The organism is Psychrobacter sp. 1Y11 (assembly GCF_052259045.1).
GTDB lineage: Bacteria > Pseudomonadota > Gammaproteobacteria > Pseudomonadales > Moraxellaceae > Psychrobacter.
In genome coordinates this window covers 115,344-230,686 of the sequence record NZ_JBQQER010000005.1, presented here as the reverse complement: position 1 = coordinate 230,686, position 115,343 = coordinate 115,344, and the positions used below count along the sequence as shown (strand labels likewise).

The window sequence follows — 115,343 nt, the reverse complement described above, 5'->3', positions numbered from 1 at the left end:
AGGCAGCACGCGCGGTACACCTTATCGATATCGTCGAAGACTATCGGCAAGTGATGCTCAATGAGCTGGACTTAACGCTAGAGGCGGATAATACCACTAAGATGCGTAACAACTTCTTAGGTTCAGCGCTGATGTATGTGCCTGAAGTTTATGACGCCTCAAAGAACGTCATGGTGATGGAGCGCATTCAAGGCGTGCCGATCTCGCAAGTAGAAGTCTTTGATCAGCTTGGTTATGACCGCGCGGCATTAGCAGAAAAAGGCTTAACGATATTTTTTACCCAAGTTTTTCGTGATAATTTCTTTCATGCCGATATGCATCCGGGTAATGTCTTTGTTGAGACCCCGCCTGTCACGACCCTTACCAATGAGATAACCCCTGTCAATTTAGGTCATGCGCCGCGTTACATCGGCCTTGATTGCGCAATTATGGGCACCTTATCTAAGGAAGATCAGCTGATAGTGGCGCGGATGCTACTAGCAGTAATGAATAACAACTTTACCGCCTTAGTCGATATTGTTAGTCGCGCCGGATGGATACCGCCCAATACCGATAAGCATGCCTTAGTGCGTGACATGCGCCGCACTGTTGGCCCTATGCTACAAAAATCTATCAATGAGATAGATTTTGCTGGCGTCTTGATGCAAATCTTAGACATCGCCCGCCGTCATCATATGAGTATTCCGCCGCAGCTGATGCTACTACTCAAGACCTTAGTCCATGTGGAAGGTCTAGGCCGTGATCTCTATCCTGAGCTAGATATTTGGTCGTTAGCTAAGCCGATTTTGAGCGGCTGGATCAAAGAGCAGCTTGATCCTATACGTAACTTGCAACAGCTACGTAAGCAACTGCCTGAGATTTTATTATCGAGTACTGATATCCCCAAACTACTCGATCAAGGCCTGCAAAGCTTGGCCTCACAAGGCTCACGACAAGATAGCCAACTGCGCGAGATGCAGCAAATACGCGCTGATATGCTCAACGACCGTCGCCGCGACTGGTTAGCATTAGCAGGATTTGCTATCAGTATTGCTATTGCCACCCAAGTCATAGGTTGGTTATCACCGCTGTTTTATATTTTAGCGGTTCTAGCAGTCGTCTGGCGTATTTTAGCTTAAACTTATCTCTAAAATATGCTCACTAAGACTCAGTTATCAAAAGCAATTTTTTGATAACATCATGAGTATTTTTATCGAAAATCTATTTTTTTCTAGGAGCTACTTATGTCCGCCACTACTCCTCTCGATTCCTATACTAAAAGCAGTCTGCAATCTCACAAAGATGATTCTCAGAATAACTCTAATCATAAACAACCACTCCCTACGCCAGATCATAGCGCCGCCATTACAGCGCTAAAAGAGAGGTTTGGTAAGCAGCTTAGTACCAACCTAACCACTCGCGAGCAGCATGGTCATACCATGACTTGGTTGACCAATCAGCCACCCGATGCGGTATTGACCGTTTATGATAAGCAGGAGGTAGCGGCAGCTGTCGCTATCTGTAATGACTATAAAATGCCAGTGATAGCTTTTGGTATTGGTTCGTCATTAGAAGGTCAACTTAACGCGCCACACGGTGGTCTGTGCTTAGATATGCATGCTATGGACGCTATCTTGCAGGTACATAACGAAGATCTAACCGTGACCGTGCAGCCTGGCGTCACCCGCGAGCAGCTCAATCACTATCTGCGCGATACCGGGCTATTCTTCCCAATAGATCCCGGTGCTAACGCCAGCATCGGCGGTATGGTTGCGACTCGCGCCTCAGGCACTAATGCGGTACGTTATGGCACGATAAAAGATGTAGTCCTAGCCCTTGAAGTAGTCACTGCTAGCGGAGAGATTATCCGTACTGGCACGCGCGCCAAAAAGTCCGCTGCCGGTTATGACTTAACACGTCTCATGATTGGCTCTGAGGGTACGCTAGGTATTGTGACTGAAGTGACGCTAAAACTATCCGGTATTAGCGAATGTATCGGCAGCGGACTTTGTCATTTTCCAACGGTTGAAGAAGCTTGCCAGGCGGTGATGCTCACCATCCAGATGTGCTTGCCTATTGCTCGTATTGAGCTGCTAGATAGCCTGCAAGTCAAAGCCTGCAATCTTTATGCTAATTTAGACTTGCTAGAGACGCCGACTTTATTTGTCGAATTTCATGGCACGGAAGCTAGCGTGCGTGAGCAAGCTGAAACCTTTAACGAGATTATAGAAGAGTTTAATGGTAGCGACTTTGTATGGGATACCAATGAGGCGGAGCGAAAACGTCTTTGGCAAGCTCGGCACAATGCTTATCATGCCAGCTCAGCTTTACGACCGGAAGCTAGCGCCTTATCGACAGACGCCTGCGTGCCTATATCACGCTTAGCTGAATGTGTCAGCGCGACTGCCAAGGATATCGAAGACTCAGGGATGATAGGCCCTATCGTCGGTCATGTCGGTGATGGTAATTTTCACGTCTTGCTATTAGTCGATACTAATAATCCGGAGGAAATCGCTACGGCTGACGCCATAATCAGCCGATTAGCAGTACGTGCTATCGAGATGGATGGCACTTGCACGGGTGAGCATGGTATCGGTCAAGGCAAACAAAAGTACATGGCGCAAGAACACGGTAATGCTGTCGCCGTCATGCAAGCTATAAAGTCCGCACTAGACCCTAATAACATCCTCAACCCTGGTAAGATCTGGCCACAGCCGCTAGCTGTGACGGAATAATCCACTGTTAGTTGCTCTTATTGGCTGATATTACAAACGCGCTAACTTTACGAGTCAGCGCATTTGTAATGAATAAAGAACTTTAGCCTTATTCCATCTGATCGATAGCCATCTGCGTCAATATGCGTCCGCGCGCGGTACGCAGTACATAGCCTTGCTGTATAAGGTAGGGCTCAATGACATCCTCAAGCGTACCTCTATCCTCAGCCATAGCAGCGGCGACTGCTTCTACCCCCGCCGGGCCACCATCGAAGCGCTCAAGCAATATCTCAATATAGCGTCTATCGAGATGATCAAGACCGCGTCTATCGACTGCTAGCATATCGAGCGCGCTTGCTGCTATAACGCCATTGATACTACCGTCACCTCTGACCTCGGCATAATCACGCACGCGGCGTAGCAAGCGATTGGCAATCCTTGGCGTACCGCGAGCACGGCGAGCGATTTCCACTGCTCCATCTTCGGTCATCGGCACACGCATTAGCCGCGCCGCTCGGCTAACGATAGTGGTCAAATCGGCAATATTATAAAACTCTAAACGCTGCACGATACCGAAGCGATCGCGTAGTGGCGAGGTGAGCAAACCTGCTCGCGTTGTCGCCGCCACCAAAGTAAACGGCGGCAAATCAAGCTTGATAGAGCGGGCAGCAGGTCCTTCACCAATCATAATATCGAGCTGAAAGTCCTCCATCGCAGGATAAAGAATCTCTTCGATAACAGGGCTTAAACGGTGAATCTCATCAATAAATAGTACATCGCCAGCCTCTAAATTGGTCAGCATCGCTGCTAAATCGCCAGCACGTTCTAGCACCGGTCCTGAGGTTGAGCGCAGATTACCACCCATCTCGCGGGCGATAATATTCGCTAACGTCGTTTTACCTAGACCTGGTGGGCCAAATATCAGCGTGTGATCTAGCGCCTCATCACGAGCCCGCGCCGCGCCAATGAATACTTCCATCTGCTCACGGACTACAGGCTGTCCAATATATTCAGTGAGCAATGACGGACGAATATTGACATCAGGAGCATCGCCTGCGCCTTCTAAAGGATTGATTAATCGCTCTTGGCTCATAGTTTTATCATTTTTAAAAAATTAGGGTATTAACGTATTAAATAGCATAACCAAAGTGCTTGCCTATGTCATGCATAAACGCTCAAGAAAGGACAATATAACGTAAATAAGCGACATCTAGTGTCGCTTATCGATAAGAGATTATAGAGTTGTGATCGGCGAAGTTAGCTAAAATCTGGACAGCTGCTGCAGAGTGGCTTTGAGTAAGCTTTGCGTATCCTCAAAAATAGCGCCGTCACTTTTAGCTGCTTTGATGGCCTGCTGAGCCTCTTTTTCTCTATAGCCCAAGCTCACTAGCGCTCCTTCCACCTCTGCTAAAATACTACCTTCAGAGGTGACAACAACAGGCTCTACATCAAGCTCAAACGCGCTGTTATCAACCTCAATGTTTTTCAGCTTATCTTTGAGCTCAATCAGTAAGCGCTGCGCAGTCTTTTTGCCGATACCTGGTATGCGAGTGAGCGCAACTTCCGAATCCGCTTCAACGTGCATTTTGAGCTCGGCGGCTGACATCGCTGAAAGCATCGCTAAAGCCATCTTGGCGCCAACGCCATTGATTTTGATCAATTGCCGAAACACGTCACGCTCTTTGCGATCGATAAAACCAAACAGTAGCTGCGCATCTTCGCGCACATGTAGATGCGTCCAAATGCTCGCTTGCTGTTCAAGCTGCAACTGACAAAACGAAGGTAGCGGCAGTTCGATATCATAGCCCACACCAGAAGCGGTCATAATGCAAGCGGTTGGTGCCATTAAATGCTGTACTTGCCCAGTAATCAGTCCTATCATAATGCGCTACCTGTCGTTAATGGAACTCTAAGATATCATTAAATAAGCCATTTTGACCAAAAAACTTATTTATAAAAATCAACCATATCCTCAAGGCTGATTGGGCGGATCTTATGCGCTTGACCTGCTGAGCCAAAAGCTTCAAAGCGATTGGTACAGATGTCGGACATCGCTTGCATAGAAGCTTTGAAGTACTTGCGTGGATCAAAATTGCTTGAGTTTTGAGCCAAGTGCTGACGAATCGCCCCGGTGGAAGCCAGACGCAAGTCAGTATCGATATTCACCTTACGCACACCGTGTTTGATCGCTTCAACGATTTGCTCGACAGGTACACCGTACGTCTCACCGATATCGCCGCCATACTCATTGATGACCTTTAGCCATTCTTGTGGCACCGAAGACGAGCCGTGCATTACTAAATGAGTATTTGGGATACGCGCATGAATCTCTTTGACCCGCTCAATAGATAAAATATCACCAGTAGGCGGACGGGTAAATTTATAGGCGCCATGGCTGGTACCGATCGCGATCGCTAGCGCATCGACTTGCGTATCTTTGACGAATTGCTCAGCTTCATCGCTGCTGGTCAGTAACTGCTCTTGACCTAATACTCCTTCAGCGCCAGAACCATCTTCCTCGCCTGCCATGCCAGTCTCAAGGCTACCTAAACAGCCGATCTCCCCTTCTACTGAGACGCCGCATGCATGAGAGAATTTGACCACTTCACGGGTCACGCTAGCATTGTAGTCATAGTCCATTGGTGTTTTGCCGTCTTCACCCAAAGAGCCATCCATCATCACTGACGAGAACCCTTGCTGAATAGAACGCTGACAGATCGCCGGCGACATGCCATGATCTTGGTGCATAACAACTGGAATATGCGGCCACTCTTCAATAGCAGCTAGAATCAGATGACGCAAAAAAGCGGATCCAGCATAAGTACGTGCCCCTGCACTCGCTTGCACAATCACTGGTGAATCACAAGCGTCGGCGGCCATCATGATAGCTCGCATCTGCTCTAAGTTGTTAACATTAAAGGCAGGTACGCCGTAGCTATGCTCAGCGGCATGATCTAGTAGCTGACGTAGGGATATTAAAGCCATAAAACGCTCTCTATTTAAATTTTAAAAATATGAAAATGACACTCATAATTGTTGCGGGATGATTATAGCAAACTATACCCAACTCTCGTAGTGCTTACGCTTCTATTTATCTTCTGAACACTTCGATTATAAAACTCAATGATGGATTAATTAATTAACACCGCTAAACGCAGAAAAAGCCTTGGCAATAACCAAGGCTTTTTAAATAAAGTAGAGATTTATCTTGAACTAACTACTCTCTAGGTTGCTACAAATAGTGTCAGCGGCTTTAATGAGTATTAGTATTGTTGGTCAGCTTCTACAGCCACTTCATTAGCAGCATTTTCTGTAGCATCAGCACCGTCAGCTACGGCTTCAGCCGTGCCTTGAACAGCAGCATTTGTGCCATCAGCGATAGCATCGCCAGTATTAGCTAGCGCATCGGTAGCTGCAGCTCCGGCTGTTTCAGCGCCCTGAGCAATCTCATCACCAGCATTTTGCGCGGCAACTTCAGCGTCTTGAGCAGCCAGTTCAGCTTCAGTAGCGGCAGCGTCTGTGTTAGCCGCGATATCATCACCAGCAGATTCGACAGCAGCTTCGGTGTTCTCTTCCGTTTGTTGGCTACATGCAGTGACTGCGAAAGTACCAGCAAGGACACTGGCAAGTAACAAATGACGTTTTAACATAATAAACCTCTTGTAAATAATGCATGTCAAATTACATGGTTTTGCTAGTTTATAGTTAGCAATTAGGACATGCAATAAAAATTTTCAGTATATTAACAATATAATAACTGCTTCAACTCACTATTCTTAAACATGATCGAATGACGACTACGCTTACGAATAATTTGACAGCCTACCTCAGTTGATTTACGAAGTTTGTACGCCTAATGTTACTATCAGCGATATTAAGCGCTCAATTGTAAGGCGGCCACGGCAGGTAACACCTTTCCTTCGACAAACTCTAAGAAAGCACCGCCTCCTGTCGACATATAACTCACGCCGTCAGCGACTTGATACTTATCAATGGCGGCTAAAGTATCGCCGCCGCCAGCTATCGAAAACCCGGCGCTCTCTTGCACGGCTTTGGCGATAATTTGCGTACCTGTGCCAAAAGCATCTACTTCAAAGACCCCAACAGGGCCATTCCATAAGATAGTCTTAGCATTATTGATAGCGTCAGCCAGTTTTTTGGCGCTTTGCTCAGCGATATCTAAAATCATATCATCAGCGGCTATATCGGTAACTGCTTTGACCTCAGCATTGGCTTGCTGTAATGAGCCCGTAAAATCTGCAAAATCGATATCATTCTTATTTGCGGTGATCACATACTCTGGCAGTAAAATATCGGTTTTAGTCATAATATCACGCGCGGTATCGACTAAGTCCGCCTCAAATAGAGAAGCTCCGACGTTATGTCCTTGCGCCGCCAAGAAGGTGTTTGCAATACCACCACCAACGATGATTTGGCGGCAGACTTCAGCTAGGCTATGCAATACTTCAAGCTTAGTAGACACTTTTGAGCCACCAACAATCGCTAGCATGGGCTGAGCTGGCGTCTCAAGCGCTCGGCTGAGAGCATCAAGCTCAGCGGCTAATAGTGGCCCTGCACAAGCGACTTTACCCGCCTGATGCATCGCTTGGGTAACCCCTTCTGTAGACGCCTGCGCCCGGTGAGCGGTGCCAAAAGCATCCATCACAAAGACGTCACACAAGTCAGCATAGTGCTGCGATAAGCTAGCATCGTTACTTTTTTCACCTTTATTGAAGCGAACATTCTCAAGCAGCACCACTTCCCCAGGCTGAATATTGACCTTGTTCTCTAAGTAATCACGGTTTAAAGTGACCGGCTTGGTGATTCGCATTTCTAGCTTATGCGTTAAATAGGCGGCGACAGGCGCTAGCGAGTATTTGCCTTCTGGGCTACCTTCGGTCGGACGACCCAAATGAGAGCAAATAATAACTGCCGCGCCTTTGTCTAGGGCCATCTGGATAGTCGGCAAGCTCGCTTGCAAACGCGCATCGCTCATTACTTTACCGTCTTTAATGGGTACATTGAGATCTTCTCGAATTAAAACGACCTTACCCGTCAATTCCAGCTCACTCATACGCAAAAAGTTCATGACCACTTCTACCTTATTGTCTTTTATTGAATGTTCAGTTTATTCATTCGGGCGTGTTGAGCACGTCCAACTGCTTTGACACTATTTTATTTAACAAGCCGACACGCCGCATTTACTAACTTTTATGTATAGCGCTATTTCTGCGCTGCATTTTAGCGGTCTATCTAATATACCGTCAACTCAATCTAGCTTATATTTATACCTAATAAACTGGGCACCTTTATAATAAACCTTCGATAAACCTCAGTAACATTTCGTGGTGGTACTATTGGCTTATCCGCCTTAAGCTGATACGGTACAAAACAACAAAAACCAGTAGGAGAGTATAATGAGTATTGATTTAGATGTGGCCAAAAAAACACTATTAGACCTAAAAGAAGAATACCAAACTCGCATCGATAACATTGAAGATCATATTCAAAACCCACAAGATGAGCTCAATAAAGATTGGGAAGATCAAGCGATCTCTATTCGTCAAAACGATACACGCCAGCTCCTTGCAGCAGAAGCCAGGCAAAACCTTGTTTATGTTAATGACGCTCTAAGCCGTATCGAAAATGGCACTTATACTGAATGTGAAGTCTGCGGCGAGCCTATTCAAGAAGAGCGTCTAAAAGCCGTGCCTTATGCGACTTTATGTATGGAGCACGCGGAATAAAGCTATCTAAAACTCTCGTTAAACCTATTATCGATAATAATCAAGGCGTGTTTAGATTTAAACACGCCTTTCTTAGGCCGCTCTTGCTCTGTATCGTTTGGGTAATTTGAGCTGTGACTCTCTTGATGGCAACCTATATTGAGCTGGGCGCATTCCACGCGCTCAAAGCTTGCTGCCACTGCTGGCATCGATGAGCGATTTTATCAACGCTCAAATCCATAATATCTCCAACAACCGCGATATAACGAATAGGCAAACCTTGTAGCTGAATAATATTCTCTACCGTTAGACCGCCTATCACACAGATATCTATTTCTTGCTCGCATCCTGCTATAAGCTTCGAGCGCTCTATAGGCTCGGCATTAGGCTTAGTCGTTGAGCTAAAGATAGCGCCCATTGCCGCGTAGCTTGCGCCTTCGCTATTGGCCTTGATGACCAAATCGACATCATCATGACAAGTACGCCCAATTACTTGCTTGCTACCTAAGCGCTGCCTGGCCTTCTCGACACTGCCATCGCTCTGCCCTAAATGCACGCCCGCGCTCAGCTTCTCCGCTAGTGCTATATCGTCATTAATAACGACTGCAACCTTGTATTTATTGGCGAGCGCTACTATTTGCAGCGCTTCTTGGTAGAGTTTAGCGGCACCATCTTTTGACGCCAAAACTTGTTTGCGGCGGATCTGGAGTAAGTGCACCACCCCTGTCGCCAAAGCAGTCTCTAGCTTAGCCATCAGTACTGGCAACTCGTCATCATTAGTCAGTAAATACAGCTTGGGGATTGGTAGATTTGATGGGGTCAATAGCTCAGTCATATCGTGGGTGACTCAATTGAGGTTTAGATAATTTATTCACTATGCAAGTCAAGATCTACGTTTTATATCTTTAATTAAATGTCAGCTTTCAAAATAATTATTATAAAAAAGGCTGTTACCTTAAATAACAGCCTAATAATAATCACAATACTAGGATAGTCTTTACACCGTACGGCGGCTCGCCAAACTATTCAAGATATTCTTGGCATCGCCCCAACGTGTCGCTGAGCTGTTAGCGCCTAAGATCACAATAATGGCTGGACGATTATTGACGCGAGTTTCCATGACTACGCAGCGGCCTGCCTCATTAATAAACCCTGTCTTGGAGATACCGATAGGATAGCTACCTGAGCGAACTAAGCTGCTAGTATTATTGGCAGAATAGGTGCGGTTACCACTAGCGTAATTGGCCACATAAAAATCATAGCTCTTAGTGGTAGAGAAGCGGCGAATCACATCATAATTACCAGCGGCGCGTACCATCTTTACCAAATCATTTGAGGAGGCAACATTACGCTTATCCAGTCCAGTCGGATCACCAAAGAAAGCGGTTGTCATACCGAGCTCTTGAGCTTTACGGTTCATCGCCCGCATAAAGGCATCATAGCCGCCTGGATAGTTACGAGCTAAGCTTTTTGCCGCTGGGTTTTCAGACTTCATCAAAGACATCAATAGCATCTCAGCACGGTTTAAGCGATCACCTGATTTTAGACGTGAGCTGGCACGCTTAGGACCCACAAAATCCTCAGGCTCGAGTATCAGCTCCTCACGCATATCTAGGCCACTATCTAGCACCACCATAGCAGTCATTACTTTGGTAATACTTGCCATCGGCCGAGCGATATCAGCGTCTTTTTCGTAAATGGACTCGCCAGTTTCCGCATCGATCACCGCCACACTACGAGAATCGGTGCTAATTGGAATCATGTCGCTGCTACCAAAACTGCCGCGGTAGGTAGTATTGTAGCTATTGCTGGAGTTGAATCTATTATTGCTGCTACCATAGCTATTAGCGTTGGTAATATTGGTGGTGCCGTAACCGTTATCTACTTTTTTGATGCCTGAACCACTATTAGAGCGGCTGACACTAGACGACTTGCTGTACATAATGTTACGAGCTTCTGACAAACTATCAGCGCCGCCCCAACTGACGCGAGCACTAGCTTCAGGGTTACCATTAATTGTAAGCGCCGCTTGCGCAACACCGCCCAAACTCATCGAAATCAGAGCAGCAACGAGCTGCTGTTTGGTTAATGATAAATTTCTCATTCTTCCCCCTAAGGTTAGTATGGCATCAGTCACCAATTATAATAGACAACCGATAGATAAATAGCGTGCAACGACTATGTTTAAATGTGGCTAAATAATGACTAGCTCACTATCAGCTCATTAATAAATTATTACCAATATAGCCCAATGACGACTAGCAAATGATTACTAAGATAGTATTGTGTACTTTTAGTGTATCATGGTTTGTATTTTAGAGTAATCGACTATGCCATCTACGTAAACCTTTTTGAGTCTTGAGTAAACTTTGCTACATTTGCTTTAGTTTTTAGCAATATTGATTAACATTTCAGTAATATATAATACGATCAACTCGTTCTTTTTCAAAGTCTTTATCTCTAAGATTTTATCTACAAAATGGTTTTATTTTTAGCCGTAAATGATAGCTTGTAAAAAAAGTAGTAATAAAACACGCTGTGGACAGTATAATTAAGAGTATAACTATGATTAGAGTATTAGTAGTAGACGATCACGATCTGGTACGTATGGGTATTAGTCGGATGTTAGCCGATAGTGCTGATATCGAAGTTGTAGGTGAAGCTGACGGCGGAGACATGGCTATCAAACTGGCGCGTGAGCTGACTCCTGATGTCATCTTACTTGATGTCAATATGCCTAATATTGGTGGTTTAGAAGCAACTAAACGCTTGGTACAACTCGATATAGGCTGTAAGATCTTAGCAGTGAGTAGCGTCGTTACTCAGCCCTACCCTTCTATGCTGCTTAAAGCGGGCGTCAATGGTTATATCACCAAAGGAACGCCTCTTGATGAGATGATAAGAGCGATCAAAAAAGTGTATCAAGGGGGCCGTTATTTCAGTCATGATGTGGCCGAGCAGCTCGCGGAAGTGTTACTCTCTGATAAAGCTGGCTCGCCTTTTGATCTACTAAGCGACAGAGAAAAACAGGTAGCAATGATGGTGGTTAATTGTCAAAGTCCACAAGAAATCGCCGATCAGCTATTTGTGAGTGTCAAAACGATCAACACTTACCGCTACCGCATCTACGAAAAAGTAGGAGTCGATAGTGATGTAAAGTTGACGCACTTAGCCATTCGTCATGGTTTGATTCAGCCCTAAGTTAAATACTCGCGACTCTTATTTGGTTTGGTTTAATGCTCTTATGGAGTGTCAGTATCTTAATACTTTGTTCTATCGAGACTTTATTCTCTCAGCACTTTACTGATTTGAAGTGAGTCTAAGCAATTTAATACTGTTTAATGCCGTGCTGTCGTTGAAGTGACCTACTATGATGCTATCTTTATTATACTGCTGTGATACCTCTGCTTTATGACCCTATTAGCCAAAACGATGACTATCATCAACAACTATCGTCAGCAAAACGATACTCTGCCTTCCTCACAGCTACGTAGATTGGGACTGGTTTATAGCAGTTACCGCCTTGTCGTTAACGTATTTTATTTAATCTTAGCTTATGCTAATGCTAATGCTAATGCTGATGCTGATAATTTGCTCTTACCTAGTTTACTACAGCAGACAGCATTGGTATTTTACACGCTACTTAGTATTATTTTGCTGGGTTTATTCTATGTCGTGCGTAAGCGCCCACAGCGCCAGCTCGGCTTTGGCTTAGTAGTCGATATCATTATGCTCAGCTTGCTGCTCTATAGCAGTGGCGCGCCAGATTTACAACTGACGATGCTGTATATGGTGGTAGTTGCCGCAAGCTTTATGTTACTTCCCGGCTCGCAAGCGCTAGTCATCACTTTGCTCGCCGTTATCTTTGTTATTTATCAGCAGTTTTTTTATGCTCTCTCTAGTAGCATCAGCTTAGCAAATCTAGGCGACGCGCTGCTCATGTCCGCCAGCTTTTTGGTCGTTGGTTTTTTGAGTTGGACAATATCGCAGCGTTTATTACACGTTGAAAAAGTCTCAGCACAGCAAGCAAAAGAAGTCGCCCGACTCAATGATATCAATCAAGAAGTTATCAGCCAAATGGTCAATGGCGTTATAGTCCTAGATCAGCAGCAGGTTGTACTGGCCAATCGCGCTACTTATCAGCTATTAGGTATCACTGAAAAAAACAATGCGCTAGAAAACTTTCAACAGCAATTAGCGCATCTACACGCTCAGTTATTAGAGACTTGTTTGGCGGTACCTGCGGGGCAAACGCGACTGTTTACTTATAAGCTACCAACGACTATAGAAGCTTCGATCGTGGCGCGCTTACGGGTACAAGTCACTCCACTAGAAGACTATAGCCGCCTGATAATATTAGAAGATTTACGCCGTGAACAAGCCAGCGCACAACAGCTAAAGCTTGCCTCACTTGGACAGCTAACCGCTAGTATTGCTCATGAGATTCGTAACCCCTTATCAGCCATCTCACAAGCCAGCCAGCTCCTTATGGAAGAAGTTGATGACCAGCCTGTCAATACGGTTGAAACTGCGGCGGCTAATAGCGTAGATGATGGTAATCAAGAGCTGTACAAGATGATATTCTCACAAACCAAACGCGTTAACAGAATCATTGAAGATGTGTTAAAGCTCTCTAAACGACAGCCGCCCAATAAACACAGCATTGAGCTTAAGAGCTGGATGGTAGAGTTTATTGCGAATCATTTTAATGGTCATGATGTCTTTTTATCCGGTACAGTGCAGCCTCTTATTGTCTTTGATACCGATCAATTAGAGCAGATATTGATTAATTTAATCAATAATGGTCTGCGCTACAGTAGTTTATCCCACCCTCATGCTTACGTAGAAGTAGAGGTTTATAGTCGACGCAACGATGTTATAATCGATATATTAGATAAGGGTGCAGGGGTAAAAAGCGCTGACATTGAGCACTTATTTGAGCCTTTTTTTACCACTGACAAAGCCGGTACGGGCTTAGGTTTATACTTATCACAAGCGTTTAGCGAAGCTAATCAGGCGCGTTTAATCTATGTTCCTGAGCACGAAAAAACTTGCTTTCGCCTGATTATCCCAGCTATTTCGGCAGAAGCAAATCACGTAGACAGCGCTAGTATTTAAACCGTGATTTAGTTTACGGCCGACTTTATCTGCACTTTATATCTATTGATCTATAATCATTGATCTATTATCACTGCTCCATACCAATTTTATTTATTGAACATTGGACACTGAATATTGAAAGGTTATTTATGACAGCAACCGCACTGGTCGTCGATGACGAAGTAGATTTGTGCCGCTTAATGCAAATCACCCTGACTAAAATGGGCATCAAAAGCGATGTCGCTTATGATTTAGCGCAGGCAAAAGCTTACTGGCAAGCCAATGAATACGATTTTTGTCTAACAGATCTGCAATTGCCTGATGGCTCTGGTCTTGAGCTAGTCAAGCTGATCAGTAGCAGCTCTTGTGTGCCGGTGGCTGTCATTACCGCGCATGGTAGTATGGACTTAGCAATCGAAGCCCTAAAATTAGGAGCATTCGATTTTGTCAATAAGCCTCTGGAGCTACCGCGTTTACGGCAGGTGGTCGAAAACGCTCTAAAAGTCATTCGTCAAGATGATGCTCAAACAGTAGACACGCAAACGCCTGAGCAGCAATTGTTAGACCAACGTTTGATTGGTGACACTCAGGTCATGCATACGCTAAAATCTACTATCTTAAAGCTCGCCCGCTCGCAAGCGCCGGTATTTTTATCAGGGGCGTCAGGTACGGGTAAAGAAGTCGCCGCTCGGCTCATTCATGATCTAAGTCCTCGCCGTGAGGCGCACTTTGTTCCTGTCAACTGCGGCGCTATCCCCTCTGAGCTAATGGAGTCAGAGTTTTTCGGTCATAAAAAAGGCAGCTTTACCGGTGCCGTGGCTGATAAGCAAGGACTGTTTCAACAGGCCAATGGCGGGACATTGTTTTTGGACGAAATTGCAGACTTACCGTTAGCCATGCAAGTCAAGCTACTGCGCGCTATTCAAGAAAAAACCGTACGGGCGATTGGTGATACCAAAGAGGTCGCCGTTGACATTCGCCTGTTATCCGCGACCCATAAAGATCTGGCTCAGCTGGTAGCTGCTAACAACTTTAGACAAGACTTATATTACCGTATCAATGTCATAGAGCTAAAGCTGCCAGCCCTTAATGAACGAGCTCACGATATTCCAGCTTTGGCTCAGCATTTCTTGGCTTTGATTCGTGAGGAATGGCAACTAGAAGGGTCACCGCAATTAAGCGAGGATGCTATTCAGCGTCTAAAGGCGCATCATTTTGCCGGTAACGTCCGTGAGCTACGTAACTTATTAGAGCGAGCGATAACGTTAGCGGAGAGTGATATCATCGCGGTTGAGCACTTAGGATTACCAGATCCTGACGGGTCATCGTCTGAGCAATCACCTTTCCATCAGTCGCAACCTATGACTAAGCAGACTACTCAAACAACTTTATCAGATAGTTCAGCCCCTATTATCAATAGTTTATCAGCGGACACTCCTCAAGCCGAAGAGCCAGTAAAAAAAGCCGTAGCTACCAAGTCTAGCCGTCCTTATCGGGTACAAAGCCCATCGTTCGCACCGGACTCTATTCACCCCTTTAGTACGGATAGCTTAACAGAGCATAAAACCGTCAAGCCTAGCTCAGAGAGTCAGACTAACCAGCTAAATAATATGCAAAAAGACACGAAAGCAAGTGTATCAGTAGCGACTCAAAAAAGCACCCCTGCTGAATTACCCGAAAAAGGCTTAGAGGCTTATCTACAGCAGCAAGAAAAACAGCTTATTATCACCGCGCTGCAACAGACTGGCTGGAATAAAACACAGGCCGCTGAGCTCCTAGGCACGACCTTTCGTTCCTTACGTTATCGCATGAAAAAGCTTGAGATTGCTGAAGAGCAAACGGACTGATAGCTTCGCCATTAGGCGGCTATATAATGAGCACTCTAGCTACTTCACAGCCGGCTCTGCTACGCGGCTTTTTCTAACCAAATGGATTCCGGAGTTTTGTATTTTGGGGCGTAGTAAGTCAAGGGCTTGCATCTCCCACGAGCGCTCACTACCCGTCAGACGCACATCAGGCTGCACCCCAACTTTATCAATCTTTGTCCCCGCCGTGGTCAGATAGTGCGCCACCGTTAGCTTTACAGCTTGCTCATCATTCAAAGCTATCACCGACTGTACAGAGCCTTTACCGTAGCTCGTCTCCCCAATAATAGTTGCTCGATTTTGGGCTTGTAAGCTACTGGCTAATACTTCTGCCGCTGAAGCGGAATAACGGTTTTGCAAAATGGCTACCGGTAAAGACGCGAGTAACGCACTGCCTCTAGTCGATAAAATGCGCGGATCGCCTTGGCGTCCTTTGACTTGTACGACATCAGCATCATCCATAAACAGGCTAGCGACATCGACTGCCGAAGTCAGTACCCCACCCGGATTATCTCGTACGTCTAAGATCACTCCAGTTATAGGCGCGTCTAAATCTATAAGACTTTGTACTATTTTTTCACGTGTCGTTTCTTGAAACGCTGGCAATTTTACAATAGCCACGCCATCTGCCAAACGCGTCTCTATCATCTGTGCCCGAGTATGATTACGCTGTAGTGTCACCGCGCGCTTACGTCTCCCCGCCCTTGACACGATAACGTCGATTTGTGAGCCGGCAATACCAGTTAGTAGTTGTTTAATATCATTGGACTCGCGCTCATCATCAAGCTTAAAATCACCCACTTGATGTAAGTAATCCCCAACAGCCACGCCTTTTTTGTCAGCAGGTGAGTCTTTTATCACCTCGGTCACGACCCAATGATCAGCATCCGCTTTATAGAGCGCTTTGATACCGACATCACCAACATCGCCCTGGGTGAAAGCACGTAGATTTTCATATGCCTCAGCATCCAAAAACTCTGCATGACTATCAAGCTTGGTCAGCATACCGCTCATAGCATTATTGAATAAGGTCTCATCATTGACCGGCTCTATATATTCGCGGCGTACCAGATCAACAACAGCGACAAAGGTTTTAAGCGTCTCAGGCGAAATAGCTTTGAGCGATACCTTCGCCACCTCGCGCGGTATATCCTCATAGTTATCGTCAGCATCCTCTCCTAATAGATCGCTCGTACCCTCCCCAAAGGCATCAATATTATCAATGTCATCCACTATCCAGTCTTGGCTTTGATCAGGAACGCCAGTATCGTCTTCTAAGAAATCGTCAGTACTACTATCACTACTGCTGTTGGTCATCGACTTATTGTCTTGCAAGCTGATCAGTTGTAGATTTGCGGTAGAGTCTGTCTGTTGCTTTTGTTGCTCACTAGCTTCAGTCATTACCTTTATCCGGTCGTCATTGAGCGCAGCTTGCGTAGGCCCGCTAAACGCAAACACTCCTAATAGACAAGTGGTTAACATCGGTCGAAACGCTTGATACGGATTTATCATCATTTCTGAAAAAGGTTTTTTTAGAGCAGATAAAGGCATAGGAAGACTCACCTAAAAAATAAATATTTTCGTTATATAAGGCAACAACTATAAGATAGCTTAAGGCTATGATAAAAACCACTTAAAGTAATTTTAGTAACTAGTATATTTTTATAAAAGAAACTTTAAAAATCCTCAAAACTATAAGCGCGAAAGCTATAAAAAACAAAGCTTGCTGAGCGAAGCATGAAAAAGGGAAGAATAATCTCTATCCTTCCCTTTTCCTAGCTATAACTGATGTGATAACTTATCTTAAATTGTCTGTTATAAACACGATCTATGGCTACTCATTAATTTAAGCGGTAGCAATCAGTAAGTTTTCACCTGTCATCTCGCTTGGGATCTGTAGATTCATTAGTGATAGTATCGTTGGCGCGATATCACTTAATCGGCCGCCACTACGTACCTTAACATCCTTTTCACCAATATAAATAAGCGGGACATGCTCAGTAGTATGCTGAGTATGCACTTGCCCGCTCTCATAGTCCTGCATCTGCTCACAGTTACCATGGTCAGCGGTAATGAGCATATCACCACCAGCAGCGCGTACCGCAGCTTCAACGCGGCCGATACAGACATCTAAGGCCTCTACCGCCTTGACTGCAGCATCGAAAATACCCGTATGCCCCACCATGTCACCATTGGCATAGTTGACAATCAATACATCATACTTACCAGACTCGATAGCTTCAACGAGCTTATCAGTGACTTCCGGCGCACTCATTTCAGGCTGTAAGTCATAAGTGGCAACATCAGGCGATGGCACCAAGATACGCTCTTCTCCTGCAAACTCCTCTTCACGGCCGCCACTAAAGAAAAAAGTCACATGTGCATACTTTTCTGTTTCTGCAATGCGGAGCTGCGTCTTACTTTGATTTTGTAAGTACTCGCCTAGTGTATTGCTCAATGACGTAGGATAATAAGCGATGCTCGTTTTTGGGTTGTCCGCGAGCACGTCTGAGTATTTAGTCAACATAACAAAAGCGGCGAGCCTTGGCTGCTTATGACGCGCAAAACCTGAGAACTCATGATCAGGCAGTACAAAAGCTTGTGCCAATTCGCGCGCACGATCAGAACGAAAATTCATAAAAATAACCGCATCGTCATTTTCAACAGTGCAAGGCGTTTCGCCATGCTCGATAACGGTAGTTGGACTCACGAACTCATCTGTCTCGCGCGCTTTGTAGGCCGCTTGAATAGCGCCATCCGCCCGAGTTGACATACGCTCCGCTTTACCTTCGGTAATCAGCTCATAAGCTTTTTGCACTCTATCCCAGCGGTTATCACGATCCATCGCGTAGTAACGACCGATGATACTCGCTATCTGGACGTTTCCTTCGTAATGAGCATTGAGCTTATTTAAATACTCTCGCAAGCGATTAATATATTTATCCGCAGACTTAGGCGGCGTATCACGACCATCTAAGAAGCAATGTACAAAGACATTTTTGGCACCATGTACTAGCGCTGAGTGACACATACCTTCGATATGATCTTGATGCGCATGCACCCCGCCATCAGATAATAGACCCATAATATGCACATTACCGCCGAGTTCATTGGCCGCTTTAACGGCGCCCACTAGCGCTTCATTTTTATAAAACTCGCGATTAGCAAGCTCGCTTGAGATGAGCGTTGAGTCCTGATAAAGAATGCGCCCAGCGCCCAAGTTCATATGACCCACTTCAGAGTTACCAAACTGACCTGGCGGCAATCCGACGTCTTCTCCTGAGCCTGATATTAACCCATGTGGATACTGCTGATAAACCTGATCTAAATTTGGCATATTGGCGGCAGCAATAGCATTATCGTCACTTTCTTCACGATGCCCAAAGCCATCTAATATCATTAATACATGTGGCGTTTTCTTATCTTGCTGATCGCTGTGCTGGGTATTATCGTTGATAGACTCTGATGGTTGTTGCTTACTAGCCATAGATTACCGCTCCTCAAGTGAATGAAAGCCTGTACTGCTCAAATAGTGAAATACTGTCAATTGAATACCTATATGCAACTTAGCTCTATGGATTCAGACAATATAAAGTGCTCTATATTAGCACACATCTTGAAATTGCTGAAAAATTGGCTTTTTATCCTTTACTTCATTGATATATTAAAGCTATTTGAGCAGGCAATAAAGGGTATCAATCTGTAAATCAGACTTGCAATACCTTATTTCATTGGTTAAGATAAAACTATTCTGAAGTGTTGGCTAGTAGATGTTTATTCCCTGAGCCGATAATGCTTTACCAGGATGTGCTACCTATTGCTTCATTGTGTATGCCTGCACTGCTTGCAGTGTATCAGGAAACCTGCCGAGGCAATGACACATCCGCCCTGAACTTCACGGTTCATGGGTCACCATCTTACGGCGACACTTTGGTTGTTAGATTCGGTTAGGTGTTCTTATTTATAGTCAATAAAATGAGCACTCACCATCGAAAAGCCCCTATCTTCATGAGATAGGGGCTTTTTTTATGTGCAATAGAACTTTTTTAGACACCCTACTTTAAGCAAATTACAAAGTTATAGAAAAATAGCATTATAAAAAATAGAGAACTATTGGCTATTCGTCATTTGCAGATTTAGTAATTTTTTTGACGTCTTTTGGTACATTTTTGGCCGTGCCATCTACTGTTGTATGCTGTTTGAACACATCACCGAAAGGGTTTTGTTGCTGCTGACCAAATGGGTTTTGTTGATTACCCATGCCGCCGCCAAATGGATTCTGTCCACCGCCCATACCGCCAAACGGGTTTTGGCCGCCCATACCATTGGCGCCGCCCATTTGCTTAGCCATCATCTCCATCATCTTCTGCTGATTATTCATGACATAGTTATTGGCTTTGTCTTTAAGCAGCTTTTGAACCGGTGGCAAGACGACCAGTAACGCCAATAAATCGCTAATCACCCCAGGTATCAACAGTAAAATACCTGCAACCGCCATAGCGACACTTTTCATCATAGTAGACTCTTGCGGACGCATAGACGGATTCATCATACCGCCGGCCTTCATCTGCTGTGCCATCGGGTTGAGCGCGGTCATGCCTTTACGAATAAGCGAGATACCTATCACTGCGGCAATAATAAACCACATGAATACCAACCAGCCACTAGTGAACTGGGCAATCAAATACCAGACCAGCATCTCAATAATAAACCAAACAATGGCAATCCCAACTATCTGACCCATGACGTGTCGTCCTTAAAATAAACTTAAAAAATTAAAATGGCTAACATATGATGTATATGGGGATGGCTTGCTATACTATCAAACTTGTAGAGCATTTTTAAGTAAATAGTAAATCGAAAGAGAATATTAAATAAACCTAAATGCTAACAAAGAAACCAATAGCAAAACCATGCCAAAATAGTGGCAACATAGTGGAGAATTATGGCAATTATTATCGGAATCGATCCGGGCTCACGTATGACAGGGTACGGCATCATACGGCAAACAGGCGACAAACTGACTTATATTGATGCCGGCACCATTCGCACCGATACCAAAGAGATGCCCGAACGCTTAAAACGTATCTTCAATGGCCTAACCCGCATCACCCAGCATCATCTCAAATACGCTGATGAGCCTATTTATACCGCTATCGAGCAAGTGTTTATGGCCGAAAACCCAGATTCGGCGCTTAAATTAGGCCAAGCGCGCGGCGCTGCTATCGCGGCAATGGTAGCACTAGATTTGGAAGTCTCAGAATACACCGCTCGGCAAATAAAACAAGCAGTCTGCGGCTATGGCGCGGCCGCCAAAGAGCAAGTGCAAGATATGGTTTGCCGTATTTTGACTTTAGAGGTAGTACCGCAGCAAGATGCCGCCGACGGTCTTGCCTGCGCTATTTGTCATGCGCATTCTAGCCACTCAATGAACAAGCTGATTCTCAATAGCGCGCTAAGAGGCCGCGGCTCCTCAAAGAAAAAGGGCCGCTGGCGCTTAAGTGAAGAGGATTTAGGCAATCTAAATTAAGAGTGTGTGGTATATTTCAATAAATACCGCTTAAAAACTTTAAGCACAGTTTTTTTATTATAAAAAACGCGCTAATATCAGCACCTTTTTATGATCGTAGCGGCGCAGGCTTGCCAAGTTATAATTTACGAAAATAACTGCTTATTCAATGCTATCTACTACCGTACTTTCAATCACTCTATCTAGTACATAAGCGAATTCTGAATCAACATTATCTACTAATACGGTGTCGGTTTCTGTCTTAAAACGCTGCAAACGTAATATCTCATTATGCTGCCCATCATGCTGATAACCATCAATGCTACCAGCAAACTCGACATATTGCCCTTCGCTAGTTTTTAAGCCTTGGTCATCATAAGTAATTGGTCGTACTTGCAAACACATCTGCGTCTTATTGTCCTGACACAGTTTTGACTCAGCAGCGACTTCCCAAAATATAGTTTCGCCTTTACTATTATATTTGGCTTGTGAGGTCAGTCTACCCCTCCAAACTAAGGTACTTTCATCGCTAGTGACTTGGGTTAATGTTGGGGTTGCAGCGTTATTGGCACTAGCCGCTATACTTACTTGGTTCTCTCCTTGCATCAGTTGATTGAGCTTCATTTCAGCTTTATCAAGCTCACCACAAGACATTTTGGTACTCATACTTTCACTAATCTTCAATTTATCTTCCTTTAGCATAAAAGAAGCTCCCATAGTGTTGCAGCCAACGCTATAGTTCAAAGTATGATTGTTTTGCGAATTAATCAGCAGGGTCACTTGCTCTTTTATAGGTATAAGTGACGTAATCGGCTGCTGATTACTATCAGTCGCTGTATCTAATATCCAGCGGTAATCACTAAGCTTGGTCAATAGCTGATCTTCAGCACTTATTGACTCAGCAGTGGTATCGCTATCATTAGCGTCAACCTTGTCCATCCCTTCGCTCTCTTCAGTAGTCGCTGCACTGACAGAGTCATTATCTGTTACTGGAGAGTTATCACTACAAGCACTCAGAGTCATTGCTGCTGCTAGTAAACTGGGCAAAAAAGCGGTTTTTAGAGCAGCTCTCATATTTGGTTGGTTCATCATTGGTAGCATAGGCAACCTCTCTTTTAAAACAAGTCTAGATTTTTAGCAGATTTAGCGTTTAATAGTCAAATCATCTCTCATGATTATAGGTGCTGTGATAAATAATTTAAGTGATATTGATATTATTTATCACCATTCACCACATTTATCAAAATAAACAACTTTATCGGTATGTACTGAGCCGTTTATTATTTTTATATTTTAGGGCTTAGGAATCAGATTTAGGCTTTGCCATGACCTTTATTCCAAAACGCTCATGCATACTCTTATAGAAGCGTGCTAAGTTTTCACCTTGCTCTAAAGGATTGACTTTGAGGGCTTTACCGAAATCAAGACCTAGATACAGTACGATATCAGCGAAGGTGAGATGATCGGTAACTAGATAGTCGCGACCCTTAAGGACATTTTCAAAATAAGGCAGGGCTTTGACAGCGCGTGCGATGGACTGCTCCACAAATTCTGGCACTTGATCGACCCGCTTGGCTTTAGAAGGATGGCTGTGCTGAAACGCTAGCATATAATTGTACAACACCTCAAACTCAGCAATACGGCGCATGGCACAGACTTGCGCGCGCTGTACAACATCATTACCCATCACCGAGCGCTCGCCATAAACGCGATCGAGATATTCACAGACCGCCTGCGAGTCATTAAGTACGGTACCATCGCCTAAAGTCAGCACTGGCACGGTTTGCATCGGATTGATCTTAGTAAAAGACTCTGAAGACTGCTCATTGGCAGCAAAGTCAATATCGACCACACTCAAATCATCCATGTCGTCAACATCAATGCCTTTTGAGGCCAGTAGAATAAGTGCTTTACGTGGATTGGGTGCCGGGCGCGTAATATATAACTTTTTCATAGTAACTTCCCTGTAAGTGAATGAATTTGGATAAGTGCAGGGCTTTTAGAGCTATTAGATAGTATTTATTTTAGCTTTATAATTAGTGTAGCAGTACATAATAGCTAGCTTGCAATCCTTATAATAGCAAACCTGACTAAAACTTTTGCTACGAATAGTAAAAAAGCCCTACGACTTTATGTCATAGAGCTTTTGCATACTAAATTAGCTTAAACGAGCTTATTTATTGGGTGCTGGAGTGGTACGCAAATAAGGCTTAATTTCAGTATGACCTTTTGGATAGTTCGCAGCGATATCTTCATTTTTGACACTAGGTGGAATAATAACGTCATCGCCGTCTTTCCAGTCGACTGGGGTGGCGACATTGTACTCGTCTGATAACTGCATCGCATCAATGACGCGCACGATTTCATCAAAGTTACGGCCACAGCTGGCTGGATAAGTTAGCGTTAAACGCACTTTTTTCTTCGGATCAATAATAAATACGCTACGGACTGTTGCCGTGTTATCGGCATTAGGGTGAATCATGTCATAAAGATCAGCAACTTTACGATCAGAATCCGCGATGATGGGGAAATTCACGGCGGTACCTTGGGTCTCTTCGATATCTTTTGCCCAGTCATTATGATCGTCTAAACCATCAACTGATAGCGCAATGGGCTTGACATTACGCTTTTGAAACTCGCCGCCGAGAGCTGCTGTGCGGCCAAGCTCTGTCGTGCAAACTGGCGTGTAATCTGCAGGATGAGAGAAAAGCACTACCCAGCTATCACCTGCCCAATCATAAAAATTGATATTGCCTTCAGTCGTCTCCGCATCAAAATTTGGAGCGTCGTCACCTAAACGTAAAACTGCCATAATAGTATCCTTGTTATTAGTGTTTGAAATTATTAATGTTTCAGCGTCAGCGCCTACAGGGCTGCCACGCTGTATTGTTATCATAGCTATATAACGTTGTACAACTATATAGCTATATCTAGTAAACAAGCTTCTCTAGCTTACCAAAACAGTTATGAATGTCTTGTGAGAGATTGTAATGCGCTTATTCTGTTTATGCATTAATCTTAACATTTAATAATCAATGTCGATGATTAAACTACCATACCTGAATCCCATAAACAAAACTCGCCGAATCTACCACGTTTACTGACACCACCTGCAGCGCGTCCTGCTTCGGTTAATAGCAGCTCACCGTCTTTATCTTCTAAATATCCTGTCTCAAGCAACTTATCATTTAACTCCTTTGTTTTTAGCCCAAGCTCTTTGGCAAGCTTTGCGGTAGTCAATTTGGAATAACTAGGAGTGCCGACGTCTGCTGGCTTACTAGGACTCTGAGCGGCAGCGCTCGTAACCGGTTGGTCAGAAGGATGCTGACTATTCGTGTCGGATACTCCGTTTACTTTTTCCAGAGACATGCGCACCTCATCACTAATACGAATGATACGCTGCGCCTCTTCATAAGTGTCCGCATAAAGCTTAGCATCTTCATTACGATAGATGAGTACACCCATCTCATTGTTATTAACTTGGCTAAATTCGTAAAGGTTTAGGCTGGTAATAATGCACTCGTTCTCGTTGAGATAGCACTTGGCATGCAGGTTTTTGCAAAAGCTAGTACGAATAAAGGTTAGATTCTTTAACCAATTGATTTCTTCTGGATGCAAATCATTTTTACCATAGACAATACGGATATCAATTTTTAGACGGTTGCGATCTTCTAACAGCTCTTTGATACGCTCGTTTAATTTTAGATATGGACTTATGATAATCAGTCTATCTGAAGCATTTTTGATCAACTCTTCCAGGTGATAAGTCGTACCACTACTGTTCAAAAACTTTGCCATACTAATACCCTATAAATCCAAAATTACACTTTACTGATAATACTGCAAATAAAAGCCCATTCCTAGATTACTAGAAATGGGCTCATTTGCAAACTAATATTGATAATTAAGCTCGATACCTAAGCTGGATACTTAAGCTGGCTTATAACTATCGCGTAAGCTGACGATTTGATTGAATACTGGCTTATCAGCGCTGTGCTCCTCGCTATCTGAGATAAAATAGCCTTCACGCTCAAACTGAAAGCGAGTACCGGCGTCCGCATCCGCAAGCGATGGCTCCACGACCGCATTTAACACGGTTAAAGAACTCGGGTTCAATGCCTCATGCACATCACTTACGCTACTTGGATCTTCTGCGCTAAATAAAGGCTCATAGAGTCGTACCGTTGCAGGCACGCCTTGGCTCGCTGAGACCCAATGGATGACGCCTTTTACTTTACGACCTTCAGGGTTATTACCTAGAGTCGATGGATCGATAGTCGCTTTTAGCTCAACCACTTCGCCATTATCATCAGTAATGTGCTCAGTCACCGCGAGCACATAAGTATTACGTAAACGAATCTCAGGTTTTTCTGGAGATAAACGCTTATATCCTGCTGGCGGCTCTATTTCATAGTCGCCTTGATCGATATAAAGGGTTTGAGTAAAAGGAATCTCGCGCTCGCCCATATCGACATTAGGATGCTTAGGTTGGCTGAGCCACAAGGTTTGGCTATCTTCATCGAAGCGAGCGACTACGCTATCAGCTTTTAAATCTTGCCACTGGCTCACCGCCTCGATAAAGTTAGTAATCGTCACTTTTAGTGGTTTTAATACCGCCATACCTCGTGCGGTAGTAGTATCCAAAGATTGACGAATACTGAACTCTAACAAACGCATATCGGTGACGCCATCGGCTTTTGCGATGCCAACGCGCGCGCAGAAATCACGCAGCCCCTCTGGCGTATAGCCACGGCGACGCATGCCAGCCACCGTTGGCATACGCGGATCATCCCAACCTTCTACAATGCCTTCGTCAACGAGCTGCTTAAGCTTACGCTTACTGGTCAAAGTATGATCGACATTCAAGCGACTAAACTCATACTGATGCGGTGGCTGCTCAAAACCGATCTTCTCGACGATCCAGTTATAAAACGGACGATGATCTTCGAATTCTAACGTACATAACGAATGAGTAATGCCCTCGATTGCATCCGATAAAGGATGAGCAAAATCATACATCGGATAGATGCACCACTTATCACCCGTTTGATGATGCTCTTGATGCATGACCCGATAGATAATAGGATCGCGCATATTCATATTAGCATCAGACATATCGATCTTGGCTCGCAGTACTGCTTCACCATCAGCAAATTTGCCGTCTTTCATATCGGTAAAGCGTTGCAAATTGTCTTGGACGCTAGCATCGCGTTGCGGTGAGGGCGTGCCCACTTCTTTGAAGGAACCTCGGTTCTCTTTGATTTGTTCAGGAGTTTGCAAATCGACATAAGCATCGCCTTGCTCAATCAATTGCACCGCCCACGCATGCAGCTGATCGAAATAGCTGGACGCATGCAGTGCCTCGCCCGCCCACTCAAATCCTAGCCAATGAACGTCCTTTTTTATATTGTCAATATAGTCCTGCTTTTCAGCGGTCGGATTGGTATCGTCATAACGCAAATGACAAAGCCCGTCGAACTCTTCAGCGACGCCAAAGTTTAGGCAGATGGATTTGACATGACCTAAATGCAAATAGCCATTAGGCTCAGGAGGGAAACGGGTCACGATTTGCTCGTATTTTTGCTTTTTTATATCTTCACGAATGATATTACGAATAAAGTCGTTTTTCGGCTCATCTTTTTTTATATCGTTGCTCGCGTTATTACTAGGTTTGGCGCTCATTAATCATTGCTCCTAAGCCATTTATTAGCGGCTTGAATTGAAATAATTATAAAATTAAGAATAAAGGTAGAGTTGCGTTATTCTATCAGCTTTTGCAAACTCATTAACAGCTAGATACATGACATCAGGCAAAAAAGCCGTTAGACTGACCTCTAAATTAACACTGCCTCTTATGAGCGAAAAGGAATATCTATGCATGCTATCAAAACATTCGGGTTTGCCAGCTTATTTGCCCCTTTGTTTATACTAGGTTGTGCCAGCACCAATAACACAATGATTTCAGACACTCAGCCCAATTCATTTTCCAACACCAACAATCAGGAGACAACCATGAGCGATATGCCAGTAGTACAGTTAGAGACATCAATGGGTGATATCACTATTGAGCTCAATGAAGAAAAAGCGCCAAAAACCGTAGAAAACTTCTTAAACTACGTCAATTCAGGTCATTATGAAGGTACTATCTTCCATCGCGTTATTGATGGCTTTATGATTCAAGGCGGCGGTATGGACGCCCAGATGAATGAGAAAAAAACCAACGCACCAATCGAAAACGAAGCGGATAATGGCCTTAAGAACGATAAAGGCACGATCGCTATGGCGCGCACTCAAGACCCGCATTCAGCGACTAGCCAATTCTTTATCAATGTCAAAGACAACGACTTCTTGAACCACTCGGGCAAAAATATGCAAGGTTGGGGTTACACGGTATTTGGTAAAGTCACCGACGGTATGGATGTGATTGAAAAAATGCGCAGCGTTGCAACAGGTCGTTTCGGTATGCATGCTGATGTGCCAAACGAGCCTATTACTATCAACTCTGCTAAAGTCGTTTCTCAATAAGCAAACGCTAGCTGAATAGACCTCTATTTAGGATAGCTAATTAGGAAAATCATAAATGCAAACCTTTAATCATCTGATAACCACTCGCCCGCATGATATACGGCAAGTCTTGATTAGTGATTTGCATTTATCGCTTGATGAGCCTGCCTTGGTGCAGGCTTTTTTAGCGCTGCTTGATGACTGTCTCGCTTTGCCGAATCTTAAGCGCTTGTTTATCTTAGGCGACTGGTTTGAGGTTTGGCTTGGCGATGATGTTTATCTGTCCTTAACAGACGACGAAAGACAAGCGCATTGGCTAACCCCATTAATCATTAAGCTCAAACAGCTACGAGTGAATGGCTGTGAGATATTAGTCATGCATGGTAATCGTGACTTTTTATTAGATCGCGGTTTTCTCAATCTATTTGGCGGCGAGCTTATCGATGAGCCTTATGCCCTAGATGTTGGTGAACAAAAGTATCGCTTGGAGCATGGCGACGCACTGTGTAGCGATGATAAAAAGTATCAATGGTTCCGTAAAGTCATACGCCATCGCTTGAGCAAATGGTATTTACTCAATAAATCCCTATCGAGGCGCTTAGCTATCGCTGAGAACATCCGCGCTAAGAGCAAGCTCAATAACCGTACCAAAGACGCTTATATCATGGACGTTAATGAGCAATCTGTCGCCCAAGCGGTTGCTAACAATGACGCGCTACTGCATGGGCACACACATAGGCCTAATATCCATACAACGCTAAATAACAAAACTCGTTATGTGCTTGGTGATTGGCGTTATATCGATACAGATACGCGCCAGCCAAAAGTCAGCGCAGTAATTGGAGCGGTTGTAGCAGAGGCGCACTCAGCAGAGGCTGAATTTAGCTTAGTCGAGTTTATATACGCAGTATAAACCTAGCTAGCATAAACGCGTAACGAGTGCGTTATTTGGCAAATCTTATCCTAATAACAATGTTTACCTATAAAACTTACCGCTATAATAACTAGTATTTAAAACTAACCGCGCCCTAGCAAACCATATGCCTAAACACAATCTCGTTATCCTTATTCATGGTCTACATCAAGTGGCCTTTGTCATGCGGCCACTGGCCAAACGCTTGCAAGCACAAGGGTTTGATACTCATCAATTCAGCTATCGCAGCATGCGCGACAGTATCAAAACCAATAGCGCTCGCTTAAACACTTGGCTTGAGAGTCATCATCACCCTGATCAGCCAATCGATCTCGTTGGTCATAGCTTGGGCGGGTTGATAATCCGCGATTTTGTCGCTCACTATCCGCAGTGGCGCATTGGGCGCTGTGTCACTTTAGGTACGCCCCACTTGGGCAGCGTCAGTGGTGATTACAGTTGGCGATTAGTGCCTTTTATTGTCGGTAAATCATATGAGCAAGCTTTGGACGGCACAGTTGCATCTTTGCCTGACGATATTGAGCTTGGGGTTATTGCGGGTAATAAAGCGCAGGGCTTAGGTCAGCCGATTTTGAACTATCATAATCGTAAACTGCGCAAGGCTGATAGCGACATAGAAGATAAAAGCTTAGCTCATGACGGCACAGTGTATGTCACTGAGACTCAGCTTGCCGGCGCTACTGACCATATCATCTTGCCCGTCACTCATACTGGCATGCTAATGAGTAGAGAGGTCACGCAACAGTTGATCTGGTTTTTAGAGCACGGTAGGTTTAATCACGGAACGATTAAGCCTTAACTCCCATGCCCTGCTTAAGCTCAGTTTTATGCTCTTCAATAATAGGTATCAAAGTCTGTGTCACCCATTCATGACGCCAGCCTTGTAGCCTCTCTGGCAGATCAGCTAAGTCTTTATCATAAGCAATGACTTCATATAATTGATGCAGCCACTTTTTACGTATTAATACATTTGCTGGTATGCCGATCTTCTCTGACTGCTTGTCCACCACATGCTGTACAGCCTTGGCGAGTGCTTTATTCTTGGAGCGATAAGGCGCTGGCAGGCGATCTGGATACTCTGCCGGATGCTGCTCTTTTGCTTTTTTGATAACATTTAGCAACTCTTCTCCGTAGAGTCTGAGCATACTACGATGCATAGTGGTTTTGTGCGCCAGCTCGCGCATAGACTTAGGCTTTTCGGTGATAATCTCGCGTACCGCTTGTTTTTTTATCACAAAGGTGCGCGGCTGATTGGTGGCACGTGCCAACTGTTCACGCCAACTTGCCACCGCTTGCAGAATAGCCATTTGCTGCGTGTCATAGCGATAGTCCGCCATAGTAAGATACATATCTTCATCGGCAACCTGCTGGGAGTCGTACAGCTCTTGAGCATAGAGCTGACAATCGGCCCAGACATACTCGTACAAGCCTTGCTTTTTTAGCTCATATTCCAAGCTCAGATACAGTGCCGGCAAAAAACGCACATCATCTATCGCATACTGCTCTTGCTCATCAGATAGCGGACGACGCAGCCAGTCGGACTGACTTTGCTCTTTATCAATATGCATATCCAACTGATCATCTAGTGCTTGCTGGTAGCCCATCTGCAACTGACCGGTTAAATACGATAGCGCAATTTGCGTATCAAAAATATTAGTCAGCGGCGGGCAATCAGATAGTAAGTAAAAAATACCTAAATCTTCGCCACAAGCGTGCCAAATGGCAACCTCAACTGCGCTTAGCGCTTGCCAAAACTCCTGCAACTGTAACTGCGGGGCATCTAATAAATAGATATGAGCGCCCACGTTTATCTGCACCAAAGCTAAACGCGGATAATAAGTATCGCGCTTGATAAATTCAGTATCCAATGCCACTCGTCCGCAGCCTTCTAGCGCTGCAATGACGGAAGCTAATTGGGATTGCTCTTTGATCCAAGTTACCGGCAGCTCATCGGCACTATCTAGTAGCGCATCAATGTTTGGCTTGGAGGGTAAAGCGTTTGACGCAGAGACTGATTGATTATCGAGCGTCACTATAGAGCCATTATTAGTAGAAATATCATCTTGCGTAGTTGTTATCGTAGTTAAAGAAGGGTTGGGCACGGGCAGATACCTGCTTAAATTGAAAAGTTAATGAGTCGATTATAACAATATCAGAGTATTAATTGGGCTAGCGTTATTTATTTCAAAAAATACCACAAAACGATGCTTTTATAAAAAAGAGCGATTTTGCAATGCTTGACCTAAGGTCATACTATCAAGATACTCAAGCTCACCGCCCATCGGCACCCCTTGTGCCAGGCGAGTGACTTTTTTGACATGGCGACTGGTCGCCTCGCTAATAAAATGCGCCGTTGTTTGACCTTCTACTGTGGTTCCTGTCGCTAGTATCAGCTCCTCTACCGGCTCTTCTTTGACCCGCCAGACCAGCTGATCGATATTGAGATCATCGGCACTAATGCCATCGATAGGCGATAGATGACCGCCCAAGACAAAATACAGGCCGCGGTAGCCAGCTGTTTGTTCAATCGCCATCACATCAGCTGCCGTTTCCACCACACACAGCTGAGTGCTATCGCGTCTTGGATCTTGACACAGCGGGCAGATACTCTCATCACTGAAGCTATGACAGCGCTGACACTCAACGATTTCACGCATCGCCTCATCCAAAGCTTGGGCTAGTGCCATACCTTGCGGGCGTTTTTTGCTGAGTAAATGCAAAGCCATACGCTGCGCACTTTTTTGACCGACACCAGGCAGTATACGCAGCTGCTTGACCAGCTGATCGAATTTGACAGTAAGCAAATTATTATCCTTTCACTATTATAAAACGGACTCTATAACTTAAATTCCAGTTATAAAAATGGGGTCATATCATCACGATAACAACCCCATCTATTGACTGCTAAAGTCAGTATTTATAAGCTTTTTGTGTTATCCAACAATGAATAACCGCTTAGAACATGCCTTGCATACCTGGTGGTAGACCCATACCTGAGGTCGCGCCAGCCATAGTTTCTTCGTATAGCTCATCTGCCTGACGAACGGCATCATTAATAGCGGCGGCGATAAGATCTTCGATCATATCAGGCTCGTCCTCTAATAAACTAGGGTCGATAGATAAACGCTTGACCACATGGCGGCCGGTCATGGTGACTTTGACGAGGCCACTGCCTGCTTCTGCCTGTACTTCTTTATTGGCCAGCTCTTTTTTGGCCGTCTCAACATTGGCTTCGACTTTTTTTTGCATGGTTTGTGCTTGTTGCATCAAGGCTTGAATATTCATAAATATCTCTTTGTCTTTTATAATAAAAATTGATGGCTATAGCGTAAGATAGGGTATCAGTTTAAGATAGAGTATCTTTGCAAATCAGCCAATCGTCTAAAACTGCTCGTATCAAACCAATTATACCGTTATCTTTATAAACTGTCTAAGCCGCGAGCCAAGTCTTTGATGATATCTTCAACATCCTCGAGCCCTACCGACAGTCGAATTAAACTATCATTGACCCCTGCCTCAGCGCGAGCTTCAGGCGTTAAGCGAAAATGAGTGGTGGTCGCAGGATGAGTAATCGTCGTCTTAGCATCGCCTAAATTATTAGTAATAGAGATCATTTGTGTCGCATCTATCACCTGCCAAGCGGCAGCTTTGCCATCTTGCGTACCATTATCAGAATCAGTCACTTTGACTTCAAAACCCATAATCGCGCCATAAGCGCCGGGCATATGGTGCTGGCGTGTCGCAAGCTCGTGCGCTGGGTGATCTTTTAGACCGGAGAAATGCACGGTGCTAACGTTTGGATGATTCACCAAAAACTCAGCTACTTGATTGGCATTATTACAGTGGGCTTGCATGCGTAGTTTGAGAGTCTCAAGCCCTTTGGTAAATACCCAAGCGTTAAAAGGACTCATGCTGATACCGCCTGAACGTACCACGGTAAAGGCCTCTTGCATCAGTTTATCGCTACCGACTAAGGCGCCGCCTAAGACTCGGCCTTGACCATCTAAATACTTAGTCGCCGAATGAATGACCACATCGGCGCCTAAGTCTAACGGACGCTGTATCACTGGTGACGCAAAGCAATTATCGACAACGAATAAGATATCATTGGCCTTTGAGAGCTCACTCAAAAAGCCAATATCGCAGATTTGCGCCAGCGGATTACTCGGACTTTCGCAGTAGATGAGCTTAGTGTTGGGCTGTACGGCTGCCGCCCAAGCGTCATTGTCAAAGCAATCAACGTAACTGACCTCGACGCCGAACTTGGCCATATAGTTATTGAAAAGGCCAATGGACGACCCAAACAGCTGATTGGCCGCCAGCAAGTGATCGCCCGTCTTTAGGTAAGCCAAACACATGGTCAAAATAGCGCCCATGCCAGAAGCGGTTGCCACTGCGCGCTCACCGTTTTCGAGTGCTGCTAGGCGGCGCTCAAAGGTGCGCACGCTTGGGTTAGTATGGCGCGAATAAACGTTACCCGTCTTAGTACCATTAAAATGCGCGGCGGCATCACTCGCCGACGTATAGACATAGGAGCTGGTCGTAAAAATGGCTTCTGAATGTTCACCCTCATCGGTGCGATGTTGTCCGGCACGTACGGCGATGGTTTGCATACCATAATCAAGGCTCAAATCTAAAGCATCTGAGCGCCAGTTATTATCCAAACTACTATCGTTGCTATTTTGTTGTGCTGGCGATTGGCTCATAAGTGTTCCGTAGTGAAAATTGAGGCTACAAGGAGGATAGATACCGCTATTGGTTATCGTTTTAAACTGCACAATATCATATCATGCCTCTGCTTTTCAGACATCTGCTAAGCTTTTTTTCGTAACTAGGCTTTAAGCCTTTGTCGTACATAAGCCCTTGCTACGAATTAAAAAATTTAACGTATTTTTTATAGGCAGATACCCTTGTACCTGCTAAGCTTGGCAAAAATATTTGTGCGAGTTGCTAAAATGTATAACTTTTTTAGTTATTACTCACATACTTGTTAAGCACGATATGATTATGTGTAGAGTCATATTAATACTGCTTCAATACTGTAATGGATACTGCCATTAATTCAGTACTGATACTGTGTATTACTAATAATGGCATGGTAGTAGACCGCTAAGCCAATCTTTTGAGTTCATTGAGGCCACCTTATGATGTCGATGTTGGATGTTTATTCTAGTAAATTGACGATGAGCCTTACTCTTGGGTTGTCATTGAGTTTAGTTGGCTGTCAAATCTTACCGAAACAACCGCACTTAGCAGAGAGTAAAGCGCTATCTGAGCGGGTTAATGCTATGTATACAAATAACAGCATAAAAGATCAAGATGAGTCAAATATTTTAAATTCACGCTTGGACTCAGGTGTTGAAGATGACAACGTCAATACTGAAACCGATGATACCGCCAATGCTGATAATAATACTGACTTAGTCGCCGCTATTAGTGAGCAAAACAAAATCCATCCTGATTTATCAGGGTATCATCCGATTGTCACCGGAGCCAATGCTTTTGCCTCTCGTAGCATATTGACCGATATGGCGACTCGTAATATCGACGCTCAATACTACATTTGGCATGACGATCAGGCCGGTCAACTACTACTAAAAGACTTATGGGAAGCGGCTGAGCGCGGCGTTATCGTGCGCTTATTGATAGATGACTTTAATAGTAGTGCCGCACTTGATCAGCAGTTATTACGTTTCTCCAGTCATCCTAATATAGCAGTAAGAATTACTAACCCTTTAATGCATCGTAAGTTTCAAGCGCTAAACTTCGTCACTGGTCTGCCGCGTATCAACCGGCGCATGCATAATAAAAGCATGACTTTTGATAAACAAATCACTATCATCGGTGGCCGCAATATCGGTAACGAGTACTTAAGTAACGATCAAAACAGCCAATTTGCTGATTTAGACGTACTTCTTATCGGTAAAGTGGTCGCGGATATTGATAATAGCTTTGGCAGTTATTGGTCAGCGCCTATTTCTTACGATATTGAGACGTTAGTGACTTTAGATAAAGATGGACCTACGGACTTTATCGCAGGGCTTGATCAACTTGATAAAAATGAGAAAAGCGATAGCCAAAGTAGCGTATCGGTATATAAGTCAGCGATTGAAGACTCTTCTATCGATACTGATTTATTGAATAAGCGCATTCCCTTTCGCTGGACGGATATGCAGTTTTTGAGTGACGATGTGGGTAAGCTTACCAAGTCTGTTCCTGCAGATACCAATTTGGTGCAGCAGCTACGGACTTTGCTTGGACGCCCTTCTAAAGAGCTGACAATCATCTCTTCTTATTTTGTGCCTACCAAAGATGGTGTCGATACGTTAGTAGATCTGGCCAACTCTGGTATCAGCATAAAGATACTGACCAACTCTTTTGATGCCACCGATGTAACCGCCGTGCATTCTGGCTATAGCCAGTGGCGACCTAAGCTCCTCAAATCCGGTATCAAGATATATGAGCTAAAATCCACAGCCAGTGAAGAAGATCGCGAAAACAAGTTGTGGAAAGCGCGAAGTCAATCTTCAACTAGCTTACATGCTAAAACCTTTGCCATTGATGATCATCAAGTCTTTATTGGCTCCTATAATGTCGATCCGCGCTCAGCAAATATCAATACGGAGATGGGCGTTATCATCAATGATGATGAGCTAGCGCGTCAACTTCATGAAGCGCTCGGTGATGACTTACTGAGTCAAGCTTATGAAGTCAAGTTGACCGATGACAATCATTTGCAATGGCATACTATGGAAAACGGTAAGAGGAAGGTTTATGAGACTGAACCGCGGGTGGATTTGTCCGATCATATTTGGCTAACTATTATGTCTTGGTTACCTATTGATTGGCTGCTATAAACATCCCCTAGCCTATAGTTGCTACACTTTTTTTATTTACCCTCTATTTTATCTCAGCTCAATCATGACTTTTTATTTATCGTCGACGGTTATGGTGATGACCGTTGTAATGCTTTGCTTGTATATGGAAAAAAACCGACCATGCCCTCTCGCCCTCAATATGCGCTTATGTCTGGTAAAGATAAAAACATGGTGATTTTTGTCTGCTTGACTAGCGCTATCACTTTTTTTGACTTTTTGATTTATTTGTATATGGCAGATTATATTTCTTCTGCTTTTTTTCCAGCCAATATTGATCCTCGCGTCACTCGTTTGCAAGGGTTAGGGTTATTCGCTATCGGTTATTTAGCTCGCCCACTTGGTGGTATTATTTTTGGCCGCTATGGTGATATTAAGGGACGTAAGCCCTTATTACTCATGAGTATGCTTGCTACTGCTCTTTGTATGATAGCTATGGCGATACTACCAACCTATGCTCACTGGGGCATAATAGCGCCTATTTTATTTATTTTTTTGCGCTTGATACAGGGGATGGCGTTTGGCGTTTATGTGCCTTTGGCTTGGATTTATATTGCTGAACAAGTCCCGCGTCAGTATCTATCAGTGGGCTGTAGCTATGTGACGGCGAGCTTTTTTTTAGGCGTATTATTCTCCAATGCTTTTTTTGTCTGGCTAAACGGATCGATGACTCCTGTTCAGTTATTAGATTATGGCTGGCGTGTGCCCTTTGCTGCTGCTGCTCTGTTAAGCCTTTTACCCCTACTTGCATGGCGTTTTATTAACGAATCACCTTTTTTTATTGAAATGCAAGCAAGGAAACCTTTAAAAGAGATCAGGCAGCCGCTCACTTTACTATTTAAGCACTGCAAGCACTCTATCTTTTTAGGCCTTTTGCTCAGTTTTGTGATTGCTAGCATCACTACGGTAGTGGCTTTACTACTGCCAAGCCTAATCGAGTTACGTTTTGTCTTGGATAGTGATCTGTTTGGTTTTTCGCATAGCTTGGGCATTGTGTTTATGATTTTTGGCTGTGTCTTTTATGGCATTGTGTCCAACTATGAAAATTTTGGTAAAATTTTAGTTTTTGGCTCGGTTTTGTTAATCGGCCAGATGTTTGCCTTTTATTATCATCTGCAAACCGGTGGCGATTACATCTTGATTATGTACGCTTTACTCGGGTTTTTTGCTGGAATTGTGGGCATGATACCAGCTATCTTTGTACAGTTATTTCCGACTAACGTACGCCTCACAGGTCTTGCTTTATCTTATAATGTGATGTATGCAATCGTGGGCGGACTTTTGCCTTTTGCACTGGGTTATGCCACCTCTTATATTAGCTTCTCACCTGCTCTGTATATCGCTTTTATCGGTGCGATGAGTATTATGGTTGGTTTGTATTTTTATCATCTGCCAGAATCGAGACAACTTAACCGAGTGATTTAATGGCGCTATGCACTTTAACTTTGAATAATACCGATAATAAAAAAGCTACCATCAGTTCAATTTAAAATGCATATAGCTCTGTTAGATAGGCCCTAATGCTTTATTAAAATGAAGGCTGCGCTGAACAAGAGGCTTTGTTAAACAAATAGTTAAAAACGTTTTGAAAAAGAGTTCTATAGTTATGATAGATATGACCAACAAACGCTTATCAGTCGCGCCGATGATCGACTGGACAACGACTGACTACCGTTATTTTGCGCGCCTGTTCAATCCTCACGTTTATCTTTATACGGAGATGATTAGCACGGGGGCGATCATATATGGTAACCGCGAGCGTCACTTGCGTTTTGATGACCGCGAACACCCTATTGTCCTGCAATTAGGCGGTGCAGATAGCGCGGATATGACCCAGTGCGCCGAATTTGCGCAGCAGCATGGTTATGATGAGGTCAATATCAATGTCGGCTGCCCCTCCGATCGAGTACAGCACAATAAGATAGGCGCTTGCTTGATGGCGGAACCTGATACCGTTGCAAGCTTAGTTAAGCATATGCAAGCGGCGGTCGATATTCCGGTAACGGTCAAACATCGCATCGGTATCGATGACTTTGATAGTTATGAGTTTATGAAGGAGTTCGTTGAGACAGTGGCAGCGGCGGGCTGTACGCGCTTTATTGTCCATGCTCGTACCGCTTGGCTACAAGGTCTCAGCCCAAAGCAAAACCGCGAAATACCGCCTCTGCGCTATGAGGATGTCTACCGGCTTAAGCAAGAATTTCCTGAGCTTGATATCGAGATCAATGGCGGTATCGAAAGCGTACAAGATATCGTAGACCACCTAGAGCACATCGATGGGGTGATGATCGGCCGCGCTTTTTATCAAAACCCTTATCTGCTCGCAGAGGCCAATAGCTTATGGGGCGAGCCTGCGCCAAAACGCTCTGATATCTTGGCTGAGATGTACCCTTATCTGCGTCAGCAAATCGAGCTTGGCGAAGCGCTACCGACGATGGCGCGGCATTATTTAGGCCTCTTTCAAGGCTTGAATGGCGCGCGCAAGTGGCGACAGGCTTTAAGTGGTAAACCCAGTTTGACCATTGAGGATATTGAACGAGCCGCCACAGAAGTGCTCGCGCTAAATCCTGGAATTTAAGTATCGCTACGTACGCCTAAAAACTTATCAGCTGATAAAAACTACCCTTAGCATTCGTTAATGCTAGAGCATAAATCAGTCACAAACGCGCATCAAGTTAAGCAGCTTGCGCTAGATACTGCCACATCGCCAAGCCGTTATTGCAGATATGTAGAGCTATCGGCAATAGGAGCGAGCCCGACTTGTAGCGCGCATAACAAAATATAAAGGCGAGCACGACGATAGTGCTGATCTCATAGAGCCCATATTGCAGATGCATAATCGCGAATACTAAGCTAGTAATCAGACTTGCCATCAGTGCGCCGTGCGCTTCTGATTGTGCTAGGCCTTCAGCTTTCGATAGCCCTCTTTTATCAAATTTTATGGCAAACTGCTCTTTGAGCGCTGACCAAATAATGCCTCGAAACAACAGCTCTTCATAGATAGGTGCAATCACTACCATCGCAATAATCAACAGCCATACCGAGCTGACTGAAGCATACAAAGGATCAACGAACAGCGAAGGGGATTTATCCAACCAGTATGTCAGCGCTTGACTACCAATCATAAACAGTAATAGTAGCCCAAAGCTGCCGATAGCGACTTTTAGTGAGAACGACTTGAGCGCTAAATAATCGCTGACTTGCGCGCCTTTTAAGCGAATGATAGGCGCTATTAAAGCGCTCAAAAATACACCGCTAAAGACAATCGAGCTACTAACGATCGTGCCATCGCCGCTAGCAAAATAAAATAAATCAGCCGCCGTTTGTGATTTAGTGGAGGGTAATAATAGCTTACCAGCGATATAAATACCTAATAGCTGACTGCCAAAAAAAGCAAACACCATTCCTACTAGCAGCGCTAAAGCTTCCCATAAAGAAAATAGCGGCGGCGCTTTTGCTGTTTGCTTGATCGCGTCTGGTAGGTTTGCAGATTTCGACATATATAATGACTCAAAAAAATAAGCGACGCCATTTCACAGAACAGCTTTAGCATTAAGACTTGCTATTATTTAGACATCTGCTGCTCGATGATATCTAGCACCACTGCTGACACTGAGTCTGGATACTCAAGCGGGAACATATGACCGCCTTTGTGAGTCTGAAAGTCTATCCCTAAGCGCGCTTTGACTTGCTGCGGGAATTTACGTTTCAAAAATAAACTTGCCTCGCCAATGACGAGCTTAACGGGCGGCTTGGGAGCTTCATTAGGAGTCAACCAATACATCGATGGATTGGTTCGAAACACCGCCACCTCATTTTTCTTGGAGATCGCTAACGTCACTTTGCCATCAGCTCGCTCATGTAAGCCGTGCTCGATATACCCTTTAAAGCTGCGCTCATCGAAATTTTTAAAGAAGCTTTTGTGACGCATTTGCTCGTAAGCGTCATCGCGGCTCTCCCAAACATCACGGCGATGTTTTGAGATGCCTGAGGGTGAAAATTTATCCATTGAGCGGTGATTCATCATTGGCACTTTATCTAGCGTCTTTGCCAAATGCATAAATAAACTATTACGCCCATATATCAAAGGCGGATCCATAAGCACTGCTTGCTTGAAGTGTTTGGGCGCACGGTACAGCGCTTGCAAAGTACACAACGCTCCCAGAGAATGCCCAACCGCGACGACTTGTGCCACGCCATGACGCGTGCAAGCCTCTGCTACACTATCGACGACTTGCTGGGTCAGACTGCGCCAATTATCGTCCACCGGATAGCCGCTTGTTTCACCTAACATAGGGATATATTCAATAGTGAAAAATTCAGCGAGCCCGGCAAAAAAAGGCGCATAAACGGCGCTTGGCATGCCATTGGCATGGGCGAAATGCAGTACTGGCTTTTGGGTTATCTTTGATACTGGCAGGGACGCAAACCTTTGCGCCTTATGGTCATTCTCACTCATATAAGCTCTCTATTATTTTGATTATTAAAATATATTTATAGGATAGTGGATTAAAGGGACTAAAACTAAACTTAGTTATAGCAAAAGGCTGAGCTATTTACTAGCTCAGCCCGGATACTGATAAATTCAAAACCAACTTTATAGTAGACACCCTTAACGCATCTCAGCGCTGCCCTCTTGCTGCCCTAATACATCAAGGTTAATACTTGAGCCGACACCTGCGCCTAATTTTACCGCAAAGCGGTCCATAAACAGCTGGAACGGATCTACAGGCGTATAGTTCACCACATTATCAAGCTCAAGCTGCTTCTCTAAACTGCTGATACTGCCTTTTTTGTCCGCTAGTCCTAAAGCGATCGACTGCTCACCAGTCCAAAATAGCCCTGAGAATAGTTTATTGGCTTCAGGATCTTTGAGGCGATCGCCGCGACCTTCTTTTACTGCATTGATAAAGTGTTTATGGGTATTGGCTAATACATCTTCGACATGCTGCTCTTCATAATCCGTTAGTGGTCGCGATAGGCTTAAGATATCTTTGTATTCGCCAGCAGTAATCGTACGATCTTCCACCCCAACTTTGTCCATTAACCCTTCGATGTTGTAGCTAGGCATGATGACGCCGATAGAGCCGACTAGACTTGAAGGATTCACATATATCTCATCGGCTGCCGAGGCAATATAATAAGCCCCAGACGCACCGATATCACCGATGACCGCATAGAGTTTTTTATCAGGATACTCGGCGCGCAGATCTATCATCGTTTGCCATATCTCGTCCGACTGCACCGGAGAGCCGCCAGGAGAGTTGATATCTAAAGCTACCGCCTTCGAATTCGGGTTTTCAAAAGCGCGTGTTAAAGCTTCATTAACGTCATAAGCATTGGCAATATCACCATTACTGATGACGCCTTGTAGCTCCACTACCGCCAAATGCGGCGAGCTGGTATCCATCCCTTCTAACCCGGTAGGCGTTTTGGTGCTACAGCCACGACTAAAAGTGAAGAATAATAATAAAATATAACCAAAGGTAAGCAGCTTAAAGAAGATACTCCAACGCCTTGAGCGGCGCTGCTCTTCAACACTAGCTAATAAGGTTTTTTCGATAAGACGCCATTCTTGTCCGCTGGGCTGATTGGCCGGTACCTGCTGCAGAGGTACTGGCTGATTCGCCGAATTGTCAGGACGTTTATTAGGGTCTGGTGGCCAGTTGGGCATATAACTTCCTAAGTGAGATCGATCTAAAACAAAATACAACTATCGTATATAAAAGCGCGTCAAATTATAACTGATTGAGGGCTTGCTAAGTATGGTGACATTGTCACTAAGGTTCAATAGTAAAATATGAGCTTATTGCAGCGATACTGTTAGAGGTTGTCTATTGGCCTAGCTATTGACTACAATTACTCATCAGCCTGAATGGTTAGCGCCACTTCCAAAGGCTGCTCATCGTAAGTCAGTACTTGTTCAGTCTGCTGCGCCATTAACACCTCTGCAGATACCGCTGAGCTACTATGACTCAGCCAAGTTATTGAACTAAAATCTGCTTGACTCATATCAAAAGCTAAAGGCTCAGCCGCGCATAATAATGACCACAATTGCCAACTGCGCTTATGAGTGGCAACATCGAGAATAAGTCGTGATAAAGCTGTCGCGTCGGTCTTGGTCTCATCCAGAACAGTGTCACTCAAAACAGTATTATCCGAGGCAGTCTCAGTCAAACCAGATAACCTTTTATTACTGACAAGCGTTTTTACAGTGGCTTGAGTAGGCTGCTGAGGGTTGCTAGCATTATAATGCACGACAGTTATCGGCGATTGACTAGCAATAGCTAGACTACAATCCCAAACGCTAGCATCATCAATCTCGCTCCAACCAGTGAGTGCCTGCAGCTTTAACTGACCATTTAACGCTTGCCACTCTTGACCTTGCTGACAGTCTTGCGCACTGACAAGAGGGTTAGCGCTAGTTACTGTTAGTGCATCTTGTAGCGCTTGCCAGCGCTCATGTTGCCCTGCTTGCCAATACTGCGCTGTCGGTCGCTGTTGGCTTAAGAGTGCTACGCTTAAAGGTAATAAAGATATTCCTTGCGGGACCGACTGACGGTTACTGTCTGTAGATTTAGAAGGCACACTAGTAGTCATAGTGGCAGCGCTGCTTTGTACAATAATACCATCTAGATGTTTGATCGCTAAGGTGCGCAGCTGCTGCTCTAACTGTCCGACTAATTTTTCAGCCGTCAGCGTACTTGGCATATTGCGCTCACCTTGCACTCTATGATCGGCCAAAAACAGCCAATTTATCTTATCTTGGCCCAATTTTTGGTCTAATGATGGTTTACTAGCTTTGCTTTGATTGTCTATGTCTTTATCATTAGGATAAATGAGTACCGCCGCCGTTATATGGCGATCTCCTGTCGGCAGTATATAAAGTGTTGGCGCCTGGGAGAAAGACTGCTGATTGCTATAAATCGCCATCGACAAAAGTGTCAGTGGCACTAAGGAGAACCAGCGACTAATGACCCCTCGTGGGAGTAGCCAAGGCAAGAGCATTAGCGCCGCCATCAGTAACATAGCGAAGTTAATGGGGGTGTATAACCAAGCGCTATTTAGCACAGGTAGCGTCGTCAGCCATTCGATCAGTTGATGTAACTGACTGACGATAGCACTTACTAACGCCCAAATACTATCAGCAATGCTAGGTGCTAATAAATAGCACAGCCCGGCCAAAAGGTTCAGCGGTACAATAATCCAGCCGAATAAACCAATAGCAAATAGGTTAATCACAAGACCCCATAACGACGCCTTGCCAAACAGTAATAAAGTGATGGGAAGCAGCGCTATAAATAGCCAAAACTGTAATCTAAAAACGCGCTTAAATAATAGCCAACTTTTATGCTTTTGTGAGCTTACATTAATAAGACTTTGCTTATCTTTGCTGAGCTTAGACGCCTTTGTGGATAATGCAGGATAGGACGTGGTGGCAGCTGAGGACTGACTTGCGAGGGCGTCCTCATAATTGAGCAGCAATGCTACCGCAATAAATGACAGCCAATAGCCGGCTTGCCATAACACATACGGATCTAGCCAAGCCATAAAGATAGCTAGTGCTAATAACACCCGCAGAGTACTCATAGGCACTAACGTCAGACGTACCAAGCCTATCGCTAATAACATCCAAGCGGTACGCGCCGCTGGCACATCAAAGCCGGTAAATAACGCATAAATAAAAGCGGAGGCTATCATCACCCACCAGCGTACTTGCCAGCGCGGCAGCAGGCGATAAAGTGCCGGATAAAAGCGCTCGACTAACACCACCACCATAGCGGCTAGCATAATAGCCATAAACAGCACATGAGTGCCTGAAATCGCTAATAGATGCGAAATACCCGCTAGCTGATACAGATCTTTGGTTTCGCGATTGATTAAGCTGCGATCACCAGTAAGCAAACTCAAAGTCACTGCATCTGCTTGTTGTTCAGCAGCGCTTTTAGTGGACCAGTCTTGATAAAAGTGCTGACGTAGATGCAGACGCCAGCTATCAATAGTGATATGCATCCGCGCCCAAATAGAAGTAGAGTCACTAGCTACACCCGCCGACTGATTCGGATAGCTAATAGGGGCTGAGCTTAGCGTGATAATCGTCGCGGCCCCATCGATATGACGGGCGCGTAGCCAGCGATAGCTATCAAAACCAGTCGGATTATTTAGCGCTTGCTCGGAGCTGGCTAATGGCGCAAGCGCCAAGGTCATCAATACGCGCGCGCCCGGCTGCAGGCTATTTAACTCGGCTACACTAGGAGTATCGTTAGCCTTATTGGGGTATAAAATTAGCAATACCCGCCGATTTAATGACGCGCTATTTGGTTGCAGGATGTCATTAACCGTACTCTCAGTACTTTTTTCAGCTAATTGTTCAGCGCTAAGATCAGTGGTTAGCGGTACTATCTCGCTAAGAGTAGCGACCTGCCGATAGCCGCTATTGAATGTAGCATCGTACACGCTATCACTAATTCCCTCGATAGTGACCCAAGCTTGCACTCGCGCGGGCTCCGTTATTTTCGTACTCTCTAATTGCTGATGAGCAATGAGCGCTTGTAGTAAGCTACCGATGATTAAAGCCAGTACCAATGCTGCTACGATTAGATAGCGTAGCGGCTTAAACAAGCTAAGAATACGTGGGGTTGACGAGACTAGCTTTGAGGCTGTTTTTGAGGGGCTGTCAACAGAAATGGTATCTAATATAGGTAAGCTAATACGCTGCTGAAATAAGATAAGAGCGGTAGTGATGACAACAAGGAAGCAAGGTAAAAGTAGACTATAGCTAGTGTCTAATAAAGCTAAGCTCTGAGGCAAGGGAATAGCCGCTGCTATGGTTAATACGGCTGCCATAACGAGTATTATTAGCGTGCCAATCCCCCAATACATTGACACTCCTCGCTCGCTAATGTGAGTTTGTTCTATTATAAATCATAGAGCGTGTTGAATAGCAGTTTGCTATTTAAGCTTAGCGCTGACCATAGCATTCGCGCCTTTATTACCCTATACTATTTCATAACAAAATATTTATAATAAATATCGCTGTAAAAACACTTATCAAAAGCTTATTCATAAGCTTTAAGTCGCTATCCTCTAATCATAGCACTATTAATGATGATATACTTTTGTCTTAAAACATACTTGCCTACCGATTGGCTGGTTTTTTAGCAGCGGGCTTTAATTAATGACTGAAGGCAGGCTTGTGTCAAAAAAACGTCTGAAGAACCTACTTCCCACCCCTGAACAAATCCTACAGAGTCGCAGCTTAAAGGTCTTTGCGCCGCATTTGGGCGACCCTAGATTATGGCAGTTCAATCGCCACAGTCTAAATAAAGCTGTTTATATCGGGGTGCTTAGCGCTTTTTTTCCGCTACCTGGTCAGATGCTATTAGCCTTAATCGGCGCACTTATTTTTCGCGCAAACGTACCCATGGCGCTGGGTCTGACTTGGATCACCAACCCATTGACGACGCTGCCTATTTTTTATGCAGGCTACTATATTGGCGCAAAGATTATTGATGTGCCGATGATTAGCTTACGGCTGATTGGTAGGATGATTGCTGATTTTAGTCTATGGGTATTATCGGACGGTGCCAACCCTTTTATTATTCATAGCGGCACGGTATCGATTACCGCGTTTTGTCTTGGGCTGACTATCTTAGCTATTATTAGTAGCATTGTCTGCGGCTTGGCTTTCAAAGGCATCTGGCGTTATAAGACAGTGAGCAGTTGGCAAAAGCGTCAACGCTTGCCAACTGATAAACCGCCTAAACCTTAAGGCACTAAAGCCCAAAACGCCGCTAATTATTTTGATGTTCGTCTAACGCTTCAAGAATATTATCTTTAAAGTGACTGTCCATCACTTGTGTGGTAATAGCCTTGTCGTCTTTGGTTAAAGTATATTGCTTACCTGTCGCCGTCTCTTGTACTTCTAAATAATAATCCACCCCGGCTAAAGTAATAGCATCAAAAATCGCGGTCAATTGCTCTTTTTGTGCCTCTCTATCGACTTGCTCAAATGCTAAGGTATCGATATAAGGCAATAAAGGCTCCTCCCCTTCTTCTGCACTACCAAAAGCCGCGATTGGGTCATCTCCCTTATCCATAGTGTCACTCCTCAAAAGTAAATAATAGCAAAACCATACTATCGATTTATGTTAAAAACAACGGCTACTATTTATCCCTATCGTAGCTTTTCTAGCGGCTAAGTTGCTGAGCAGTTTCGACATGCCCTAGTAATTCTCCCAGTGACCATTACGTAATAGCAGCTGACGATCAGCAAGCGCCGCCAAACTGCGATCATGGGTCACCATAAGTAGCGCTGTTTTCATCGTGCTTTGCAGCTCCGATAATAGCCCAAACACGCTTTGCGCATTATCATAATCTAAGTTGCCTGTAGGCTCATCGGCTAAAATCAGCGACGGCTTAGTCACTAGCGCGCGAGCAATAGCTACCCGCTGACGCTCGCCGCCAGATAACTCGCCGGGCCTATGCTCTAAACGATGACCTAAGCCCACATTTTCTAAGATTTCAATCGCTTGCTGACGCGCCTCAGTAGTCGATACTTTTGGGCGCATAAGCAGCGGCATAGCGACATTTTCGATAGCGGTAAATTCAGCTAAAAGATGATGAAATTGGTAAATAAAGCCCAAATACTGATTACGCATCGCGCCGCGCTCAGTCTCATTCATATGATTAAGACACTGACCATGCAGCCACACCTCACCGCTAGTAGGCGTATCAAGACCGCCTAACAAGTGCAATAAAGTGCTTTTCCCCGAACCACTAGTACCGACGATAGCCACACGCTCGCCGGCGCTGATATTGAGATCCAAACCCGTGAGTACTTGGGTATGTACCGCTCCATCATCATAAATCTTATTAATATTGCTTGCCTTCAAAATAGCTGACATTGCGTATCCTTTATTCTTTAATTGCTGACAGTTGCTATATATTCACCTTCGACTACTTCGATATATTTACGTAGGCTATAAATAACCACATCATAGCCGAGTACAAGCTTGGTTACTCATAGCGTAACGTTTGGGCTGGCTGAATCTTGGCCGCCCGGCGCGCTGGATAAATAGTTGCTAAAAAGCTCAGGATAAACGAAGCACCGGTAATCAATACCACATCCGTTATACGCAGCTGTGAAGGCAGATAATTGACAAAATAAGCATCAAATAGGTTTAGGCCAAAAGCTTGATTGATAAAGCCTAAGATATCACTAACGGTCAGCGCAAATACAACCCCTAGTATCGTCCCTGCAACCGTACCGATAACGCCAATCACCACCCCTTGCACCATAAACACTTGGGTAATCAGACGTGGCGACGCACCAAAGGTCTTCAAAATAGCGATATCGGCCTTTTTGTCCGTCACTAGCATGACTAAGCTTGAAACAATGTTAAAAGCAGCGACTAAAATAATCAAAAACAGCAGTAAGCCGACCATAGCCTTTTCCATTTGGATAGCACCAAACAAGTTGCCATGGGTTTGGGTCCAGTCACTAGGATAAAGCTGAGGCGGAGCAATGCTAGCCGCTTTTTGCGCGGCAGCAGGCGCTTGGAAAATATCGTCAAGTTTTAAGCGAATACCTTGCGCGCCATCCGGTAGTCGTAGCAGTTTTGCCGCATCATTCATCGGAATAAAGGCCGCTAACGTGTTGACGTCTGGGCTAATATTAAAGATGCCGGTCAAAGTAAAGCGCTTAAATCTAGGAATGACGCCGGCAGGCGATGGCGAGGCTTCTGGCAGCACCAAAGTGACTTTGTCACCGATATTAAGACCGAGCGATTGCACCATCTCCTCCCCAAGAACGATATTGAAATCGCCGCTCTGTAGGGTATCAATACTCCCCTCCATCATATGATTATTGATAATGGAGACATTTTTTTCATACTCAGGCTCGATACCGGTGACCATAATCCCAGCCACTTGACCGTTCGCTGTTAGCATCCCTTGTAGTTGGATAAAGGGTGCTACCGCTGCCACTGCTGGATCTTCAGCCTTGATTCGATCGGCTAATGGCTGCCAATCATTAATCACCTCAGCTGAGGTGACGGTCGCTTGCGGCACCATACCAAGTATTCGGGTTTTTAGCTCTCGATCAAAGCCATTCATCACTGATAGCACAGTGATAAGGACGGCTACCCCCAAGGTCAAACCTATCATGGAAATTAGAGATATAAAGGAGATAAAGCGGTTACTGCGCTCGGCTCGAGTGTAACGCAAGCCAATAAATAATGCTAAAGGACGAAACATAGTCAAACTCTTTATCTTATTTATATGCGTCTCTATATCGTGACGACTCCCTTAAGCGAATAAGGCGAATAAAGCTTTGTAACTAAATAAACAGGCATATAAATAGGGTTTTAAACAGGTCTAATTGTTATCTAACCTATCAACATCCTGATAGGTTAATAAGACTGCCAAAAAAAGGGGATAGTTTGACACAATTTTATGAATATGTGCCAATGATTAGCATAAACTAATGGGGTTTTTTGGCAAACTCGCTTTGTTTGTGATTATTTTTTAGGAAGGGCTTGCTATTGTTTGCCATCATACCTATATATTGTATGCTAAAGACAAATGTCATTAACCCATCATTGTGGTACGACGGATAGCTTGACGTCATCGCAGCACGCTGAGCTTGGCAGTATGCTGAGCTTAATAGGAACGAGATATTATTTATATCAAAATATCATGCTCTCTTATTAGCTTGCTGCATTGAATACGACTTAGCGCTCACTATCCAACCTTACCGCTGATTTAAGTTTGAGTATCCTCATGACCATTAATTATCATTATAAAAACGTACAAGCCCCTACTAAGATCACCTTATCCGACGAACAAACTGCTGGTCATGCTGATCATTGGCGTATATTGACCGATGATATGAGTCAGGATGTGCCCGAATGGTTACAGCAAATGATCGAGCATGCGGCTATCCCCAAAGGCCTCAATAGCAATGTCAGTGCGACAGACAGCTGTCTATTATTATCTGAAGATCAGCCCTGCCACATCAATCAAGTTTTGGCTATGAAAGAGGGTCGTCCTGAGCGTTTTATCAACGCTTACCCTTGCATCGATAGCCCCTATGGACTGAACTGTAAAATCGAGCGTATTATCGCCAATGACAACTCTCATGATGCGGTACTACGCTTACGCAGCAGCGATGGCAGTATTATTTATGCATTTGATCAACTCTACACTGCTAACCGTCATCAATACCAGCAAGGCGCCTCTTACTTTGTGAATTTTAGCGCTTGGGCGCATGAGATCTCGATCAGCGAACAAAACGAGGTAATCAAAGTTGAAGATGAGGAAGCCATTCGCTATCATCGCGCCTTTAATGACATTGTCGCCACCAATGATGGAAAAATACCCGAAGATCTGCAGCAGCAAATTGCAGAGTGGCAGCCTGAGACTAAAGAGCAGATGGCTCCGGTCGAGATTAACCTAGGTCACATGTGCGCTTATCTGTTCGGCGATACTTTGGGCCAAGAGGATGAAGCTTGGTGTCAAGGACAAGTGCTAGGCAAGCAACAAACGGTCTTTAACGGTAAACCCGTTATTTTGTTTGATGTAGTGATCTTGCGTGAACAAGACGCCGATCCTTTTGTCGTCCGTATTGGCGCTTGTGAGACCGATGAGACGCGAGCGATTGCAGTGCACGACTATGTGCAGGCGAATATCTGGCTACAAGCAGCCATTTATAAAGAAAACCAGCAAGAAAAAGCGGCTAGTTAAAAAAAACAATATTAATAATGCCCGCAAAAAAAGCCCCAAAAGTTATGTTTGGGGCTTTTTTTGCGGGCTTAGATTTATACCTTTAGGAGGTTATAGCTAGAATGTATCCTCAGTATCGATTAACACACTCTAAAAACTAAGCTCTAAAAACAACACTCTAGCAAAAACTAAGCTAGCGTCGTCATTGACTTAATATCTTTAAACAGCGCTTTTTGCTCATCGCTTGGACGAGCCGTTTGTAGAGCCATCAATTGCGACATATCACCTTCGACGCGAATTTTACCACTCATAAAGGCACCCATAATCTCGTTCATATCGAAATCAGTGATAATCGACTGCAAAGTTTTATTATCAAGCAATAGTGTCGTTGTCGCCTCAGAGTTCAAGCCTTTATGCAATAAACCATTAGCGAAGTTACTTTCAATCACTTCATCACCGTCAGTGACTTTTAGGTTGATAACCATGTTTTCCAGTGCAGGAGGAAGGTTTAGCTCACCGGCTTCATTGCCCATTTTCTCTACTTCTTCAAACCAGGTATCCGTCAAAAAAACAGCCATATTCTTATCCTTAGTGAATACTTATTATTGATACTTATTATATTTATCTTATCATCGGTGTCAGTAGATAGAGTTGTCATCTTACTTATTTAACTCTCAAGCTATACATCGAATCTATAAACTAGACATTGATATAAACAGCGTCCATACAAGTATATTGAGTTGTCATCATTGTCATAAAACTATTTATACCGCTTTATTATAAGGGTGAGCTTAACTAGAAGTAAAACCTAATATCACCATTGATTGCCAAATGGTAACAAAATTTATCGCTTGGCTTTTACTTAGCAGGTTTTATTTACAGCATCAGTCGCAGACCAGCCCCCTTTAATACTTATTACTATTCTTATCCATGCGAATCAAACAGCGTACGTATTAGCCAAATAGACTTAGATATTCACATACAGGCGCCTCTATTTTATCTTTCAAGAGCTTATTAGGATAAGTTGCCCGATAAATTATTTACTAAAGAGTTTGTATTTTGGCGCAGGAGTTTGATGATATTTGATTAAGATTGCGTTACAATACCCTTAAACAGAGTCGGGAGTTTTAACTAAACGTTACCTGAGCGTGTTTTTTGTCAGCAGCCGCTAGCATATATCTGTTTTTTATCAGCTTATGAGACAGATAAATGTCCGATTGTATTTCAGTCCTTACTTGGCTAACCATTATCCAGTCAGTATTTAATGACCTAGTAACGGTAGCTTAATAACTTAGCTTCGTAATTAAGGTCTGAGTATGACAGTGTCTTATTAACTTTAACGATATATTAATCATCCTTACTTTGCTTAGTTGTGTTATTGGCCTTGGTGGCTATTTTACCGCTCAGTCAACGCTGAGATAGCAAAAGTTTGGCTCACTAGTTAATACACCGTTACAGTGATAGATAAGCCTGACAGCAGCATGCGCCGCAATCCCTATTCATTTGATAGCATCACCTCTTAACCTTGCTATCTTTTGGATATCGCAAAGCTTTAGTTAATTCTGTTGATAATTTAGGCTGTAAAGGAATCATCCAATGAGTTTACAAAACACAGCAGTCGCCCCTATAGACCGCGAGTATGAGATCACTATCGTAAGATTTTTTACGATTATGGCCGTCATCTGGGGCATCGTCGGCATGAGTATCGGTGTTTTCATTGCCTCACAATTGGCGTGGCCAGCACTTAACTTTGACATTCCATGGCTGACATTTAGTCGTCTAAGACCACTGCATACTAACGCGGTCATCTTTGCGTTCGGTGGCTGTGCCCTGTTCGCAACCTCTTATTATATCGTGCAGCGTACCTGTAAGACTCGATTGTTCGCCCCTTATTTAGCTTGGTTTACCTTTTGGGGTTGGCAGGCGGTTATCGTCTCAGCAGTCATTACATTACCGCTAGGGTTAACGTCGACTAAAGAGTATGCTGAGCTTGAATGGCCTATCGATATCTTGATTGCTTTAGTATGGATATCCTATGCTATCGTTTTCTTTGGTACGCTTATCAAACGCAAAACCTCACATATCTATGTCGCTAACTGGTTCTTTGCTGCCTTTATTATTACGATTGCCTTACTACATATCGTCAACAGTATGGCGATTCCCGTTAGTGCGTTCAAATCATACTCATTATTTGGCGGTGCGACCGATGCTATGGTGCAGTGGTGGTATGGGCATAATGCGGTTGGTTTTTATCTGACGGCAGCGTTCCTTGGGATGATGTATTACTTCGTTCCGGTGCAGATTGGTCGCCCGATCTATTCTTACCGCCTCTCTATCGTGCATTTTTGGGCCTTGATTGCCTCATATATGTGGGCCGGTGGTCACCATTTGCATTATTCAGCGCTACCAGATTGGACACAGTCGCTAGCTATGGTGTTCTCTATCATTTTATTCGCACCTTCTTGGGGCGGTATGATTAACGGTGTTCTTACCTTATCAGGTAGCTGGGACAAGCTGCGGACTGACCCGATTATTCGCTTTATGATTGTGGCCTTATCCTTCTATGCGATGTCGACATTTGAAGGTCCGATGATGTCTATTAAGACGGTCAACGCGCTCTCGCATAATACTGACTGGACGGTGGGTCACGTTCACTCAGGGGCGCTCGGCTGGGTTGGTTTGATTACTATTGGTTCTATATATGTCATGCTACCGCGTATTTATAATAAACCAAAAATGTATTCTATCAGTCTGATTACTACTCACTTTTGGCTGGCGACAGCAGGTACCATTTTCTATATCGTCTCGATGTGGATCTCAGGTATTGGTCAAGGCATGATGTGGCTTGCGACCAACCCTGATGGTACTTTGGTATACAGCTTTGTAGATACGGTTGAGTTCTCGCACTTCCCTTACATTGGCCGTGCATTTGGTGGTCTGTTATATGTATCGGGTATGTTTGTGATGGCCTATAACGTCTATCGTACTATTCAGATGCCTGAAGGGAAGCCGGTCGATATCGCTGACCCAACGGATCATGAACCTAGTGTTGACCAAACTTCGACAGCTAAAGTATAAGGAGCGATCATGGCTGGTACACCGCATGAAATTATTGAAAAAAATACAGGCTTGTTGGTCATCTTTATCGTTATCGCTATTAGCTTTGCAACGCTAGTCGAAATTGTACCGCTAATCTATGATAACAAGAGTCCAGAGGATGGCGGGGTAAATACACCGCTTCCTGCCATGGAGCCTTGGACGGCGCTTGAATTTGAAGGCCGCGACATTTATATTCGTGAAGGCTGTCACGTTTGCCACACCCAAATGGTTCGCCCTTTACGTGCCGAAGTTGAGCGTTATGGCCCCTACTCTCGTGCTGCAGAATCAACGTGGGATCACCCGTTCTTATGGGGATCGAAACGTACAGGTCCTGATCTAGCACGGGTTGGTGGTCGCTATTCGGAAGATTGGCAAAAGCAGCATCTCATTGCACCAAGATCTTTAGTTCCTGAGTCAGTCATGCCTGGTTTCCCATGGCTTGCCACTAACGAAGTGGACGGAGTCAAGGTTCAAGCCAAAATGCGCTTATTCCGCGATCGTTTTGGGGTTCCTTACACTGAAGAAGATATCGAAGGCGCACCTGATGTCGTACTTGGTGCTACTGAACTTGATGCTCTAGTCGCTTATTTACAGCAACTAGGTACAGCGATGGAAGGACAGCGCTAATGGGTATTGGTGAATTACAAACAATTGCAACTGTTGCTGCCTTCATCGCCTTTATTGGCGTTGCCTGGTGGGCTTATTCGCCAAAAAACAAAAAACGCTTCGAAGAAGATGCACAACTTGCGCTCGATGACGATCTCCGTGATGATCCGTCTGATGAGCAGCGCAATAAGGATAAATGATGACATTCTTTTGGAGTTCTTGGATTACCATACTCAGTATCGCTTGTTGGGCCGGTATTCTTGGCGTCTTATTATTTGTGCTCAAATATAAGCCCGATGTCGAGGAAGATGGCACTACTGGACACAGTTACGATGGTATTCAAGAATATGATAAACCGCTACCAAAATGGTGGTTAGTAATATTCTTTGGTTCAATTATTTGGGCAATCGCTTATTGGATTTTCTTCCCCGCTATTTTGCCAAAGCACTGGGACGGTATAGCTACGGTAGAAGTCGATGGCGAAACCGTGCCCTGGACCTCGCATAATGAGTTAGCCAGTGAGCTTGAAGCTAACGATAAGCTATTTACAGATAACTTTGAACAGAGCATTTTAGCTAAAGCTGGCGCGAGTGATGCGACAGCAATTTTGGATGAGCTTAGTAGCTTACAAACGACTTTGCGTCGTAGTGAAGAGCCGCCTGCAGATCTGCAAACTCAGATTGATGATAAAGTAGCAGCGCTTGCGCCTGCAGTTAAGAAACTATCGCAAGATTCCAATGCCCTCAAAGTAGGTAGCCGTTTATTCTTACAGAACTGCGCGGTCTGTCATGGTTCTAATGCTAAGGGCGCGGTAGGCTATCCCAACTTAACGGATAACGACTGGTTGTATGGCGGAGAGCCTGAAAACATCTTGACGACACTACATAAGGGTCGAGTGGGTGGTATGACGGCGTGGCGTGAGCAACTTGGCGAAGATGGTATTCGTTCAGTAGCTGAATACGTATTATCGCTATCCCCTAGTAAAGGTGGCGCAAGCAACGGCGAGCTGGATCGAACTTTGGTTGCTCAAGGCGAAAGTATATTTAAAGAGCCAACCAACTGTGTGCTTTGTCATGGCCCAGAGGGTAAAGGGATGATCTCTACTGGCGCGCCAAACTTAACCGATGATATTTGGTTATATGGCGGTGATCGTGAGACAGTACGAGATACTCTACGTTATGGCCGTGCCGGTGTGATGCCTGAGTGGGAGACTAAGTTAGGAAATGAGCGTATCATGCTTCTAGCCGCTTATGTCTACTCGCTTTCAGATAGATCTGCTGCTAACACCAGTAATATGACGACGACTAACACCGCATCAGCCACAACTAGCGATAATTAAGCTAGTCGTCAGACAGGTTTGGAAATAATAGCATTTTAGTAAAGGAGGACTGTCAATGCAGTTCTCCTTTTTTGATTAGCAGACTTTTTATGACTTAAGCGCTCTGAGCGCCTTAATATTATAGCTTTACGAATATTGCTATTTGTGATTATACCCCCATTTATATTAGGGAAAATGTTAAAATAACCATCCATAAAGACTAGTTTTCACCTTAGACTATGGCAACATTTTCTGTAGCGTCTCACCAGACTGCAAATTGATTCTTTTTTTAAAAAGAGGCAAGTTTATGTCAGCTCCACAACCAAATAAAATTCCTGTGCAACAAATAGATCTCGACGCGACTAAGCACCGAGTGCATCCCCGTTTTGTAACGGGGTTTTATCAAAATATTCGCGTCATTAGTATGTATTTCTTTTTGGCATTGTTTTTGCTGTTGCCATGGCTACGTTATGATGGCAGGCAGGCTATTTGGTTCGATGTACCTTCACAGCATTATTACATCTTTGGAATGACATTTTTAACCCAGGATTTTTACTTTATTGCTGCTTTTGCTCTTATCGCTGCTTTTACTTTATTTGTGGTAACCGTTTATGCAGGGCGAGTGTGGTGTGGCTATGCCTGTCCGCAAACCATTTGGACACATATGTTCCAGTATGTGGAAAAAATAGTGATCGGTGATCGCAATAAACGTATCAAATTTGATAAGTCGCCAATGGGGGCACAAAAAATCCTTAAGCGCTCGCTGATTTATTTTATCTGGTTTGTGTTTTCGATGATTACCGCAACCACTTTTGTTAGCTATGTATCAGGCACAGAAGCTCTGTATCAGAGCTGGCAAATGATTGGTTTCTTACCTTTTCCTGATTGGCCAACATGGATATGGGTATCGGTATTCATCTTCGCTTTCTCGACTTATGCCAACGCCGGCTATATGCGTGAGCAGATGTGTATTCAGATCTGTCCTTATGGTCGCTTCCAAAGCGTCATGTTCGATAAAGACACACTGATTGTCTCTTATGATTATGATCGCGGCGAGCCTCGCGGCGCGCGTAAAAAAGGTACGCATCCTGATGATTTAGGTGATTGTATCGAATGTCAGATGTGTGTGCAGGTCTGTCCTACCGGTATCGATATTCGTGATGGTCTGCAAGTTGCTTGTATTCAGTGCGCCGCTTGTATCGATGCGTGTAACGATATTATGGACAAGGTTGGCTATCCGCGTGGGCTTATCCGCTACACAACTGAGCGACAACTGGCTGAAAAAGAGCCTAGCCGTATATTGCGCCCGCGTTTATTTGCTTACTTAGCTCTGTTAACCATATTATGTGGTGGGCTCATATTTGCATTAACGGATCGGGTTCCATTAGAGATCGATATACGCCGTGACCGTAATCAGCTATCATCGCTGAATCAGCAGGGCATGATCGAAAACAGCTATGTGGTGAAACTCACTAATAAAACTCAAGACGAGCATACTTACAAAATCACTTTAGAACCTGAAGACGGTTTGAGTTTACAGCTGCGCTTCAATGATGTGCCACTAGTTGCTGGTGAAAGCTTCGATATGTCAGTGAGCATTTACGGAGATCCAGAAGTTGTCGAACCAGGACAAACACCTGTGACGCTCAATGTAGAGAGCGAAGATGGTCAATATAAAGTCAGTAAAGATAACGTCTTTACCACTCAAGGCCAGTTGTAGCCGATAATGGTTAGGCGCTTATCATGATGCGATTAGAATAACGCGATGACTCTTTGACTTAATTTTGCTTGATGTCTTGCGCTTGATAAGTGGTTATTATCTTACGTAGCACATTTGGCTTATGTATTAAACGCTATTTTATTAATAGGTATTTTATGTCTACTTCCTCATCGAACTTTAAACATCAAGACAGTCAGCCATGGTACAAAAACTACATGGTGATTATCTTTGTTATTGGTCTACCGGCGTTTGTGGTAGTGGCTTGTATTTTTTTCGTGTATTACTCTTATCAAATCCGTGATAGCGTGGTGCGTGATGACTGGTATATGGATGGCAAGACTCTCTATCACGATGTCTCACGTGACAAGCTCACTTACGATCTAGATTTGCATGGAAAGATGCAGTTCTCAGAGGCAGGGGATATCGTTTTTTATCTCAATTACCCTGAGCAAAGCCTACAAACAGGCACCTTATTGAACGGTGAACCAGTCACTTATCCTGATACCCTTAACCTATCCATCTCCCATGCCACTGACATCAAAAAAGATCGTGATGTGGTACTGCAACACCAAAGCGCCAATAAATATACAGCTCAAGCGGATATCGACCCCTTAAAAGCCAAATACTATCTACAAGTCAGTAATGAAGGCGATGATGATTGGCGTATGCAAGATGTGGCAAAACTGCCACGTACTGAGGTTAGCTTCAATCCGCTGCCTGTATTTGAAAAAACTTCTTAACAGAACTATCAAAGCCTGTAATGTAAAAGCCAGCTAACTTGACATGCTAGCTGGCTTTTTTGTGATTGGTAGTAAACTAAAAACCGTTTATTGGGCTTATAACACTGGATTGATAGTAGGAATCTTTGTGCTTTGCTGGCTTTTATTTATTGCCGTTACGGAATGCTCTGTATTCGAGCTATTAGTGCTAAAAACTTGCTTTTTGGGCTCAGTGGTTAAACCCATCTCATCAAGAATGCCTTGCTGCCCGACTTGAATATTATTCCCTTCGAATAAGCGCTCGCTATCATCACGCTCGGTCGTTAACGTTTCAAAATCGAATAGCTCGCGATCGGCTAATTGTGACGGCGCTACGTTTTGCATGGCTTTAAAGATAGAAGCCAAGCGCTGCGGATGAGCATCATCCCATTCGCGTAGCATGTCGTTGATAATCGCGCGTTGCAGGTTGGTTTGGCTGCCGCATAAGTTACAAGGAATAATCGGGAATTGCTTTAGAGCAGCATAGTCGATGATGTCTTTTTCTTGTACATAAGCTAACGGCCGGATCAAAATATTTTGCTTATCATCACTGAGTAGCTTAGGTGGCATAGATTTCAGCGCACCGCCATGAAATAAGTTCAAAAAGAAAGTCGCTAACATATCATCGCGATGATGACCTAAAGCGATTTTGGTTGCGCCGATTTGTTTGGCAAAGCCGTAGAGCGAACCCCGACGTAAGCGCGAACACGCCGAGCAATAAGTCTTACCTTCAGGGATCACGCTTTTGACGATGCTATAGGTGTCCTTCTCTAAGATATAATGCGCTATCCCTTGCTCATTTAGATAATTGGGCAATACCTCTTCTGGGTAGCCCGGCTGCTTTTGATCCAGATTGACTGCGACAATATCGAAATGAATCGGCGCGACACGTTTTAGCAGCAGCAAAATATCGAGCAATGTATAGCTGTCCTTGCCACCTGAGACACAGACCATGACTACATCGCCCTCTTCGATCATCTTGAAATCTTGAATCGCTAAAGACACTTGCCTGCGTAGCTTTTTCTGTAATTTTTTCAAGGTAGCAGATTGCATAGTCTCTGATTCATTGTCGTTAGTAGCAACGTCCAGTTGAGACTCAAAATTGGGAGTAAATAAAGTAGCGGTGTTCATAAAAGACTCAATATTAGGATAATACAAGATCGGCAACTAAGGCTAGGTTTATGAGCGTTAAATAGCATTAACCTCATTATAGTCTGCCATTAATAATAGCCGCATTATAACAAACCTTACCAATAAATTTATTAGCAATAAACCCTAGTATTTTTAAGATAGTGCGCTTAATGCGTTTTCGATATTGATACCGATAAACCTTCTATGAGATGTAAAGATAAAAGCGTAACAATTTCTTGCATCATTGCAGCACGTTGGTGGTTTTATTTATAGACTATAATTGATATGGTAGGGCACAAATAGCCAATTCCCAATCGGCCGCTGCGTCTTTGCTCTATGATTGGCTAATAGTTTATTGATTTATTTTTACTGACTGACCTGTAAGAGGATACTTATGAAGCTGTTACGCATTCTACCTTTGGCGCTGCTAGGACTTGTTGTTATCCCGCAAGCAAACGCTACTGATATTAAAAAAGACAATATTAATCAATGTATTAATGGCGCCGTTAAATATAAAGTTGCTGATAAGAACACTGCGTCTAAGCTGTGTAACTGTACTATCGATGTCCGTAGTAGAATGACTATCGGTCAGATGTGGGAGATTGAGAGTTACGCGCAAGACAAAAAAGACCCTTCTGGATTGCCTTATGTGCAAACGATGCAGCGAGACTTACAGCAATGTACAGAAGGTTTAGACTTAAAGCAGCCACAAAAACCGTCTTAACAAAAACTATGTTAATCAGTATCGATATAAAGCAGCGATAGCTTTGTGCAAGCTGTTACTTTATTAAATCTGTATTAGAAGTAACGAGATAAGACTGGCCATTGTCAGTCTTTTTTGTTTGTGAGTTGCCAACTAACGCGCAAAGTGTAAAACTGAGCCTTGATGACTGCCCACTACTGTTTGCAAATTTGAAAACTTCAACAAAAAAGGATTTTATTATGGCTAAGCCAACCACCGAAAACCTTGCTCTACCTGATTTTCCAGTGACGCTCGTTCGCAAACTAGACGGAAATTTCATTGAAGAGGATATTAGCTTATCAGAGCTAGTAGCGAAAAGACAAAAGGGCTTAATCCTCTATTTTTACCCGAAAGACAATACACCTGGCTGTACCACTCAAGCCACTGACTTCACCGAACATCTGCACGATTTCGATGATCTTGGCTACGATATCATTGGCGTTTCCCGAGACAGCGTTCAGTCCCATAAAAACTTTATCGAAAAACATGATTTACAAATCCCGCTAATCAGTGATGGCGATGAGACCTTATGCCAATACTTTGAAGTTATTAAAGAAAAAAATATGTATGGCAAAAAAACCATTGGTCTGGTGCGCTCCGCTTTTATATTTAATAGCGAAGGCACGCTCACCCATGCTCAGCGTAACCTGCGTGCTAAAGGCTATGCTGAGCGCGTATTGGCTCTGTTAGCGCCTAAATAAACGGCTGGCGCATAACCAACTCCTCATCTAAATAGGCTTGAGCATCTAACTCACCTAACGCTGCATTGGTTAACAACCCTATTTAGGGGACGTTGATACTATAACGGTGTCTATTAAACATTTTTGCAACAGCTCGCTACGCTTATCCTGCTGCGCTTTTATACAGATTCACTTACCCTAGCGAGTAAACATTGCATATGATTCAGTGGCGTAACGGTGAGCTGGCAGATAAAGACTAAACCTTATAAAATCCGCAGTAAGGCGACTAAAAAACTCGCTCTCAATTGACTTATGGCAATGACAGCATTTATTAATTATAGTTATTAAAAATAGGGAAACGTTATGAACCAATCGTCTGAAAACCTTGCTAATAAGCAATCTAAACAAAACTCCGATAGCGTCACGCGCACCGTTTCAGTCGCCGTTATTGGCGCGGGTACAGCAGGGCAAAACGCCTTTCGCCAAGCGAGCAAAATTAAGAAAGATATCGTAATCATTAACGAGGGTTTTTGGACCACGACTTGTGTTACGGTAGGCTGTATGCCGAGCAAGCTACTCATTGCCGCCGCTGATCGCGCCCATGAAGCCAAATACTCAGAAAATTTTGGTATTCATAGCGAAGTGACCATCAATGGCAGACAAGTTATGGCTCGGGTACAAGCAGAACGCAGTCATTTTGAGAGCTATATCGAAAAACAGGTCGAGAGCTGGCCAGATGATAGTAAAATAGCCGGTAAGGCGCATATTAATGAAAACGGCTTGATCGAAGTCAATGAAGAGATTATCCAAGCCGAGAAAATTATCATCGCTACCGGTAGCTCGCCCTTTATTCCTGACGACTGGCGCGAAAAACTAGGAGAAACGCTACTCACCTCTGATACCGTGTTTGACTTGCCTGATTTACCTGAGTCTGTTGCGGTGATCGGTACTGGCTCTGTGGGCTTGGAGCTGGCGCAAGCTTTTTCACGTTTGGGAGTCGCCGTAACTGCGTTCAACCGTGAAAACCGCGTCGCTGGTTTAAAGGATACCGACATTAACGCCAAAGCTATTGAGTGTTTGAGTGAAGATTTGACCATGCACCTCAAAAGTACTATTAATGAGATAGGCCATGAGATCAGTACCGACGGTAAGACAGCTGCTTTTATTGAATACACAGATAAAAACGGCAATGAGGGTCGCTGGCAAGGTGAGCGTGTGTTAGTAGCTACTGGACGACGTAATAATATTAAGCAGTTAGGTGTGGAGAATTTAGGGGTTGAGCTCGACGAAAAAAACCGTCCAAAAAACCTAGATAAACATACCGGTCAGATAGGTGATCTGGATGTCTACATCGTTGGTGATGCCAACGCGAATATTCCGCTTTTACATGTTGCTAGTGATGAAGGCTATAGCGCTGGCAGTATCGTTTGTGATCAAAATACCGATGCTTATATTCGTCCGGTAGCGATTCCTTTTTCTATCGTCTTTACCTCCCCACAAATCGTCAATGTCGGTATGTCACAGCAAGAGATTGAAGACGATCCAGATTTAGAATACGTCATTGGTAAAGTCAGCTTCGATAACCAAGGCCGTAGTCGCATTATGGGCGTCAATTGCGGCTTACTGCATATTTATGGCTGTAAAGAGACGGATAAGGTATTAGGCGCGAGCATGGTCGGCCCAGATGCTGAATATATTGGTCATATTTTAGCTACCGCTATAACGAATGATATCTGTGTAAAACAGCTGCTTGACACGCCTTTTTATCATCCTACTATCCTCGAAGGACTACGTACGGCGCTGCGGGATGTTCAACACAAAATGGCTATCCCTTATCAGTCGCTTGATACGCAAGAAGATGGTTTTTAGAGCGCTGTTAAGATACACTTTTAGGATAGTGGCTTGGTTTAAGCCGTCTTTTAGAGCCGCGTTTTTGACGTTAGACTAGCCTTTATTAATACACTCATATGGACAATAAGATGGCCATCGCTAGCATTACTGATTTTTTTCAAGAAATCATTCGTGATTTGCATGCCAGCCTTTATCTGGCATTGGGTGGTTCAATAGAAGAAGATGATCTAGATTGGTCTTTGTATGCCATAGAGCTTGCTAGTACTGCTATTAAGATACTCATACTGTTAGCCATCATAGGTTTTTTTTATTGGTTAGCGATATATCTAATCAAAAAGAACAGCACCCGCTTGCGCATGAATGAGCGCCGCGTCAAGATAGCCCGCTCGGTGCTGCGCTATATCTGGATAGTGGCGAGTCTTATCGCTATTATGAGTCAAATTAACTTTGAGCCTGAGACAGTCAAGGCAACCGCTAAAGCTTGTATATGGGCGGGCATATACTATGTACTTTGGACCTCCTCCGGACAGATTATCCATAAAGTACTACAGCATTATGGCTTAAACGCCTCGATTGAACAGCTACTCAAAAATATTCTCTCAGTCATCTTGTTGGTGCTTGGCCTTGCCAGCGTCATGGCGCAGTTTGGCTTTGATATTGTCTCTTTAGTAGCCGGTTTAGGTATTGCAGGACTAGCCGTTGGTTTCGCCGCGCAGTCCACACTTGCTAATTTTATTGCCGGTATTACAATTTTGCTTGAACAATCCTTTCAAGTAGGCGACTGGGTCAATATCAATGGTAATGAAGGGCGCGTGGTCGTCATTGCCCTACGCACCACCCATGTACTTACCCGTGACAACATCACCGTTATTATTCCCAATTCAAATGTCGCCTCATCTGAGGTCACTAACATAACCTCCAAAAACTTTATACGTTTTGATATCCGCATGCGTATCGCTTTTGAAGATGATGTTGAAAAGGCAAGGACAGAGATCTTACAAGTGCTAAAAGACACTGAAGTGGTGCTAAATCGCCCTGAAGTCTCAGCTACTGTGGCTGAAATTGGAGAATACGGTGTTTATTTTATTATCCGCTTTTGGGTTAAGCCGGCCTCCGTCGCTCGTATGCCCAAGATAAAAGAGGATCTACAAGAAAAAATCAAATTGGCTTTTGATGCCGCCAATATCTCAACCCCCTACCCACACATGCGGCTGTTGATGCCAAAGGATGTCGATTATCCTATCGCGACTAAACCTTTTGAAACGACAACGCAACTGGTCTCCGATGAGATAGTGTTAACGAAGAACAAAGATTAAAGCGTGCTGACCTATATATAGCCTTGAGCGCTATGGTCATTGAACTATATCAGCGTGAATTATGTTAAAATTATCGGTTAGATAGTATTTCTGTTTTTGTACTAAGCTCTTTTTATTTACATCCTTTGATCCGCCCTCTAGCCACAGGTATCCGTATGACCGAACCAACCTCCTCTGCACAGCCTTCATCATCATCGCTGACGCTCGACCTTATTATCACCTGTGCCGATGGGCTTGAGCTACCTCTACAGACTGAGCTGTCAAGCTTCGGTATCGAAAGTGATATTAAGAGTACCGGACGTTTGAGTGTTAGCGCAAGCTTGCGGGACTTATACCAGATTTGTCTCTGGTCGCGCGTGGCATCACGGGTACTCATGCTGATTAAGCGTAAAAACATCAACTCTGATTATGATGTGGCAGAGCAGCTCTATGGACTAGCAAAATCGATTGACTGGACGCAGCAGTTCGATTTAGAGCAGACCTTTGCTATTCGTCTGTCAGTCGATAAGCGCGTGGCGGTCAGCCAGCAGTTTGCCATGCTACGTATCAAAGATGCCATTGCTGATACCTTTAACGAAGCTTATGAGAGCCGCCCTAATGTTGATAGCAAAAACCCAGATTTTGCTATTTTTGCTACCGTCAATGATAAGCAAGCCGAGCTGTATTTAGACCTATCGGGTACTAGCTTGCATCGCCGCGGCTACCGAGTGGCGATGACTGATGCACCGTTAAAAGAAAACTTAGCCGCCGCCCTGCTCTACAGCTCAGGCTGGCATTTAAGCAACCAAGCGAATAATGCGCCTTTATATAATGCTTTGATTGACCCAATGTGCGGCTCTGGTACCTTCATTATCGAAGCGCTGCTTATGCATTTAGATTATGCCGTTGGTATCGATAAAGCTGCTAATCAGTTTGGCTTTTATCAGTGGCAGCATCACGATGAGAGTCTATGGCAGACCATGATCGATGAGGCGCAAGATCGTCACCGCGAGGCGCTCGCTATTGCGCTTGAGCAGCCTGATACCTTGCCGCTGATACTTGGATTTGATGCTGATAGCGGCGCTATCTTAGCGACCGAAAAAAACCTAATAGCGGCCGGCCTACAAGATCTGCTACCGCTGATCGATCTGGAGACGCGCGCGCTAGATAAGCTCAGTCATACTTTGCGACCGATGGTCAAAGATGGCAGATTAATTAATCCATTAATTATCACTAACCCGCCTTATGGCGAGCGCTTAGGCGATGAGGACTTTATTCGTCCGCTTTATCAAGCGCTGGGGCTTATCTTACAAGACAGCTTCGCCGGTAGCGGTATCGATCCGATGCTAGGTATCCTCGCCGCCCATGTCGAGCAAGTCGATATCCTACCGATTAAAGAGCCAAAGACCTTGCGCTGTCATAATGGCGCGATAACGGTATATTTCCGCTACGGTCAGCTGATTGCCGGACAGTTAGGTAGCTTAACCAGCAACTTTGAGAAGCGAGAAATTGCAGTCGAGGAAGGACAGGACTTTATCAATCGCTTGCAAAAGAACTTAGGTAAGCTCAGAAAGCAAGCTGCTAAACAAAACGTTAGCAATATCCGTGCTTATGATGCTGATCTGCCAGATTTCAAAGTCGCCATTGATCTGTATGGCGATTACGTGCACGTACAAGAGTATGCACCGCCGAAGACCATTCCGCCTGAGACCGCCAAAAAACGCTTTAATCTGGCGCTAATGGGTATTCGAGAAGTGCTCGATATCGACCGTGAGCAAGTGTTTATCAAGACTCGTGCGCGTCAGTCAGGTAATGAGCAATATAGCAAGCAAGGCAATAGTGAGAAAAAAGGCAAGTTTTATATCGCGCGCGAAGATGGCGCTTATTTTTATGTCAATTTTACCGACTATCTAGATACCGGTCTATTCATCGACCACCGTAACATGCGCGCGCGTATCAAGGCCAATAGCAAAGATAAATCAGTACTGAACCTGTTTGCTTATACTTGTACGGCTAGTGTGCATGCCGCGCTTGCTGGGGCGAAAAAAGTCACTAGCGTCGATCTATCCCAGAATTATCTGGATTGGGGTAAGCAGAATTTTGTGCTAAACGGTCTCGATATCAGTCGCCATAAGTATCAGTTCGTCGCCGCTGACATTTTTGAGTGGATCAAGGACAATACTGAGCAGTTCGATATTATCTTTATCGATCCGCCGACCTTTTCGAACTCCAAAAAGTTCCAAGGCACCTTTGATGTGCAGCGCGATCATGCGGCGCTTATCAACCGCGCTATGAACCGCTTAACATCTGACGGTGTACTTTATTTCTCTAACAACTTCACGCGTTTTGAGCTGGATGAGCAGCTCACTGAGCGCTATGAGGTTACTGAGATTACCCATCAAACGATCGGTTTTGATTTCAATATCAAAAAGCCTATTCATCAAAGCTTTGAGATTCGCCATCGTTAGGGGCTGAGTTAATAGTAAAGCAACAATAACCGTAATAACTATGACCTGATCGGCTTTGATTGGGTCATTTTTTGTTGTTATGATAGAACATCAATAAATAGTCGCTACCTCAGCGCATTTCTCGCTTTTAAACTATTTATTGCCATTTATATTTACTATAACAACTACTATTAAAAGGATCTCCCATGGCTTTATCATTAAATAAAGGCGGTAACTTATCACTAACCAAAACCGACCCTAATCTCAATAAGCTGTTAATTGGTTTAGGCTGGGATGAGCGCGCTACCTCAGGCGCTGAGTTTGATCTTGATGCTAGCGTGTTTTTGCTAAGTAATGCCGGCAAAGTACGCGGCGATCATGATTTTATCTTTTATAATCAGCTCAAATCTGACAATGGTGCAGTTGAGCATACCGGTGATAATCGTACCGGCGAAGGGGATGGCGATGATGAAGTCATCAAAGTGAACCTGACGCAAGTGCCAAGCGATATCGATAAAATTGTCGTAACTGTGACCATTCATGATGCTGCCGCTCGTAGCCAAAACTTTGGTCAAGTCGCGAACGCTTTTATCCGTGTCGTCAACGAAGAGTCTGGCACTGAGGTGGTTCGTTTCGATCTGGCAGAGGACTACTCAGTTGAGACCGCGATGGTGTTCGGTGAAGTCTATCGCCACAATAACGAGTGGAAATTTCGCGCGGTAGGTCAAGGCTATTCTGGCGGCCTGCAAGCAATGTGCCATCAATATGGCGTCGATATCTAACTTTAAAGCCTTGTAAAAGCATTGTTGTTAGAGCATAAAAGCAGGGTCAATCAAAGCATAGTTAAAGGGTTTAAAAATGTACTGCTCAATGCGCTATTTTTGCCAATATTTTGTCAGATATGACTTTATTTCTGATGAGTAATCGCCATAATAGCTCTAAGTATAAAACCGCATAGGCTGCAAAATAGCGTAACTTTTCCTAGCTAAACCGGCCAAAATGCTTTATGTTTCTCTAAGTTTTTTCCCAAAAAAGCAGCTAGTAATAGCTGCTTTTATAATAGCTATACCCCAACTAGACAAGATTAACCTAGCATTATAGTGAGTTCCTTATAAAAACGGTACAGTGGGACTGGGATGAATTTTATGCAGCCTCTGTCTGCTAGGCACAGCACGCCAGTAAAATTTATACCAGTTCCGCGTTGAAGAACCATATATCTATTTTATTTAGAATTGACTATAGTTTGATGCAATAAGACAGGATATGTCATGAGACATTTTTATTTAGATTTTATCTTCACCGCTATTGCCTTGGCGGTAGCGGCTTGGTGGGGATACTCAAACGGTGGTTTAGGCGGAATGATAGCCACGCTATCAATTACGGCTATTTTGGCGGTTATGGAGATCTCCTTATCTTTTGATAATGCCGTTGTTAACGCCTCCGTCCTAAAAGGCTGGGACGACTTTTGGAAAATGATTTTCTTAACCGTAGGTATTTTGGTCGCCGTCTTCGGTATGCGCTTGGTCTTCCCTATCGTCATCGTCGCTGTTACTGCGGACTTAGGTATGATGCAGGTGATCGACTTGGCTTTGAATAATCCTGAAGAGTACTCTGCGAGATTGATGGCGCATCATGCTGAGATTTCAGCGTTCGGGGGTATCTTCTTATTATTAGTCTTCTTAAACTTCGTCTTTGATGAAAAAGAAGTGCACTGGTTTGACTGGCTTGAGAGCCGCTTGGCGAAACTTGCCAAAGTCGATGCGATGAGTGTCTTTGTGGCACTGATTGTGTTAATGATTGCCGTATCCTTTGCTGCAGACACGCAAGCGGCGGCGGTTCTAATCGCTGGCGTTTGGGGTATTTTGGTATACTTAGGCGTGCAAGTCATCTCGGGCATGCTAGAGGGCGATCTAGAAGAAGAGCTAGATAACGAGGGCAACAGCACAGGCCAAGCGACTAGCGCTATTATGAAAGGCGGGATTATCGGCTTTTTATACTTAGAAGTCCTTGATGCATCATTCAGCTTTGATGGCGTTATTGGCGCGTTTGCTATTACTAATGACGTGATTGTGATTATGCTAGGTCTCGCTATCGGTGCGATGTTCGTACGTTCGATGACTATTTTCTTAGTCGACAAAGGCACGCTTGATGAGTTTATCTATCTTGAGCATGGCGCTCATTACGCTATTGGCGCTCTTGCAGTTATTATGCTGTTATCGGTCAAATTCCACGTACCAGAGCTGATTACTGGTCTGATTGGTATTGCCTTTATCGGTTGGGCGCTGTTAGCTTCGCTTAAGTACCGAAAAACAGAGGCGCTAGCGAATCCTAAGGGTAGGTAGAGCTTGCAACTTAGCCGCTTGAGACAATAAAAAAGAGCTATAGCGATAATTCGTTATAGCTCTTTTTATGTGTATGATAATTATCTTATTGCTCGGTTCTCTTGTAGCTCTTACCCTGTCTTAGCTCTCCTATCTACTTACCTGCCAACATTTTTTGCAGCTTCGCCAAAATCACCCCGTATAGTGGCAAAAATATTAATACGCCCATGACCATCTTAAAGATATAATCTACTGTACCAATCTCAACCCAGTTCGCTGCCATAAAGGGATCCGGACTTTGATAAAAAGCGATGGCAAAGAAGCAAAAGCTATCGATTAAGTTACCTATTAGCGTTGAGGCGAGCGGCGCAATCCACCAGCTTTTTAGCTGACGTAGTTTGTTAAATACTTGAATATCTAATAATTGCCCAACCACATACGCGGCAAAGCTGGCTAGCACAATGCGAAATACAAACAGATTAAAATCAAGTAAGTGCTCATGCCCGACAAACTGCCCATTAGCGAATACCACCGAAAAATAGTACGAGATCGCTAGTGCCGGCAGCATAGCGAAAAAGATAATACGCCGCGCCAACTGCTGACCAAAGATACGCACGGTCAAATCAGTCACCAAAAAGATAAACGGAAAAGTAACCGCGCCCCAAGTAGTGATAAAGCCAAAGAAGCCAACTGGAATTTGTACCAGATAGTTACTGATAGCGATAATAAAGATGTGCAGACCCACTAACCAAAATAAAGCACGGCTGTAGCGAATAGACGATGTAGATGTGGCTGAAATAGAATTGATGCTCATAGAAGAGTCCTTTTTTTAATTCAGGGTTGAGGGAACCTGAGCGCGCATATTATAGAGCAAAAGCGATAATAGCTAAACCCTTCGGGTAAGAATTTTTATTAGCCACTTTAGACAAATTTAGTTCATAAAAAGTTTTAAAGATGTTTGCCGTAGATGATTTTAAGACACATCTCTAAACAGATAACCACAAAATACGACTTGCGTAGTCAGTAGCTGCTTAGTATAGTAAAACGTAACGCTAAGCGACCTACCATCTACGCTTAGCAAATAATGAATCACCTTATAATGCCTCAATAAATCATTGATAACTAAAAGGACAATTTTATGGCTATTAGCTTAACAAAAGGCGGTAACGTCAACTTATCAAAAGAAGCGCCAGGCCTCACCAACATCACCGTCGGTCTTGGCTGGGATCCACGCGCCACTGACGGTCAAGAGTTTGACTTAGATGCCATCGCGTTTTTAGTCAATGAAGGCGGTAAAGTGCGTAATGATAAAGACTTTATCTTCTTTAATAACCTAAAGTCAGACAATGGCGCTGTTGAGCACACCGGCGATAACCGCACTGGCGAAGGTGACGGCGATGATGAGCAGATCAAAATCAATCTCGCTAATATTCCAGCAGATGTCAGCAAAGTTGCGGTTTGCGCGATCATTTATGAAGGCCAAGCCCGCAACCAAAACTTTGGTCAAGTTGGCGAAGCGTATATTCGTATCGTCAATGACAACGGTAATAGCGAAATCGCTCGTTACGACTTATCAGAAGACGGTAGCACTGAGACCGCTATGATCTTTGGTGAGCTCTATCGTCATAGTGGCGACTGGAAATTTCGCGCAGTCGGTCAAGGCTTCAGCGGCGGCTTAGGTCCATTAGCCTCTTCTTATGGTGTGAATGTCTAAGATTAGACTTTCAACATAAGTAAGCGTTATCTATTAAAGCTAGCAAGTGCGATGATTATCCGTGTTTGTTGGCTTTAATTTTATGCATTCACCAGCCCTCTATCCTCTTTATATCATCAATAGCAAAAGTAAATGATCAGTTCAATGACTAGCTTAAGGATACATTCATTATGGCAGCGACTTTTAGTTTAATAGGTACCATCGAGCCTTTTTTGCACTGTAATCTACAAAAGGGTGACTCGATCTATTGTGAAGCCAACGCTATGGTCATGATGGAGTCCAATCTTGAGCTAAAAGGTAAGTTACAAGGCGGCCTCATGCAGTCGTTAATGCGCCGTTTTGCTAATGATGAATCGCTATTTCAGCAGCAGATTGAGGCGACAGGCGGTGAAGGCGATTGTCTGCTCGCCCCTACTCTCGACGGTGATATGCAGATACTCGATGTTGGAGCGCAGCAATATACGCTAAGCGATGGTGCTTTTGTTGCCGCGCAAAAAAACGTCGATATCAGAGCCAACATACAACGTAATTTGGGCGGCGCGGTGTTTGGCGACACTGGCGGTTTTATGGTGATGCAAACCCAAGGTCAAGGCCAAGTAGTAGTATCAGGGTTTGGCTCGCTATTTGAGATCGAAGTGGAGCCGGGTAAAGATGTCATTATCGATAATGGTCATGTGGTCTGCTGGGATTCTAACCTAGAATACAAACTCTCGGTCTCGACCAGTAAGAAGAAAGGGTTTATGAGTAATATAATCAACTCTGTCACAAGTGGCGAAGGTATGGTGTTGAACTTTTCTGGTTCAGGTAAAGTGATTATTTGCTCGCGTAACCGCGATAGCTATCAAGGCTGGCTACAGAGCGTACTAGGTAGCAACGCGGGTGGTCGCGGTGGCGGCGGTGGGTTTTTAGATAATATTTTATAACCAAAAAATGCAGTTGGATGAATTCACTCTACCACTTTATTGCAAAAATTCTTATAACAACTAAAAGGAATACGATATGGCAGTCAGTCTACAAAAAGGACAAAAAATATCCTTAAGCAAAGAAGCAGGCGGTACCCTTACCCAAGTCAAGCTTGGCTTAGGCTGGGATGTCGCACAAGCACCCCAAGCACAAAAAACTGGCTTGTTAGGAAAACTATTTGGCGGTGGTAGCGGCGGCGATACTATTGATTTAGATGCCTCCTGCATTATGTTCGATAGTAATAAGCAAGCCGTCGACGCGATTTGGTTTGGCCAGTTGCAATCCAAAGATGGCAGTATCTTGCACACCGGCGATAATCGTACCGGCGCAGGTGACGGCGATGATGAAGTGATTAATGTTGATTTATCGAAGATTCCCGCTACTGTGACTTCCTTAGTATTTACCGTCAATAGCTTCACGGGTCAGACTTTTGAGACGGTTGAAAATGCCTTTTGCCGTATCGTTAATGCCAGTAACAACTCAGAAGTAGCGCGTTATAACCTATCAGCGCAAGGCGGACACACTGCGATGATTATGGCGAAAGTCTATCGTCATAACAATGAATGGAAGATGCACGCTATCGGTGAAACCGCTTCTGGTCGCACCTTTCATGATTTGATGCCCGCTATTGCACCGCATGCGTAAAAATTAGTATTAAATCCTTAATAAAAAACAGCCTAGCTATGATAAATAGCTAGGCTGTTTGCCTTATAAGCTCCAAACATCCACTCTACCCTACTACTATTTACTGCCCCGCTTCCAGCTAAAGCCCCAATCAAAGGCTTTATCCATCTCTTTGTGCCCATTGAAGTATTGGTTAATACGCTCGACATTGATACTGCCCTGCTGATTAACCAGCCGTGCAATCGCGCACATCGGCGCATTACCCGCACCTTCGGTCAATCGAGTCTCAATAGGCGGCTGTCCGGGTACATGAATCGTCACTACGCCATCGGTCTGCGCCCAATTAGGCACACCCTCGTAAATGAAAGCAAAGATAAACACTTCTTGAATTTGCGACCACTGCTGACCATTGATATCGAGCCATTCGCCATCGCTGACTTGCCCTGTTCTATCATCAGCGCGCAGCAACACAAAAGGCGAGCCATTGAGATTGCCAAAACGATTACCTAACGCTTGAATTAACGTCTTCTCACCGTTTTTTAGGTGCACCATCGCGCCGATATCGAGGTCAATGCCACCTGAACCACGCTGCTTAAATAAATCGCCTAGCAGGCCTTTTTTTGGCGCGGATTTATCGACATTCGGACGTTGATTCCAGTTTAGATTGACCGCTATCTTACCAAAGTCATCGCGCTTGGTTAGGTTGATGGTGGATTGGTTTTTGGTTAAGGTAATCTTGCTCAGATTGACTGAGGGTCTTGCTGGAATCGGCGGCGGATTGTTCTGATGAGCACTGTCTCGATTGCCATTGTTTTGAGTACTGTGATTCGGCTTTTGGGTGTTGATCGATGGTGAATGGTTTTGAGTCTGATTGTTTGACTGATGCTGGGCTGGTGCATCATCGGCAATCTCCACTCCGAAATGCTCGGATAAAGGCTTAAGACCACCTTCAAACCCTTGCGCGATAAAGCGAAACTTCCAGCTGCCCTGACGACGATAGCATTCTGCTAGAATGATCGCTTTCTCATTACGTCCTGCGCTATTGAGTTGACAAGTCATCAGTACTTGGCTGCCTTGCAGCACTTGAATATCGACATCGCCGAGCTGCGAGAGCGTTTGATTGCTAGAGAACGCCAAAGCGATTTTTTCAATTTCGCTCGCTTGTGCGGGTAAATTAATATCAAAAAACCCATCGCTGTCATGGCCGCGGAAGCTGACGCTACCATCATCGCTACGCGTCTGACCATAAAAGATCATATCGCCATCACCGCGTACTTTTCCGCTACTGGTCAAGCGATAAGCGGCGCAATCGATTGCGTTGTGACTCAAAATACGAATGCTAATATTGTCATTAGGCAGCGGCGCATTAGCACCCGCTACTAATACCTGCGGTTGGGTTTGGCTCATTATATTTTCCTTTTGTTATATGTATTTCTTTTATCTGTGAAAGCTATTTATGAATGATTCGCTTGTATATGAGTATATAGTAGCATGGATATTGGGCGAGTTTTATGGCGACTTATGGCTTAACTTTTTGCACAATTATTTTAAAAATTGGCTGACTATAAGCATTTATCAGTTGCTGTATTTGTATATAATAACGAGCAGTTATCTCTTAAGGTTTTGACAATCATGGACACCGCTATGACTCATACAACAAATGCTAGTAACCCAACAGCAGCTTGGCTCGCTGAAGGGCAATCGAGTCAACGCGATATGCTTGAGAGTCTACAAGCCCTTAAAGCGCAATCGATGACGCCCTTTACTATAATTGCTTCTCATCGTCATGAGCGTCCTGAGATATTTGAATTCGCCGATATGGGCTTTCGTGAACCTCATCACTCTGCCAAGGAAATAGATACGCAAGATAACCAAGCGCCTAGTGATCGTTGGCAGTTTGTATTGGAACAAGCCAAGCAGAACCATGTTAAAGTCTTACTTACCGGACGTAATGGAATTGACTATGAAGCGCATAGATCTGTCTTTGATGAGTCTGGCATTCGCCTGCTAACTGGGGCTACTAGCGTCGCAGCACTTGAGACTATCGATGATAAGTTTGCCTTTATGCAGCACTGCCTGGCACACAACATTCCAGTAGCGACTGCTTGGCGCTTTGATACGACCGCTGAGCTCACCGCATTACTCAGCGAGCATAGCGATAAGCGCCTCTGCGTAAAGCCTGTAACTGGTATCTTCGCCCAAGGGTTTTGGCGTTTAGACTCTAGCTTTGACAGCGATAATCAATACGATAGCTTTGAGCATTTATACTTCACTGATAACAAAAAAATCAGCACCGAGCAATTCATCAGTGCTTATAGTCATAGCCAAATGGTACGCGAGCGCCCTATTCCTATGTTGTTGATGCCTTACTTGTCAGGGCGCGAGTATTCTATTGATGTGGTCTGCGAATATGGCGAGGTGCTGGCGGCAGTCACTCGCTATAAAGAAGGCAAGATTCAGCACGTGGGCTACGATAATCCCGTGATGGATGTGGTCATTCCACTAATCAAAGCCTTTAATTGTGATGGGATCGTCAGTGTACAGACCAAACAGAATGACGAGGGACAGCACTGCGTACTAGAGATTAACTCTCGTCCCTCTGGCGGTATTGGCTACACCAAGCATAGCGGTGTCGATCTAACGCAAATCGGCTTTGGCTATTGGTTAGGACTAACTGACAAACCGAAACTGGCTGATAGTATTCAGCAAATCACCCCTTGTCAGATACGTTCTATCATGACGAGTGTGAAGGTTGAAACAGGCACAGAAAGATAGTAGATGGTTTGCAATACACTCTCCTAGCTATTGTGACTTAGCTCAGGAAAACGCCTAACCATATATACCATCACTACTAAAGCAAGGGCGGCTATCGCTGCGCCGACGAAACCCACGCTCGATAAAGAAATATAAGTCACCGCGTAACCTCCGAGTAAAGCGCCCATCCCGATTCCTAAATTGATAATTGCTGAGAACATCGCCATTACCATATCTTGCGCATTGACATCAATCTCGATGACTTTTGACTGAATAGTTAGCATCAATAAAATCATCGCTGTGCCCCAAACTACCGTCACGATACTCAGTAGCCATATCGAGCTCACCGCCCATAACATCAGCATCATAGCGGCCAGTATCAATACGGTAGATATCAGCATAAGCTGAGTGGTTGAACGCTCATTCCAGCGGCTAAAGATATAACTACCGATTAGGCCGGCGCCGCCGAATAGTAACAGTATAAAAGTGACCTGATTTTGACTAATCGTACCGACCTTATTCATAAAGGGTTCGATATACGAGTAAGCAGCGTAGTCAGCGGTAAACACGACAAAACAAAATAAATATAAGCAGATAAGCAGCGGGTTTCTAAGTAGCTCTGGCAGCTTACTAAAGGAGCCGTCGAACATACTAGGCAGATCTGGCAGCAGTTTAGCTTGTAGAATAAAGACGATAAAAGCAATGATACCAATACCGGCGAAAGTCGTACGCCAGCCAAACCATTGTCCCAATATACGTCCTATAGGCACCCCTAATACAAGCGCTAAAGACGTGCCAGTCGCTAATATACTTAGTGCTAAGGCTTTTTTGCCTTGCGGCGCAACACGAAGAGCTATTGCCGCAGTAATCGCCCAGAATATCGCATGCGAGAGCGCGATACCCACACGGCTGATGAGCAGTACGTTAAAGCTCCAAGCAAAGACTGATAACGCATGACTGGCGATAAACACCGCAAACAATGCAAGCAACAAACGCTTACGCTCAAGGCGACTGGTCAGTAGCATGAGTGGCAGTGACATGGCAGCGACCACCCAAGCATAGAGCGTCAACATCCAGCCGGTCTCTGCGGTAGTAATCGAAAAATCCCGCGCGATATCGCTCAATAGCGCCACAGGCACGAACTCGGTGGTATTGACGACAAAGGCGCTCACCCCCATTAATATCACTTGAAAATACTTGCTTTGCCGAGAAGCTGAATTGGGCGCTGGAGGTGGTTCCATAGCATCTACTATATAAGGGAGCCAAAGTGACAGTATCGATAATAGCGTCAATATTGGCTCGAAAATTAAAGAAGTGGTGTAAAGAAGATACGCCGTTATGCTTATAGCGCAACCAAATTACAAGTCACTTTCGTTACTATTATAAATAATATCAACACCATGACATTCTACTGCTAATTCATATATGATGATAAAAATGCTGAGCCAATATACTTTTAGCTTAAAGTAAAAATAAAAGTGACAGATAACTACTTTTTTATTGGAATTTAATAGCAAACTCGTTATTACGCAAGCCCAGTTTAGTAAGCAAAGTTACGGTCATCTGTAAGCACCAGTGACAAAGTTAAAAAACACTCCAACAAGCAGTCAAACAAGAAATCAAATACTCAAACAAACGAGATAAAGCCTCTACTATAAAACCGTTTTAAGAAGCTAGGTTAAGGAATATGAATGTCAGCTAAGCCACAAAGTACTACCATCACTCTACCTCGAGGCAAACTAGACCTCACTTACCAGACTAATAACCGAAACGATAATACCTACCAGCTAGAAGACCTGCTTGGCTTTGCTCAGCGTATTAACCCCAAACGTGCGTTCTTGTTCGTGTCTAAAGTTTTAGGCCGCCACATCCCTGTCTCACCTAGTATCATGCGTGGTGCTTTTACCGATTTGGCAAATTTAGTATCAGATAATCTGCCCGAGCCGATTTTAGTGATTGGGATGGCTGAGACTGCTGTAGGACTGTCGGCAGGCGTGCACCAAGCTCTGCAAACTCGCTACCCAAATGCGCTATTATTAAACTCTACTCGTCACGCTCAGCATAACCAAAACAATGACGCAGCAATATTCACGACCTTTAGCGAAGATCACAGTCATGCCAGCCAGCATTTAATTTATCAAAGTAGCGATAAAGATTTACAAGCACAGCTTCTTGCTAGCAAAACTTTAATCATGGTCGATGATGAAGCCTCAACCGGAAATACTTGCGTCAATGTAGTGACGGCTTTGCGAGACGCAGGGCTCAAGCAATTACAGCAAGTCCATCTAACTACTTTGGTTGATTGGTCATTAAATCAAAGTACAACTGATGCTGATGACAACATCTCGACCCGCCTGCCTGATGTAGAGTTTTATCGTCACCATCTATTGTCCGGCGCTTGGCAATGGACGGATGCACCAAGCCCTGAGCCGATAGTTATGCCATCAGTGGATACCATTGAGGCTGGCAGTCAAGCTCTTGGAAACACCGGTAATTGGGGACGCATTCCGACGCTCGATAGTACGGGCGGCTTTGTGGATTATCTACAGAATTTTCAGCAAGCGTTTGCCAGTTTTAGCGAGCAAGCTATTTCTGAAAAAGGCAGATTACCCAAACGAATATTAGTGTTAGGTAGTAATGAATTTGTCTGGTTGCCGTTTTTATTAGCCGAGTGGCTCGAGCAAAACACAGCTACAAACAATGTAGTAAAGTTTAGCGCGTTGACGCGCTCGCCAATAGCGTTGGGCGGTACGATTAGTACCATGCTCAGCTTTCATGATAATTATGGCCTAGGTATGACCAACTTTGTCTATAATGTCGAGCCTGATGATTGGGACTTGATTGTATTATGTGTGGAGACCGCTAGCGATAGCGTGGATGATCTGTGGCAAGATTTGGATAACGTATTGGTCGTAGGAGCAGAGCGATGACTATTCCTTTCTTCAAAGCCAGTTCTCATATCATAAAGCCCTATACGCTCATGGATCTAGACGACACGCTATTTCAAACGCAGCGCAAAATAGACGCTTGGGATTTGCCGACTTCCAAAGCTGAGAATTTAGTGTGTGCTGCCGTAAATAAAAAAGGCGAGCCACTGAGCTTTATGACCCATCGCCAAGTGAGCTTTTTTAATTGGTTACTAGCGAGTACTGAATTAATCGTCGTCACTGCTCGTGATCGCACGGAGATTAAACGGGTGAAACTGCCTTTTGCCAGTTGGCAGGTGTTAACTCATGGGGCGATTATTGTTAGTGAAGACGGCAAGCTCGAGAGTCAGTGGCAGCAGCACATGCATAACGAGCTTGCGCCGTTGCAAGATAAATTGAACCAGCTTAGCCAATTATTTACTCAGCACAGCAGTACCGACAACAGCCATCTAAAATTTACCGCGCATAGTGATAGCTTCAATAACGGCACTGATCCTGAAGAGCTAATCATTTATCTGTCGATTAAACATGCGCAAAAAGATCATCAAGCTTTGATAGAGTTAGCAAAGCAGTTGCCTAAACTGATCCGTGATTTTGATGGGCATTTTTATCTACATGTGAACGCTAATAATTTAGCCATTCTGCCGCATGCCGTACACAAGCATCACGCGGTAAAGTTCTTATTAGAGCAGCATTTAGAGAGTACTAGGCCGAGCTTTGGCTTTGGTGATAGCTTAGCCGATTTGCCTTTTTTGCAATTGCTAGACTGGTACGGAATGCCCAATCACGGGCAGTTGCATGATCAATGCGACCCTCAACAATCAAAATAACCACAGGGCATTTAATGACAAAAGCTATAATAAAAGACTTAGAAACATTTGGCTCGGGTAGCTATTTGGCTGACGATGTGACAGTGCTCCTTGATATCGTAGATAAGACGGAAGTAGCGGATGTGCCGGTCAGTGAAAAAGAAACGCTGATTCAAAGTGGTCAGCGTCACTACTCTGATATGCTCACCTTAGAGCAAGCGCCAAGCGCTAGGCATGAGCAGCTATATCTGCAAGCTTTAGCACAAGGCAAAGCGCGCATGGCTAGCGATATTGCAAATCTAGCGTATACCCTGCACGAAATTTTTCAAGCTTCAGTCAATGAAAAAACCCCATTAATAGTAGTCAGCTTAGTAAGAGCTGGACTGCCCGTTGGTGTATTATTGCAGCGCGCTTTAATAGATGCTAATAGCGCTTATGCCTTGCCAACCAAACACTACGGTATTAGTATCATTCGCGATCGTGGCCTTGACCCAGTCGCGTTGCAGCTTATATTAGACAGTCATCCCGGCAGCCCTATCATCTTTGTCGATGGCTGGACCGGCAAAGGTGCTATCTATCAACAGTTGGCGCGTAGTCTTAAGCCTTTTGTCGATGACAGACACCCTAATTTTACTAATATTTTTCATCAAGGCAAAGGGGTTATTCCGTTACTTACCCTTGCCGATCCGGCGGGCGTCGCTTGGCTGGCGGCAAGCTTTGATGACTGGCTGATTCCTTCTGGATTATTAAACAGTACGGTATCAGGACTGATATCGCGCTCGCTTTATACCGAGCCGCACTCAGGACTACATCGTGCTCTCTTTTATGATAACTTAGTCGCTATCGATCATAGCTTATCTTTTATCGAGCAGATTGAGTCAGAACGGCAACAGCTAACGACAGCGCCTAAGCGTTTAGCGACCTTTATACAGCCTAGATATAGTACTCAAAGTATCATTGATAAAATAGCGACACAGTACAGTATCGACAATCTTAATCGCATCAAACCCACTATCGCCGAGGCGACCCGCGCGATATTACGCCGCGACCCTGAGCGCATCTTACTCGCGACTGCCGATCATCCTGACACCACATTATTACGACACTTATGCCGTGATAGAGATATTGAAATCAGTGTGTTAGGTGCTAAAATATTACCTTATCAAGCGATTACCCTTATCAAACAGCGCACCCATCCGACTTAATGTGCCAGTACTTTAGCGCTTTGTATTTGCGCGATTTCTCTTACCTCTTATACTCTCTTTAACTAATTATGATACCGACTATGCCAGATAATTCTAATAACGAGTCAGACCTTTATCGTTCCACCCAGTCTTATGAGCATCTCATTACAGAGCGCCACGCTTTGTTAAAGCCGCATACTCATCACCCCTACCAGCTGGGCGCTAGCCTATACATGCCAGCAACTCGGCAAGATATTTGGCAGGTGATTAAGCGGGAAAAATTATCGACAATTAATAGTATTATTATCTGTGTTGAGGACGCAGTTAGCCATGACGATGTGGAGCTAGCATTAGAGAGATTACAGGAGCTGCTCAACACTTGGGCGGCGCATATTGATAGTATCAATGATCCTTCAAAACCTGAAAACACTAAGCAAGAGCAGCCCACGCGGCCGTTAGTGTTTGTGCGTCCGCGTAATCCGATGATGCTACAAAAACTAGCGCATTATAAGCATATTGAGCTGCTCGATGGTTTTGTCATGCCAAAAGTTGATATGTGTAGCTTGTCGAATTGGCGCATGGCTTGTCAGAACCTCAGCACCGACCAATTGCTGATGCCGACTCTGGAGACTGCCGCACTGTTTAATCCGCATCATAATCAAGAGTTGGCTATTGGCTTTAAAGAAGCATTTAGCCAGCCTGTTTTTGCCTTGCGTATTGGCGGGAATGATCTATTTGCCGCGCTACGTCTGCGCCGCCCAAAAAATAGCATTGTCTATGATACTCCTATTGGTACTTTGGCTTATCAGCTGCTAGGCTGCTTTGTGCCGCATGGCTTTTATCTCACAGCGCCCGTCTTTGAATACTTAGATCAGCCCACGCTATTTATGCAAGAATTAACGCGTGATGTCAGCTTGGGCTTAGTGGGCAAAACTGTCATTCACCCAAGTCAAATCGCGCTAGTACAGCAAGCGTATTGCGTACCGGCAACTACTTTAGATGAGGCGCAAGCGATACTGCATACTGAGGCCAAAGCTGTATTTAAGTACAACAATACTATGTTAGAGCCGGCCACGCATCGCGCTTGGGCTACAGAGATTATCAACCGTGCCAAAGTATTTGGCACTATTAATAATGATAATACTGACTATAGCTCACGACTGTAATTGGCTCCGATTAACTGCTTAGAATCATTAAGATTCGCTATAAAAAAACCCAGAAGCCGCTATCCTCTCGATAAACTGACCCCCATAAGTTGGACACAACTTTGGGGGTTATTGTATGAAATACGACATAGACTTTAAGGCTAAACTCTACTCATTAATACCAGCCTTCAATCCTATCCAAAAACTCACCTAATACTCTATTGACTTGCTCAGGCTCTTCAACAGTTGACGTATGACCTGCGCCTTTAATCACCGCAAGCTTGGAGCCATCAATAGCAAAATGCATGCGCTCAGACTTGTCATAAGGCGTCGCCGCATCTTCATCACCGACGATGATTAAAGTTGGCGTCTGGATGCTGCCTAATTGCTCATAAACTCCTTTGCGCTCGATTACGCCCGTTGTCGCCTTAACCGTGCCCCCTTTGCGATTACTCTGCAGCATAGATAACCATTCTTTTCGATCGGCCTTGCGCTCTTTGGCTGCCAAGAAAGTGTTGCCAAACATAATTGGCATCACCTTTTGACTGACGCGCTTCATCCCAAGCCAGCGAATCGCTTTCATTAGTTTACGATACTGAGGCACGTTTTTGGGATCTTCGGCATCTGCAGAGGTCTCAAGCAACGATAGTGACAATAAGCGCTCAGGATGGTTTATCGCGATACGCTGCGCGACAAACCCGCCCATAGATAAGCCAACAAAGTGACACTTATCGATATCTAGCGCGTCAAGCAAGCCGATAGTGTCTTTGGTTAAATTATCCATATCATAGCCGTCTTTGGTAATCTGCGACTGCCCTTGCCCACGAAAATCAAAGGTGATACAGCGATAGTCCTTTTTAAAATGTTCAACTTGTTTGTCATACATTCTACCGCTCCAAAGCAGGCCGTGAGCGAAGACGATTACGGGCTTTTGATGATCATTGGGCGCGCTGTCTTCATAATAAATGTCGGCATTATTTACTGTAATCGTTGGCATAACTCTTCCTTGTTTATGTGAATGACTATTGAATCTATATGTAAATCTGTACGAATGCTTAAACGAGCATATTATTATGTCTAACTTCGTATAATTAGCATAATTTACAACTCCTAAATTTAGTAGTGATATTTGTAAATAGCAGCTTGCATCTGCTACTAAAGATGGCGCAAAGGTACACCAAATCAGATTTTAGAGCGCCCGCTAACCTGCTATAGTAACTAACATTGGACTATTTATTAGCTAGCTTTCTAAACCCTAACTATTAAAAGGATGACCCTTATGTCACAAGCGCTTGTCGATTATCAAGTAACTAACCACATCGCCACTATCACCATGAACGACCCCAAAACCCTAAATGCCTTTAGTACGCCGTTGAAAGGTGCCATTATGGAAGCACTCGATCAGGCAGATAAAGATAATGAAGTACGCGTTATCGTCTTGCAAGGCGGCGGTGGTAACTTCTCAAGCGGCGGTCATATCGGCGAGATGCTAGAGAACGGTATGGAGTCTGAAGCTCTAGTCGCTAAGCTTGATTTTATGCTGCGCGAAGTCGCTGAGGTCAGCCTTAAATTGCGTAATATTCATAAGCCCATCATCGCCAAATTAGAAGGCGCAGTGGCTGGCGCGGGTATGAACTTAGCGCTGACTTGTGACTTTCGTATTGCAAGTGACAATGCCAAATTTGTGCAAGCCTTTGTCAATATCGGCCTCATACCCGATGCAGGCGGTATTTATTTATTAAATCAATTAGTTGGCGCGGCCAAAACGACCGAGCTGGTCATGCTCGGCGATAAGCTCAAAGCCGATGATGTCGCAAGGTTAGACTTAGTCAATAAAGTCGTCAGCGCCGAGGAGCTTGACAATGAGGTTAGCGGCCTAGCCATGCGCTTAAGTCAACTACCGGGTAAGGCGCTGGCCTCTATGAAGCATATGATCAATATTCATGCATTCTCAGGACTTAACGAAGCGTTAGGGATGGAAGTCGAGCAACAAAATATGATGGCTCAAACCGATGATTTCAAAGAAGGGATTACGGCGTTTATGGAGAAGCGCAAGCCGGTTTATCAGGGTAAATAACTCACTTACACCAATGTTTTTTTGAGTAATAAAAAAGGCTGCCATTAGGCAGTCTTCTTTGGATAGGTCCATATAGAAAATCTATATCAATATGAGTAATATATTTACTTATTGAGCCGCAGTGTTCTTATAGTGATGCGGTAAAGTAAATATCTTGTCAAAACACAAAGTAAAGATAAACGTATAAACCAAGAAAAACAGCAGTAACGCCACCTCCATCACAAAGGCTGTCATCAAGCCCACATCATACCAAACCATATACAGCGGCAAGCAAATCAACACCAAGCCACCTTCAAATCCTAATGCATGCATACTGCGGATGAATAAGGTACGCTTTGCCACATGCTTGCGACGTTCCCACGCTTCAAATGCCGTATTGTAGAGAAAGTTCCAGATGACCGCTGCCAATGACACCATCACCGCGACTGGTAAAGACTCTGCCGCATCGCTACCGCTAAGCTTCATCAATACATAAGTGGACGAGATAATAGCGATAATTTCAAAGACAGTCACATAGACGATACGACGTTTGATGGGGGACAAGGTAATCAACCAAGACTCCAAAGCACATGTAGTGCATAAAAAGTATCGGTCCGTCCCGAGATATGAAAAGTAAAAAAAAGTGCAGAGCCACGGTTTCCGCCTGCTTCTATATTATACCTAATGTAGCGTAGAAAATCAGCCACTGTACTTAAAACGAAAAACCCCGCATCATTGTGATACGGGGTTCTATTTATATAAAAGCGGTAAAACTTAAAAACGCTTCATTATAAAGATTAAGTCAACTGAGCAACATTAATCTTATCCGCTTCTTCGGTATACTCTTCCATACGATCGAAGTTCATGTATTGATACACTTCATCACCCATGCTGTTAAGCATGCCAGCATACTGCTGATACTCGTCGTTGGTTGGCAGTTTACCCAGTACTGCGGCGACCGCAGCAAGCTCAGCTGACGCGAGATAAACGTTCGCGCCTTGACCGAGACGGTTCGGGAAGTTACGGGTAGACGTCGATACCGCAGTAGACTTCGGTGCGATACGTGCTTGGTTACCCATACATAGTGAGCAGCCTGGCATCTCAGTACGAGCGCCGGCTTGAGCGTAGATGTTGTAATAACCTTCTTCCATCAACTGGCGCGCATCCATCTTAGTTGGCGGCGCGATCCATAGACGCGTCTTCAGGCTACCTGCTGGTACGTCTTGTAGTAGTTTACCGGCAGCACGGAAGTGACCGATGTTGGTCATACATGAACCAATGAATACTTCATCAATGGTATCACCAGCGACGTCAGCCAATGTTTTAGCATCGTCTGGATCGTTCGGGCAGCAAAGAATTGGCTCTTTGATCTCGCTCATATCAATAGTCATATCGATGGCGTATTCTGCATCAGCATCAGCACGCATCAGGCTTGGGTTAGCCAACCACTCTTGCATTTGCTCGATACGACGACTAATCGTACGCGCATCGCCATAGCCTTCACTAATCATCCACTTAAGAAGGGTGATGTTTGAGTTTAGATACTCAGTTACCGACTCTTCAGATAGCGTGATGGTACAGCCCGCTGCACTGCGCTCAGCTGAGGCATCAGATAGCTCAAACGCTTGCTCAGCCGTTAGGTCTTCTAGACCTTCGATCTCAAGGATACGGCCGTTGAACTCGTTGATTTTGCCTTTTTTATCGACCGTCAAGTAGCCTTCTTTGATCGCTTGATAAGGAATGGCATGGACTAAGTCACGCAAGGTGATACCAGGCTGACGCTCACCAACGAAGCGCACACGGACAGATTCCGGCATATCAAGTGGCATAACACCAGTCGCGGCAGCGAAGGCTACCAGACCAGAACCGGCTGGGAACGAGATACCCATTGGGAAACGCGTGTGCGAGTCACCGCCCGTACCAACGGTATCTGGAAGTAGCATACGGTTGAGCCAGCTGTGAATGATACCATCACCTGGACGTAAGCTGACGCCGCCACGGTTCATGATAAAGTCAGGTAGTGTGTGCTGAGTCTCAACGTCAACTGGCTTTGGATAAGCAGCGGTATGACAGAATGACTGCATGACGAGATCCGCTTGGAAGCCCAAACATGCCAAGTCTTTTAGCTCATCACGGGTCATTGGACCTGTGGTGTCCTGAGAGCCAACGGTAGTCATCTTCGGTTCACAGTACATGCCTGGGCGTACGCCTTCTAGGCCACAAGCTTTACCGACCATTTTTTGTGCAAGGGTAAAGCCTTTACCCGTATCAGCTGGCTCTTCTGGCTTAGCAAATACGTCTGAATGACCAAGACCCATGTACTCACGCGCACGGTTGGTGAGACCACGACCAACAATTAATGGAATGCGGCCACCAGCGCGAACTTCATCAAGCAATGTTGGTGAGTTTAGTTTGAATTCAGAGATGACTTCCTCTGAGTCATGCTTAGTGATTTTGCCGTCATGTGGATAGATATCAAACACATCGCCCATGTTTAGGTTATCAACCGCGACTTTTTCAATTGGCAAGGCGCCTGAGTCTTCCATAGTATTAAAGAAGATCGGTGCGATATTGTTACCGAGTACCAGACCGCCGCCGCGTTTGTTGGGTACGTTCGGGATGTCTTCGCCCATCAGCCATAGCACTGAGTTGGTCGCAGACTTACGGCTTGAGCCGGTACCGACGACGTCACCAACGTACGCAAGTGGATGGCCTTTTTCTTTCAATTCTTCGATCTGCTTCATTGGGCCAACAACGCCTTCTTCGTCAGCAGTGATGCCGTCGCGAGAGTTTTTGTGCATGGCTAGCGAGTGCAATGGAATATCAGGACGGCTCCACGCGTCTTGTGCAGGTGACAAGTCATCCGTGTTGGTCTCGCCGGTGACTTTAAACGTCGTGTAAGTCGATTTCTGTGGTACTTCTGGACGGCCTGTGAACCATTCAGCATCGGCCCAAGATTGGATGACTTCTTTGGCAATGTTGTTGCCCGCTTCGGCTTTTTCAGTGACGTCGTTAAACGCGTCAAATACTAGCAAAGTCTTTTTCAATGCTTCCGCTGCGTCTTGTGCGACATCAGAGTCGTCTAATGCAGCAACTAATGGCTGTACGTTATAGCCACCTTGCATGGTACCTAAGATTTCTACTGCTTTTTTCTTGTCGATAAGTGGTGAGCTCGCTTCACCTTTTACAATAGCGGCTAAAAAAGCAGCTTTTACATAAGCGGCTTGATCCACACCCGCTGGAATGCGGTTTTCTAGCAGATTCATCAAGAACTCATCTTCACCCGCTGGTGGGGTTTTTAATAGTTCAACCAATTCTGCTACCTGCTTTTCATTTAGTGGAAGCGGTACAGTTCCTAGCTCAGCACGTTCTTCGACATGTTTACGATAAGCTTCTAACACAATAATTGTCCTCGTAGTTGGGCTAGCACATTGCGTGAGTAGTCAGAATGACTGCCGGCGTAGATGCACTATAGGAAATAATTAAGGGAATGTGGTCATTGAAATTTTTGTGCTGCAATGATAGCTTAAAACGCTCAAAAAGTTAATGGCTTAGGCTGCAAAAGGCGTAGAATCAAGCCATATTCAATATTTATTATAAAAATAGTAGTCGCTATTAGAGTAAATACCAGACATATATGTTCAATAATTATGAGAACTCATTGTTTTACGTTGAATATTATCAAAGTTGACTCAATGAACGAGTCTGATTGAATTTTAAAAATTAAGGATAATAAGATGAGCAATAATAATGATGACCTTTCAAACTATGAAAAGGGCCTAAAGGTGCGTACTGAGGTCATGGGTGAGGCGCACGTTAAGCGTTCTCTCGATGCCGCCACGGCCTTTACTCAGCCCTTGCAAGACTGGATCATTGAGCACGCTTGGGGCACGACATGGCAAGATGACAACGTCTTACCGCGTAAGTATCGCTCTTTAATTACCTTAGGTTTTTTGGTTGCACAAAAGAGTCCGACCGAGCTAAAAGGTCATATACGCGGCGCTATTAATAACGGTGCAAGTCCCCTTGAGATTCGCGAAGTGCTGATGCACAGCCTACCCTACTGCGGCGCGCCTGCCACCCAAGAAGCGTTTCGCGCTGCTATCGAAGTATTTAATGAGATGGGCATTAATTTAGAGAAATAGCTCTTTCACAAGCCTTGCCTTTGCTTGAAACATTATATAAAAACCCAAGCAAATCTCTGCTATAATTATGCCATTGCCAAACCCTTCTAATCATGACTAAAACCCTTATTTTTAAAGACTTATTCATTATTAAAGACTTAAAGGTATAAAGGGTTAAGAGATAAGTTGATTATGACTATTGCCGTACAAACCCATGTTCCTGCACCAAGAGTAAAACCCAAAAAAGCCATTCAAGGCGAAAAGCTACGTGGCTACGATAAAGTTGCTCGTATCCCAATTAAGGTTATCCCAACCGTCGAGGCAAAAAAAAAGCCGGATTGGATTCGAGTAAAAATGTCCTCCCCTGCCGAGGTAGCGCGCATCAAAGCCAAGCTGCGTGAGCAAAAGCTCTACACCGTTTGCGAAGAAGCCGCTTGCCCGAATCTTGCGCAGTGCTTTGGTGACGGCACCGCAACCTTTATGATTATGGGCGATATATGTACTCGCCGTTGCCCGTTTTGTGATGTCGGTCATGGTCGCCCCAACGAGCTCGATAAAGATGAGCCGCGTCATACTGCTGAGACTATTCAAGGGCTTGAGCTTAAATATGCGGTAATCACTTCTGTGGATCGTGATGATCTAAAAGATGGCGGTGCCAATCATTTTGTAGAAGTACTCAATGAATCACGAGCGCTGAGTCCAAATTGCTTGATCGAGATCTTAGTCCCTGATTTCCGTGGCCGTATGGATGTTGCGTTAGATTTATTAACCGAAACCGCACCCGACGTTTTTAATCATAATATCGAAACGGTACCGCGTCTGTATAAAGCTTTCCGTCCTGGTTCTGATTATCAACACTCGCTTGATTTGCTAAAGATCTATAAAGAGCGTCGTCCTGATATCGCCACCAAATGCGGCTTTATGGTCGGACTTGGTGAGACCGAAGAAGAGGTTTATGCGTTACTTGACGATCTCAAAGCGCACGATGTCGATATGATTACCGTCGGTCAATACTTGCAGCCAAGTAAGAACCACGCACCAGTCGATCGTTATGTGCATCCTGATGAGTTTCAGCGCTATATGGATTATGGCAAAAAGATTGGTTTCTTTAGCATTTGGGCGGGCCCAATGGTACGCTCAAGCTACTTTGCCGATCGTCAGTACTACGGTGAGGATTGCCCTGCGCCTATTCGTAGTAAAAAAGCGCTCGAAGCTGAAGGTAAGCTTGGCTGCTAAAATAGCTATAAATTGAAACAAAAAGGAGACCCATTACGGTCTCTTTTTTTATAATTGTCTGTATAAACGCTACTCAAAGCGCATACACTCGCAGATTAATGTAGTGCTATATTGGTATCAATAAAAAATACCAACGCCTACTTTAAAAACTCATAAAAAAGGATTAACCCATGAGCCAAGAATTCACGCCGCAAGAAGGCTCTTGCTCCTGCTATAGCAATACTTATACCATTAACCATGCTCCTATGGCGCGCTTTATCTGCCACTGTACTATCTGTCAGGATTATACCGGTAAGGCTTATAATGATGTTACGGTTTTACTTAAGTCAGATCTTAGCGAATTAGAGATAGATAAAACACGCTTTCGTAGCTGGAAACTACCGCCGAATATCAGCCGTGGATTATGCAAACGCTGTCATAAGCCAAGTATAGAGACGGCTGTGGGCGGTAATCTTGTGTTAATTCCTACCGATAATTATCCTAATAAAGCGGCGTTGCCTGAGCCGACTATGCATTTGTTTTATAATCGCCGTATTAGGGACGTAGAGGATGATTTACCGAAATATGAGGGCTTTGTGCAGAGTCAAACTATGGTGGTTAAGGAGCTGGCTCAAGGAATGTATAAAAGAGTTACGAGAAGCTAATGGTTATCTCTAAACGCTAGGTTTAGTATTTTAAGCGCTGTTTTATTTTAAAAGACAAACGCTACTAATAGTCAAAACTATTCGTTTCTTTAACTCCTCCATCTGGGACTAATATGATTTCAACCTTAGTAGAAGACGCCGGCCATTTATCCGCTGACATAGCCATCATCGGCGGTAGCGGCTTATATCAAATGCAAGACTTAATCAATAAACGCAACGTTAGTATATCAACGCCTTACGGTAAACCTTCTGACGATATAGTCTTAGGAGAGCTGGGCGACGTAACCGTTGCTTTTTTGACCCGCCATGGTCAAGGGCATAAATTCACCCCTTCTAAAGTGCCCTACCGCGCTAATATCTATGCACTAAAAACCCTAGGCGTGCGTTATGTGATTTCAGTCTCGGCAGTGGGCTCACTACAAGAACACCTCAAACCGTTAGATATGGTCATCCCTGATCAAATGATCGATATGACTAAGCATCGTGCTAGCACTTACTTTGGTAAGGGTGCGGTGGCGCATGTAGCGATGGCAGATCCCTTGTGCCCTGCTGTCAGTGAGGTGCTCAATCGCGCGTATGCTCAAGCGAGTATCCATGAAGGACAATGTCATGAGAAAGCGACTTACGTCTGTATCGAAGGACCACAATTCTCTACTCGCGCTGAGTCGCAGTGGTATCGCCAAATGAATGCCGACATCATTGGCATGACGAATATGCCAGAGGCTAAGCTTGCGCGTGAAGCGAGCATGGCTTACGCAACGCTGGCGCTAGTAACAGATTTTGACTCATGGCACCCAAACGAGGAAGATGTCAGCGCCGATTACGCGATCCAAAACCTGATGAAAAATGCCGATAACGCGCAGCAAGTTGTCAAACAAGCTGTGGCTTTACTCGCCAGCGAACAGCCCGACTCTATTGCTCATACGGCTTTAGCGCAAGCGTTAGTAACGCCAGTTGAAGCGATGAGCGAGGAGACTAAGACGAAGCTTAGTGCGTTATTGCCTTAACTATGATGGTTTTCTAAACAGGAAAAGCCATCAAATAGTTAATGGCTTTTTAGTCGTTGTAGGCTGTAGCTTTATAACCATCAAGCCAACCTCTAGGTAAATACTGCAAATCTTTAGGTTCATCGATATCAGGCAAAGGCTTCATACGCGCTAATGACCAGCGCAAATCTTTAATGCGCTGCTCGGTTACTGCGGCAACATCGCTGACGCTCCATGTCATGTTTGAAAACAGCTGCGCGTTTACTTGTTTAAAGCCAAGCAAAACATAGCCGCCATCAAAGGCTGGAATCAGCGTTATATCATGTTGCTCAAGTTGCTTCGCGGCATCTTTAATCCGCTCAGCAGTTAAATCAGGACAATCACTGCCTATTAAAAGCACCTGTTCGAAATTATCTAGCGCATTCTGACTGGCGCTTAGCATACGCATACCTAAATCACCATCCGCTTGCGCTGACCACAGCAATGATTTAGGTAAATCTAGCGTTTGCCAACAGGGATCGCTTGGTGCCGGACTGACGTTTAGCTCAACCGCAAATCCCGTTGCTAGCGCTTGCTCAACGCTATGTAAAAGTAGTTTACATGCCATCATCGCCGCGCCTTCACTACCAAGCGCGGGTTGTAGCCGGGTTTTTGCTTTACCCTTAGCTGGAAATTTAGCGAATAGGATAATACAAGTTTGTGATTTTTGAGTCATATTAAAAGTTTTCTATTATTTATAATAACGTTGTCTAATATTATCCGCTGATATGCCGCGCCAATAATCAAAGCGCAGCTGCCACATGAGAATAATGGTCCGCCACGTACCATGCTGCTGCCAACGCCTTGCTGAAGTTATCACCTTAGTTTTTAGACAAGCAGGTTTGGCAATTGCTTTAAGCTGTTTACACAGCTCGACATCTTCCATCAAGCCTTGCTTAGGATAGCCACCGACTTGCTCAAACAGAGTACGTTTGATGAAAATAGCTTGATCGCCAGTTGCAATGCTAGTGAACCGTGAGCGCCAATTCATCATTTGACTGACTAGCCAAAGCATCGGCTGGCGACTATTTAACTTGACATCAAAACGTCCCCACTCTGAGTTTTTTATAGCGGTCATCACTTCATATATAGCTTGAGTTGGTAGCTTAGTATCGGCATGCAAAAATAATAAGATGTCACTGGTGGCTAACGCTGCACCTGTATTCATTTGCACAGCGCGCCCTGCTTCGGACTCAATAACTTGCCAGTTGATAGCTAAGTCGATGGATGATTTATTATCAGCCTTTAACGCTTTGATAATATCTTGAGCAATAACGATAGAATAATCGTTTGAGCCACCATCAACCAAGATCACTTGCTGCGGGGCTGGATTGAGACTATAAATACTGGCAAACAAATAAGGCAGATTATCTGCCTCATTGAGTATAGGGATAATGATAGTAACGTTAGCAATAGCCGTCATAGTTAGCCGTACTCTTACTTTTGCTTATTATTGCCATTATTTTTTGTTCAAATTCCAATTATAATCGGTATAGCTAATCTTAGTTTTGCCATTTTTTAAATCAGCCGTTTGTGATTTATTGAGACCTAAGGAGGAATTATAGCGAGCCAAAAATCCTTCTAAATCTTTGGTACCGCGCCAATTGCTCTCAAAGTCTTCTTTATACCATTTAAAAATTGGCGATACCTCAAGCGTATTACCTTTGAGTCTATTGCGACTGCTATCGGCGAGGAATTTACTGGTGACTTGCTCCAACTGCTTATCCAGTTTACTACCCGTATAAGCATCGTCCAATAATGCAGGACAACCAATGCTTGCACAGTTTACCGCAAAGTGAATACGCGGTTCGTTATAACGCCCAGAGCCGCGAATCAGGTTGTGCTCAATATCATCAAGCGAGCGTTTTTTACCCAGTACGGTGACAAAATCTTGCTTCCAAGGCGAGCTAAAAATCCCGCCAATATCTTTAATCGATTTGATATTAGGATATTTGGTTAGCACTAAATCTACGGTGCCTGCGTTATAGACGTTGATTAAAAAGGCTAATTGCTCATCCTTACTCCAACGGTTGAACTGTGCTTGACTGACTTTGCCAATCGCTGCCAGGTAGCTATCAAGCTTAGCTTGATCCGCTTTCATAGCGTTATAATTAACGACTGAGGCTTTGCCTCCATTGGTCATCGTGACGTTTTTATTTAACAAACTGTCCCAAGCGCTATGATTAAAGTCGGCATAGCTTGCCATGCTAGCCAATAATATTGAAGTCGCGACTGCTGTCTTAGTTAATAAACGCTTGCTTGAAAAACTAATAGTGCTTTTAAATAAGCTCATATTTAACTCCGTTTAAATCGATGATATTTCTCTACCCATTTGAGTAAAGTCTCTGGGGCATGATTACGCTTCCACTCGCCCGCTACATATTTATTGGCTTCACTCATCGTGGGATAAGTATGAATCGTGCCGAGTACTTTATTGAGTCCAAGGTTATGTTTCATCGCCAGCACGTATTCTGCTAGCAGCTCGCCAGCATTATGGCCGACGATAGTCACGCCTAGTATTTTGTCTTTATTAGGCACGGTCAAAACTTTTACCCAACCTGTCGCTTGGCTTTCGGTGACCGCGCGATCAAGGTCACTAATATCATAGCGAGTTACTTCAAACTCAGTACCCTGCTCATTGGCTTCAGTTTCACTAAGACCAACCCGAGCGATCTCAGGATCGATAAAGGTCACCCAAGGAATCACGCGATAATCCGCTTTAAACTTCTTAAGACCGCCAAACAATGCGTTGACCGCTGCATACCAAGCTTGATGCGAGGCCACATGGGTGAACTGATAAGGGCCTGCAACATCACCCGCTGCTAAGATATTAGGGAATTTGGTTTGTAGGTAGTCATTGGTAACGATAGTGCCTTCAGTATCTATGCCTAGATTCTCAAGGCCATAGCCTGTGGTACGAGCCTCACGACCGACCGCCAGTATCAAAGCATCAAACTCCAGAGTACTCTCTACTCCTTGCTTGTCTTTTACTGTCAAAGTTTGTACTGAACACTCTTTATTAACACCACTATCGCGTGTGAAACGTACCGCATTGTGATTAAGTAGCACTTGTACGCCATCGGCCTCTAGACATTCTTTGGCATAGTCAGCTACCTCTTGATCTTCCTTATTAAGCAGCTGCGCACCACGTTGAACTTGAGTCACATTTGAGCCCAGCCGAGCAAAAGCTTGTGACAATTCACAACCAATAGGCCCACCGCCGATAATGACTAAGCGCTCAGGCGGCGAGGATTGATGGCTGAGTTTCTCCCATAAATTATCACTGGTGAGATAATCAACGGTCTCTAAACCGTCAATCGGCGGTATAAAAGGTCGGCTACCGGCAGCGATGATAATATTGCGCGTGGTAAGGCGCTGTACTTGACCATCGTTATCTTTAACCTCAACCGTCCACGGATCAATGATAGTGGCGTAGCCTTTGATCACATCAACGCCAAGACCTGTATAACGCTCGACACTATCATTGGGCTCAATTTTTTTGATCACTTGCTGGATACGGCTCATAACGGCTTTGAAGTTGTAGTCGACTTCGACGTTTTGTAGACCAAACTCTTCAGCATGACGCATGTTGTGCGCCACTTTTGCGCTTTTAATCAGCGATTTGCTCGGCACGCAGCCATAGTTTAGACAGTCACCGCCCATCTTATTGGCTTCAATCAACGTAACTTTAGCCTTTACCGTAGCGGCGATATAAGAAGACACCAGTCCGCCTGCTCCCGCGCCGATCACTACCATATTACGATCAAAGGTCTTAGGCTTATTCCAACCTTTATAAACTTGGCGAGCTTTGTACCAATCGAGTGCTTTTTTGGCTAATAAGGGAAATATCGCCAGTAACGCAAATGAGCCCAATAACGCTGGGGAGATAATATCTCCAAGGCTTTCAATTTGCGCAAGTTGCACGCCAGCGTTGACGTAGACAAAAGTCCCTGCCAGCATGCCTATTTGACTAACCCAATAATAAGTCCACGCCTTGATAGTGGTTAAACCCATCAAGATATTGACGATGAAAAAGGGAAACAATGGCAATAGACGCAAAGTAAATAAGTAAAAGCCGCCGTCCTTTTCTATACCTGCATTGATACTTTTGAGCTTATTAGCAAACTTACTTTGGAAGCTATCTCGTAGTAGATAACGAGAAGCAAGAAAAGCAAATAGCGCGCCAATGCTAGAAGCAAAGGAAGCTAATAATAGCCCCCACCAAAGACCAAACAAGGCTCCCGCGAGCAAAGTCATGATAGCCGCGCCTGGCAATGAGAATGCGGCGACTAATATATAGGCTAAAAAGAATAACCCGCCTACTAATAGTGGCGACTGGTTGCGCCACTCATAGAACTGTCCTAAGCGCGACTGAATACCCTCTAGGGTCAATAAATCATCGAAACCAAAGAAGAAGAAACCAGCGATGACTAAGATAACCACGAGGACAATTAAAATCTTTTTCATAAGCTAATATTGTCCTGTGTAGACGGAATAAAGCGAGTGTAGTAAAAGTAAATTACAAAATTTATAAGGTATCTATTTAACAACTTTAAACCGCCGAATCTACAATTTTATCGTCTTGTTTATGTTCTTGGCCTTCCTCTTCTAGCGCGCCGCCGCAGCTACTGCCTTGCCCTGCAGTACAGCCATAACAATGATCGCCGATAGCTATCGCGTCGCCTGTAGAGTCTTCAGTAAGCAGATCACGTAGATGTCGACGTGACTTATTGGGTACGGGCATCTCAAGTTGCTGATTAAAGTCGCAGTCAAACAGCTCACCTAACCAGTTGACACTGATGGTCGAGCGACACATGACTTCTTTTAAATTATCAGCGTCGTAATTATCTTTGAGCAGATCCATATAAGGGTGAAACTCGTTTTTGGCTAACAATACCGCGCCAAAACGCTGAATCGGCATATTAGTTAGCGCAAACAGTTGATTAAACTCGATATCAAAATGTTCTTTGAGCTCACGCTTATAATCAGCTTCGAGCATCTGTTGATTGGGGGGTAATGTCGCGCCTTGGGGGTTATATACTAGATTCAAAGTCAAGCCTGTATCAGCACGTCCATAGCCTAAAGTGTTTAGCTTGTGAAGACCCAAGATACTATCATCAAACGCGCCTTTGCCGCGCTGCTTATCAACGTTCTCTAATGAATAACAAGGTAGTGATGCCACAACTTCAACGTCATTATCCGCCAAGAACTGCGCCATGTCCTCAAAACCCTCTTCCATCAAAATCGTTAGATTACAGCGATCAATAACTTTAACCCCTAAGGCGCGAGCTTCTTTTACTAGGTATTTGAAATCTTCATGCATCTCTGGCGCGCCGCCTGTGAGATCAAGCGTATCTATCTCTTGCGCTTGTAATACTTCTAATATCAGCTCAACTAACTCGCGTGACATCATCTCAGTACGATAAGGACTGGCAGCTACATGACAATGGACGCAAGACATATTGCATAGATAGCCCATATTGACTTGCAATGTCGTCAGCTTACGCCTCTTAATCGCAGGAAAGTCCGTATGTTCAAGCAGTTCAATAGTTGATTTCATAGCGTGTGGCCTTTGGATGATGATCGTTTTAATCTTTAGTATTTGCTGCGTATACAAGCAGAATATAGGAAAACTTTAAAGATAAATAGCTTTTTTGAGTGATAACTCATTTATTATTACACTATTTAATTTTTCTATTGTGACGCGGGGTGATAGTCAGTGTAACTAAACAATCAATGGCAGCTAAACTATTGTTTCGTAAATCGGTATTGCTGATATCATTACTACAAACTCTACTTATAAGAGTTAACAAAACGCTTGTCGATATAACGTTTGAGCCACCAGACCCAGCGTCCTTCTACGCTAAAGCTACCCCAACTGCCGATAGCATATTTATCACCGCAAGCGAGCAAATACAAAGTGCGGTTTTTAGGTTGATAGCTTTTTAAATTATCCCCTGCTAAATAGGCCAGTAAGTTATCGGCTTCCACTTTGCCACCAAATACCGCATGCACGCCTGAATGTGCCATCTCTCGATCCACGCGAGTCGCCACGTCACCTACGGCAAAGACATTGTCATGCGAGATACTTTGCTGTTTATCATTGACCGCGATAAAACCTTCATCCACTGTAGCCAAATTAGTATGACCAGTCCAAGCAGAGCCTATCACTCCTGTAGCGGCGATGACCGCATCGGCAGCTAGCGTTTGCTGAGACATTATTAATTGCCCATCCGCTAAACTCTCAGCGCGCTCATAGATAATCTTAACATTGTGGCGCTGTAATTGTTTAATGACGCGAGAGCGAAAGCCTGCATCAAAGTCTGAGAGTAAATGCTCACTGCAGACTAGACAAGCTTGATGATTGGCATTAATTTGCTGTAAGGCAAACTGTGCTGCCATCACCAGCTCCGTTGCTGCCGCGCCCGCACCCACTACGGCAACTTTATAAGAGCTCGTTTGCTTAGCTTGCTTAAGGATCTGTTGCCACTGCTCGACGAAATTGAATATTGGTCGTACGGGAATGACTGTATTTTCTAAATATTCATCTGCTAGGGCATCAGTGTCAAGCCAAGTCATATCAGTATCAGCGCCCGTATTTAGCGATAGCATCTGATAATGAAAATGCTCTTTTTCAGCAGTAGTGACAATTTCTTTATCGGCATCGACGGCGACGATTGGTCGCTGTACTAGCGTCACGCGGGCGCGTTTGCACAGATCAGTAATGTTGATACTGATGTCGCGAAGGTCATAATGTCCTGCCATCCACCCGGGCAACATACCAGAATAAAGCGTCTGCGGCTGCTCAGTGATAATGCTTACCTCTATATCTTTTAGATCATCTAAGCGCTTATTTGCAAGCCGGCGTAGCAAGCCAATGTGTGCGTGCCCTGCTCCAGCGAGCAGTAGTTTTTTGGTAGGATGCTTTTTAGTCAGTAGCTTTTTCATTGTTTACGCTTTTATTAGAAGAGACCGCTGAGATTAAAACATAAGTTAATACCACTTTAAGTCAGTATATTGTAGGATGAATAAAATGTTTGGTAATTAACATACAAAGAATAATTTTAAGGATAAGATAATGTCGCAGTCACTAATGATAGCTCGCTTGGGTAAACCAACCCTACTAGCTATGGCTCTAGCAAGCCTAATCGGTTGCAGCTCAATCGATAATACCCTCACAGAAAATAGCACCGCTCAAGCATCTGCAGAGTCGGCGGCGACCGTCTATTATAATGGTGATATTATCACTATGGCAGGCGATACCCCTGACATGGTTGAAGCGCTAGTGACTAAAGACGGTAAAATCGCTTATGTGGGTAGCTTAAATGCGGCGCAAGCAAAATATAAAAATGCCGTTCAAGTTGACTTAAAAAACCAAACTTTATTGCCTAGTTTCATCGATCCGCACAGCCATTTTGGTATGGTCTCTAATACCTTTGGCCAAGCTGACCTTAATCCGCCGCCTGTCGGCAATGTCGATAGTATCGATAAAATGCTACAAGTGCTCAAAAATTATAAGGAAGATAATGATATCGCTGATGGTGAATGGCTATATGGCTGGGGTTATGATGAGACGCAACTCGCCGAGGACCGTCATCCGACCAAAGAGGAAATCGATAGCGTACTCCCAAATAATCCCGTCTATTTGCAGCATACCAGTGGACATATGGGCGTAGCGAACTCTAAAGGCCTAGCTGCGATGGATATCACTGCCGATAGCCAAGCGCCAGAAGGCGGCAATATCGCTCGCGTTAAAGGCTCTGATGAGCCCAATGGTCTAGTGCAAGAAACCGCGATGTACCCGTTTATGTATGTGCTTCTCAAAGAGCTGACACCCAAGCAAGCTGAATTTTTTGATCAAACCCAAGATTACTATGCGAGTAATGGCGTCACTACTGCGCAAGATGGCTCAACCACGCGTGATGCGATTGAGTTTTTTCAATCACAAGCGGATGCGGGCAAATTAAAGATCGACTTAGTCTCACTCGCAGGCGTCAGTGATTTAGATAAGAACTTAGCCGATAAAGACTTTGTTTGGAAAAGGTACCAAAATGGCTTTAAAGTCCAAGGCACCAAAATTATTGCCGATGGCTCCCCGCAAGGCAAAACCGCTTATTTTACTCAGCCTTATCTAACGCCGGTGGCGGATTGTGAGAGTGATTGCCGCGGCTTGCCTAGTATCAGCCAAGATGAGATGAATGAGATGTTTGCTAAAGCTTACGCGCGGGACAATCAGCTTTTTATCCATAATAATGGTGATGGCGCTACCGATATGATTCTCAAGGCGCATGAGTATGCGATCAAAAAAACCGGCCAAGCGGCTGATAAAGACCGCCGTACTGTGCCCATCCATGCGCAGTTTGCGCGTCCGGATCAACTAGAGGCGTTTAGAAAGTATAAGATGCTGCCGTCATTTTTTACCAATCACGCTTATTTTTGGGGTGATGTCCATATCAAAAACTTAGGGGCTAAGCGAGCGAACTTTTTAAGCCCTATTGCGACTGCTGATGACATGGGACTAATATACACCAACCATTCTGATGACACAGTGACCCCTATTGATCCGCTATTCTCTGTCTGGACAGCGGTCAATCGCACATCACGCACCGGCAAAATTATCGGTAAAGATGAGCGCGCCAGCCCCTATCAAGCGCTAAAAGCAATTACTGCTAATGCCGCTTATGAGTACTTTGAAGAGGACTCTAAAGGCTCTTTAGAAGTCGGTAAGCTTGCCGACTTAGTCATTTTGGATAATAATCCTTTAACGGTAAAAGCGGATAATATCCGTAATATAGAAGTAGTAAGGACTATCAAGGAAGGCAGAACCATTTATGACCGCGCCACACCAGACTCAAGCGCGCAGTAAACTGATAAAAAACTATATTTTTATTTATTAAACTCATCAAGGACCTTTACATGAGCACTACTATGAGTACTACCGAGCAAATTACCTCATCGAATACCAGCCACTATCTGCATCATACTTTTTTTGAGCCGACAGATAGCGAGACTCAGATCACAGCGACTCTATTGATCGTTCACGGTATGGCGGAGCACAGTGGTCGTTATAGCGATTTTGCGCAGTTCTTAGCAGATAATGGTATCGCTGTCGCCACCTATGATCAGCTCGGTCATGGCAAAACGGTTAAGTCAGAGAGCGAGCTTGGCTTCTTTGGTGAAGAGCATCCGGTGCAGTCTTTATTAAAAGATGTGATTATCATGGCAGATAGTTTAAAGGCGAAGCATCCAGATGTTCCGCACTTCATTATGGGTCATTCGATGGGCTCGTTTATCGTACGTACAGTAATGAAGCATCACGCTCATAACTTTACAGGCGCTATTTTGATGGGTAGCGCTGATGCTGATCCATTAGCCAAAGTTATTTTGCCTATCAATAAATGGCTTGCCAAAATCGCTCCTAAAAAACCAAATGCGGTGTTTGCTAATATTATGAATAAAATCTTCAATAGTAAACTTGATAACCGTATTTCTTCCTCACAGTTTGCTTGGCTGACCGAAAACCAAGCCAGTATTGAGGTTTACGAAGCCGATCCTTTAACCGGTTTCGACTTTACCAATAACGGTTATTTAACGCTATTTAATTTAATGGAATCTGGTCTAAACAAAAATTGGGCCGCGACTATTAACAAAGACTTTCCGATGCTATTTGTCAGCGGTAAAAATGACCCTGTCGGTAATATGAGCAAAGGCGTACGCAAAGTGGTCAACCGCTTAAATGAGCAAAACTTTAATCAGGTAGACGTTAAGCTGTATCCACATATGCGCCATGAACCGCTCCATGAGTTAGAGAAAAAAACCGTCTATCAAGATATTTTAGACTGGATAAATAGCCATGCTACCAAGGTCTAGTAATTATTATTCACACGCTATATAGTCGCTATAAAATAAAACAGATACGTCTGCATTATTGTCATTTTTATATTAAGCTAGCTATAAGTAAGTGATTTGCTAAAAGACATAAAATTAGCGACAATACGGCAGCTAACTTTTAACCTATAAGCAGCAGATTAATGGGTTGAACCTTTACTATAAAATTTAAATTCATTTAACTTACATTATTAATTTTGGGAACTTTTATGTCATTACAACAAACGATCGAACAAGCTTTTGAAAACCGTAACGAGTACAGCCCAGCCAATATGCCGCAGGATGTCCGTGATGCTATCGAGCAAGTGCTTGAGCAATTAGACAACGGTAGCCTGCGCGTCGCTGAAAAAAAGGATGGCGAATGGGTGGTCAATCAGTGGGCGAAAAAAGCCGTCTTACTCTCGTTCCGTCTCAATGACAACTATGTGCAAGCAGCCGGCGAGCATGTGCAGTTTTATGACAAAGTGCCGACGAAATTTGCCGATTGGAGTGAAGCTCAGTTCAAGGAAGCAGGCGTACGAGTCGTACCACCAGCCGTCGCTCGTAAAGGCTCCTACATTGCAGCAGGCGCGGTACTGATGCCGTCCTATGTCAACATCGGCGCGTATGTCGATCAAGGCGCAATGGTTGATACGTGGGCGACCGTCGGCTCGTGCGCGCAAATTGGTAAAAACGTCCATCTCTCAGGTGGTGTCGGTATCGGCGGTGTTTTGGAGCCACTACAAGCTAATCCGACCATCATTGAAGACAACTGCTTCATCGGTGCGCGCTCTGAGATCGTTGAAGGCGTTATCGTTGAAGAAGGCGCAGTGATCTCTATGGGCGTCTATATCGGTCAATCTACGCGTATCTATGATCGCGAAACTGGCGAGATTCATCGCGGCCGTGTACCCGCAGGTTCTGTGGTGGTGCCCGGTAGCTTGCCATCTGAGGACGGCACCCATAGTCTATACGCTGCTATCATCGTCAAAAAAGTCGATGCGCAAACGCGTGCAAAAACAGCGGTTAATGAGCTATTACGTTTAGACTAGTTATTTAGACCTGTTATTAGGATTAGTTATACAGTCTCTATAACTCTTATACATTACCGTAATAAAAAAGATGCTGAAGTCAGACTTCAGCATCTTTTTTATTGAAAATGGATTTTTGATTACTTCATCACCTAGCTTAGTGTGTCGTTACTCTCCGACCACACCAGACTGTAACACCAAGTGTTTAACTTCGATAAAGTCTTCAAGCGTTGACTGACCACGCAGGCGACCGACGCCGCTTTGCTTATAGCCGCCTTCCTCAAACTCATCGCGCATCACTGCCCAATCATTGAACCAAATAGTACCTGCTTGCACTTCTCGGGCAACGCGGAACGAGCGGTCTAAATCTCTGGTCCAGATACAAGCAGACAAACCATATTCTGTGGCATTAGCCATCTCAATCGCTTCGCGCTCACTTTCAAACACTTCTAATACTAGTACCGGGCCGAACACCTCTTGCTGTACGATATCCGCTTGACTGTCATCGACTTCTAACAAGGTTGGCTGATAAAATGCGCCTTTAGCTTGTTGGCTATCATTGAGTGGACCACCGCGAACGAGTACTTTAGCACCTTTATCGATAGCATCTTGTACCATCTTATCGACACGTTTGACGTTATTTTGATCGATCATCGCGCCCATATCATTGCTAGTATCCATCGCATCGCCGACTTTGACGTTCTCTAAGCGTTTGGATAACTTGTCGCGCACTTCATCAGCGATATCTTTATGGACTAAGATGCGGCTACCGGTCATACAGAATTGACCGGTAAAGGTCGTGAGCGCTTTTTCAACAACTGGCAAACAAGCATCAATGTCAGTATCGGCAAAGACAAGGTGCGGGGTTTTACCGCCGAGCTCTAGGCCAAATAGCTTCAGCTCATCTGCGCCTTCTTTCATTAGCGCGCGTCCCGTTGAGGTGCTGCCTGTGAAACTAATGGTCGGTACATCAGGATGCTCGACTAAGGTTTGTAATGCCTCTCGCTCGCCTATGACCATATTGACTACCCCTTTAGGCAGCTCCTCTACGCTGGCAATAATATCCATGATAAGCGCATTACTTAGAGCCGTTTGTCCCGGCATCTTCAGTACGGTCGTGCAGCCCGCTGCCAACGCGGGGGCCAGCGAGCGAATCAGTAGCGCCGCAGGAGAGTTCCAAGGCGTGCTAATACCCGCCACCCCTATCGCTTCTTTAACTAAGATAGAATACTTGCCCGCCGACCATTCCGCCGTACGACCAAACTCAGTGTAGATTTTGGAAGCCGCGAAACGTATATTAGGCATAACAAAAGAGGCTTCAAATTGCGCCTCACCAATTGCTTTACCATTCTCTTTGGCTATCATAGTTGCTAGCTCATCTTGACGAGCTTCAAAGGCATCTGCCATCTTGGTCAACACTCGATAACGCAGATCGCGGTTGGTTTTCCAGTCGGTATTTTTGAAGGTATCTTTTGCCGCTTTGATAGCGTCTTGCATCTCAGTTTTGCCGCCTTCAACGTAACTGCCTAAGACGTCACCTGTCGAGGGATTGATGGTGTCTTTTTTATCGCCGCTATCTATCCATTCTCCATTGATATATTGCTTGGCATGATTATTTGTTATCATATTGCACTTTCCTTTACTGTTTTGACCCCTATAATCCTAGACTTCTACTTATTGGATTACTATTGGTTATTGTAACTGGTTATTATCACTTTGATTATTAACGCCGTTATTTCAACTACTATAGTATTCAGTCACTTATAGTGAGTCCCAAAAAAAGCATACAGCTCGTACAAGGATGCCAAGATGGTCAAACTTATTTTACTAGGCTTATTGGCAGGGGCACTGTTTAGCTCGACCTTTATCCTAAATGAAGCAATGAGTAGTGCCGGCGGCCATTGGTTTTGGTCCGCTAGCCTACGTTATACCTTTATGTGGCTAATGCTTAGCGTCATTATCGCGATGCAACATGGCTTTGGCCGTCTAAAGGAGCTAAGCGTCATCTTTGCTCAGCATTGGCGCTTTTGGTGTGTCACAGGTAGTATTGGTTTCGGCGTCTTTTATACCGGTATTTGTTACGCGGGTGATCACGTAGCTGGTTGGGTGGTTGCCGCGACTTTTATGTTTACGGTGGTTACAAGTTTACTGGTGCTACTTGCTTTCGGGCAGCGCTTCGATAAGAAGTTCATCGCTTACGCGTTACTGGTGTTCATCGGGGTAGTATTAGTTAATCTGAGTGAAGGCCTGCGGGCTTCAGCGTTAGAGACAGTAGCGAGCGCCTCCATGTCTGAGATGATTATTTTGGGGGCACTTCCCGCCCTGCTAGCCGCTTTCTGTTATCCGATTGGTAATCAATTGGTTTGGCAAGTGTCCTATAATTCACGCCAGCATACCGCTAAGATGCGCGAGGTTCGAGCCTACTCTTATGAGCAAAGGATGCAGCCGATAGTCAATGAAGCACCCATTCTCTCTAGCGCTATTGACCCTAATATCGATCATTCTTACCCTAGCGACTCTGTGGCTAGCCATCAGCCCTCGTCTTTATTACAACATTTAATCAGCCGCATTCCTGCTGTTGAAACGGACTTACTACAAGATGCCTTTAATAAAGTTTGGCTGATGACGTTGGGTAGTTTGCCATTTTGGCTACTATTGGGCATTATAGTGCGTCCTGAGGCGCCAAGCGGCTCTCAGCTATTTAACACGTTACTAGTGGCGCTACTAGCTGGCGTCGGTGCGACCAGTATTTTTCTTTATGCGCGAGAGCGTGCAGTGACTTCAAGTGAAGTGGCTGGCGTCGACTCCACCCAGGCGAGCGAAGTGATTTTTGCCTTGATGGGTGGTATGTTGTTTCTAGGTAATATGCTGCCCTCAGCTATGGGTCTGTTAGGTATTGGACTCATCATTTTAGGCTTGATACTGTTTGCTAAAGACGGCTAATCATAAAACGAGTTCTCAATTTTTATAGAATATAAGCAACCACTCATCACAAAGCGCAATTTACCCTAAAGAACAGTCAGCATGGAAAAACATAACAATGGTTAATGATTTGATTTTCCCTGATATTTTACTATACCTGCTAGATATGGTTGGGGTGATTGCTTGCGCTATCGCGGGCACCCTGCTCGCTCAGCATAAAGGCTTTGATATCGCCGGTTGTATTTTAGTATCGATGGTTAATGCTATTGGTGGCGGAACTTTGCGTGATATGGCTTTGGATCGCCATCCGTTGTTTTGGATGACCGATCTTAATTACGTCATCGTTATCACCGTGACCTCCCTTGTCCTACAAGTATTTTTTCATCTATATCATAAGATCGATAATGCGCTCAGATTATTCGATGCTATAGGGCTTGCCGCCTTTAGCGTCATTGGCTTTAAGGTCGCCCTTCATCAAGATATGTCGCCCCTGATTGCCATAATGATGGGAGTTTGGACGGCCATTATTGGCGGCATGCTACGCGATATCATCTGTAATGAGATTCCCTTAGTTCTACAACGTGAGATCTATATTTCTGCTAGTGTTGCCGGTTCAGTGACTTATCTATTACTCGACTATTTAGGTCTAAACCCTGGGCTTAACGAGTTTATTATGCTCGGCGTTATCTTTGCCGTACGTATGTTAGCGGTAAAGTTTGACTGGCATCTGCCTTCTATTCGTCTTGTTGATTGATATCAATAATAACTTAGCCGCGCTTATGTTAAATATTGCTTTAGATGCTACCCTAATCACTACCTTTGACCCGCGTTCTTTATTATATCTATTCGATATGATAGGTATTGTTGCGTGTAGCGTCTCTGGAACGATTTTGGCAAAGCACAAAAACTTCGATGTTTTTGGCTGTTTATTGGTCTCTATTGTCACCGCCATTGGCGGTGGTACCGTGCGCGATGTGATTTTAGATAGGCATCCGCTATTTTGGATGGTTGATATGAGCTATCTGACAGTCATTACTATAGCTTCTATAATGACACAGATATTTTTCCACCCCAATTCAAAGAGAGTTGATAAGTTTTTAAAACTCTCTGATACCATCGGTCTATCAGCGTTTACTTTGATCGGTATTAAAGTTGCCGATAGCATGGACGCTAATGTGCCAGTAGCGTTGCTATTAGGAGTTATTACGATCATTGTCGGTGGCATCATTCGCGATATGATCTGTAATGAGATTCCGCTGGTACTACAACAAGAGATCTATATTAGTGCCGCTTTAGCTGGTGGTGTTCTGTACTTTGCCCTGTATAATTTAGGGGTTGCGGTTTGGATTGCTGACATCTCTGCTATGAGTGTCATCTTTAGCATACGTATGTTAGCCATTCGCTACGATTGGCAGTTCCCTTCATTAGAGTGGCGACGTTAAGATTTTAGTTTACTAAAACCAAGTCTTTCACCATCAGCTGTAAGCTACGTTTACCATTCCACTCGTTAACATCGAGCTCAAAGAGGATATGCACCTTTTCAGCGCGGTAATCCCAAGCAGCAGCATCGAAGTTGAAATAAATGGCATCGATTGGATACTGCACACCAGGATAGCGCAAGGAAAGTTTGAGATGCTTATCTTTTAATATCTTAAAGCTCAATACTTCAAATATGCCATCGAATATCGGTGCGGCAAAGCCATGGCCCCAAATACTGGCCTCGGCCAGCTCATCGGCAAACCATAAGCTAAAGTCGCTGGCTTGCAGCTCACCATCGGTGAATTTTTGCTCGGCGAAGACCTCTTGGTCCAGCTCCTCCATTACCTTATCAAAAGCGGCTACAAACCCCTCAAAATTACCACGCTTAATAGTCAAGCCCGCCGCCATGGCATGACCACCAAAGTGAGTGATAAGCTCGGGGCTGCGCTCAGCCACTTGCTCAATAGCATCGCGAATATGTACGCCAGCGATGGAACGCGCTGAGCCTTTGATCGCGTCATCAGCTCCCGTACGCTCGGTATCCGCAGGAGCAAAGACAATACTAGGCCGATAGTGACTCTCTTTTAAGCGGCCAGCGACGATACCGATGACGCCTTGATGCCAGTCGTCTTGATAAAGCACGATGCTGCGCTTAGCGTCAACGGCTGGTTTTTTTTGCACTTTAGTAGCAATAATAATATCATCGCTACCCTCCAAATCTTCTTCATGAATAGCATCAGCGGCAGCGTTCTCATCTTCTAAAGCTTGCAGGATCTGATCAGCTTGCGCGCGCATCTCACCTTCGACTTGCCGACGATTACGATTGAGTAGCTCAAGCTCATGCGCTAAACGCTGCGCGCTACCCCAATCATCGGTAAGCAAACACTCGATACCGATACGCATATTGTCCATGCGTCCCGCCGCATTAATCCGTGGACCCAATACAAAACCAAAGTCTTGTGCATGTAGCTGCTTGGGATCGCGCCCTGCTTGCTCAAGTAATGCCAGAATACCGATACAGCAGCGCCCTTGACGAATCGCGTTTAGTCCATGGTGGACAAGAATACGGTTATTCTTATCGAGTACGCCGACATCAGCGATAGTACCTAGTGCGACTAAGTCTAAATACTGACTGACTTGCACGGCCGGTTTACCTGCTTCACGTCTAAGCTTAGCAAGCCTGCCTAACACATAGAACGCTACCCCTACTCCAACTAGCGCCTTGCTAGCAAAGGTGCAGTCCAATTGATTGGGATTGACTACCGCTTCAGCCGGCGGCGTCGCTTTCGTCGTTAGATGATGATCGGTAATAATCACGGTGATACCGTCCGCTTGCGCGCGCGCAACACCCTCATGACTTGAGATACCATTATCAACGGTGACAATCAAATCAGGCTGATAAGTCTTGATGCCTAATTCGACAATCTCAGGGGTTAGGCCATAGCCGTACTTAAAGCGATCGGGCACTAAGAAGTCGACTTGCGCGCCCATCTTGGTCAACGCGCGCATCATCAGCGCGGTACTAGTCGCGCCATCACAGTCAAAATCGCCTACTATCAAGATACGTTTATTAGCATCGATAGCAGCATCTAATAAGCGCACCGCTTCCGTGACTCCATGCAAGTCTTCAGCGGGCAACAGACCTGACAAATGAGTCTCAAGCTCTTCAGGCTGCATGATACCGCGGCCGGCATAAAGCCGAGCAAGGGTTGGAGATTGGGCGGCTAACGGCTGTAGCGCGGTGGGCAGCTCGTCAATGCGAGTGCCAGTAAAGCGAGGAGTTAAATTTAGCATAGCGGTATTCTACTGGCTTTAGCGAAGGGTCACAATGTTAATTTTTGCCCAACTCTGCTCATAGTTTAACTGGTCTGCTGCATATCAGTTAGAGTAATTCTCATGATAGCAGTTACAAAAACCGTGCATTTTCGCGCTACTTTTCTGCAATTTGCTACAAAGCTATGATTGTACGGCGCAGATATTTCCTTAAACTATCAATTAACTATTTGTTTCTACCTTTAACTATTCATTCTATTATAAGGATAATTTATGAAAACGACGCCAAAAGCTGAAAAACTCCCTAACACTATTGATCCTAATTTAGATCTCGAGCAAGTAAGAAAGGAGTGTCTAAAATTAGTCAAAAAACGCGCGAAGTTTTCAGCAGGTGTAGCGGTTGTTCCCGTACCCTTTTTTGATGTCGCCGTTGATGCGGGTATGCTCACGCAGTTAATCCCTGAGATTAGTGAGCGTTTTGGTTTGATCGAAGACCGCAAATCTGCCATTGATCTAGAGTCGCGCGAAGTGCATTGGAGTGCTATTAGAGACCGTACTGTCGACTTTGCAGGACTCATGGCCACCCGCGGGATTGTTAAAAAGACGATTCAAGGGTTTGGTGGTCGTATTGCTGCCAAGCAAGTCACTAAGTTCATTCCATTAGGTGGGCAGTTAGTCGCGGCAACGATGGGCTACACTATATTTAAGAAGATTGCTTCTGACCACGTTGAGGACTGCTATAAGCTTGCCAAAGAGATTCAGCAAAAAGAAAGTAGCAAAAACGTCTAAACCATTAGGGTCTGCCACAATGTAACCAGTTAAGCTTGGCTTAGCTGGTTTTTTATTACCGATTTGTGCAGATAGATTGATGAAGTATTCACTACTACCAATCAAGCGCTCGGCATGCTATTTTGCCTACTATAAATTCAGCTTAAAGGACTAAATGATGAAAAAACTCATACTCTCCACTACAATGCTAGCGGCCTTTGCTTTAGCAGGCTGCGCTTCTACTGGTGCTAATAATAATGCAGGCAATCCTATCGGTACCGCCAATGAGATCGGCATGAATGTCTTTAAAGCCGCTATTGATAACCAATGCCGCAGCCAAATCGAAAACCAGAATGCGTGGCGTATTGCTAGCGCTGCGATGAGCGATAAGCAAGAAGAAGCTCTCAAATCTCGAGTTTGCGGCTGCGTTAGTGAGCAAGCACCGCAGCAAGTGACTCTCGTTGAGTTAGGGAACGCCGCTATAGATCCAAGCTACCGTACACAATTGGTCACTAGAGTCGTCGCAAAATCGCTACAGAGCTGTTACGGCAGCATCGTTGGCTAAGCGGTTATAAACACCTTCATTGTTCAAATAAAGTCAGCGTAGTAATTGCTTAAATAAGCTTATTCATATAAATTGTGGATAAGCTATTTTTTTTATAAAGCATTCTTATTTTTGATAGTAGAGAGTTTTGATAGCAATAAATCTAATCTATCATGAGATATGGAATTTCTACTGATATATCAAGGAAGACAGATGAAAAGACGTGATTTTATAAAGTTTGGCAGCCAAGCGACTGTAGCAGGAACTCTGTTGGTTCAGCTAAGCGCTTGCTCCTCAGATTCAGACGACTTTAATAAGGTAAACAACGACTCAAACAAAATAGATGACTTAGGGTATCAAGGCGCTGCGCCTTTCGTCCATGGCATTGCCAGCGGCGACCCTTTACAAGATAAAGTGATACTATGGACGCGCATTACCAATGACGGTAGCATCAACGCCGCTAGCATCCCTGTTGGTTATATCGTTGCGACTGATCCAGAGCTACAAAACGTCGTAGCTAGAGGCAAAAGCAGAGCTACTGCTGAGACCGACTTTACGGTAAAAGTAGATCCTAAATTACCTAAGCCTAATACCACTTACTACTATCAGTTTGAGGCTTTAGGTTATGACTCCCCTATCGGTCGTACTCGCACTATCCCTAACGCTGACTTGCCAGCAAGCGAAGTTGGTCGCGTGCGTTTGGCAGTAGTGTCTTGCTCCAATTATGGCTTTGGCTACTTTAATGGTTATGCCGATATTGCTAAGCAAGCGGATATCTCGGCAGTCCTTCATTTGGGTGATTACATTTATGAGTATCCAGAAGGCTTCTATCGTGACAACGATTTAAAAGAAGAGCGCCCACTTTTTCCCAAAAATGAGATTATCAGCTTAGAAGATTATCGCCTACGCTACGCCTGTTATCGTACTGATATCGATCTACAAGAGTGTCATCGTCAGCATCCGTTTATCGCGGTTTGGGATGATCACGAAATCGCTGATAACTCATGGAAGGGCGGTGCTAGATTCCATTTTCCAAATAAAGGCAGCTATATAGAGCGCAAAATGTCAGCGGTGCGCGCATATCACGAGTGGATGCCGATTCGCGATGATGATAGCAATGAGCTAGATAGTCAACTGCGTATTTATAGACGTTTTGAATTCGGCAAACTATTTGATTTAAACATGTTAGACACCCGTATCTTTGGCCGTGAAAAGCTTGATGCCTCTGCTAGTAATGAGCCTGAGCGCCAATTGCTCGGACTTGAGCAAGAAAACTGGCTCTATCTCAACTTAATGGATGGTAAAAATCGCGGCGCAACTTGGCAAGTACTCGGGCAACAAGTAATTTTGGCACCCTTTATGGGAGCATCTGCAACTAATTCTGGCGATATTTGGAACGGCTATGCTAGTGCACGTAATCGTTTATTAGACTTTATTGAAGATAACAATATCGATAACACTGTCGTACTCACCGGTGACTATCATGCTTCCTTCGCTTTTGATGTTGCCAAAAATCCTTTTGATATTAGCGGCTATAACCCAGCCACTGGAGAAGGCTCGCTGGCGGTAGAGTTCGTCTGTCCGGCTTTGACCTCATTGGCTGTACCTGAGATGAATTCAGGCCCAGAAGCCAATCCGCATCAAAAATTTATTAATCAAGTTGATCATGGCTATATGCTTCTTGATATCACTGAGCAAGCATTTGCTTGTGAATGGTACTATACCGATACCTTAAAAGAGCGTAACGATAGCACTCGCTTTGCGAAAGGATTAGTCACGCAAACATCAACGAATCATTTGGTAGATAGTTCGCAAACACGAGCTATTACCGGCTCACCAGCTCTAGCCTCTAAAGACAAAGCCAATACAGTAAAAGTAGCTTAATTAGGACGTATTAAAACTAAGCTATAAGAAACTCTTAAACTATAATAAAAAAGGTGCACTAACTGCTTAGCGCACCTTTTTGTATAGATACTTTTGACGCAATGCTAACCTAACATAATGGCCTTAAATAATTAAAGCTGATCAGCATTTGTAATAACGGTATCAGGACCGATAGCTGCCGTCATAGGCAATACTTTACTACGGCGGAAATACTTAGAATGCGTGTTTATAATTTCATTAACACCATCGATTAGATCTTCAATGACATCATCATAAATACCGTGATGTAACTCAGTTTCAAAATCGGTAAAGGGGTGCTTGCGCGCCGCTGCTCTCACGTCAGTAATGCCTTGTTTGCTATAAAAAATATTAACACTACCATCACTATTTAGCACACAGTTTAATTCTCCCTCATCAACGGTCATATCTAAACGCTTCGGGGTGAAAATATAATCATCAACGTCAAGTAACTCTTTTTCGATTCCTTTTTTAAATAACGCTTTAACATCCATTACAGTTATACTCCTAGAACAAAATAACTTGTAAATACTTTTTTTGTTTTAGTCATCCTTTTATAAGCCCGTTTTTCATGACTTATTAGACAACGCTTTATAAACTTATCCTACAAGATGCGACTATGACTTTTAAGGTAAAAAGTGTAAATCTGCGTTTAGGGTTAGTAAGGCTTAAGCTGCCCCGCTCTACCCTAGCGCTTGAATATCTCACTCTCTTTTAAATCAAATGTGCCTTAAGCTCCAGCACCTTATCGCGCGTCTTCGCGGCATCTTCAAATTTCAGATCGCGAGAGAACTGTTTCATCAGCTTCTCGAGGCGATTGATTTCTTTGGCCAGCAAATCAGGACTTCTAAGGATACTGATATCGACATCCGGCAGATTACTCTTAACGGGAATCGCTTGATTATCATTGGCATCAAGCTCCTCGCCGGTGTCAATTTTATCCGTGACACTACGGCGCGCGCCTCTTGGAGTAATGTTGTGCTCAATGTTAAAGGCGATCTGCTTTTCGCGGCGACGATCGGTCTCTTCTATTGCTTTCTCCATGCTCGGCGTAATACGATCGGCATAAAGAATGGCTTTACCGTTTAAGTGACGGGCAGCGCGGCCAATGGTCTGAATCAAGGATCTCTCAGAGCGCAAAAAGCCTTCTTTATCCGCATCAAATATGGCAACCAATGACACCTCTGGCATATCCAAACCTTCACGCAACAGGTTAATCCCGACTAACACATCGTGCACGCCAGTACGTAATTCATGAATGATTTGCATGCGCTCAACGGTGTCGATATCAGAGTGCAGATAAGCCACTTTAATATCGTACTCTTTGAGATAACTGGTTAAGTCCTCCGCCATACGCTTAGTCAAAGTGGTAATCAGTACACGCTCATCGAGCTCGCGGCGTTTGGTAATCTCAGATAAAACATCATCCACCTGCGTCAGTACCGGACGGATCTCAATCTCAGGATCAATCAGACCGGTTGGGCGCACCACTTGCTCAACGACTTGTTCGCTATGCTCTAGCTCATATTGTGCCGGCGTAGCGCTGACATAGATCGTCTTAGGCTTGATGCGTTCCCACTCTTCAAACTTCATCGGCCGATTATTCATCGCGCTTGGCAGACGAAAGCCGTAGTTCACTAGGTTCTCTTTTCGTGATCTATCGCCTTTATACATCGCCCCGACTTGCGAGACCGTAACGTGCGACTCATCGATAAACAGTAGCGCGTCCTCAGGGATATAATCAAACAGTGTCGGTGGCGCTTCACCCCATGGACGACCGGATAAATGCTGCGAGTAGTTCTCGATACCATTACAGTAGCCGAGCTGCTGAATCATTTCTAGATCGTATTGAGTACGCTCTTTAAGACGCTGAGCTTCAATTAGTTTATTGTTATCACGGAAATACTCAAGACGCGGCTCAAGCTCCTCGCGAATGGTATGAGTGGCGGCTTCTAAACGATTCCGCGGAGTGACATAATGCGACTTAGGATAAATAGTAATGCGCGGTACACTACGCACGGTCTTACCTGTTAAGGGATCGAACCAAGTGATCTTCTCGACTTCATCATCGAACAAATGCACGCGTATCGCTAGCTGCTCAGATTCGGCAGGATAAATATCGAGTAGCTCCCCGCGTAGACGATAAGTACCACGGCCAAAGTCTAGCTCGTTACGGGTATATTGCATCTCAACCAAGCGCTTAATCGTCGCCGTGCGATCTATCTTATCGCCGACCACAACATGCAACAGCATTTTCAAATAGCTTTCAGGATCGCCCAAACCGTAAATACAAGAGACGGAGGCGACAATAATAGCATCACGGCGCTCAAGCAATGCCCGCGTCGCCGACAAGCGCATCTGGTCAATATGATCGTTGATAGCGCTGTCTTTTTCGATAAAGGTGTCACTTGCCGCTACATAAGCTTCGGGCTGATAGTAATCATAATAGCTGACAAAATACTCCACCGCATTATTAGGAAAAAACGCTTTAAACTCACCATACAACTGAGCGGCAAGGGTCTTGTTATGCGCCATAATAATGGTTGGGCGCTGGCACTCGGATATCACCTTGGCCATGGTATAAGTCTTACCAGAACCAGTTACGCCAAGCAATAACTGCTCATCCATATCTGCATTAATACCCTTAACGAGCTTTTCAATCGCTTGCGGCTGATCGCCTGCCGGCTCAAAGTCAGTGACCATCTCAAAGGCACGGCTTGATATTTGTGTTCCTGACGCATTGACGCCAACGATTTCAGCTTCGCCTTGCAGCTGAGTGGCCAATTGATTTAACTGACGCGACGAGCGCGGTTCGGGCATACGCATATTAGTTTTCTTCCTGACGTTTGTAAGGATAAGTATAAGAAGTAAGGTTTATAACAAGGTGGGGGCTTAAGCGCTGTTTTTAAAGGTTATTTGCTAGCTTTTATCGCTTATTAAGACATCAATTAAAGCTCATAATTACTGGCTCTCAAAAACAAAAATTCACCATGACTCATGAACGAGTTATCACAAACAAACCATTAAAACGCTTTATTAAATTAAAAGTATTAACTGGCTTAAGTAATCAAAGTTTATCGATAAGGCTAGTTTCAGCTATTATATTTACAAAGCTTTTCATGCTTAACAAAGCCATTACATGACCACCTAATAAAGCCTAACGCTCATGGGTTCCCTACTTCTAATAAGCTGCTATTATTAGTATCGAAAGTTGATAAGAAAACGCTGACTAAGGATCTCGAACTAAGCGTCTAAGATTCTAGTCAGTCATTAGATAACAATTAAATAAAACCAAAAATGGAGTAATTTATGAGAGAACGTTATGCAAGCGGTATAAATGATGACACTGCCAAAAAAATGGTCGATCTATTGAATGCTAACTTAGCCAACTTGATTGATTTGAGTATGGATAGCAAGCAGTGCCACTGGAATCTACAAGGTACTGGATTCATCGGTGTGCATCAGTTATTAGATGAAACTTATGACCGTCTGACAGAATCTTTTGATACTGTCGCTGAGCGTATTGTCATTCTTGGTGGTAAAGCTAATGGCATCTCTAAGCGTGTCGTTGAAGATTCTATTTTAGAAACTTATCCAACTGACATTACTGAGGTCGAGCAGCACGTTCGTGAGCTAACCAACCGTTATAAAACTATTGCAGCCTCACTACGCGAAGGTATAGATGCAGCTGGTGATGCAGGCGATGAAGATACGGCTGACTTATTGACGGAAGTAAGCCGTACTATCGATAAAGATGCTTGGTTCATCGGTGCTAATGCGCCTAAGAAGTAACAGTTTATAGTTTATTTGAATATAAGTTTAGAATTTATAAAATAAAAAGGTCATCTTATTAGGTGACCTTTTTTTTGACAATCATTTATGGTTGTTCTAAATTACCGTTCTAATTTTAGAGACTTAAGTTCTTTCATCATGATCGGTAAAGCTTTTTTCATCTGTGCTTCATTGATAGTTTCGATATAGGCATCATCAAATATGCTACTGCTATAATCAGAGATGACTGCTATTAATTGTTGGCGTTGAACATTATTGATATCATCAGATACTACACTAGATATCATTGAATCATTGACCAATTTTTGCATACTATCTTTTGAAGACATCTGCTTAATCGTCTCGTTTAACTGTGTCACCTCTACTAGCTCCCTCAACGATTTATCCGTAGGGGTTGCTGCTTGTACACAGAGCGTTGGCACCGCCATCAAGGTAACCGCACTTAGACTCAACGTTAGAGCTACTGTGGTACTTTTGAGTAATGATTGCATATCCTCTCCTACTTTAAAGTTGCCTGTTATTTAAATTCAGCTGGCTAGAGTCGTATTCATCCGCTATTTTTTATGACTCATTTGCAAGGCTTAGAGGTTTAGCATTAGGCGCAGACAAAGTTAGTATCGCTTGTTGGAACAGCTCATTGGCGCGCAACTGAGTTTCGATAGCTTCAAATTTTTGTGCGATGCTTTGCTCTTTTTGATTACCAACGATGTCTACGGCTGCAACCATAAATATCTTCTGCGGGCCGACCCATTCTAGATGTAAATAAGAGACGCTCTCGATGTCAGGGTGGCTTAGTAGCGCCTCTAGCACATAGCAATGCATCCTTGCTGATACCTTATGACCGACCAAAAAGTCACGGTTTCGACTGATCAGAAATATCGCTACCGCCCCTAGTAATATGCCTACAATAATGGAGCCTAGCGCATCCCAAAAGGGCTGCCCGGTATAAACATGCATACCCATTGCCGCCGCCGCGATAATTAGACCAGTAACCGCCGCTAAGTCCTCAAAAAACACCCCACGCAAAGTCGGATTAGAGGTCTCAACCACATAACCAATAGCACTAACCTCTAAAGCCTCACCCTGTTTTTTACTTTGCAAATAAGCTTGCACAAGCGAGAAGCCCTCAAGCACAAAAGCCACTGCCAAAATAATGAAAGCGATCGTATAATTGGTCTCAGTCTCTGCCGCATTCCATTCGGTGATACCCGTATAAATAGAGACGATGGAGCCTGCCATAAAAACACCAAAAGCCGCTATCATCGACCACACATAAGCCTCTTTTCCATAACCTAAAGGATGGCTTTTATCAGCGGGTTTGACTGCTTTTTTTTCAGCGACTAATAAAAAAACCCCATTTCCCGTATCTGCCCATGAGTGCGCAGCCTCCGCTACCATAGAAGCAGAGCCGGTGATAAAAGCAGCAACGGACTTTGCAATAGCGATCAAAAAATTAGCGCCGATGGCAATCAAAACCGTAATCACCGAGCTAGACTTTTTATCTTTACTATCAGGATCTGGTTCAGGCTTCTGCGCGTTTGACTTATAGCGCGACAGCTCTGGACCGCCTAGGTGTAATTGTGGGTTGGCGACGGATGGTTTCAAACTCATAATGAACTCTATAACGTAGCTTAAAAGAAGATAGTTAGCATCTATACTATCTCGCCTAGAATAAATTAACCTTTATTATTTTACAGTAGCGCATCCGTTAATTGGCGGTAACTTTTGATAACGCTATTTAGATTCTGGGTTGGTCTGCGTATTTTCAGCCGTGCGTGTCAACTCTCCAACTTCTTTATTGATATCACAACTAGGACGGTGTGAGCTTTGCATACGCATCTCTTTACGCTCTAATGCTGCATCGGCTCGGCATTGTTGGCTTTCGTTCTTAATCTCAAGCGGCGGTACGGGCGTAGGTTTGCCGTTATCATCAATAGCGACCATCGTGAAGTAGCAGCTGTTAGTATGGCGAATCGTTCGCGCGCGCACATCTTCTGACTCGACTCGGATACCGACCTCCATCGAGGTGGTGCCGACGTAGTTGACACTAGCGGCAAAAGTAACGAGCTCGCCGACATAGATAGGCTCGCGGAACATCACTTGATCGACCGATAACGTGACAACATAGCTGCCGCTATAGCGACTGGCACAAGAATATGCCACTTGATCGAGCATTTTTAGTAAGTCGCCACCGTGGACATTGCCAATGAAGTTTGCCATATCTGGGGTCATCAATATCGACATATAAAGTTCGTGATTGAGCGGTGCTCTTTTTGCAGTGGAGCTAGTGTTGTACTGAGCCATAGTTGTCCTTAGTCATTAAACAGAATCATTATAAAATTGGTTTATCATTTATACAGCAGGTGGATAGCTAGTGCAAATCCACTAAACACAAAAAAAACGGCTTAACCTAAGTTAAACCGCTGTTATTTATGGCTTAAATAGTTAAACGGCTCAAACTCTTAAGCTGGAGTCGCCTTATTCAGCCAGCCAAAACGGTAGGCCAACCAAGCTGTGCCAGCACTCACTGTACCGGTTAAAAAACCACCCCAAGTAAAATCTACCAAAGCGGTATCGAGCGTATAGCCTTTAAATAATGCTAAATTAGTAAAGTCATAAGTCCCATAAGCCATTAAGCCAAGTAATCCACCCAATAGAAAAATATGCCCAATAGAAGCTTGTGCTTTTATCTGCGGATAAAGAACAATAATACACAGCGCTAAGATATAAAACATATAGAACACAGCAGCCGCCATCATATTGGGTTCGTCCGCTAAAAGATGACCTATACGCTCCTCATAAAATAGTCCTTTCATCGTTGACAGCCAGACGAAGTCCACGCCTAAAAACATAGCAACGGCAACAAGATAAACAAACGTATAACCCATAACGACATCCTTTTATTTCAATGGTTTTAGTAGCACTGTAGTTTAGTAACGCTTTATTCTCATGATGCAGAGAGTTTGGCTGCTACTCTATAGCTCATTTGTTAAACTGTGGCGGTATCCGTACTCGAAGAAGCCGTTTGCATCTTAATATCTGTAATAAACTTATCGCTTTTTTCATCACGATTAGAATCAGTACTATTATAGTCAAGAGAATGCGACGTAGGCGAATCCGAGAAATGTAAAATATCAATATTGTCAGGTTTGACTGCAGTTAGC

At 44.3% G+C, this 115,343-nt stretch carries 100 protein-coding genes and 1 other RNA gene (2 of these 101 cut by a window edge); 52 read left to right on the top strand and 49 right to left on the bottom strand.

From position 1 onward, the window contains the following. A protein-coding gene (locus ACTXGJ_RS06620) for an ABC1 kinase family protein (protein WP_443565431.1) crosses the window boundary here: on the top strand, window positions 1-1,118 show its 3' portion. 544 nt of this gene lie to the left of the window's left edge; only the last 1,118 of its 1,662 coding nucleotides appear in the window; its start codon lies beyond the left edge, outside the window; it ends in the stop codon at window positions 1,116-1,118. Window positions 1,119-1,223: 105 nt separating this feature from the next. Continuing rightward, complete coding sequence (locus ACTXGJ_RS06615; RefSeq protein WP_443565430.1) at window positions 1,224-2,714, top strand: FAD-binding oxidoreductase; 1,491 nt, start codon at window positions 1,224-1,226, stop codon at window positions 2,712-2,714. Between the two features lie 88 nt (window positions 2,715-2,802). On the opposite strand, the gene ruvB is transcribed toward ACTXGJ_RS06615, so the two are convergent. The 5 genes from ruvB to ACTXGJ_RS06590 all read right to left on the bottom strand — a co-directional run bounded on the left by ruvB (window position 2,803) and on the right by ACTXGJ_RS06590 (window position 7,782). Further along, window positions 2,803-3,786 carry a Holliday junction branch migration DNA helicase RuvB gene (ruvB, locus tag ACTXGJ_RS06610; protein WP_439242439.1) on the bottom strand — a complete coding sequence of 328 codons (984 nt, stop codon included), beginning with the start codon at window positions 3,784-3,786 and terminating at the stop codon, window positions 2,803-2,805. A 168-nt stretch (window positions 3,787-3,954) separates the two neighbouring features. Continuing rightward, window positions 3,955-4,575, bottom strand: a complete 621-nt coding sequence (ruvA, locus tag ACTXGJ_RS06605; RefSeq protein ID WP_443565429.1) for a Holliday junction branch migration protein RuvA — start codon at window positions 4,573-4,575, stop codon at window positions 3,955-3,957. A 65-nt stretch (window positions 4,576-4,640) separates the two neighbouring features. Further along, on the bottom strand, window positions 4,641-5,678 hold the full coding sequence (gene fba / locus ACTXGJ_RS06600) for a class II fructose-bisphosphate aldolase (RefSeq protein WP_443565428.1): 1,038 nt from the start codon (window positions 5,676-5,678) through the stop codon (window positions 4,641-4,643). Between the two features lie 278 nt (window positions 5,679-5,956). Next, the gene (locus ACTXGJ_RS06595) at window positions 5,957-6,343 is read right to left on the bottom strand and encodes a hypothetical protein (RefSeq protein ID WP_439242446.1); all 387 of its coding nucleotides are present in this window, start codon (window positions 6,341-6,343) and stop codon (window positions 5,957-5,959) included. Window positions 6,344-6,567: 224 nt separating this feature from the next. After that, window positions 6,568-7,782: a phosphoglycerate kinase gene (locus tag ACTXGJ_RS06590; protein ID WP_443565427.1), complete on the bottom strand. Its 1,215-nt coding sequence runs from the start codon at window positions 7,780-7,782 to the stop codon at window positions 6,568-6,570. Between the two features lie 328 nt (window positions 7,783-8,110). Between ACTXGJ_RS06590 and ACTXGJ_RS06585 the strand changes: the two genes are divergently transcribed. Continuing rightward, window positions 8,111-8,440 (top strand): TraR/DksA family transcriptional regulator, encoded by a 330-nt coding sequence (locus tag ACTXGJ_RS06585; protein WP_443565426.1) that lies wholly within the window; start codon window positions 8,111-8,113, stop codon window positions 8,438-8,440. A 133-nt stretch (window positions 8,441-8,573) separates the two neighbouring features. Here ACTXGJ_RS06585 and ACTXGJ_RS06580 read toward each other — a convergent pair whose 3' ends face one another. After that, window positions 8,574-9,254 (bottom strand): thiamine phosphate synthase, encoded by a 681-nt coding sequence (locus tag ACTXGJ_RS06580; protein WP_443565425.1) that lies wholly within the window; start codon window positions 9,252-9,254, stop codon window positions 8,574-8,576. Window positions 9,255-9,416: 162 nt separating this feature from the next. Further along, window positions 9,417-10,523 (bottom strand): serine hydrolase, encoded by a 1,107-nt coding sequence (locus ACTXGJ_RS06575; protein ID WP_439242454.1) that lies wholly within the window; start codon window positions 10,521-10,523, stop codon window positions 9,417-9,419. A 461-nt stretch (window positions 10,524-10,984) separates the two neighbouring features. On the opposite strand from ACTXGJ_RS06575, the gene ACTXGJ_RS06570 reads away from it, so the two are divergent. From ACTXGJ_RS06570 to ACTXGJ_RS06560, 3 genes are all read left to right on the top strand, one after another. Next, the gene (locus tag ACTXGJ_RS06570; RefSeq protein ID WP_439242456.1) at window positions 10,985-11,620 is read left to right on the top strand and encodes a response regulator; all 636 of its coding nucleotides are present in this window, start codon (window positions 10,985-10,987) and stop codon (window positions 11,618-11,620) included. A 210-nt stretch (window positions 11,621-11,830) separates the two neighbouring features. After that, window positions 11,831-13,537: a sensor histidine kinase gene (locus ACTXGJ_RS06565; protein ID WP_443565424.1), complete on the top strand. Its 1,707-nt coding sequence runs from the start codon at window positions 11,831-11,833 to the stop codon at window positions 13,535-13,537. A gap of 131 nt (window positions 13,538-13,668) precedes the next feature. Next, window positions 13,669-15,366 carry a sigma-54-dependent transcriptional regulator gene (locus ACTXGJ_RS06560; protein WP_443565423.1) on the top strand — a complete coding sequence of 566 codons (1,698 nt, stop codon included), beginning with the start codon at window positions 13,669-13,671 and terminating at the stop codon, window positions 15,364-15,366. A gap of 39 nt (window positions 15,367-15,405) precedes the next feature. Here ACTXGJ_RS06560 and ACTXGJ_RS06555 read toward each other — a convergent pair whose 3' ends face one another. Both ACTXGJ_RS06555 and gpmI read right to left on the bottom strand, forming a co-directional pair. Further along, entirely contained in the window at window positions 15,406-16,935 is a 1,530-nt protein-coding gene (locus ACTXGJ_RS06555; RefSeq protein WP_443565422.1) for a S41 family peptidase, read from the bottom strand. Between the two features lie 295 nt (window positions 16,936-17,230). Then, window positions 17,231-18,871 carry a 2,3-bisphosphoglycerate-independent phosphoglycerate mutase gene (gene gpmI / locus ACTXGJ_RS06550; RefSeq protein WP_443565421.1) on the bottom strand — a complete coding sequence of 547 codons (1,641 nt, stop codon included), beginning with the start codon at window positions 18,869-18,871 and terminating at the stop codon, window positions 17,231-17,233. A 258-nt stretch (window positions 18,872-19,129) separates the two neighbouring features. Here gpmI and ssrS point away from each other — a divergent pair. Then, a non-coding RNA gene (gene ssrS / locus ACTXGJ_RS06545) (6S RNA) lies at window positions 19,130-19,323 on the top strand. Window positions 19,324-19,501: 178 nt separating this feature from the next. Here ssrS and ACTXGJ_RS06540 read toward each other — a convergent pair. Next, a complete protein-coding gene (locus ACTXGJ_RS06540) occupies window positions 19,502-20,128 on the bottom strand; it encodes an FxsA family protein (RefSeq protein ID WP_443565420.1) in 627 nt (208 codons plus the stop codon). A gap of 201 nt (window positions 20,129-20,329) precedes the next feature. Here ACTXGJ_RS06540 and ruvC point away from each other — a divergent pair, with 201 nt between their 5' ends. Further along, the gene (ruvC, locus tag ACTXGJ_RS06535; RefSeq protein WP_439242468.1) at window positions 20,330-20,914 is read left to right on the top strand and encodes a crossover junction endodeoxyribonuclease RuvC; all 585 of its coding nucleotides are present in this window, start codon (window positions 20,330-20,332) and stop codon (window positions 20,912-20,914) included. Window positions 20,915-21,055: 141 nt separating this feature from the next. On the opposite strand, the gene ACTXGJ_RS06530 is transcribed toward ruvC, so the two are convergent. From ACTXGJ_RS06530 to ACTXGJ_RS06510, 5 genes are all read right to left on the bottom strand, one after another. Further along, window positions 21,056-21,985 carry an META domain-containing protein gene (locus tag ACTXGJ_RS06530; protein WP_443565419.1) on the bottom strand — a complete coding sequence of 310 codons (930 nt, stop codon included), beginning with the start codon at window positions 21,983-21,985 and terminating at the stop codon, window positions 21,056-21,058. Window positions 21,986-22,193: 208 nt separating this feature from the next. Continuing rightward, complete coding sequence (locus ACTXGJ_RS06525; protein WP_443565417.1) at window positions 22,194-22,847, bottom strand: glutathione S-transferase family protein; 654 nt, start codon at window positions 22,845-22,847, stop codon at window positions 22,194-22,196. A gap of 219 nt (window positions 22,848-23,066) precedes the next feature. Beyond that, window positions 23,067-23,705: a peroxiredoxin gene (locus ACTXGJ_RS06520; RefSeq protein ID WP_439242474.1), complete on the bottom strand. Its 639-nt coding sequence runs from the start codon at window positions 23,703-23,705 to the stop codon at window positions 23,067-23,069. Window positions 23,706-23,938: 233 nt separating this feature from the next. Then, a complete protein-coding gene (locus ACTXGJ_RS06515; protein WP_443565415.1) occupies window positions 23,939-24,691 on the bottom strand; it encodes a phospholipase D family protein in 753 nt (250 codons plus the stop codon). A gap of 132 nt (window positions 24,692-24,823) precedes the next feature. Next, window positions 24,824-26,575 carry a glutamine--tRNA ligase/YqeY domain fusion protein gene (locus tag ACTXGJ_RS06510; RefSeq protein WP_443565414.1) on the bottom strand — a complete coding sequence of 584 codons (1,752 nt, stop codon included), beginning with the start codon at window positions 26,573-26,575 and terminating at the stop codon, window positions 24,824-24,826. Window positions 26,576-26,905: 330 nt separating this feature from the next. Between ACTXGJ_RS06510 and ACTXGJ_RS06505 the strand changes: the two genes are divergently transcribed. From ACTXGJ_RS06505 to ACTXGJ_RS06495, 3 genes are all read left to right on the top strand, one after another. Further along, on the top strand, window positions 26,906-27,418 hold the full coding sequence (locus ACTXGJ_RS06505) for a peptidylprolyl isomerase (protein ID WP_025647344.1): 513 nt from the start codon (window positions 26,906-26,908) through the stop codon (window positions 27,416-27,418). Between the two features lie 55 nt (window positions 27,419-27,473). Continuing rightward, on the top strand, window positions 27,474-28,310 hold the full coding sequence (locus tag ACTXGJ_RS06500; protein ID WP_443565413.1) for a UDP-2,3-diacylglucosamine diphosphatase: 837 nt from the start codon (window positions 27,474-27,476) through the stop codon (window positions 28,308-28,310). A gap of 127 nt (window positions 28,311-28,437) precedes the next feature. Continuing rightward, on the top strand, window positions 28,438-29,127 hold the full coding sequence (locus tag ACTXGJ_RS06495) for a lipase family alpha/beta hydrolase (protein ID WP_439242480.1): 690 nt from the start codon (window positions 28,438-28,440) through the stop codon (window positions 29,125-29,127). Here ACTXGJ_RS06495 and ACTXGJ_RS06490 read toward each other — a convergent pair. The 4 genes from ACTXGJ_RS06490 to ACTXGJ_RS06475 all read right to left on the bottom strand — a co-directional run bounded on the left by ACTXGJ_RS06490 (window position 29,117) and on the right by ACTXGJ_RS06475 (window position 33,034). Further along, a complete protein-coding gene (locus ACTXGJ_RS06490; protein WP_443565412.1) occupies window positions 29,117-30,430 on the bottom strand; it encodes a ribonuclease D in 1,314 nt (437 codons plus the stop codon). The genes ACTXGJ_RS06495 and ACTXGJ_RS06490 overlap by 11 nt on opposite strands. A gap of 108 nt (window positions 30,431-30,538) precedes the next feature. Further along, on the bottom strand, window positions 30,539-31,132 hold the full coding sequence (gene recR, locus ACTXGJ_RS06485) for a recombination mediator RecR (RefSeq protein ID WP_439242484.1): 594 nt from the start codon (window positions 31,130-31,132) through the stop codon (window positions 30,539-30,541). 151 nt (window positions 31,133-31,283) lie between these two features. Then, complete coding sequence (locus ACTXGJ_RS06480; RefSeq protein ID WP_443565411.1) at window positions 31,284-31,613, bottom strand: YbaB/EbfC family nucleoid-associated protein; 330 nt, start codon at window positions 31,611-31,613, stop codon at window positions 31,284-31,286. Window positions 31,614-31,747: 134 nt separating this feature from the next. Further along, window positions 31,748-33,034, bottom strand: a complete 1,287-nt coding sequence (locus tag ACTXGJ_RS06475; protein WP_443565410.1) for an O-succinylhomoserine sulfhydrylase — start codon at window positions 33,032-33,034, stop codon at window positions 31,748-31,750. 447 nt (window positions 33,035-33,481) lie between these two features. Between ACTXGJ_RS06475 and ACTXGJ_RS06470 the strand changes: the two genes are divergently transcribed. The 3 genes from ACTXGJ_RS06470 to dusA all read left to right on the top strand — a co-directional run bounded on the left by ACTXGJ_RS06470 (window position 33,482) and on the right by dusA (window position 37,781). Beyond that, the gene (locus ACTXGJ_RS06470) at window positions 33,482-35,185 is read left to right on the top strand and encodes a phospholipase D family protein (RefSeq protein ID WP_443565439.1); all 1,704 of its coding nucleotides are present in this window, start codon (window positions 33,482-33,484) and stop codon (window positions 35,183-35,185) included. A 141-nt stretch (window positions 35,186-35,326) separates the two neighbouring features. After that, entirely contained in the window at window positions 35,327-36,628 is a 1,302-nt protein-coding gene (locus tag ACTXGJ_RS06465) for an MFS transporter (protein WP_443565409.1), read from the top strand. A gap of 181 nt (window positions 36,629-36,809) precedes the next feature. Further along, window positions 36,810-37,781: a tRNA dihydrouridine(20/20a) synthase DusA gene (dusA, locus tag ACTXGJ_RS06460; protein WP_443565408.1), complete on the top strand. Its 972-nt coding sequence runs from the start codon at window positions 36,810-36,812 to the stop codon at window positions 37,779-37,781. A gap of 97 nt (window positions 37,782-37,878) precedes the next feature. Here the strand turns inward: dusA and ACTXGJ_RS06455 are convergent, their stop codons facing one another. From ACTXGJ_RS06455 to ACTXGJ_RS06440, 4 genes are all read right to left on the bottom strand, one after another. Beyond that, window positions 37,879-38,703, bottom strand: coding sequence for a CPBP family intramembrane glutamic endopeptidase (locus ACTXGJ_RS06455; RefSeq protein ID WP_443565406.1), 825 nt, complete (start codon window positions 38,701-38,703; stop codon window positions 37,879-37,881). A 65-nt stretch (window positions 38,704-38,768) separates the two neighbouring features. After that, complete coding sequence (locus ACTXGJ_RS06450) at window positions 38,769-39,662, bottom strand: alpha/beta fold hydrolase (protein WP_439242497.1); 894 nt, start codon at window positions 39,660-39,662, stop codon at window positions 38,769-38,771. A gap of 153 nt (window positions 39,663-39,815) precedes the next feature. Then, complete coding sequence (sppA, locus tag ACTXGJ_RS06445; protein ID WP_439242499.1) at window positions 39,816-40,877, bottom strand: signal peptide peptidase SppA; 1,062 nt, start codon at window positions 40,875-40,877, stop codon at window positions 39,816-39,818. A 185-nt stretch (window positions 40,878-41,062) separates the two neighbouring features. After that, entirely contained in the window at window positions 41,063-44,086 is a 3,024-nt protein-coding gene (locus tag ACTXGJ_RS06440; protein ID WP_443565405.1) for a ComEC/Rec2 family competence protein, read from the bottom strand. 313 nt (window positions 44,087-44,399) lie between these two features. On the opposite strand from ACTXGJ_RS06440, the gene ACTXGJ_RS06435 reads away from it, so the two are divergent. After that, window positions 44,400-44,975, top strand: coding sequence for a DUF2062 domain-containing protein (locus tag ACTXGJ_RS06435; protein WP_439242503.1), 576 nt, complete (start codon window positions 44,400-44,402; stop codon window positions 44,973-44,975). 22 nt (window positions 44,976-44,997) lie between these two features. On the opposite strand, the gene ACTXGJ_RS06430 is transcribed toward ACTXGJ_RS06435, so the two are convergent. The 3 genes from ACTXGJ_RS06430 to ACTXGJ_RS06420 all read right to left on the bottom strand — a co-directional run bounded on the left by ACTXGJ_RS06430 (window position 44,998) and on the right by ACTXGJ_RS06420 (window position 47,461). Continuing rightward, entirely contained in the window at window positions 44,998-45,303 is a 306-nt protein-coding gene (locus tag ACTXGJ_RS06430; RefSeq protein WP_439242505.1) for a hypothetical protein, read from the bottom strand. A 126-nt stretch (window positions 45,304-45,429) separates the two neighbouring features. Further along, a complete protein-coding gene (gene lolD, locus ACTXGJ_RS06425; protein ID WP_439242507.1) occupies window positions 45,430-46,110 on the bottom strand; it encodes a lipoprotein-releasing ABC transporter ATP-binding protein LolD in 681 nt (226 codons plus the stop codon). 112 nt (window positions 46,111-46,222) lie between these two features. Then, window positions 46,223-47,461, bottom strand: coding sequence for a lipoprotein-releasing ABC transporter permease subunit (locus tag ACTXGJ_RS06420; RefSeq protein ID WP_439242509.1), 1,239 nt, complete (start codon window positions 47,459-47,461; stop codon window positions 46,223-46,225). 525 nt (window positions 47,462-47,986) lie between these two features. On the opposite strand from ACTXGJ_RS06420, the gene ACTXGJ_RS06415 reads away from it, so the two are divergent. Continuing rightward, a complete protein-coding gene (locus ACTXGJ_RS06415; RefSeq protein ID WP_443565404.1) occupies window positions 47,987-48,949 on the top strand; it encodes a hypothetical protein in 963 nt (320 codons plus the stop codon). 167 nt (window positions 48,950-49,116) lie between these two features. Here the strand turns inward: ACTXGJ_RS06415 and ACTXGJ_RS06410 are convergent, their stop codons facing one another. Next, on the bottom strand, window positions 49,117-49,506 hold the full coding sequence (locus tag ACTXGJ_RS06410; RefSeq protein WP_439242515.1) for an SCP2 sterol-binding domain-containing protein: 390 nt from the start codon (window positions 49,504-49,506) through the stop codon (window positions 49,117-49,119). Between the two features lie 1,018 nt (window positions 49,507-50,524). On the opposite strand from ACTXGJ_RS06410, the gene ccoN reads away from it, so the two are divergent. The 6 genes from ccoN (at window position 50,525) to ACTXGJ_RS06380 (ending at window position 56,411) form a co-directional block, all read left to right on the top strand. Next, on the top strand, window positions 50,525-52,006 hold the full coding sequence (ccoN, locus tag ACTXGJ_RS06405; protein WP_439242518.1) for a cytochrome-c oxidase, cbb3-type subunit I: 1,482 nt from the start codon (window positions 50,525-50,527) through the stop codon (window positions 52,004-52,006). Window positions 52,007-52,015: 9 nt separating this feature from the next. Then, window positions 52,016-52,654, top strand: coding sequence for a cytochrome-c oxidase, cbb3-type subunit II (ccoO, locus tag ACTXGJ_RS06400; protein ID WP_439242521.1), 639 nt, complete (start codon window positions 52,016-52,018; stop codon window positions 52,652-52,654). Continuing rightward, window positions 52,654-52,833, top strand: a complete 180-nt coding sequence (locus ACTXGJ_RS06395; protein ID WP_439242523.1) for a cbb3-type cytochrome oxidase subunit 3 — start codon at window positions 52,654-52,656, stop codon at window positions 52,831-52,833. The genes ccoO and ACTXGJ_RS06395 overlap by 1 nt, the downstream gene beginning before the upstream one ends. After that, on the top strand, window positions 52,833-53,972 hold the full coding sequence (ccoP, locus tag ACTXGJ_RS06390; protein ID WP_439242526.1) for a cytochrome-c oxidase, cbb3-type subunit III: 1,140 nt from the start codon (window positions 52,833-52,835) through the stop codon (window positions 53,970-53,972). The genes ACTXGJ_RS06395 and ccoP overlap by 1 nt, the downstream gene beginning before the upstream one ends. Before the next feature lie 286 nt (window positions 53,973-54,258). After that, window positions 54,259-55,671 carry a cytochrome c oxidase accessory protein CcoG gene (ccoG, locus tag ACTXGJ_RS06385; protein ID WP_443565403.1) on the top strand — a complete coding sequence of 471 codons (1,413 nt, stop codon included), beginning with the start codon at window positions 54,259-54,261 and terminating at the stop codon, window positions 55,669-55,671. 155 nt (window positions 55,672-55,826) lie between these two features. Then, window positions 55,827-56,411 (top strand): FixH family protein, encoded by a 585-nt coding sequence (locus ACTXGJ_RS06380; RefSeq protein WP_439242530.1) that lies wholly within the window; start codon window positions 55,827-55,829, stop codon window positions 56,409-56,411. Window positions 56,412-56,507: 96 nt separating this feature from the next. On the opposite strand, the gene ttcA is transcribed toward ACTXGJ_RS06380, so the two are convergent. Next, on the bottom strand, window positions 56,508-57,482 hold the full coding sequence (gene ttcA, locus ACTXGJ_RS06375) for a tRNA 2-thiocytidine(32) synthetase TtcA (protein WP_439242799.1): 975 nt from the start codon (window positions 57,480-57,482) through the stop codon (window positions 56,508-56,510). Between the two features lie 472 nt (window positions 57,483-57,954). Between ttcA and ACTXGJ_RS06370 the strand changes: the two genes are divergently transcribed. From ACTXGJ_RS06370 to ACTXGJ_RS06340, 7 genes are all read left to right on the top strand, one after another. Then, complete coding sequence (locus tag ACTXGJ_RS06370; RefSeq protein WP_439242532.1) at window positions 57,955-58,284, top strand: hypothetical protein; 330 nt, start codon at window positions 57,955-57,957, stop codon at window positions 58,282-58,284. Between the two features lie 218 nt (window positions 58,285-58,502). Continuing rightward, window positions 58,503-59,003: a peroxiredoxin gene (locus ACTXGJ_RS06365; protein ID WP_443565401.1), complete on the top strand. Its 501-nt coding sequence runs from the start codon at window positions 58,503-58,505 to the stop codon at window positions 59,001-59,003. A 342-nt stretch (window positions 59,004-59,345) separates the two neighbouring features. Further along, window positions 59,346-60,851: a dihydrolipoyl dehydrogenase gene (locus tag ACTXGJ_RS06360; protein WP_439242538.1), complete on the top strand. Its 1,506-nt coding sequence runs from the start codon at window positions 59,346-59,348 to the stop codon at window positions 60,849-60,851. Between the two features lie 110 nt (window positions 60,852-60,961). Beyond that, window positions 60,962-62,149, top strand: coding sequence for a mechanosensitive ion channel family protein (locus ACTXGJ_RS06355; RefSeq protein ID WP_439242540.1), 1,188 nt, complete (start codon window positions 60,962-60,964; stop codon window positions 62,147-62,149). Window positions 62,150-62,304: 155 nt separating this feature from the next. Beyond that, window positions 62,305-64,596 carry a bifunctional 23S rRNA (guanine(2069)-N(7))-methyltransferase RlmK/23S rRNA (guanine(2445)-N(2))-methyltransferase RlmL gene (gene rlmKL / locus ACTXGJ_RS06350; RefSeq protein ID WP_443565400.1) on the top strand — a complete coding sequence of 764 codons (2,292 nt, stop codon included), beginning with the start codon at window positions 62,305-62,307 and terminating at the stop codon, window positions 64,594-64,596. 185 nt (window positions 64,597-64,781) lie between these two features. Continuing rightward, window positions 64,782-65,357, top strand: a complete 576-nt coding sequence (locus ACTXGJ_RS06345; RefSeq protein ID WP_439242545.1) for a TerD family protein — start codon at window positions 64,782-64,784, stop codon at window positions 65,355-65,357. A gap of 486 nt (window positions 65,358-65,843) precedes the next feature. Next, window positions 65,844-66,917 (top strand): DUF475 domain-containing protein, encoded by a 1,074-nt coding sequence (locus ACTXGJ_RS06340; protein WP_443565399.1) that lies wholly within the window; start codon window positions 65,844-65,846, stop codon window positions 66,915-66,917. 133 nt (window positions 66,918-67,050) lie between these two features. Here the strand turns inward: ACTXGJ_RS06340 and ACTXGJ_RS06335 are convergent, their stop codons facing one another. Then, entirely contained in the window at window positions 67,051-67,710 is a 660-nt protein-coding gene (locus tag ACTXGJ_RS06335; RefSeq protein ID WP_439242551.1) for a 7-cyano-7-deazaguanine/7-aminomethyl-7-deazaguanine transporter, read from the bottom strand. A 324-nt stretch (window positions 67,711-68,034) separates the two neighbouring features. Between ACTXGJ_RS06335 and ACTXGJ_RS06330 the strand changes: the two genes are divergently transcribed. From ACTXGJ_RS06330 to ACTXGJ_RS06320, 3 genes are all read left to right on the top strand, one after another. Further along, entirely contained in the window at window positions 68,035-68,610 is a 576-nt protein-coding gene (locus tag ACTXGJ_RS06330; RefSeq protein WP_025647412.1) for a TerD family protein, read from the top strand. A gap of 170 nt (window positions 68,611-68,780) precedes the next feature. Next, entirely contained in the window at window positions 68,781-69,533 is a 753-nt protein-coding gene (locus ACTXGJ_RS06325) for a TIGR00266 family protein (protein WP_443565398.1), read from the top strand. A gap of 76 nt (window positions 69,534-69,609) precedes the next feature. Continuing rightward, complete coding sequence (locus tag ACTXGJ_RS06320; protein WP_299331273.1) at window positions 69,610-70,218, top strand: TerD family protein; 609 nt, start codon at window positions 69,610-69,612, stop codon at window positions 70,216-70,218. Window positions 70,219-70,314: 96 nt separating this feature from the next. On the opposite strand, the gene ACTXGJ_RS06315 is transcribed toward ACTXGJ_RS06320, so the two are convergent. Continuing rightward, entirely contained in the window at window positions 70,315-71,604 is a 1,290-nt protein-coding gene (locus tag ACTXGJ_RS06315) for a TerD family protein (RefSeq protein WP_439242558.1), read from the bottom strand. A gap of 237 nt (window positions 71,605-71,841) precedes the next feature. On the opposite strand from ACTXGJ_RS06315, the gene ACTXGJ_RS06310 reads away from it, so the two are divergent. Next, window positions 71,842-72,972 (top strand): ATP-grasp domain-containing protein, encoded by a 1,131-nt coding sequence (locus tag ACTXGJ_RS06310; RefSeq protein WP_443565396.1) that lies wholly within the window; start codon window positions 71,842-71,844, stop codon window positions 72,970-72,972. A 23-nt stretch (window positions 72,973-72,995) separates the two neighbouring features. On the opposite strand, the gene ACTXGJ_RS06305 is transcribed toward ACTXGJ_RS06310, so the two are convergent. Further along, window positions 72,996-74,192: a sugar transporter gene (locus ACTXGJ_RS06305; protein WP_439242564.1), complete on the bottom strand. Its 1,197-nt coding sequence runs from the start codon at window positions 74,190-74,192 to the stop codon at window positions 72,996-72,998. Between the two features lie 450 nt (window positions 74,193-74,642). Between ACTXGJ_RS06305 and ACTXGJ_RS06300 the strand changes: the two genes are divergently transcribed. From ACTXGJ_RS06300 to ACTXGJ_RS06285, 4 genes are all read left to right on the top strand, one after another. Further along, complete coding sequence (locus ACTXGJ_RS06300) at window positions 74,643-75,881, top strand: phosphoribosyltransferase domain-containing protein (RefSeq protein WP_443565395.1); 1,239 nt, start codon at window positions 74,643-74,645, stop codon at window positions 75,879-75,881. Beyond that, complete coding sequence (locus ACTXGJ_RS06295; RefSeq protein WP_443565394.1) at window positions 75,878-76,708, top strand: HAD hydrolase family protein; 831 nt, start codon at window positions 75,878-75,880, stop codon at window positions 76,706-76,708. Before ACTXGJ_RS06300 ends, ACTXGJ_RS06295 begins: the two co-directional genes overlap by 4 nt. A gap of 14 nt (window positions 76,709-76,722) precedes the next feature. Next, on the top strand, window positions 76,723-77,892 hold the full coding sequence (locus ACTXGJ_RS06290) for a cysteine protease StiP domain-containing protein (protein WP_443565393.1): 1,170 nt from the start codon (window positions 76,723-76,725) through the stop codon (window positions 77,890-77,892). Between the two features lie 80 nt (window positions 77,893-77,972). Continuing rightward, a complete protein-coding gene (locus tag ACTXGJ_RS06285; protein ID WP_439242572.1) occupies window positions 77,973-79,037 on the top strand; it encodes an HpcH/HpaI aldolase/citrate lyase family protein in 1,065 nt (354 codons plus the stop codon). A gap of 154 nt (window positions 79,038-79,191) precedes the next feature. On the opposite strand, the gene ACTXGJ_RS06280 is transcribed toward ACTXGJ_RS06285, so the two are convergent. After that, window positions 79,192-80,013, bottom strand: a complete 822-nt coding sequence (locus tag ACTXGJ_RS06280) for an alpha/beta fold hydrolase (protein WP_443565392.1) — start codon at window positions 80,011-80,013, stop codon at window positions 79,192-79,194. Window positions 80,014-80,295: 282 nt separating this feature from the next. On the opposite strand from ACTXGJ_RS06280, the gene ACTXGJ_RS06275 reads away from it, so the two are divergent. After that, the gene (locus ACTXGJ_RS06275) at window positions 80,296-81,093 is read left to right on the top strand and encodes an enoyl-CoA hydratase/isomerase family protein (protein WP_443565391.1); all 798 of its coding nucleotides are present in this window, start codon (window positions 80,296-80,298) and stop codon (window positions 81,091-81,093) included. 108 nt (window positions 81,094-81,201) lie between these two features. On the opposite strand, the gene ACTXGJ_RS06270 is transcribed toward ACTXGJ_RS06275, so the two are convergent. Both ACTXGJ_RS06270 and acnB read right to left on the bottom strand, forming a co-directional pair. Next, window positions 81,202-81,645 carry a PACE efflux transporter gene (locus tag ACTXGJ_RS06270; protein ID WP_443565390.1) on the bottom strand — a complete coding sequence of 148 codons (444 nt, stop codon included), beginning with the start codon at window positions 81,643-81,645 and terminating at the stop codon, window positions 81,202-81,204. A gap of 224 nt (window positions 81,646-81,869) precedes the next feature. After that, window positions 81,870-84,473, bottom strand: a complete 2,604-nt coding sequence (acnB, locus tag ACTXGJ_RS06265) for a bifunctional aconitate hydratase 2/2-methylisocitrate dehydratase (protein WP_443565389.1) — start codon at window positions 84,471-84,473, stop codon at window positions 81,870-81,872. Between the two features lie 336 nt (window positions 84,474-84,809). Here acnB and ACTXGJ_RS06260 point away from each other — a divergent pair, with 336 nt between their 5' ends. The 4 genes from ACTXGJ_RS06260 (at window position 84,810) to mtnP (ending at window position 88,083) form a co-directional block, all read left to right on the top strand. Next, complete coding sequence (locus ACTXGJ_RS06260) at window positions 84,810-85,217, top strand: carboxymuconolactone decarboxylase family protein (RefSeq protein ID WP_439242582.1); 408 nt, start codon at window positions 84,810-84,812, stop codon at window positions 85,215-85,217. A gap of 171 nt (window positions 85,218-85,388) precedes the next feature. Then, complete coding sequence (lipA, locus tag ACTXGJ_RS06255) at window positions 85,389-86,432, top strand: lipoyl synthase (protein ID WP_439242584.1); 1,044 nt, start codon at window positions 85,389-85,391, stop codon at window positions 86,430-86,432. A gap of 170 nt (window positions 86,433-86,602) precedes the next feature. Next, window positions 86,603-87,076: a GFA family protein gene (locus ACTXGJ_RS06250; RefSeq protein WP_443565388.1), complete on the top strand. Its 474-nt coding sequence runs from the start codon at window positions 86,603-86,605 to the stop codon at window positions 87,074-87,076. A 113-nt stretch (window positions 87,077-87,189) separates the two neighbouring features. Next, entirely contained in the window at window positions 87,190-88,083 is an 894-nt protein-coding gene (gene mtnP / locus ACTXGJ_RS06245) for an S-methyl-5'-thioadenosine phosphorylase (protein ID WP_443565387.1), read from the top strand. 49 nt (window positions 88,084-88,132) lie between these two features. On the opposite strand, the gene ACTXGJ_RS06240 is transcribed toward mtnP, so the two are convergent. From ACTXGJ_RS06240 to ACTXGJ_RS06215, 6 genes are all read right to left on the bottom strand, one after another. After that, window positions 88,133-88,777, bottom strand: coding sequence for a TIGR04282 family arsenosugar biosynthesis glycosyltransferase (locus ACTXGJ_RS06240; protein ID WP_443565386.1), 645 nt, complete (start codon window positions 88,775-88,777; stop codon window positions 88,133-88,135). Window positions 88,778-88,792: 15 nt separating this feature from the next. Continuing rightward, the gene (locus ACTXGJ_RS06235) at window positions 88,793-89,524 is read right to left on the bottom strand and encodes a TIGR04283 family arsenosugar biosynthesis glycosyltransferase (RefSeq protein ID WP_443565385.1); all 732 of its coding nucleotides are present in this window, start codon (window positions 89,522-89,524) and stop codon (window positions 88,793-88,795) included. A 36-nt stretch (window positions 89,525-89,560) separates the two neighbouring features. Beyond that, complete coding sequence (locus tag ACTXGJ_RS06230; protein ID WP_443565384.1) at window positions 89,561-90,394, bottom strand: DUF547 domain-containing protein; 834 nt, start codon at window positions 90,392-90,394, stop codon at window positions 89,561-89,563. Window positions 90,395-90,396: 2 nt separating this feature from the next. Further along, the gene (locus tag ACTXGJ_RS06225; protein ID WP_443565383.1) at window positions 90,397-92,568 is read right to left on the bottom strand and encodes an FAD-dependent oxidoreductase; all 2,172 of its coding nucleotides are present in this window, start codon (window positions 92,566-92,568) and stop codon (window positions 90,397-90,399) included. A gap of 85 nt (window positions 92,569-92,653) precedes the next feature. Then, window positions 92,654-93,661 carry an arsenosugar biosynthesis radical SAM (seleno)protein ArsS gene (gene arsS / locus ACTXGJ_RS06220; protein WP_439242598.1) on the bottom strand — a complete coding sequence of 336 codons (1,008 nt, stop codon included), beginning with the start codon at window positions 93,659-93,661 and terminating at the stop codon, window positions 92,654-92,656. Window positions 93,662-93,894: 233 nt separating this feature from the next. Continuing rightward, a complete protein-coding gene (locus ACTXGJ_RS06215; protein ID WP_443565382.1) occupies window positions 93,895-95,049 on the bottom strand; it encodes an FAD-dependent oxidoreductase in 1,155 nt (384 codons plus the stop codon). Window positions 95,050-95,179: 130 nt separating this feature from the next. Between ACTXGJ_RS06215 and ACTXGJ_RS06210 the strand changes: the two genes are divergently transcribed. From ACTXGJ_RS06210 to dapD, 3 genes are all read left to right on the top strand, one after another. Further along, window positions 95,180-96,967 (top strand): amidohydrolase, encoded by a 1,788-nt coding sequence (locus tag ACTXGJ_RS06210; RefSeq protein WP_439242602.1) that lies wholly within the window; start codon window positions 95,180-95,182, stop codon window positions 96,965-96,967. A 62-nt stretch (window positions 96,968-97,029) separates the two neighbouring features. Beyond that, on the top strand, window positions 97,030-97,971 hold the full coding sequence (locus ACTXGJ_RS06205; protein ID WP_443565438.1) for an alpha/beta fold hydrolase: 942 nt from the start codon (window positions 97,030-97,032) through the stop codon (window positions 97,969-97,971). Window positions 97,972-98,198: 227 nt separating this feature from the next. Further along, a complete protein-coding gene (dapD, locus tag ACTXGJ_RS06200) occupies window positions 98,199-99,020 on the top strand; it encodes a 2,3,4,5-tetrahydropyridine-2,6-dicarboxylate N-succinyltransferase (RefSeq protein ID WP_201610229.1) in 822 nt (273 codons plus the stop codon). 147 nt (window positions 99,021-99,167) lie between these two features. On the opposite strand, the gene ACTXGJ_RS06195 is transcribed toward dapD, so the two are convergent. Then, a complete protein-coding gene (locus ACTXGJ_RS06195; RefSeq protein ID WP_443565381.1) occupies window positions 99,168-100,625 on the bottom strand; it encodes an aldehyde dehydrogenase family protein in 1,458 nt (485 codons plus the stop codon). Between the two features lie 183 nt (window positions 100,626-100,808). Between ACTXGJ_RS06195 and ACTXGJ_RS06190 the strand changes: the two genes are divergently transcribed. The 3 genes from ACTXGJ_RS06190 (at window position 100,809) to ACTXGJ_RS06180 (ending at window position 103,363) form a co-directional block, all read left to right on the top strand. After that, on the top strand, window positions 100,809-101,942 hold the full coding sequence (locus tag ACTXGJ_RS06190; RefSeq protein WP_443565380.1) for a multidrug resistance efflux transporter family protein: 1,134 nt from the start codon (window positions 100,809-100,811) through the stop codon (window positions 101,940-101,942). Between the two features lie 97 nt (window positions 101,943-102,039). Then, window positions 102,040-102,675, top strand: a complete 636-nt coding sequence (locus tag ACTXGJ_RS06185) for a trimeric intracellular cation channel family protein (RefSeq protein WP_439242608.1) — start codon at window positions 102,040-102,042, stop codon at window positions 102,673-102,675. Window positions 102,676-102,700: 25 nt separating this feature from the next. Then, window positions 102,701-103,363, top strand: a complete 663-nt coding sequence (locus ACTXGJ_RS06180) for a trimeric intracellular cation channel family protein (RefSeq protein WP_439242610.1) — start codon at window positions 102,701-102,703, stop codon at window positions 103,361-103,363. 4 nt (window positions 103,364-103,367) lie between these two features. On the opposite strand, the gene recJ is transcribed toward ACTXGJ_RS06180, so the two are convergent. Further along, a complete protein-coding gene (gene recJ, locus ACTXGJ_RS06175; RefSeq protein ID WP_443565379.1) occupies window positions 103,368-105,194 on the bottom strand; it encodes a single-stranded-DNA-specific exonuclease RecJ in 1,827 nt (608 codons plus the stop codon). 252 nt (window positions 105,195-105,446) lie between these two features. On the opposite strand from recJ, the gene ACTXGJ_RS06170 reads away from it, so the two are divergent. From ACTXGJ_RS06170 to ACTXGJ_RS06160, 3 genes are all read left to right on the top strand, one after another. Further along, on the top strand, window positions 105,447-105,962 hold the full coding sequence (locus ACTXGJ_RS06170; protein ID WP_439242614.1) for a hypothetical protein: 516 nt from the start codon (window positions 105,447-105,449) through the stop codon (window positions 105,960-105,962). A gap of 154 nt (window positions 105,963-106,116) precedes the next feature. Then, entirely contained in the window at window positions 106,117-106,506 is a 390-nt protein-coding gene (locus ACTXGJ_RS06165) for a hypothetical protein (protein ID WP_439257425.1), read from the top strand. Window positions 106,507-106,698: 192 nt separating this feature from the next. Beyond that, the gene (locus ACTXGJ_RS06160) at window positions 106,699-108,369 is read left to right on the top strand and encodes an alkaline phosphatase D family protein (protein ID WP_443565378.1); all 1,671 of its coding nucleotides are present in this window, start codon (window positions 106,699-106,701) and stop codon (window positions 108,367-108,369) included. 131 nt (window positions 108,370-108,500) lie between these two features. Here the strand turns inward: ACTXGJ_RS06160 and ACTXGJ_RS06155 are convergent, their stop codons facing one another. Both ACTXGJ_RS06155 and uvrB read right to left on the bottom strand, forming a co-directional pair. Further along, on the bottom strand, window positions 108,501-108,881 hold the full coding sequence (locus tag ACTXGJ_RS06155) for a hypothetical protein (protein ID WP_439242620.1): 381 nt from the start codon (window positions 108,879-108,881) through the stop codon (window positions 108,501-108,503). Window positions 108,882-109,101: 220 nt separating this feature from the next. Next, window positions 109,102-111,213: an excinuclease ABC subunit UvrB gene (gene uvrB, locus ACTXGJ_RS06150; protein ID WP_439242622.1), complete on the bottom strand. Its 2,112-nt coding sequence runs from the start codon at window positions 111,211-111,213 to the stop codon at window positions 109,102-109,104. 483 nt (window positions 111,214-111,696) lie between these two features. Between uvrB and dps the strand changes: the two genes are divergently transcribed. Further along, window positions 111,697-112,179: a DNA starvation/stationary phase protection protein Dps gene (gene dps, locus ACTXGJ_RS06145; RefSeq protein WP_439242624.1), complete on the top strand. Its 483-nt coding sequence runs from the start codon at window positions 111,697-111,699 to the stop codon at window positions 112,177-112,179. 101 nt (window positions 112,180-112,280) lie between these two features. On the opposite strand, the gene ACTXGJ_RS06140 is transcribed toward dps, so the two are convergent. The 5 genes from ACTXGJ_RS06140 to ACTXGJ_RS06120 form a co-directional block, all read right to left on the bottom strand. Continuing rightward, a complete protein-coding gene (locus ACTXGJ_RS06140; protein WP_443565377.1) occupies window positions 112,281-112,670 on the bottom strand; it encodes a hypothetical protein in 390 nt (129 codons plus the stop codon). Window positions 112,671-112,740: 70 nt separating this feature from the next. Continuing rightward, window positions 112,741-113,790: a cation diffusion facilitator family transporter gene (locus ACTXGJ_RS06135; protein WP_443565376.1), complete on the bottom strand. Its 1,050-nt coding sequence runs from the start codon at window positions 113,788-113,790 to the stop codon at window positions 112,741-112,743. A 123-nt stretch (window positions 113,791-113,913) separates the two neighbouring features. Beyond that, the gene (locus ACTXGJ_RS06130) at window positions 113,914-114,483 is read right to left on the bottom strand and encodes an acyl-CoA thioesterase (protein ID WP_439242630.1); all 570 of its coding nucleotides are present in this window, start codon (window positions 114,481-114,483) and stop codon (window positions 113,914-113,916) included. Between the two features lie 158 nt (window positions 114,484-114,641). Further along, entirely contained in the window at window positions 114,642-115,067 is a 426-nt protein-coding gene (locus ACTXGJ_RS06125; RefSeq protein ID WP_439242632.1) for a DUF2177 family protein, read from the bottom strand. A 101-nt stretch (window positions 115,068-115,168) separates the two neighbouring features. Next, on the bottom strand, window positions 115,169-115,343 hold the end of the coding sequence (locus ACTXGJ_RS06120; protein ID WP_443565374.1) for a class I SAM-dependent methyltransferase. It continues 1,313 nt past the right edge of the window; the window shows 175 of its 1,488 coding nt (coding positions 1,314-1,488); the start codon falls outside the window, past its right edge; the stop codon is at window positions 115,169-115,171.

Coding starts and splice junctions, on each gene's coding strand:
- ACTXGJ_RS06615 (WP_443565430.1), top strand. CDS start 1,224: ATGTCCGCCACTACTCCTCTCGATTCCTATACTAAAAGCAGTCTGCAA.
- ruvB (WP_439242439.1), bottom strand. CDS start 3,786: ATGAGCCAAGAGCGATTAATCAATCCTTTAGAAGGCGCAGGCGATGCT.
- ruvA (WP_443565429.1), bottom strand. CDS start 4,575: ATGATAGGACTGATTACTGGGCAAGTACAGCATTTAATGGCACCAACC.
- fba (WP_443565428.1), bottom strand. CDS start 5,678: ATGGCTTTAATATCCCTACGTCAGCTACTAGATCATGCCGCTGAGCAT.
- ACTXGJ_RS06595 (WP_439242446.1), bottom strand. CDS start 6,343: ATGTTAAAACGTCATTTGTTACTTGCCAGTGTCCTTGCTGGTACTTTC.
- ACTXGJ_RS06590 (WP_443565427.1), bottom strand. CDS start 7,782: ATGAACTTTTTGCGTATGAGTGAGCTGGAATTGACGGGTAAGGTCGTT.
- ACTXGJ_RS06585 (WP_443565426.1), top strand. CDS start 8,111: ATGAGTATTGATTTAGATGTGGCCAAAAAAACACTATTAGACCTAAAA.
- ACTXGJ_RS06580 (WP_443565425.1), bottom strand. CDS start 9,254: ATGACTGAGCTATTGACCCCATCAAATCTACCAATCCCCAAGCTGTAT.
- ACTXGJ_RS06575 (WP_439242454.1), bottom strand. CDS start 10,523: ATGAGAAATTTATCATTAACCAAACAGCAGCTCGTTGCTGCTCTGATT.
- ACTXGJ_RS06570 (WP_439242456.1), top strand. CDS start 10,985: ATGATTAGAGTATTAGTAGTAGACGATCACGATCTGGTACGTATGGGT.
- ACTXGJ_RS06565 (WP_443565424.1), top strand. CDS start 11,831: ATGACCCTATTAGCCAAAACGATGACTATCATCAACAACTATCGTCAG.
- ACTXGJ_RS06560 (WP_443565423.1), top strand. CDS start 13,669: ATGACAGCAACCGCACTGGTCGTCGATGACGAAGTAGATTTGTGCCGC.
- ACTXGJ_RS06555 (WP_443565422.1), bottom strand. CDS start 16,935: ATGCCTTTATCTGCTCTAAAAAAACCTTTTTCAGAAATGATGATAAAT.
- gpmI (WP_443565421.1), bottom strand. CDS start 18,871: ATGGCTAGTAAGCAACAACCATCAGAGTCTATCAACGATAATACCCAG.
- ACTXGJ_RS06540 (WP_443565420.1), bottom strand. CDS start 20,128: ATGGGTCAGATAGTTGGGATTGCCATTGTTTGGTTTATTATTGAGATG.
- ruvC (WP_439242468.1), top strand. CDS start 20,330: ATGGCAATTATTATCGGAATCGATCCGGGCTCACGTATGACAGGGTAC.
- ACTXGJ_RS06530 (WP_443565419.1), bottom strand. CDS start 21,985: ATGATGAACCAACCAAATATGAGAGCTGCTCTAAAAACCGCTTTTTTG.
- ACTXGJ_RS06525 (WP_443565417.1), bottom strand. CDS start 22,847: ATGAAAAAGTTATATATTACGCGCCCGGCACCCAATCCACGTAAAGCA.
- ACTXGJ_RS06520 (WP_439242474.1), bottom strand. CDS start 23,705: ATGGCAGTTTTACGTTTAGGTGACGACGCTCCAAATTTTGATGCGGAG.
- ACTXGJ_RS06515 (WP_443565415.1), bottom strand. CDS start 24,691: ATGGCAAAGTTTTTGAACAGTAGTGGTACGACTTATCACCTGGAAGAG.
- ACTXGJ_RS06510 (WP_443565414.1), bottom strand. CDS start 26,575: ATGAGCGCCAAACCTAGTAATAACGCGAGCAACGATATAAAAAAAGAT.
- ACTXGJ_RS06505 (WP_025647344.1), top strand. CDS start 26,906: ATGAGCGATATGCCAGTAGTACAGTTAGAGACATCAATGGGTGATATC.
- ACTXGJ_RS06500 (WP_443565413.1), top strand. CDS start 27,474: ATGCAAACCTTTAATCATCTGATAACCACTCGCCCGCATGATATACGG.
- ACTXGJ_RS06495 (WP_439242480.1), top strand. CDS start 28,438: ATGCCTAAACACAATCTCGTTATCCTTATTCATGGTCTACATCAAGTG.
- ACTXGJ_RS06480 (WP_443565411.1), bottom strand. CDS start 31,613: ATGAATATTCAAGCCTTGATGCAACAAGCACAAACCATGCAAAAAAAA.
- ACTXGJ_RS06475 (WP_443565410.1), bottom strand. CDS start 33,034: ATGAGCCAATCGCCAGCACAACAAAATAGCAACGATAGTAGTTTGGAT.
- ACTXGJ_RS06470 (WP_443565439.1), top strand. CDS start 33,482: ATGTTGGATGTTTATTCTAGTAAATTGACGATGAGCCTTACTCTTGGG.
- ACTXGJ_RS06465 (WP_443565409.1), top strand. CDS start 35,327: ATGCCCTCTCGCCCTCAATATGCGCTTATGTCTGGTAAAGATAAAAAC.
- dusA (WP_443565408.1), top strand. CDS start 36,810: ATGATAGATATGACCAACAAACGCTTATCAGTCGCGCCGATGATCGAC.
- ACTXGJ_RS06455 (WP_443565406.1), bottom strand. CDS start 38,703: ATGTCGAAATCTGCAAACCTACCAGACGCGATCAAGCAAACAGCAAAA.
- ACTXGJ_RS06450 (WP_439242497.1), bottom strand. CDS start 39,662: ATGAGTGAGAATGACCATAAGGCGCAAAGGTTTGCGTCCCTGCCAGTA.
- sppA (WP_439242499.1), bottom strand. CDS start 40,877: ATGCCCAACTGGCCACCAGACCCTAATAAACGTCCTGACAATTCGGCG.
- ACTXGJ_RS06440 (WP_443565405.1), bottom strand. CDS start 44,086: ATGTATTGGGGGATTGGCACGCTAATAATACTCGTTATGGCAGCCGTA.
- ACTXGJ_RS06430 (WP_439242505.1), bottom strand. CDS start 45,303: ATGGATAAGGGAGATGACCCAATCGCGGCTTTTGGTAGTGCAGAAGAA.
- lolD (WP_439242507.1), bottom strand. CDS start 46,110: ATGTCAGCTATTTTGAAGGCAAGCAATATTAATAAGATTTATGATGAT.
- ACTXGJ_RS06420 (WP_439242509.1), bottom strand. CDS start 47,461: ATGTTTCGTCCTTTAGCATTATTTATTGGCTTGCGTTACACTCGAGCC.
- ACTXGJ_RS06415 (WP_443565404.1), top strand. CDS start 47,987: ATGACCATTAATTATCATTATAAAAACGTACAAGCCCCTACTAAGATC.
- ACTXGJ_RS06410 (WP_439242515.1), bottom strand. CDS start 49,506: ATGGCTGTTTTTTTGACGGATACCTGGTTTGAAGAAGTAGAGAAAATG.
- ccoN (WP_439242518.1), top strand. CDS start 50,525: ATGAGTTTACAAAACACAGCAGTCGCCCCTATAGACCGCGAGTATGAG.
- ccoO (WP_439242521.1), top strand. CDS start 52,016: ATGGCTGGTACACCGCATGAAATTATTGAAAAAAATACAGGCTTGTTG.
- ACTXGJ_RS06395 (WP_439242523.1), top strand. CDS start 52,654: ATGGGTATTGGTGAATTACAAACAATTGCAACTGTTGCTGCCTTCATC.
- ccoP (WP_439242526.1), top strand. CDS start 52,833: ATGACATTCTTTTGGAGTTCTTGGATTACCATACTCAGTATCGCTTGT.
- ccoG (WP_443565403.1), top strand. CDS start 54,259: ATGTCAGCTCCACAACCAAATAAAATTCCTGTGCAACAAATAGATCTC.
- ACTXGJ_RS06380 (WP_439242530.1), top strand. CDS start 55,827: ATGTCTACTTCCTCATCGAACTTTAAACATCAAGACAGTCAGCCATGG.
- ttcA (WP_439242799.1), bottom strand. CDS start 57,482: ATGCAATCTGCTACCTTGAAAAAATTACAGAAAAAGCTACGCAGGCAA.
- ACTXGJ_RS06370 (WP_439242532.1), top strand. CDS start 57,955: ATGAAGCTGTTACGCATTCTACCTTTGGCGCTGCTAGGACTTGTTGTT.
- ACTXGJ_RS06365 (WP_443565401.1), top strand. CDS start 58,503: ATGGCTAAGCCAACCACCGAAAACCTTGCTCTACCTGATTTTCCAGTG.
- ACTXGJ_RS06360 (WP_439242538.1), top strand. CDS start 59,346: ATGAACCAATCGTCTGAAAACCTTGCTAATAAGCAATCTAAACAAAAC.
- ACTXGJ_RS06355 (WP_439242540.1), top strand. CDS start 60,962: ATGGCCATCGCTAGCATTACTGATTTTTTTCAAGAAATCATTCGTGAT.
- rlmKL (WP_443565400.1), top strand. CDS start 62,305: ATGACCGAACCAACCTCCTCTGCACAGCCTTCATCATCATCGCTGACG.
- ACTXGJ_RS06345 (WP_439242545.1), top strand. CDS start 64,782: ATGGCTTTATCATTAAATAAAGGCGGTAACTTATCACTAACCAAAACC.
- ACTXGJ_RS06340 (WP_443565399.1), top strand. CDS start 65,844: ATGAGACATTTTTATTTAGATTTTATCTTCACCGCTATTGCCTTGGCG.
- ACTXGJ_RS06335 (WP_439242551.1), bottom strand. CDS start 67,710: ATGAGCATCAATTCTATTTCAGCCACATCTACATCGTCTATTCGCTAC.
- ACTXGJ_RS06330 (WP_025647412.1), top strand. CDS start 68,035: ATGGCTATTAGCTTAACAAAAGGCGGTAACGTCAACTTATCAAAAGAA.
- ACTXGJ_RS06325 (WP_443565398.1), top strand. CDS start 68,781: ATGGCAGCGACTTTTAGTTTAATAGGTACCATCGAGCCTTTTTTGCAC.
- ACTXGJ_RS06320 (WP_299331273.1), top strand. CDS start 69,610: ATGGCAGTCAGTCTACAAAAAGGACAAAAAATATCCTTAAGCAAAGAA.
- ACTXGJ_RS06315 (WP_439242558.1), bottom strand. CDS start 71,604: ATGAGCCAAACCCAACCGCAGGTATTAGTAGCGGGTGCTAATGCGCCG.
- ACTXGJ_RS06310 (WP_443565396.1), top strand. CDS start 71,842: ATGACTCATACAACAAATGCTAGTAACCCAACAGCAGCTTGGCTCGCT.
- ACTXGJ_RS06305 (WP_439242564.1), bottom strand. CDS start 74,192: ATGGAACCACCTCCAGCGCCCAATTCAGCTTCTCGGCAAAGCAAGTAT.
- ACTXGJ_RS06300 (WP_443565395.1), top strand. CDS start 74,643: ATGTCAGCTAAGCCACAAAGTACTACCATCACTCTACCTCGAGGCAAA.
- ACTXGJ_RS06295 (WP_443565394.1), top strand. CDS start 75,878: ATGACTATTCCTTTCTTCAAAGCCAGTTCTCATATCATAAAGCCCTAT.
- ACTXGJ_RS06290 (WP_443565393.1), top strand. CDS start 76,723: ATGACAAAAGCTATAATAAAAGACTTAGAAACATTTGGCTCGGGTAGC.
- ACTXGJ_RS06285 (WP_439242572.1), top strand. CDS start 77,973: ATGCCAGATAATTCTAATAACGAGTCAGACCTTTATCGTTCCACCCAG.
- ACTXGJ_RS06280 (WP_443565392.1), bottom strand. CDS start 80,013: ATGCCAACGATTACAGTAAATAATGCCGACATTTATTATGAAGACAGC.
- ACTXGJ_RS06275 (WP_443565391.1), top strand. CDS start 80,296: ATGTCACAAGCGCTTGTCGATTATCAAGTAACTAACCACATCGCCACT.
- ACTXGJ_RS06260 (WP_439242582.1), top strand. CDS start 84,810: ATGAGCAATAATAATGATGACCTTTCAAACTATGAAAAGGGCCTAAAG.
- lipA (WP_439242584.1), top strand. CDS start 85,389: ATGACTATTGCCGTACAAACCCATGTTCCTGCACCAAGAGTAAAACCC.
- ACTXGJ_RS06250 (WP_443565388.1), top strand. CDS start 86,603: ATGAGCCAAGAATTCACGCCGCAAGAAGGCTCTTGCTCCTGCTATAGC.
- mtnP (WP_443565387.1), top strand. CDS start 87,190: ATGATTTCAACCTTAGTAGAAGACGCCGGCCATTTATCCGCTGACATA.
- ACTXGJ_RS06240 (WP_443565386.1), bottom strand. CDS start 88,777: ATGACTCAAAAATCACAAACTTGTATTATCCTATTCGCTAAATTTCCA.
- ACTXGJ_RS06235 (WP_443565385.1), bottom strand. CDS start 89,524: ATGACGGCTATTGCTAACGTTACTATCATTATCCCTATACTCAATGAG.
- ACTXGJ_RS06230 (WP_443565384.1), bottom strand. CDS start 90,394: ATGAGCTTATTTAAAAGCACTATTAGTTTTTCAAGCAAGCGTTTATTA.
- ACTXGJ_RS06225 (WP_443565383.1), bottom strand. CDS start 92,568: ATGAAAAAGATTTTAATTGTCCTCGTGGTTATCTTAGTCATCGCTGGT.
- arsS (WP_439242598.1), bottom strand. CDS start 93,661: ATGAAATCAACTATTGAACTGCTTGAACATACGGACTTTCCTGCGATT.
- ACTXGJ_RS06215 (WP_443565382.1), bottom strand. CDS start 95,049: ATGAAAAAGCTACTGACTAAAAAGCATCCTACCAAAAAACTACTGCTC.
- ACTXGJ_RS06210 (WP_439242602.1), top strand. CDS start 95,180: ATGTCGCAGTCACTAATGATAGCTCGCTTGGGTAAACCAACCCTACTA.
- ACTXGJ_RS06205 (WP_443565438.1), top strand. CDS start 97,030: ATGAGTACTACCGAGCAAATTACCTCATCGAATACCAGCCACTATCTG.
- dapD (WP_201610229.1), top strand. CDS start 98,199: ATGTCATTACAACAAACGATCGAACAAGCTTTTGAAAACCGTAACGAG.
- ACTXGJ_RS06195 (WP_443565381.1), bottom strand. CDS start 100,625: ATGATAACAAATAATCATGCCAAGCAATATATCAATGGAGAATGGATA.
- ACTXGJ_RS06190 (WP_443565380.1), top strand. CDS start 100,809: ATGGTCAAACTTATTTTACTAGGCTTATTGGCAGGGGCACTGTTTAGC.
- ACTXGJ_RS06185 (WP_439242608.1), top strand. CDS start 102,040: ATGGTTAATGATTTGATTTTCCCTGATATTTTACTATACCTGCTAGAT.
- ACTXGJ_RS06180 (WP_439242610.1), top strand. CDS start 102,701: ATGTTAAATATTGCTTTAGATGCTACCCTAATCACTACCTTTGACCCG.
- recJ (WP_443565379.1), bottom strand. CDS start 105,194: ATGCTAAATTTAACTCCTCGCTTTACTGGCACTCGCATTGACGAGCTG.
- ACTXGJ_RS06170 (WP_439242614.1), top strand. CDS start 105,447: ATGAAAACGACGCCAAAAGCTGAAAAACTCCCTAACACTATTGATCCT.
- ACTXGJ_RS06165 (WP_439257425.1), top strand. CDS start 106,117: ATGATGAAAAAACTCATACTCTCCACTACAATGCTAGCGGCCTTTGCT.
- ACTXGJ_RS06160 (WP_443565378.1), top strand. CDS start 106,699: ATGAAAAGACGTGATTTTATAAAGTTTGGCAGCCAAGCGACTGTAGCA.
- ACTXGJ_RS06155 (WP_439242620.1), bottom strand. CDS start 108,881: ATGGATGTTAAAGCGTTATTTAAAAAAGGAATCGAAAAAGAGTTACTT.
- uvrB (WP_439242622.1), bottom strand. CDS start 111,213: ATGCGTATGCCCGAACCGCGCTCGTCGCGTCAGTTAAATCAATTGGCC.
- dps (WP_439242624.1), top strand. CDS start 111,697: ATGAGAGAACGTTATGCAAGCGGTATAAATGATGACACTGCCAAAAAA.
- ACTXGJ_RS06140 (WP_443565377.1), bottom strand. CDS start 112,670: ATGCAATCATTACTCAAAAGTACCACAGTAGCTCTAACGTTGAGTCTA.
- ACTXGJ_RS06135 (WP_443565376.1), bottom strand. CDS start 113,790: ATGAGTTTGAAACCATCCGTCGCCAACCCACAATTACACCTAGGCGGT.
- ACTXGJ_RS06130 (WP_439242630.1), bottom strand. CDS start 114,483: ATGGCTCAGTACAACACTAGCTCCACTGCAAAAAGAGCACCGCTCAAT.
- ACTXGJ_RS06125 (WP_439242632.1), bottom strand. CDS start 115,067: ATGGGTTATACGTTTGTTTATCTTGTTGCCGTTGCTATGTTTTTAGGC.